General features: G+C 60.7%; 93 protein-coding genes and 2 tRNA genes. 37 read left to right on the forward strand and 58 right to left on the reverse strand.

The features are described 5' to 3' along the window. Positions 1-337: 337 nt before the first annotated feature. A complete protein-coding gene (locus V7714_RS16955; protein ID WP_335710775.1) occupies positions 338-739 on the reverse strand; it encodes a YkgJ family cysteine cluster protein in 402 nt (133 codons plus the stop codon). An 83-nt stretch (positions 740-822) separates the two neighbouring features. Further along, positions 823-1,965 (reverse strand): HPP family protein, encoded by a 1,143-nt coding sequence (locus tag V7714_RS16960; protein WP_335710776.1) that lies wholly within the window; start codon positions 1,963-1,965, stop codon positions 823-825. Positions 1,966-2,051: 86 nt separating this feature from the next. Here V7714_RS16960 and V7714_RS16965 point away from each other — a divergent pair, with 86 nt between their 5' ends. Beyond that, positions 2,052-2,525 carry a MarR family winged helix-turn-helix transcriptional regulator gene (locus V7714_RS16965; RefSeq protein WP_335710777.1) on the forward strand — a complete coding sequence of 158 codons (474 nt, stop codon included), beginning with the start codon at positions 2,052-2,054 and terminating at the stop codon, positions 2,523-2,525. A gap of 15 nt (positions 2,526-2,540) precedes the next feature. On the opposite strand, the gene V7714_RS16970 is transcribed toward V7714_RS16965, so the two are convergent. Beyond that, on the reverse strand, positions 2,541-3,005 hold the full coding sequence (locus tag V7714_RS16970; RefSeq protein WP_335710778.1) for an ATP-binding protein: 465 nt from the start codon (positions 3,003-3,005) through the stop codon (positions 2,541-2,543). On the opposite strand from V7714_RS16970, the gene V7714_RS16975 reads away from it, so the two are divergent. Next, entirely contained in the window at positions 3,004-3,453 is a 450-nt protein-coding gene (locus V7714_RS16975; protein ID WP_335710779.1) for a FecR family protein, read from the forward strand. The two genes, V7714_RS16970 and V7714_RS16975, sit on opposite strands and share 2 nt — an antisense overlap. 1 nt (position 3,454) lies before the next feature. After that, positions 3,455-4,051: an OmpA family protein gene (locus tag V7714_RS16980; RefSeq protein WP_335710780.1), complete on the forward strand. Its 597-nt coding sequence runs from the start codon at positions 3,455-3,457 to the stop codon at positions 4,049-4,051. 21 nt (positions 4,052-4,072) lie between these two features. On the opposite strand, the gene V7714_RS16985 is transcribed toward V7714_RS16980, so the two are convergent. From V7714_RS16985 to V7714_RS16995, 3 genes are read right to left on the reverse strand one after another with little or no spacing between them, the layout of a single operon-like run. Then, on the reverse strand, positions 4,073-6,172 hold the full coding sequence (locus V7714_RS16985) for a CHASE2 domain-containing protein (protein ID WP_335710781.1): 2,100 nt from the start codon (positions 6,170-6,172) through the stop codon (positions 4,073-4,075). Beyond that, positions 6,172-7,125 carry an MBL fold metallo-hydrolase gene (locus tag V7714_RS16990; RefSeq protein ID WP_335710782.1) on the reverse strand — a complete coding sequence of 318 codons (954 nt, stop codon included), beginning with the start codon at positions 7,123-7,125 and terminating at the stop codon, positions 6,172-6,174. Before V7714_RS16990 ends, V7714_RS16985 begins: the two co-directional genes overlap by 1 nt. Next, complete coding sequence (locus V7714_RS16995) at positions 7,122-7,466, reverse strand: STAS domain-containing protein (protein WP_335710783.1); 345 nt, start codon at positions 7,464-7,466, stop codon at positions 7,122-7,124. Before V7714_RS16995 ends, V7714_RS16990 begins: the two co-directional genes overlap by 4 nt. 420 nt (positions 7,467-7,886) lie before the next feature. Here V7714_RS16995 and V7714_RS17000 point away from each other — a divergent pair, with 420 nt between their 5' ends. After that, positions 7,887-8,060 (forward strand): hypothetical protein, encoded by a 174-nt coding sequence (locus V7714_RS17000; RefSeq protein WP_335710784.1) that lies wholly within the window; start codon positions 7,887-7,889, stop codon positions 8,058-8,060. On the opposite strand, the gene V7714_RS17005 is transcribed toward V7714_RS17000, so the two are convergent. Together V7714_RS17005 and V7714_RS17010 are read right to left on the reverse strand one after the other, a co-directional pair. Further along, positions 8,040-8,945: a hydroxymethylglutaryl-CoA lyase gene (locus tag V7714_RS17005; protein ID WP_335710785.1), complete on the reverse strand. Its 906-nt coding sequence runs from the start codon at positions 8,943-8,945 to the stop codon at positions 8,040-8,042. The two genes, V7714_RS17000 and V7714_RS17005, sit on opposite strands and share 21 nt — an antisense overlap. A 256-nt stretch (positions 8,946-9,201) precedes the next feature. After that, positions 9,202-9,510, reverse strand: coding sequence for an ArsR/SmtB family transcription factor (locus V7714_RS17010; RefSeq protein ID WP_284197462.1), 309 nt, complete (start codon positions 9,508-9,510; stop codon positions 9,202-9,204). A 135-nt stretch (positions 9,511-9,645) separates the two neighbouring features. Here V7714_RS17010 and gpmI point away from each other — a divergent pair, with 135 nt between their 5' ends. Genes gpmI through V7714_RS17025 form a run of 3 tightly spaced genes read left to right on the forward strand, consistent with a single transcriptional unit; the run spans position 9,646 to position 14,025 of the window. After that, positions 9,646-11,190, forward strand: a complete 1,545-nt coding sequence (gene gpmI / locus V7714_RS17015; RefSeq protein ID WP_335710786.1) for a 2,3-bisphosphoglycerate-independent phosphoglycerate mutase — start codon at positions 9,646-9,648, stop codon at positions 11,188-11,190. A 47-nt stretch (positions 11,191-11,237) separates the two neighbouring features. Further along, on the forward strand, positions 11,238-12,518 hold the full coding sequence (locus V7714_RS17020; RefSeq protein WP_335710787.1) for a murein hydrolase activator EnvC family protein: 1,281 nt from the start codon (positions 11,238-11,240) through the stop codon (positions 12,516-12,518). A gap of 19 nt (positions 12,519-12,537) precedes the next feature. Next, the gene (locus V7714_RS17025; RefSeq protein ID WP_335710788.1) at positions 12,538-14,025 is read left to right on the forward strand and encodes a S41 family peptidase; all 1,488 of its coding nucleotides are present in this window, start codon (positions 12,538-12,540) and stop codon (positions 14,023-14,025) included. Positions 14,026-14,203: 178 nt separating this feature from the next. Here the strand turns inward: V7714_RS17025 and V7714_RS17030 are convergent, their stop codons facing one another. The 11 genes from V7714_RS17030 to rpe form a co-directional block, all read right to left on the reverse strand. Beyond that, positions 14,204-15,205, reverse strand: coding sequence for a porin (locus tag V7714_RS17030; RefSeq protein ID WP_335710789.1), 1,002 nt, complete (start codon positions 15,203-15,205; stop codon positions 14,204-14,206). Between the two features lie 259 nt (positions 15,206-15,464). Continuing rightward, a complete protein-coding gene (locus V7714_RS17035; protein ID WP_335710790.1) occupies positions 15,465-16,502 on the reverse strand; it encodes a porin in 1,038 nt (345 codons plus the stop codon). Between the two features lie 317 nt (positions 16,503-16,819). After that, positions 16,820-17,608, reverse strand: a complete 789-nt coding sequence (trpC, locus tag V7714_RS17040) for an indole-3-glycerol phosphate synthase TrpC (protein ID WP_335710791.1) — start codon at positions 17,606-17,608, stop codon at positions 16,820-16,822. Positions 17,609-17,611: 3 nt separating this feature from the next. Continuing rightward, on the reverse strand, positions 17,612-18,640 hold the full coding sequence (trpD, locus tag V7714_RS17045; protein ID WP_335710792.1) for an anthranilate phosphoribosyltransferase: 1,029 nt from the start codon (positions 18,638-18,640) through the stop codon (positions 17,612-17,614). Between the two features lie 129 nt (positions 18,641-18,769). Further along, positions 18,770-20,059 carry an NAD(P)/FAD-dependent oxidoreductase gene (locus V7714_RS17050; protein WP_335710793.1) on the reverse strand — a complete coding sequence of 430 codons (1,290 nt, stop codon included), beginning with the start codon at positions 20,057-20,059 and terminating at the stop codon, positions 18,770-18,772. Further along, positions 20,056-20,490 (reverse strand): GFA family protein, encoded by a 435-nt coding sequence (locus V7714_RS17055; RefSeq protein WP_335710794.1) that lies wholly within the window; start codon positions 20,488-20,490, stop codon positions 20,056-20,058. Before V7714_RS17055 ends, V7714_RS17050 begins: the two co-directional genes overlap by 4 nt. Then, entirely contained in the window at positions 20,483-21,052 is a 570-nt protein-coding gene (locus V7714_RS17060; protein WP_284197452.1) for an aminodeoxychorismate/anthranilate synthase component II, read from the reverse strand. Before V7714_RS17060 ends, V7714_RS17055 begins: the two co-directional genes overlap by 8 nt. A gap of 106 nt (positions 21,053-21,158) precedes the next feature. Next, the gene (trpE, locus tag V7714_RS17065) at positions 21,159-22,622 is read right to left on the reverse strand and encodes an anthranilate synthase component I (protein WP_335710795.1); all 1,464 of its coding nucleotides are present in this window, start codon (positions 22,620-22,622) and stop codon (positions 21,159-21,161) included. 161 nt (positions 22,623-22,783) lie between these two features. Then, the gene (locus tag V7714_RS17070; RefSeq protein WP_335710796.1) at positions 22,784-23,452 is read right to left on the reverse strand and encodes a phosphoglycolate phosphatase; all 669 of its coding nucleotides are present in this window, start codon (positions 23,450-23,452) and stop codon (positions 22,784-22,786) included. Continuing rightward, the gene (locus V7714_RS17075; protein ID WP_335710797.1) at positions 23,452-24,219 is read right to left on the reverse strand and encodes an SDR family NAD(P)-dependent oxidoreductase; all 768 of its coding nucleotides are present in this window, start codon (positions 24,217-24,219) and stop codon (positions 23,452-23,454) included. Before V7714_RS17075 ends, V7714_RS17070 begins: the two co-directional genes overlap by 1 nt. 34 nt (positions 24,220-24,253) lie before the next feature. Continuing rightward, positions 24,254-24,937: a ribulose-phosphate 3-epimerase gene (gene rpe / locus V7714_RS17080; RefSeq protein ID WP_284197448.1), complete on the reverse strand. Its 684-nt coding sequence runs from the start codon at positions 24,935-24,937 to the stop codon at positions 24,254-24,256. Positions 24,938-25,059: 122 nt separating this feature from the next. On the opposite strand from rpe, the gene apaG reads away from it, so the two are divergent. Beyond that, positions 25,060-25,443: a Co2+/Mg2+ efflux protein ApaG gene (gene apaG, locus V7714_RS17085; RefSeq protein ID WP_335710798.1), complete on the forward strand. Its 384-nt coding sequence runs from the start codon at positions 25,060-25,062 to the stop codon at positions 25,441-25,443. 245 nt (positions 25,444-25,688) lie between these two features. On the opposite strand, the gene V7714_RS17090 is transcribed toward apaG, so the two are convergent. The 7 genes from V7714_RS17090 to V7714_RS17120 form a co-directional block, all read right to left on the reverse strand. After that, entirely contained in the window at positions 25,689-25,892 is a 204-nt protein-coding gene (locus tag V7714_RS17090) for a cold-shock protein (RefSeq protein ID WP_284197446.1), read from the reverse strand. 340 nt (positions 25,893-26,232) lie between these two features. Further along, positions 26,233-26,883, reverse strand: coding sequence for a TetR family transcriptional regulator (locus V7714_RS17095; RefSeq protein ID WP_335710799.1), 651 nt, complete (start codon positions 26,881-26,883; stop codon positions 26,233-26,235). A gap of 67 nt (positions 26,884-26,950) precedes the next feature. Beyond that, positions 26,951-27,736 carry an SDR family NAD(P)-dependent oxidoreductase gene (locus tag V7714_RS17100; RefSeq protein ID WP_335710800.1) on the reverse strand — a complete coding sequence of 262 codons (786 nt, stop codon included), beginning with the start codon at positions 27,734-27,736 and terminating at the stop codon, positions 26,951-26,953. 117 nt (positions 27,737-27,853) lie between these two features. Continuing rightward, a complete protein-coding gene (locus V7714_RS17105) occupies positions 27,854-28,633 on the reverse strand; it encodes a sulfite exporter TauE/SafE family protein (protein WP_335710801.1) in 780 nt (259 codons plus the stop codon). A 94-nt stretch (positions 28,634-28,727) separates the two neighbouring features. Beyond that, the gene (locus V7714_RS17110; protein ID WP_284197648.1) at positions 28,728-29,444 is read right to left on the reverse strand and encodes a TetR/AcrR family transcriptional regulator; all 717 of its coding nucleotides are present in this window, start codon (positions 29,442-29,444) and stop codon (positions 28,728-28,730) included. 435 nt (positions 29,445-29,879) lie between these two features. Then, positions 29,880-30,893 (reverse strand): hypothetical protein, encoded by a 1,014-nt coding sequence (locus V7714_RS17115; RefSeq protein ID WP_335710802.1) that lies wholly within the window; start codon positions 30,891-30,893, stop codon positions 29,880-29,882. A 150-nt stretch (positions 30,894-31,043) separates the two neighbouring features. Then, positions 31,044-31,475: a DUF2147 domain-containing protein gene (locus V7714_RS17120; RefSeq protein ID WP_335710803.1), complete on the reverse strand. Its 432-nt coding sequence runs from the start codon at positions 31,473-31,475 to the stop codon at positions 31,044-31,046. 243 nt (positions 31,476-31,718) lie between these two features. Between V7714_RS17120 and V7714_RS17125 the strand changes: the two genes are divergently transcribed. From V7714_RS17125 to V7714_RS17140, 4 genes are all read left to right on the forward strand, one after another. Continuing rightward, positions 31,719-31,994: an FmdB family zinc ribbon protein gene (locus tag V7714_RS17125; RefSeq protein ID WP_335710804.1), complete on the forward strand. Its 276-nt coding sequence runs from the start codon at positions 31,719-31,721 to the stop codon at positions 31,992-31,994. A 27-nt stretch (positions 31,995-32,021) separates the two neighbouring features. Continuing rightward, positions 32,022-32,663: a DUF502 domain-containing protein gene (locus tag V7714_RS17130; protein WP_335710805.1), complete on the forward strand. Its 642-nt coding sequence runs from the start codon at positions 32,022-32,024 to the stop codon at positions 32,661-32,663. Between the two features lie 83 nt (positions 32,664-32,746). After that, positions 32,747-34,537, forward strand: a complete 1,791-nt coding sequence (gene aspS / locus V7714_RS17135) for an aspartate--tRNA ligase (protein WP_335710806.1) — start codon at positions 32,747-32,749, stop codon at positions 34,535-34,537. Between the two features lie 71 nt (positions 34,538-34,608). After that, positions 34,609-34,764 (forward strand): DUF5829 family protein, encoded by a 156-nt coding sequence (locus V7714_RS17140; RefSeq protein ID WP_335710807.1) that lies wholly within the window; start codon positions 34,609-34,611, stop codon positions 34,762-34,764. Here the strand turns inward: V7714_RS17140 and V7714_RS17145 are convergent. Both V7714_RS17145 and V7714_RS17150 read right to left on the reverse strand, forming a co-directional pair. Then, positions 34,761-35,402 carry an isopenicillin N synthase family dioxygenase gene (locus V7714_RS17145; protein ID WP_335710808.1) on the reverse strand — a complete coding sequence of 214 codons (642 nt, stop codon included), beginning with the start codon at positions 35,400-35,402 and terminating at the stop codon, positions 34,761-34,763. The genes V7714_RS17140 and V7714_RS17145 overlap by 4 nt on opposite strands. Positions 35,403-35,608: 206 nt before the next feature. After that, entirely contained in the window at positions 35,609-36,649 is a 1,041-nt protein-coding gene (locus tag V7714_RS17150; RefSeq protein ID WP_335710809.1) for a patatin-like phospholipase family protein, read from the reverse strand. Between the two features lie 196 nt (positions 36,650-36,845). On the opposite strand from V7714_RS17150, the gene V7714_RS17155 reads away from it, so the two are divergent. Continuing rightward, a complete protein-coding gene (locus tag V7714_RS17155; RefSeq protein ID WP_335710810.1) occupies positions 36,846-37,241 on the forward strand; it encodes a GFA family protein in 396 nt (131 codons plus the stop codon). A gap of 218 nt (positions 37,242-37,459) precedes the next feature. Continuing rightward, positions 37,460-37,903 carry an inner membrane protein YiaA gene (gene yiaA / locus V7714_RS17160; RefSeq protein ID WP_284197432.1) on the forward strand — a complete coding sequence of 148 codons (444 nt, stop codon included), beginning with the start codon at positions 37,460-37,462 and terminating at the stop codon, positions 37,901-37,903. A 315-nt stretch (positions 37,904-38,218) separates the two neighbouring features. On the opposite strand, the gene V7714_RS17165 is transcribed toward yiaA, so the two are convergent. The 10 genes from V7714_RS17165 to V7714_RS17210 form a co-directional block, all read right to left on the reverse strand. Beyond that, a tRNA-Thr gene (locus V7714_RS17165) sits at positions 38,219-38,294 on the reverse strand. A 180-nt stretch (positions 38,295-38,474) separates the two neighbouring features. After that, positions 38,475-38,551: transfer RNA gene (locus tag V7714_RS17170), tRNA-Ile, on the reverse strand. Between the two features lie 9 nt (positions 38,552-38,560). Continuing rightward, positions 38,561-40,501 (reverse strand): RNA polymerase sigma factor RpoD, encoded by a 1,941-nt coding sequence (rpoD, locus tag V7714_RS17175; protein WP_308447058.1) that lies wholly within the window; start codon positions 40,499-40,501, stop codon positions 38,561-38,563. A 215-nt stretch (positions 40,502-40,716) separates the two neighbouring features. Next, entirely contained in the window at positions 40,717-42,609 is a 1,893-nt protein-coding gene (dnaG, locus tag V7714_RS17180; protein ID WP_335710811.1) for a DNA primase, read from the reverse strand. Between the two features lie 155 nt (positions 42,610-42,764). Next, on the reverse strand, positions 42,765-43,205 hold the full coding sequence (locus V7714_RS17185) for a GatB/YqeY domain-containing protein (RefSeq protein WP_335710812.1): 441 nt from the start codon (positions 43,203-43,205) through the stop codon (positions 42,765-42,767). Between the two features lie 250 nt (positions 43,206-43,455). Then, positions 43,456-43,668 (reverse strand): 30S ribosomal protein S21, encoded by a 213-nt coding sequence (rpsU, locus tag V7714_RS17190; RefSeq protein WP_072427461.1) that lies wholly within the window; start codon positions 43,666-43,668, stop codon positions 43,456-43,458. 137 nt (positions 43,669-43,805) lie between these two features. After that, complete coding sequence (gene rsgA / locus V7714_RS17195) at positions 43,806-44,669, reverse strand: ribosome small subunit-dependent GTPase A (protein ID WP_335710813.1); 864 nt, start codon at positions 44,667-44,669, stop codon at positions 43,806-43,808. Then, positions 44,666-44,980, reverse strand: a complete 315-nt coding sequence (locus V7714_RS17200; RefSeq protein WP_335710814.1) for a 4a-hydroxytetrahydrobiopterin dehydratase — start codon at positions 44,978-44,980, stop codon at positions 44,666-44,668. Before V7714_RS17200 ends, rsgA begins: the two co-directional genes overlap by 4 nt. 37 nt (positions 44,981-45,017) lie before the next feature. Further along, the gene (locus V7714_RS17205; RefSeq protein WP_335710853.1) at positions 45,018-45,347 is read right to left on the reverse strand and encodes a low molecular weight protein tyrosine phosphatase family protein; all 330 of its coding nucleotides are present in this window, start codon (positions 45,345-45,347) and stop codon (positions 45,018-45,020) included. A gap of 2 nt (positions 45,348-45,349) precedes the next feature. Then, a complete protein-coding gene (locus V7714_RS17210; RefSeq protein WP_335710815.1) occupies positions 45,350-46,603 on the reverse strand; it encodes a M48 family metallopeptidase in 1,254 nt (417 codons plus the stop codon). 91 nt (positions 46,604-46,694) lie between these two features. Here V7714_RS17210 and orn point away from each other — a divergent pair, with 91 nt between their 5' ends. The 6 genes from orn (at position 46,695) to V7714_RS17240 (ending at position 50,574) form a co-directional block, all read left to right on the forward strand. Further along, on the forward strand, positions 46,695-47,240 hold the full coding sequence (gene orn, locus V7714_RS17215) for an oligoribonuclease (protein ID WP_284197427.1): 546 nt from the start codon (positions 46,695-46,697) through the stop codon (positions 47,238-47,240). Positions 47,241-47,367: 127 nt separating this feature from the next. Continuing rightward, positions 47,368-47,868, forward strand: a complete 501-nt coding sequence (locus tag V7714_RS17220) for a CinA family protein (protein ID WP_335710816.1) — start codon at positions 47,368-47,370, stop codon at positions 47,866-47,868. Then, the gene (locus V7714_RS17225; protein ID WP_335710817.1) at positions 47,865-48,446 is read left to right on the forward strand and encodes an MFS transporter; all 582 of its coding nucleotides are present in this window, start codon (positions 47,865-47,867) and stop codon (positions 48,444-48,446) included. Before V7714_RS17220 ends, V7714_RS17225 begins: the two co-directional genes overlap by 4 nt. A 15-nt stretch (positions 48,447-48,461) precedes the next feature. Continuing rightward, entirely contained in the window at positions 48,462-49,340 is an 879-nt protein-coding gene (gene hslO / locus V7714_RS17230) for an Hsp33 family molecular chaperone HslO (RefSeq protein ID WP_335710818.1), read from the forward strand. Further along, the gene (locus V7714_RS17235; protein WP_335710819.1) at positions 49,324-49,800 is read left to right on the forward strand and encodes a VOC family protein; all 477 of its coding nucleotides are present in this window, start codon (positions 49,324-49,326) and stop codon (positions 49,798-49,800) included. Before hslO ends, V7714_RS17235 begins: the two co-directional genes overlap by 17 nt. 240 nt (positions 49,801-50,040) lie before the next feature. Further along, positions 50,041-50,574: a Spy/CpxP family protein refolding chaperone gene (locus V7714_RS17240; RefSeq protein WP_335710820.1), complete on the forward strand. Its 534-nt coding sequence runs from the start codon at positions 50,041-50,043 to the stop codon at positions 50,572-50,574. Between the two features lie 150 nt (positions 50,575-50,724). On the opposite strand, the gene V7714_RS17245 is transcribed toward V7714_RS17240, so the two are convergent. Next, positions 50,725-51,195, reverse strand: coding sequence for a glycine zipper domain-containing protein (locus V7714_RS17245; protein WP_335710821.1), 471 nt, complete (start codon positions 51,193-51,195; stop codon positions 50,725-50,727). Between the two features lie 274 nt (positions 51,196-51,469). Here V7714_RS17245 and surE point away from each other — a divergent pair, with 274 nt between their 5' ends. The 5 genes from surE (at position 51,470) to cysS (ending at position 56,493) form a co-directional block, all read left to right on the forward strand. Further along, positions 51,470-52,210: a 5'/3'-nucleotidase SurE gene (gene surE, locus V7714_RS17250; RefSeq protein WP_335710822.1), complete on the forward strand. Its 741-nt coding sequence runs from the start codon at positions 51,470-51,472 to the stop codon at positions 52,208-52,210. Next, positions 52,207-52,863 carry a protein-L-isoaspartate(D-aspartate) O-methyltransferase gene (locus tag V7714_RS17255; protein WP_284197419.1) on the forward strand — a complete coding sequence of 219 codons (657 nt, stop codon included), beginning with the start codon at positions 52,207-52,209 and terminating at the stop codon, positions 52,861-52,863. The genes surE and V7714_RS17255 overlap by 4 nt, the downstream gene beginning before the upstream one ends. An 80-nt stretch (positions 52,864-52,943) precedes the next feature. Then, complete coding sequence (locus V7714_RS17260; protein WP_335710823.1) at positions 52,944-53,984, forward strand: peptidoglycan DD-metalloendopeptidase family protein; 1,041 nt, start codon at positions 52,944-52,946, stop codon at positions 53,982-53,984. Between the two features lie 16 nt (positions 53,985-54,000). After that, entirely contained in the window at positions 54,001-54,963 is a 963-nt protein-coding gene (rpoS, locus tag V7714_RS17265; RefSeq protein ID WP_284197417.1) for an RNA polymerase sigma factor RpoS, read from the forward strand. A 150-nt stretch (positions 54,964-55,113) separates the two neighbouring features. Beyond that, positions 55,114-56,493 (forward strand): cysteine--tRNA ligase, encoded by a 1,380-nt coding sequence (cysS, locus tag V7714_RS17270; protein WP_335710824.1) that lies wholly within the window; start codon positions 55,114-55,116, stop codon positions 56,491-56,493. 63 nt (positions 56,494-56,556) lie between these two features. Here the strand turns inward: cysS and V7714_RS17275 are convergent, their stop codons facing one another. Next, complete coding sequence (locus V7714_RS17275; protein ID WP_335710825.1) at positions 56,557-57,060, reverse strand: hypothetical protein; 504 nt, start codon at positions 57,058-57,060, stop codon at positions 56,557-56,559. Between the two features lie 298 nt (positions 57,061-57,358). Between V7714_RS17275 and V7714_RS17280 the strand changes: the two genes are divergently transcribed. Continuing rightward, positions 57,359-58,099 carry an RDD family protein gene (locus tag V7714_RS17280; protein ID WP_335710826.1) on the forward strand — a complete coding sequence of 247 codons (741 nt, stop codon included), beginning with the start codon at positions 57,359-57,361 and terminating at the stop codon, positions 58,097-58,099. A 124-nt stretch (positions 58,100-58,223) separates the two neighbouring features. Here V7714_RS17280 and glnE read toward each other — a convergent pair whose 3' ends face one another. Beyond that, positions 58,224-60,926 (reverse strand): bifunctional [glutamate--ammonia ligase]-adenylyl-L-tyrosine phosphorylase/[glutamate--ammonia-ligase] adenylyltransferase, encoded by a 2,703-nt coding sequence (gene glnE / locus V7714_RS17285; protein WP_335710827.1) that lies wholly within the window; start codon positions 60,924-60,926, stop codon positions 58,224-58,226. Positions 60,927-61,038: 112 nt separating this feature from the next. On the opposite strand from glnE, the gene V7714_RS17290 reads away from it, so the two are divergent. From V7714_RS17290 to V7714_RS17310, 5 genes are all read left to right on the forward strand, one after another. Continuing rightward, complete coding sequence (locus V7714_RS17290; RefSeq protein WP_335710828.1) at positions 61,039-64,872, forward strand: YhdP family protein; 3,834 nt, start codon at positions 61,039-61,041, stop codon at positions 64,870-64,872. Positions 64,873-65,036: 164 nt separating this feature from the next. After that, the gene (locus V7714_RS17295) at positions 65,037-65,894 is read left to right on the forward strand and encodes a carbon-nitrogen hydrolase family protein (protein WP_335710829.1); all 858 of its coding nucleotides are present in this window, start codon (positions 65,037-65,039) and stop codon (positions 65,892-65,894) included. Beyond that, complete coding sequence (locus tag V7714_RS17300; protein ID WP_335710830.1) at positions 65,894-66,679, forward strand: substrate-binding periplasmic protein; 786 nt, start codon at positions 65,894-65,896, stop codon at positions 66,677-66,679. The genes V7714_RS17295 and V7714_RS17300 overlap by 1 nt, the downstream gene beginning before the upstream one ends. A gap of 46 nt (positions 66,680-66,725) precedes the next feature. Continuing rightward, positions 66,726-68,177 carry a metalloprotease TldD gene (tldD, locus tag V7714_RS17305; protein WP_335710831.1) on the forward strand — a complete coding sequence of 484 codons (1,452 nt, stop codon included), beginning with the start codon at positions 66,726-66,728 and terminating at the stop codon, positions 68,175-68,177. A 256-nt stretch (positions 68,178-68,433) separates the two neighbouring features. Next, positions 68,434-69,057 carry a GNAT family N-acetyltransferase gene (locus V7714_RS17310; protein ID WP_335710832.1) on the forward strand — a complete coding sequence of 208 codons (624 nt, stop codon included), beginning with the start codon at positions 68,434-68,436 and terminating at the stop codon, positions 69,055-69,057. A 96-nt stretch (positions 69,058-69,153) separates the two neighbouring features. Here V7714_RS17310 and V7714_RS17315 read toward each other — a convergent pair whose 3' ends face one another. Then, positions 69,154-69,480, reverse strand: a complete 327-nt coding sequence (locus V7714_RS17315; RefSeq protein WP_335710833.1) for a hypothetical protein — start codon at positions 69,478-69,480, stop codon at positions 69,154-69,156. A gap of 115 nt (positions 69,481-69,595) precedes the next feature. Between V7714_RS17315 and V7714_RS17320 the strand changes: the two genes are divergently transcribed. Genes V7714_RS17320 through V7714_RS17330 form a run of 3 tightly spaced genes read left to right on the forward strand, consistent with a single transcriptional unit; the run spans position 69,596 to position 72,119 of the window. Continuing rightward, positions 69,596-70,372 carry an enoyl-CoA hydratase gene (locus V7714_RS17320; protein WP_335710834.1) on the forward strand — a complete coding sequence of 259 codons (777 nt, stop codon included), beginning with the start codon at positions 69,596-69,598 and terminating at the stop codon, positions 70,370-70,372. Then, complete coding sequence (locus V7714_RS17325; RefSeq protein WP_335710835.1) at positions 70,329-71,009, forward strand: hypothetical protein; 681 nt, start codon at positions 70,329-70,331, stop codon at positions 71,007-71,009. The genes V7714_RS17320 and V7714_RS17325 overlap by 44 nt, the downstream gene beginning before the upstream one ends. A gap of 30 nt (positions 71,010-71,039) precedes the next feature. Then, positions 71,040-72,119, forward strand: coding sequence for an enoyl-CoA hydratase/isomerase family protein (locus V7714_RS17330; protein WP_335710836.1), 1,080 nt, complete (start codon positions 71,040-71,042; stop codon positions 72,117-72,119). Between the two features lie 121 nt (positions 72,120-72,240). On the opposite strand, the gene alaS is transcribed toward V7714_RS17330, so the two are convergent. Further along, positions 72,241-74,859 carry an alanine--tRNA ligase gene (gene alaS / locus V7714_RS17335; RefSeq protein WP_335710837.1) on the reverse strand — a complete coding sequence of 873 codons (2,619 nt, stop codon included), beginning with the start codon at positions 74,857-74,859 and terminating at the stop codon, positions 72,241-72,243. 173 nt (positions 74,860-75,032) lie between these two features. After that, positions 75,033-76,001: a GlxA family transcriptional regulator gene (locus V7714_RS17340; protein ID WP_335710838.1), complete on the reverse strand. Its 969-nt coding sequence runs from the start codon at positions 75,999-76,001 to the stop codon at positions 75,033-75,035. Positions 76,002-76,100: 99 nt separating this feature from the next. On the opposite strand from V7714_RS17340, the gene V7714_RS17345 reads away from it, so the two are divergent. Then, entirely contained in the window at positions 76,101-76,580 is a 480-nt protein-coding gene (locus tag V7714_RS17345) for a nuclear transport factor 2 family protein (RefSeq protein ID WP_335710839.1), read from the forward strand. On the opposite strand, the gene V7714_RS17350 is transcribed toward V7714_RS17345, so the two are convergent. From V7714_RS17350 to V7714_RS17415, 14 genes are all read right to left on the reverse strand, one after another. Beyond that, a complete protein-coding gene (locus tag V7714_RS17350; protein ID WP_335710840.1) occupies positions 76,567-77,346 on the reverse strand; it encodes a LytR/AlgR family response regulator transcription factor in 780 nt (259 codons plus the stop codon). The genes V7714_RS17345 and V7714_RS17350 overlap by 14 nt on opposite strands. Positions 77,347-77,482: 136 nt before the next feature. After that, positions 77,483-78,367, reverse strand: coding sequence for a sensor histidine kinase (locus V7714_RS17355; RefSeq protein WP_335710841.1), 885 nt, complete (start codon positions 78,365-78,367; stop codon positions 77,483-77,485). A gap of 339 nt (positions 78,368-78,706) precedes the next feature. Beyond that, complete coding sequence (locus V7714_RS17360; RefSeq protein ID WP_335710842.1) at positions 78,707-81,154, reverse strand: DNA translocase FtsK; 2,448 nt, start codon at positions 81,152-81,154, stop codon at positions 78,707-78,709. A 270-nt stretch (positions 81,155-81,424) separates the two neighbouring features. Continuing rightward, positions 81,425-82,351 carry an isoaspartyl peptidase/L-asparaginase family protein gene (locus V7714_RS17365; RefSeq protein WP_335710843.1) on the reverse strand — a complete coding sequence of 309 codons (927 nt, stop codon included), beginning with the start codon at positions 82,349-82,351 and terminating at the stop codon, positions 81,425-81,427. Positions 82,352-82,362: 11 nt separating this feature from the next. Next, positions 82,363-83,106: a lysophospholipid acyltransferase family protein gene (locus V7714_RS17370; RefSeq protein ID WP_335710844.1), complete on the reverse strand. Its 744-nt coding sequence runs from the start codon at positions 83,104-83,106 to the stop codon at positions 82,363-82,365. A 128-nt stretch (positions 83,107-83,234) separates the two neighbouring features. Further along, a complete protein-coding gene (locus tag V7714_RS17375) occupies positions 83,235-83,975 on the reverse strand; it encodes a flagellar motor protein (RefSeq protein WP_290331651.1) in 741 nt (246 codons plus the stop codon). A 75-nt stretch (positions 83,976-84,050) separates the two neighbouring features. Beyond that, a complete protein-coding gene (locus tag V7714_RS17380) occupies positions 84,051-84,797 on the reverse strand; it encodes an RNA polymerase sigma factor FliA (protein ID WP_335710845.1) in 747 nt (248 codons plus the stop codon). Between the two features lie 335 nt (positions 84,798-85,132). Continuing rightward, positions 85,133-86,023, reverse strand: a complete 891-nt coding sequence (locus V7714_RS17385; RefSeq protein ID WP_290331650.1) for a MinD/ParA family ATP-binding protein — start codon at positions 86,021-86,023, stop codon at positions 85,133-85,135. A 6-nt stretch (positions 86,024-86,029) separates the two neighbouring features. Continuing rightward, a complete protein-coding gene (gene flhF, locus V7714_RS17390; RefSeq protein WP_335710846.1) occupies positions 86,030-87,613 on the reverse strand; it encodes a flagellar biosynthesis protein FlhF in 1,584 nt (527 codons plus the stop codon). Positions 87,614-87,687: 74 nt separating this feature from the next. After that, positions 87,688-89,769, reverse strand: coding sequence for a flagellar biosynthesis protein FlhA (flhA, locus tag V7714_RS17395; RefSeq protein WP_335710847.1), 2,082 nt, complete (start codon positions 89,767-89,769; stop codon positions 87,688-87,690). A 221-nt stretch (positions 89,770-89,990) separates the two neighbouring features. After that, entirely contained in the window at positions 89,991-91,130 is a 1,140-nt protein-coding gene (gene flhB, locus V7714_RS17400; RefSeq protein WP_335710848.1) for a flagellar biosynthesis protein FlhB, read from the reverse strand. 108 nt (positions 91,131-91,238) lie between these two features. Further along, complete coding sequence (locus V7714_RS17405) at positions 91,239-92,234, reverse strand: hypothetical protein (protein ID WP_335710849.1); 996 nt, start codon at positions 92,232-92,234, stop codon at positions 91,239-91,241. A 225-nt stretch (positions 92,235-92,459) separates the two neighbouring features. Then, on the reverse strand, positions 92,460-93,752 hold the full coding sequence (locus V7714_RS17410; protein WP_335710850.1) for a GGDEF domain-containing protein: 1,293 nt from the start codon (positions 93,750-93,752) through the stop codon (positions 92,460-92,462). Between the two features lie 116 nt (positions 93,753-93,868). Continuing rightward, entirely contained in the window at positions 93,869-95,365 is a 1,497-nt protein-coding gene (locus V7714_RS17415; RefSeq protein ID WP_335710851.1) for a glycoside hydrolase family 13 protein, read from the reverse strand. A 104-nt stretch (positions 95,366-95,469) separates the two neighbouring features. On the opposite strand from V7714_RS17415, the gene V7714_RS17420 reads away from it, so the two are divergent. Together V7714_RS17420 and V7714_RS17425 are read left to right on the forward strand one after the other, a co-directional pair. Continuing rightward, positions 95,470-95,955: a YajQ family cyclic di-GMP-binding protein gene (locus V7714_RS17420; protein WP_284197386.1), complete on the forward strand. Its 486-nt coding sequence runs from the start codon at positions 95,470-95,472 to the stop codon at positions 95,953-95,955. A gap of 165 nt (positions 95,956-96,120) precedes the next feature. Then, a complete protein-coding gene (locus V7714_RS17425) occupies positions 96,121-98,316 on the forward strand; it encodes a carbohydrate binding family 9 domain-containing protein (RefSeq protein WP_335710852.1) in 2,196 nt (731 codons plus the stop codon). The last annotated feature ends 91 nt before the right edge of the window (positions 98,317-98,407 follow it).

Genomic DNA, 98,407 nt, shown 5'->3' on the forward strand with positions numbered 1-98,407 from the left:
CCGTGTGATCAGCAGTTTAAATGATCACGTTCGAAAGACCTTGAAAGGGACGTATCTAAGAGCCTGTTCAACGTCTTTTCGCCGCGTCGCTGATCTGGAAAATGGCCAGGCACAAGGCGTGGTGCGCAGGCAATAACAAGTTATTGCCAAGCGCCACAACGCAGTGAATGGCCGTTTTCCAGCTCAGCCCTACGGGTTCGCAGCCTTGCAGGCGAATGGCGGCGTTGCAAGCCGCTGACGGTACCGGTACCGGAACCCGTACCGCTGCGCGGCTTGCGCCTTGCCCTTCATCCGGCAAGGTTGCGAACGACGCGGCGAAAAGACGTTGAACAGGCTCTTAGCGGGTGCGATAGGCGCAAAAGCCTGGGCGCGGGCCGATGCGTGGATGATTGCGGCAGGTATTGGGGCGCTTGGCGTAGATGGTGCAGCGGCGGCTTTGGGCATCCAGGTACAGGCAATCGCCATTGGCCCGGCGGGTGAGGGTGTAGATGCTGTGCTTGAAGTTGAAGTGCTGCACGATCCTGGCCTTCATCAGGCGCTTGGCGATCTGCTTGGGCGGCTCGCCCTCGGCCTCAAAGGCATCTACCACCCCCATGCGCACCAGATCAGCCAGCTTGACCTCGACAGGCATGGTGCAACAGGTGGCCACGCAGCTATCGCACATGCCATCGCGGTATTTCAGCCAAGTTCCGGTGCGGTCCAGATCGGCATGGTGCAACAGTATGGGCTTGGCGGTCATGCAGTAAGGCGGTGAGGGAAGCAGGCCGGGGATTATATCGGATTTGGGCGGCTGTTGCGGCAAAGTCCTTGAATCCAAATGGGCTAATGGTTTTTTCCGGCCCCTGCATACTCAAGCCCTGCTCGATACAGGGCCGCAATCAGATCGGACTGTGTGAGCATGCCTACCAACTGCGCCTCATGGTTGAGCACCGGCAGATGGTGCATGCCGCCATCGGATAGCGGCTGGACCAGATCGGTAATGGTCTGGTCCTCCTGCGTGGTCAGTACCTGGGTTGTCATGATGCTAGCTACCGGCAGCGTTTCCTGCTGGGGATGCATCTGGGTTTGGCCGTCAGGCGTGATCAGGAAGTCATGCAGGGTGACTATGCCCAGCACCTGTCCTTGCGGATTCAGCACAGGCAAGGCTTTGATACGGTGCTGGCGTAGTAGCGTCCAGGCCTCGCTGCAGGGGGTTGAAGGCGTCAGGTGCACGATATCGCGCGACATGATGTCGCGGCAGCGGATATCGCCAAAGCGGCGGCGGTAGGCCCGTGTCTCTGCATCCAGCAAGATGGCTTGCAGATCGCCCTTGTCGATATCCAGCCATTCGCGGTGCGCTTGCAGGGCGGCATCGAGATCAGCCGATGTCAACCCCAGGCGGGCACTGGGCTTGGGGTCGCTGGTGCCGTGACCGTTGCCGGCGGGGGACGGCTGGTGCGGGTAGCGCCGGCCGGCCAGGCTGTTGAAGCCCAGGGCCACCAGCAGGAGCAAGGCCGTGTTAAGGGCAACCGGCCAGACCGCAAAGCCATAACCCAGGCTGGTAATGGTGGGGCCGCCCAGCACTGCGGTGAGCGCCACTGCCCCGCCCGGCGGGTGCAGGCAGCGCAGTTGCAGCATGGCGGCAATGGCCAGTCCGCACGCCAGGCCGGCTGCCAGTATACCTACCCCACCCTGAGTGCCTATGAGTTGGGCACACAACACCCCGATCAGGGCTGACACCAGATTGCCCAGCAGCATGTTCCAGGGTTGGGCGAGGGGGCTGGCGGGGGCCGCAAACAGCAATACAGCCGAGGCGCCCATGGGGGCAATCAGCCAGGGATGGATATGCCCCAGCGCCCAGAGACTCATATAACCGGTCAGTAGCAGGCCGATGGCTGCACCCAGACAACTGGACAAGCGTTCCCGCCAATCCATGACCAGCGGATGGGGCACAAAGCGGGTGAGATAACGATACAGCGACGACAAGGGTGCACTCCAATCTGGTGCGAATGCACCGAATCGGTGCATTGTAGGGCACGATAAATACATCATGAAGTGATATATTTATTGGCATGCACAACGCCCCTGCGCCCACGGCAGTCTTGCCTCCGCTTGAGAAAGCCCAATACGAAGCGCTATCGACCTTCCGCTACCAACTGCGGCGATTTCTGCACTTTAGCGAGCAGGCCGTGAAGGCCGAGGGGCTGACTTCCCTGCAGTACCAGTTGCTGCTGCATGTACGCGGGTTTCCGGGCCGAGACTGGGCAACGGTGGGGGAGCTGGCTGAGCGCTTGCAGATACAGCCGCATGGCGCGGTGGCGCTGCTGACCCGCTGCGAACAGGGTGGCTGGGTGATGCGCCGCAAAGGCGGGGAGGACAGGCGGCAGGTACAGGTGCACCTGCTCGGCAAGGGCAGGGATTGTCTGGAGCGACTGGCCAGCCTGCATGAAAAGGAGCTGCGTGCGCTGCAGGGAACGTTTCAGGTGGCCAATATCACCAGCTTCAACAACACGGGCGACGACACCGGGCAACAGGGAGCCAGGTGAGCGTGGTGGCGATGGTCATGCCCCCGGCAAGCAGCTGAAACTGAGCGCCACCACATTTCTACCTTCATGCCAGGCATATTGGCATCGACTGGGTAGTGACTTCACCAGCAGGCAACCTACCCCGCCTACCTGTCCGTGTTCCACCGCCTGCACCACCGTATTGGCATCTTGCAGCAATGGGTTATAGGGCTGGGCGGCGTCCAGGTAACGGATTTCGACCTCCTCTGCGCGGCGGGTGATTTCCAGCCATACCAGCGCCTGTGCGGCAGGGGTGTCGGGCCCGTAACCATGATGCACAGTGTTGGCAAATAGCTCTTCCACGACCAGTTGTGCTCTCAAGGCTTCCTGTTGGGCAAGGCCCAGCGCCCGGCATGTTTGTGTCAGCCAGTCCTGCAGGGGGTGGAGTTGGCTGAATTGCGCGGGAAAGCAGCGGGCGTGCGGAATCATTGCTATACGATAGTAGATGGAGGTGCACATCATGCATATCAAGGTGATAGCTGTGGGGGTGCTGGCGATGGTGGCGGCCTGGCCGGCATGGGCTGGTGAGGCTGCCGGCATGATCAAGACGGCGCAGGGCAAGGTGGAGGTGGTGCGCGGCAGCCAGCGCCTGCCCGCAGGGCCGGGGTTTGCCGTGATGCAGTCCGACAAGGTGCAGACCGGTGCGGCCAGCAGCGTGGGTATTACGCTACGGGACAATACCTTGCTGTCGGCAGGGGCGAATTCGAGCTTGTCGCTGGATCAGTATGCGTTCAATCCGACGACCCATCAGGGGCGGATAGACGCTACGCTCAAGCGCGGCACCTTGTCGGTAATCTCGGGCAAGATTGCCAAGACCTCGCCGGATGCTGTGCATTTTCGTACTACGGCAGTCACGCTGGGTGTGCGGGGTACCGAGTTCATACTCGAAGCGCACGGCGAGGAAGATTGAGATGGAATTGTTTGTGCCCTTTACCCTGGCGACCTGGCTGATCGCCCTGAACCATGAGCCGGCCAACGACAGGGTAGTGCTGCTGCCCAGCGCCGATGGCCGTGCGGGGGCGGTGCAACTGAGCACTGCAAAGGGCGAGTTGCTGTTGGCGCAACCCTATGCCGCAGCAGAGGCCAGCGCCGATGGCAAATTGACGGGCAGCACGGCAGATGGCGCCAGTGTGCAGGCTCGTTATGGCGATACGCTGGCGGCATTACCGGCCAGACCGGTTTCTTTCACGGTCTACTATCTGTCGGGATCGGCCGAGGCGTTGACGGCGGAATCGGCTGGGCAACTGGATGCGCTCAAAGCAGAGCTGCTACGGCGGCCGGTGCCCGAGATTGTGGTGGTCGGGCATACCGACCGGGTGGGCAGCCAGATGGATAACGATGCGCTGTCGCTGGCCCGCGCGGGCATGGTGCGCCAGCGCTTGCTGGACAGCGGGGTCAAGGCACAAAGCATGGAGATTGCTGGCAGGGGAGAGCGGGAGCCGGCGGTCGAGACGGCAGATGAAGTGGCCGAAAGCCTGAATCGGCGGGTGGAGATCATAGTCCGCTGATGGTGCTGCTGGCGGCCTGCGCTAGCGGTTACGGCGTAACAGCAGCAGGGTGAGATCGTCTGATGGCGGGGCGTCACCGACAAACTGCTGTACATCAGCCTGTACTGTGCTGACCATGCGCTCAAGGGGGGCATCAATCGGCATACTGTTCAGCAAGGCTTCCAGTCTTGCCATGCCATATAGCTCGGATTGCGCATTCATGGCTTCGGTAATGCCATCTGTGATCACGCAGAGCGTATCTCCCGCTGCCAGTTGGTAGGTTTGTACGGGGTAGGGAAAATCTTCCAGTATGCAGAGCGGCGGACCGCCGGCCCCCTTGAGCTGTGTCAGCCTACCATCGGTGCACCTTAGCCAGGGAGCATCGTGGCCAGCGTTGATCAGATGCAGTTTGCCTGTCGCTACCTCCAGTATCCCGGCTACCACGGTAATGAACAGGGTTTCGGGGTTTTCGCGCGCCAGCTCCTGGTTCAGTTGGCCGATGATGGCGGTGATGTCGTCCTCACCCCGTAGCGCAATGCTCTTGCCCAGTGCCTTGGCCACCACCATGAACAGGCTGGCTGGCAGGCCTTTGCCCGAGACATCCCCCACGATGAAGAACAGATGGTCGGGTCCGAGCATGAAGAAATCGTACAGATCGCCACCGACTTCGCGTGCGGGCTCCAGCACGGCAGCCAGCTGAAAGCGGGTTTCGGCAGGGAATTGCCGGGTGGCATAAGGCAGCGAGCCCAGCTGCAGGCGGCGTGCGGCTGCCAGCTCGCCCGCGACCTTGGCGGCCAGTTCGCGTTCGTGCTGCAAGGCTTGCTGCGCCTGCCGTCGCTGGGCATCGGTCTCGAGAAATCGGCTGCTCAGCAGGCTGCCCAGCAGCAGGCACAGGCTGATCAGGATGCTGGCCGCATCGAACAGCAGCCCGCCATACCGGAAGCCGGCAAAGCCGGTAGCGGTGATGAGGCTAAACAGGACGATGGTGCCAGGCATCAGCCAGCGCAGGCGGGTACGCGGTGCGGCCGCTATCAGCAGCAAGCCTGCCAGCAGCAACACGCTACCTTCGAGGTGGCGCATCCACACGGGGCGCTGCAGAAACTGCCCGGCGATCAGGCTTTCCATCAGCTGCGCCTGGATTTCCACGCCGGGTACCTGCGCATCCAGCGGCGTGGCACGCAGGTCGGTCAGCCCAAAGCCGGTGATACCTATCAGCACCAGTTTGTCTTGCAGGGCGCTTGGATCGACCTGGCCAGACAGTACCTGGGCTGCCGAGACGCTGCGGCTGTGGCGGGCTGGTGCAAATGGCAACCAGACTTCGCCATTGGGCAAGGTAGGGACGATCAAATCGGCGACACGGGCTTCGCGTATGCCTTGCTGGTCCACCACCAGCGTGATGGCCGGTACGCCTGTGGCGACGCGCAGCATTTCCATGGCAAGGGAGGGAACGGGCTGCTGGTTGACGCTGACAGCCAGCGGCATGCGCCTGACTATGCCACCATCCAGGTCCACCGATAGGACAGCCTGGCCAGTGGCCGCCGCCTGCAATTGCGGCAGGCTGGCCAGTACCCAGGGATAGGCGCGCAGCCACGGAAGCGGGTCGCCGCCCTGGACCAACACAGGCTGGCTGCGCAGGCCCTGGGTGGTGGATAGCGTAGGGTAGTCGAAACCGGCGGCGCCCAGTACCACCGGGGCAGATCGTAGCGATTGCACCAGTACGGCTTCATGGCTGGGTAGGGCGGCAAGGGTGGTCGCTAGGCCGGCCTGGTTGGCCGGCAGGTTGCGGGCCACCATGGCGGGCGAGGTCTGATCCGGCTCGGGCATGTAGAGATCAAGCCCGATGGCCAGGGGGCGGTGGGTATTGATGGCGTCTATCAACCGGGCCAGCTTGTTGCGGGGCCAAGGCCATTGGCCTAGCTGTTGCAGGCTGGGTTCGTCTATCTCGACCAGGGTGACGGGCTGGCCTTGCGGCTGGCGCGGCCAGGTGTGCTGGTAGAGATCGAACAGGGCCAGGCGAGCGGCGGGCAGGCCAGCTTGCGGCGACAGTTGCTGGAAGCCCAACAGGAAGAACAATAGCAATAGCGCCAGCGGGCGGCCCCGCCTGGCCTGTAGCAGCGTTGCTACAGCGCTGCGTAGCGGCATCAGAGCACGACTTCCAGGCCATCCCATGCCGATAGTATCTCCAGCGGGGCGCCTTCCCGGGTCAGCTCTTCGAAGCGGCGGGTTTCGTTGAGTATCTGGGCGATCTGCAGGTCGTCATAGGCGGGTTCGTGGTGGAACAGGCATAGCCGCTTGGCCTGGGCCAATTGACAGAGTTCCACGCCGACGATATTGGACGAGTGACCCCAGTCCTCCTTGACCGAGATGGCGGCAGCCAGCGAGTACATGGCATCGAAGATCACCAGGTCGGCTTGGCGGAAAAAATCGGCAAAGGCGGCGCGCTCGGCCAGATCGCCGACATCGTGCTCTGAATCGGTGGTGTAGACCACCACGGCCTTGCCATCGTCAAAGCGCCAGCCATAGGAGTCGCCGCCATGTCGCTGCTTCTTGGCGCTGACGGTCAGGCCCGCCACGGTGTAGTCACGACCGGGCTCCATGATGTTGAAACGGATATCGGCCCGCAGCAGGGAGAAATCAACCGGGAAGGACGGCTCGGCCTGCTGGCGGCGAAAGGCGAATTCCGCTTCGCTGTGGCAGCTGTGGATGATGAGCTGGTTGCCTGGGATATAGGCGGGTGTAAAGAACGGGAAGCCCATGATGTGATCCCAGTGCAGGTGGGACATGAACACATGATAGGTCTGTGGCTTGCCGCCATGCTGCCCCAGGTAATGGCCGGCCAGTGGGCGGGCGCCGCTGCCCATGTCGAGAATGATGTGCTCGGCGCCGCCTGTCTCCAGTTGCACGCAGCTGGAGTGGCCGCCAAAGCAGCCGGCGGTAGCGAAGTCGAGCTGATCAACATAGGCGACCACCTGCTCGTGGCTGTTTAAATCCACACCGCCCGCCCCCGAAAGCGCTGTGATCAACTTGGCCCGTACTGCTTGTGCAGTCATGGATACCGGGATGGAGCCTCGGGTGCCCCAGAAGCGGACTTTCATCGCAAGGCCTCTATCGCATCGGCAACCGTGGGGTAGACCTTGAGCACCTGATCGAAGTGACTGATGGCAAAGACTTCGGCCACCAGGGGCGTAAGCGCGGCAATGGCGATGCGGCCTTGCTGGGCTGTGGCCTGCTTGTGGGCCAGCATCAGCGCCCGCAAGCCTATGCTGGAAATGTACTCGACCCCAGCGAAATCCAGCACGATGGCTGGCTGGCCTGCGCAGCAATCGGCCAGATAGGGTGACAGGGCCGCAGAGAAGGGTTCGGCACCGGCCTGGTCTATGCGGCCCTGGGTGCTTACCAGCTGGATGCCATCGATCAGTTGTGCGCGCAATTGCATGAGGCTATCCGGTAGTCGTGGACAAGGCCGGGCGTGGTACTGCCTGACGGTTTTATTCTAGTGCCTGATTTGGACTTTATAGCCTGATACGCAGCGTGTAGCGGTGGCAGGAAGGGGCACGGTGCGGGTTGGCGCAAGGGCCGGCCAGATGCTTGCCCAAGGTGTGCGAGAGCCGGGTGGCGAGGAGCCGCCGAGGGCGATGTTCAGGGGGCGATCAGTTGGCCCGGCCTGGCTTATGGCGGGGCCGCCAAAGCTGTAGAACCTTTGTCCATTGGTCGTGCTTGACTTGCCGCTTGTCGCGCGCACCCGACGTTTTGGCCAATGTGGCAAATTTGCTATTGAACTTTGCCGTAAATGTACCGATATTCGGGTTGAAGGCCGATTGATCAGTGTGCGCCATGGGCGCAGAAGGGATGCAAGATGATCACCGTCTTTGATATGGCCTCAGGCCAGGATGAAAAGGTAATCGGCGAACCGGTTTTTGTGGCCCAGGCCACCGAACAAGCCAGACAGCGCCAGGAGCTGCAGTTGCGACTCCTGACGCTGGATGAGGCCATGGCAGCGGAGCAGCGCTCAGACCGCCTTGGCCGCTAGGGCTGTCGCAGCCTTGGAGGCAAGTGCCTTGCCCAACTGGCCGTTGATAAAGCGGCCAGCTGCGGCGAGTTTCTCCAGATCCACCCCGGTCTGTATTCCCAGGCCGTCCAGCATATACACCACGTCTTCGGTGGCGACATTGCCACTGGCGCCCTTGGCGTAGGGGCATCCACCCAGGCCGGCGGCAGAGCTGTCTATGGTGGCGACACCCATTTCCAGTACCGCATAGATATTGGCCAGCGCCTGGCCCCAGGTGTCGTGGAAGTGCGCGCCCAGATGGGCTACCGGCACCGCTGCCGAGACGGCAGCAATCATCTGGCGGGCTTTCTCTGGCGTACCTACCCCTATGGTGTCGCCCAGCGATACTTCGTAGCAGCCCATATCGTAGAGTGCCTTGGCCACGCGTACGACGTCGGCCAGCGGTACGTCGCCCTGATAGGGGCAGCCCAGCACGCAGGACACATAGCCGCGCACGGCAACGCCATCGCGGCGCGCTGCCTCGACGACCGGGGCAAACCGGGCCAGGCTCTCGGCTATGCTGCAATTGATGTTCTTTTGCGAGAAGGCCTCGGACGCAGCAGCAAATACCGCTATCTCATCGGCGCCCGCAGCACGGGCGGCCTCGTAGCCCTGCATATTGGGAACCAGCACGGGGTAACGTACGCCGGGGCGGCGCTTGAGACCACGCATTACCTCGGTGTGGTCTGCCATCTGCGGCACCCACTTGGGCGAAACAAAGGCGGTGGCCTCAATCACGCTGAGGCCGGCATCGGCCAACTGGTCGATAAAGGCTAGCTTCACCTCGGTGGATACCGGCGATTTCTCGTTCTGCAGGCCGTCTCTTGGGCCGACTTCGACGATCTTGACTTGCTTGGGCATGGCCATATTGGGTTGTCTCCTGGTGAATCCCTGAATACGCCTACCTGCTACTGGGGTTTACTTGAGCTGGCGGGGACGGATCATTCAGCGATGGTCAGCTGATTTTACCTGTTGCAAGGCGCTCGCAGTTTGGCCGGACCCTGTGCGGGAAGCTGTGTTACGGCCTTTGCAGGCGACCCAGGCCCGCCAGTCTTGACATGAGGGCGGGGCTGCAACGAACAAGGGCCGCTGGTCGCGGCCCTTGTCTGGGTGCTGTATCGGTTTACTTGGCGAAGCCGCAGAACACATCGCGCATCATGCTGACGACTTCCAGCGTGCGCGGATCGCCCACGCGATAGTAGACACGGTTGGCATCCTTGCGGGTGCGCAACACGCCTTTCTCGCGCATGATGGCCAAGTGTTGCGAAATATTGCTCTGCGAGGTCCCGACTGCGTCGACGATGTCCTGCACGCTTACTTCGTTCTCGCCCAGCACGCACAGTATCTTGAGGCGCAGGGGGTGGGACATCGCTTTCATCGCGCGGGAAGCCTGCTCGATTTGTTCGTCGTCCTGGATCAGGTGATAAGACATGGCGTACTTCTGAATATTATTCGGTTGGAATATAAGAAACTTTAATCTCCGGCATGTTAAACGTCACCCTGTGGCCGCGCAACCGCGCACTACACGGTAAAATGCCCTTGATATGAACTTGCCCAGCTGACTCCCATGACTGCCGTGACCCCCGTACTGCTGCTAATCCTTGATGGTTTTGGCCATCGCCTAGAGGGTGAAGACAACGCGATTCTGCATGCCAGCAAGCCCAACTGGGACAAGCTGGTGGCCCAGCACCCGTACACTACCATCAATGCGTCAGAGCAATATGTCGGTTTGCCTGCAGGCCAGTTCGGCAATTCCGAGGTGGGCCATCTCAACATAGGCGCGGGCCGAGTGTTGCAACAAGACATCAGTCGGGTGGATTGTGACGTAGCCGACGGCGCACTGGGAAAAAATCCGGTGCTGGCCCAGGCCATCTCGACCGCCAAAGCATCGGGCAAGACCCTGCATGTGATGGGGCTGGTGTCGGATGGGGGCGTGCATAGCCACGAGAGCCATATTCATGCGCTGATCAAGGATGCGCACCAGGCCGGGGTGCAGCGCATTGCCGTGCATGCCTTCCTGGACGGGCGTGATACGCCACCGCGTAGCGCCGAGCGTTATCTGGAGCGCTTGCAGGCCGTATGCGATGCCTGCGCGGGAGCCGAGATTGTCTCGGTGGTTGGGCGCTACTATGTGATGGACCGCGACAAGCGCTGGGAGCGCGTGGAGCCGGCCTACCGCCTGATCGTCGATGGCGAGGCGGAGCATGTGGCGGCGACGGCGCTGGCTGCCCTGCAGGCAGGCTATGCACGCGAGGAAAACGACGAATTTATCCTGGCGACGGCGGTACGCCGCGATGGCAAGGTCAGCCGGATGGAAGACGGCGATGTGGTGGTGTTCATGAACTTCCGCGCTGACCGCGCCCGCGAGATCACGGTGGCCATCAACGAGGACGGCTTTGATGGCTTTGCCCGCCCACGCCGCCCGCAGCTGGCCAGCTATGTGACGCTGACCAGTTATGCCGAGGCGTATCCCTACCCGGTGGCCTATACCAAGCCCAAGGTGCAGAACAGCTTTGGTGAGTATATTGCCAGCCTGGGCCTGAAGCAGTTGCGCATTGCCGAGACCGAAAAGTACCCGCATGTGACGTACTTTTTCTCTGGCGGCGAAGAGAAGGAGTTCGCCGGGGAGGACAGGGTGCTGGTGCCGTCGCCCAAGGTGGCGACTTATGACCTGCAACCGGAAATGAGCGCGGTGGATGTCACTGACCGCATTGTGGCGGCCATAGAAAGCAAGCAGTACGCCGCCATCATCTGCAACTATGCCAATGGCGACATGGTGGGGCATACCGGTAATTTTGCCGCTGCGGTTCGGGCGGTTGAGGCGCTGGATGGCTGTGTGGCCCGTTGTGTGGCGGCCATGCAGGCTGCCGGCGGCGAGGTGCTGATCACGGCCGACCATGGCAATTGCGAAATGATGTGGGATAAAGGATCGGGCCAACCGCATACCCAGCACACCACCGATCTGGTGCCTTTTCTCTATATCGGCCGCCCGGCAACGCTGGCGCCCGGTAATGAAGGTGCATTGAAGGATATTGCGCCCTCGCTGCTGGCGATGATGGGCCTGCCTCAACCGGCCGAGATGACCGGCCATTCGCTGATCCGATTCGCGTGATACGCCGCCTTGTAACCTTATGGCTGACGGCCGGACTGGCGGCCGGCATGGCTTGGGCTGCCCAGCCGGAAGAGGATCTGCAGCAACTGCGCGAGAAGATAGACAGCCTCAAGCAGGAGCTGCAGGCCAATGAGGCGACGCGCCACGAGGCAGCTGATGCGCTGAAGGAGTCGGAACAGGCCATCAGCGAGGCCAACCGGTCGGTCGCCTTGCTCAATCGGCAGCAGCAGCTGTCGCAGGCGGAGCTCTCGCGCGTCAACCGCGACATCAACCAGGTGAACGATAGCCTGCTGGCCAACCGTAACCGGCTTGCCGCGCTGATACGGGCACGTCAGCGCAATGGCGAGCACGAGGCCCTGCGCCTGCTGTTGAACAAGCAGGACCCGAACCGCCTGACCCGAGATCTGCGCTATTACCGCTATATCGCCCAGGCGCAGCATCGCCTCTCCGGCGAGTTGCAAGCCCAGTTGGACAGGTTGAACGGCCTGGCCGAACTGATACGGCAAAAGCAGCAGGAGCTGGAGAAGATTGCCTCAGACCGCAAGGCAGCACGCGACAGGCTGCGTGCGGAACAGGCGAGCAAACAGGAGGTCCTATCGAAGATTGCCAGCGAGATAGGCACCCAGCGCAAAGAGATTGGCAAGCTGCAGCGAGACGAGAAACGCCTGACCAACCTGGTGGAAAGACTGGGGCGGATGATACGTGAGCGCGAGCAGAAGGAAGCCCGCGAACGCGAGCGCAAGGAGAAGGCCCGTAAGCTGGCAGAAGCCAAGGAAGCCGCCAGGCTGGCCCGTGCGGCCAAGACTGGCAAGAAGCCGGTGGAACCCGTGACACCCAAGGCAGAGGGTGAACCTGCGACCAAGCCGGAGATCGAAGCCAAGCCTGATGCCGTGGTGAAGCAGAACGATGCCTTGCCGGATAGCAGCGCCAATGGCCGGCGCTTTGCCGAGTTGAAGGGGCAGCTGCGCCTGCCGGCACGTGGTGAGGTGGTGGGTAAATTCGGCTCGGCGCGTAGCGAAGGCACCTTGTGGAAAGGGGTGTTCATCCGCTCGCAATCCGGCCAGGGGGTGAAGGCGATAGCCGGTGGTCAGGTGGTATTTGCCGACTGGCTGCGCGGCTTTGGCAATACCCTGATCGTGGATCATGGTGGCGGGTATATGAGTGTCTATTCGGCTGCCGATGCGCTGATGAAGCAGATTGGTGACCGGGTCAGGGCTGGCGATGACATCGCGACTACCGGGAATAGCGGTGGCAGCGAGCAATCGGGCATATACTTCGAGATAAGATATCTTGGCAAGGCCCTCGACCCATTGGTGTGGGCGAAATAGCCGGTAAAGGAAATTGGCAATGCAAGCGAATGTGCAAAAAATCAGCTGGCTGGTAGCCGGTACGGGCCTGGGAATACTGTTGACGGCAGGTGCTACGGCGCTGGCCGAGAAGCAAGCCATGTCGCCCCTGCCGATCAACGAATTGCGTGCCTTTACCGATGTGTATGCCCGCATCAAGCAGGATTACGTCGAGACGGTGGACGACAAGAAGCTCATCAACGAGGCCATCAATGGCATGTTGACGGGGCTGGATCCGCATTCTGCCTACCTGGACCCGGAAGCGTTCAAGGACCTGCGTGTCAACACCAGTGGTGAGTTTGGCGGCCTGGGCCTGGAAGTGAATCTGGAGGACGGCCTGGTCAGGGTGATCTCGCCGATCGAGGATACCCCTGCCTTCATGGCGGGCATCAAGGCAGGCGACTACATCATGAAGATCGATGAAGCGCCGGTGCGTGGCTTGTCGCTCAGCGATGCCGTGGCCAAGATGCGGGGCAAGCCCAATACGCCAGTGGTCCTCACCGTGCTGCGCAAGGGTGAGACCAAGCCGCTGGTATTCACCCTCAAGCGGGCTGTGATCAAGGTGCAGAGCGTGAAATCCCGTATGCTGGAAGCGGGCTATGGCTATGTGCGACTGGCCCAGTTTCAGGATCGCTCCACCGAGGATGTCGCACGCGCGCTGGACGGCCTTTACAAGGAAAACAAGGGTTCGCTCAAGGGGGTGATCCTGGATCTGCGCAATGACCCGGGTGGTGTGCTGACCGGCGCCATAGGCGTGTCCTCGTTGTTCCTGCCCGACAATGTGCTGGTGGTCTCCACCACGGGCCGTGCGCCGGGTTCGAGCGAGAAATTCAACTCCTCCAGCGAGTTCTTCCCCCGCGATGGCAAGCCGCTACCCAAGGATATCAAGACCGTACCGCTGGTTGTGCTGGTGAATGCCGGCTCGGCCTCAGCATCGGAGATCGTGGCCGGCGCGCTGCAGGATCACAAGCGTGCTGTGGTGGTGGGTACCCAGACCTTTGGCAAGGGGTCGGTACAGACCATCATCAATGTCGGCAAGGATTCGGCCATCAAATTGACCACGGCCCGTTACTTCACGCCGAATGGTCGCTCCATCCAGGCCAAGGGCATCGTGCCGGATATCGAGGTTGAAGAGGCTACGCTCAACGGCGTGACGGGTGATGCCTTCCGTGTGCGGGAGGCTGATCTTGACCACCACCTGAGCAATCCGCAGGGCGGCGACGAGACCAAGACTGCACCGGCCAAGCAGGGGCAGCCGGAAGCCAAACTCGCACCCCAGCCGGCCGCACCCGCCAAGGTCAAGCCCGAGGCGCTGGATAAGGACGGTAAGCCGGTAAAGGATGAAGAGCCGCTGCGCCCGGGCGAGATTTCGCTGAAGAAGGACTATCAACTGCAGCAGGCGCTCAATGTGCTGAAGGTGCAGCAGATTGTCAGCCGCACGACACCGGTGAGCGAGAGTGGCGTTGCGGTGGCTACAACCACCAAGTAAAGCATGATGGCGGGTGCCAGGTTTGTCCTGGCGCTTGCGAAGTCTGTCACCTCTCGTGGCGAGAGTTTGTGGTAGGCGCTAAGCAGGTATGAAAAAACAGGCGGACATGGAAACCATGTCCGCCTGTTTTTGTGTGCAACGCGCGCCCGCTGACCTTGCTGCCAAGGTCAGCTGGTACTTAGAACGTGTGCATCAGACCCACGGCCAGGCCACGTTGATCGGCCACTGCGGCACCAGTAATGCTCTTGTCGGCGCTGAGGGCGGAGTACTCGACCAGGGCGTAGGTACGCTTGCTCAGGCCGTGCTTGTAGCCGATTGCGTAGCGGGTGAAGTCGCTGTCGGCAGCGCTATTGCCACCTACATCGGCTTCGGCGGCGAACTGGGCTCCGGCGCGCAGGGTGCCAGCACCTATCTTGTAGGTCACCGTGGTGGTGACGGTGTCGCGGTCAAAATCGACACCGGCAGTGCGCCATTCGCCAGCCTGGTAAGCCAGGCCCAAGCCCAGATCACCCAGGGTGTAGATGCCGCCGATTTGCCAGGCCGACTTCTTGTTGCCGCTCACGCCAGCCAGATTGCGCTGCTGACCGTAGGACAGGCCGGCCTTGATGGGGCCGTTGCTGTAGCTGGCCAGCCCCGAGAAGCCATCGGACGAACCGGTGGTGCTGGTCTTGTTTTCGCCGAAGCTATACATACCGGACAGGTTGACGCCGCCCAGGTTTGGGGAGTCATAGCGGATGGCGTTGCTGAAACGCGAATCCTGGATGCTGTCGACCGAGTAGGAGGCAGTTGCTGCAGCACCGATGGCGCCGTCAAAGATGTCGAACCAGTCCACCATATTGGTGTAGGGCGTCTTGCCGCGACCCAGGCCGACCTTGCCGAAGTCGCCTTGCAGGCCTACCCAGCCTTCGCGGCTGGCGAAGTTGGTGGTGGCTGCGTCATCAGGACGCAGGCCTTGTTCAATCTGCCAGAAAGCCTTGAGCCCGTCGCCCAGGTTTTCGTCGCCCTTGAAGCCCAGACGCGACGAGGTGTAGAGGTTGTCTACCTTAGTCTTGGTGACAGGGCCTTCGTCGTGGAACACCACGCCGACGTTCATCTGGCCATATACCGTGACCGTACCTTCGGCAAAAGCCGGAGCGGCCAGTGCACCCATTACCAGCGTGGCAAGCAGAGCCTTGCGCATAGTTTTCTCCATTGTTCGATATCGTAGGGAGCCTGTCCGGGACTCAGGCGAGGAAAAGTTTGCGCGCTGGGAGCGCGGCCTCGCAATCGGGATTACCCGGATATCAGGGAAATAGCGGGTATTTACTGTTTTATTTGCAACACATGACCGGTGTTCATGCAGCTATGCATGGTGTTTCGGCGGGGAATGTGCAAGACGGTGGGCAATAAAAAAAGCGGATGCTGTCGCATCCGCTTCAAATGCCTGCCTTGGTCAGAGATCAGAAGTTGTGGCGGATGCCTACGCTGAAGATGCGTGGATCGGCGCCGGCAGCGATCGGTGCGCCACCGGAGGTGCCGTTGGCGAAGCCGGCGGATGCCTTGGTTTCATTCTTGATCTGGGTGAACAGACCGTACACGGCAGTGCGCTTGGACAGGGAGTAATCCACTTCCAGGCCATACATGTCGATGCCGTCCTGGGTGTTGCTGCCGATATCGTTCTCGCTGGCGGTGGCCCAGGCGCCCTTCAGGGTAACGGCGCCTATCTTGTGGCTGACGGCCAGGGCGAAGGTATCTACTTCCTTGACGGTTTCGTTTTCCAGCTGGCTGTATGCCGCGCCAAAGGTGGTGTCGCCCAGCTTGAAGCCGCCAACCAGCTTCAGGCCCTGGCGATCCTTGCCGGCCGCTACCTGGTCTGCCTGGTTCTCATAGCCCAGACCGACATTGAAGGTACCGTTGTCGAATTCGCCGGAAACGGAGAGGCGGCGCTTGTTGGTGGAGCCGGTCTTGGCTTCATCGGGGGCAAACGAGGCGCGCAGGGTGATATCGCTGAACTTGGGCGAGGTGTAGTGCAGGATATTGTCCTGGCGGGTATGCAGGCTGATGCCTGAGGCCTTGCCGTTGGTGATGACTTCGGTTTGCTCGGCATTGCCCCACATGATGTCCACGTTCTTGTTCAGTTGCTTGAACGGGGTGTCATGGCGGCCGATCAACAGGGTGCCGAAGTCGCCCTTTAAGCCGACATAGCTATTGCGGTCGGCAAAAGAAGTCTGCGCGGCGTTGTCGGGATTGACCTTGGTTTCGATCTGGAACACAGCCTTCAGGCCACCGCCCAGGTCTTCTTCGCCCTTGAAGCCGATACGCGAGGCATAGCCTTCAACGCGCTGGGTCGTGACACCCTTGAGTGCAGCGGTGTCGCCATTGTCGAAGAACTCGTAGCCCATCTCCAGGCGGCCATACAGGGTGACATTGCTGTCAGCGGCAAAGGCGGGGGCTGCGAGTGCGCCGAGGACGGCGATGGCGAGCAATTGCTTTTTCATTGGATAGGCTCCAGTTGTATGAATCGGGAAGCGCCGTGAGGACAGTACCTGCCTGTATGCCTGGGTAAGAACAGGGGAGGGATAGTCGCTGCTGGCGGTGGGCCGGGCGCTCTGCGCCTGGGCAACGGCGCGATTTATACGGGAGCCAGGTGACACCCAAATTACATAAGCTGCTGCTGTTGCTGCAATGCAGCAGCAGAGGCCCTGTCATGAACCCGGGCCTTGGATGGATAGTCGGCGTGAGCAAGCGCCAGGGCAGGTGCTTGAAAAGCAATGAGGCGCCCAGGGGCGCCTTGTTGTGGGGGCTGGATACGGATTCAGGCAAACAGGCGGCGTAATGCCAGGCCCGGAGAAGGCTCGCGCATGAAGGCTTCGCCCACCAGGAAGGCATATACCTCATGCTCCAGCATCAGATTGACGTCGGCCGGCTTGAGTATGCCGGATTCGGTCACGACGATACGATCGCTAGGGATATCGTCCAGCAGGTTCAGCGTAGTCTGCAGGCTGACCTCGAAGCTGCGCAAGTCCCGGTTGTTGATGCCGATCAGCGGGGTCTTCAGGTGCAGGGCGCGTTCCAGTTCCGCGCCATCGTGCGATTCCACCAGGACGGCCATGCCCAATTCCTGCGCCAGGGCTTCCAGTTCCAGCATATGCGCGGTCTCCAGCGCGCCCACGATAAGCAGGATACAGTCGGCACCCATGGCCCTGGCCTCGTAGACCTGGTAGGCGTCAACCACAAAATCCTTGCGCAGTACCGGTAAGCTGCAGGCGGCACGGGCCGCCTTGAGGTAGTCGGCATGCCCTTGGAAGTACTGCTCGTCGGTCAGCACAGACAAGCAGGCTGCGCCATGCTGGGCATAGTCCTCAGCGATTGCCGCAGGCTGAAAGTCGGCCCGTATCACGCCCTTGGAAGGGCTGGCCTTTTTGATCTCGGCAATGACGGCTGCATGGCCGTCTGCATATTTGCTGCGCAGGGCACCAACGAAATCACGCAATCCGCCCAGGGCTTCCGCCGCTGCGCGTACGGCGGTTAAGGGGGTATGCCCTTGGGCCGCGGCGACTTCTTCAATCTTGGTGGCGAGTATCTGCTTGAGGATGTCGGACATGGATCAGGCTTTGTATTGTTGGGTCAGGTTCACCAGGGCATCAAGCCTGGCGCGGGCGGCACCGCTATCAATGGCGGCGGCGGCGGCGGCAAAGCCATCGGCCAGGGTGGCGCTGACGTCGGCAGCATAGAGTGCTGCGCCGGCATTCAGTACCACGATATCGCGGCAGGGGCCTGTCTCGCCGCCCAGCACGGCTTCGATACGTGCGCGGGATTCTTGCGGGTTGCCGGCGTGCAGGTCGGCCGCCTGGCAGAAGCTGAAACCATGCTCGCGTGGGTCGAACACGTATTCGCTGATTTCACCCTCCCTGAGCTCGGCCACCAGGGTGGTGTCGCGCAGGCTGATCTCGTCCAGGCCATCGCGGCCGTGCACGATCAGCACATGGCGGCTACCCAGCTCCTTCAGCACGCGGCATTGTATGCCGACCAAGTCGGGATGGAATACGCCCATGACCTGATTGTCGGCAGCGGCTGGATTGGTGAGTGGGCCGAGTATGTTGAAAATGGTACGTACACCCAGCTCGCGCCGTATGGGGGCGACGTTCTTCATGGCACCGTGATGGTTGGGCGCGAACATGAAGCCTACGCCCAGCTCGTCTATGCAATGGCCTACCTGCTCGGGGGTGAGCACCAGATTGACGCCCAAGGCCTCCAGTACATCGGCCGAGCCGCTGCTGCTGGATACGCCGCGATTGCCGTGCTTGGCGACACGCGCACCGGCGGCGGCGGCGACAAAGGCTGCGGTGGTAGAGATATTGAAGGTATGGGCCCCATCGCCGCCAGTACCGCAGGTATCCACCAGATGGCGCCTGTCCTGCACGGCAACCTTGCTCGATAGCTCGCGCATTACCGTGGCAGCAGCGGCTATCTCGGATACGGTCTCTACCTTGACCCGCAGGCCTATCAGTATGGCGGCGGTCTGGGTGGGCGTCATTTCCCCGGTCATGATCTGCCGCATTACGGAGAGCATCTCGTCGTAGAACAATTCGTTACCGTCTATGAGGCGGTTGAGGGCGGCTTGTGGCGTGATCATGGCGTGGGTGCTTGCATCAAACAGGGTGGGTAGGGATTTCAACCTAAAGTCGAGGGGCTAGCAAAGGAAATGGGCTTATTTCCTTATGACTTTCCAGGCTGCTTTAGGGGAGGCCGTGCGGGTGGCGGCTCAGTCGCCGTGCCAGCGGGCATCCAGCCAGTCCCGCCACTGGTACCAGGCCATGCCCAGGGTCAGTGCGGCCTGGGTAAAGCCTGGCAGGTGGGTAGGCAGGGCATGTTGGGGTATGCGCTCAAACAGCGCAAGCCGTTCGGGCCGGCCCAGCATGGCTTCGGCCATGACCTTGCCGACGAGACCGCTCAGGGCCAAGCCATGGCCGCTGAAACCCTGGGCGAACAGGGTGCCATCGGAAAGCCGGCCCAGGTGCGGTAGCTTGTGGGGTGTGACATCGACCCGGCCACCCCAGGCATGCTCGATTCGGGCGTCGGCCAATTGCGGAAACACCTGCAGCATGCGCGCCTGAGTATCGGCAAGGCGGTCTGTGGCCGTGCCGGCAGCACGGCCGCCAAACAAGAGGCGATGGTCGGTGCTGAGGCGGAAGTAATTGAGTACCCGGTTGCAATCGGCAACGGCCGCATTGCTGGGCAATAAGGAGCGTGCCAGGCTGGCGTCGAGCGGTTCGGTTGCGACGATGAAACTCTCCACCGGCAGGAAATGGCGGGCCAGCTGTGGCGTCAGCGCCGTGGCATTGGTGGCCAGGAACAATTGGCGGCAGTGCAATTGCCCGGACGGGGTCGCGATGCAATAGCCATCGCCATCACGCTGCCAACCTTTAGCAGGGCTGTGCTCGTAGAGCTTGGCGCCAGCTGCCTCGGCGGCATCTGCCAGGCCCAAGGTGTAGGCCCAGGGGTCCAGATGCGTTTCGTGTGGGTCGTACAGGCCACCGACATAGCGGCCGCTGCCGACATGCGCCTGAAGGGCGTAGCCGTCCAGCAGTTGCAGCTCGGCATAGCCGTAGCGTTGCCGTGCTTGTTGCTGCCATTGCGCCAGCTCTGCCAACTGGCCCTTATGCAGCGCAGCGTAGACATAGCCACCGGGGCTGAGATCGCAGGCGATATTGAAGCGGGCGACATGCTGTTTGAGCAGGGCTAGCGCTTCACGCGACATGTCCCAGAGTTGCCGGGCGATGGCAGGTCCAACGGCTTGTTCCACGACCGCCATGCTGCCGGCAAAGCCCTGCAGTGCCTGGCCACCGTTGCGGCCTGAGGCGCCGCTGCCTAGGCGATCTGCCTCCAGCAAGGCCACGGAAACGCCTTGTTCTGCCAGGTGCAGTGCGCAGGACAAGCCGGTAAGGCCACCGCCCAGGATGCCCACATCGGCCACAAGCTTGCCGGTACAGCGGGGACGCACAGCGGGTGCAGGTTGGCGGCTGGCATACCAGCAGGGGCTAAGCGGCGTCACGGCATCAATTGATTGCTGGCGTCGAATCGCGGTAGGCCGTCATCGCAACTGGCCCAGCTTACATGGCTATCGTAGAACACATGCGAGGAAGGGTGTTGCACCTCGCCCTGGCGCAGGCTGGCGCGGGCTATGTGCATTTCGTCGGCCCAGCGCAGGCCATGGAAAAACATTGGGGTGCCGCATTGCTTGCAAAAGCCGCGCTTGGCAGCATGCGAGGAATCAAACCATTGCAGCGCGGCCTCGCCCTGGCTGAGGCAGAACGCGGACAGCGGTACACCAAACCAGGTCACGAAGGCGGCGCCATGGGCCTGCCGGCACATGCTGCAATGGCAATGGGCACACCATTTGGCGGCTGCCGTGACGCGATAGCGTACCGCGCCACAGAAGCATTGGCCCTCCAGTGGGGAGGCCGGAGGGCTGGCGTCAGGCATAGGTTTTGAGGAAGTTATCCAGCATCTGGTGGCCGTGTTCCGTGAGGATGGCCTCGGGGTGGAACTGCACCCCTTCTATAGGCAAGGTCTTATGCCTTACCCCCATGATCTCGCCATCTTCCGTCCAGGCAGTGATTTCCAGGCAATCCGGGCAGCTGTCGCGCTCTATCACCAGTGAATGGTAGCGGGTGGCGATAAAGGGCGAGGGTAGATCCTTGAAGGTGCCCACGCTGAGGTGGCTGACCGGTGAGGTCTTGCCGTGCATCAGTTGCTTGGCATGGATGATCTTGCCACCAAAAGCCTGGCCTATGGATTGATGGCCCAGGCAGACGCCCAGGATGGGGATTTGCCCGGCGAAGCGCTGGATGGCAGCGACCGAGATGCCTGCTTCACTGGGAGAGCAGGGACCGGGGGAGACCACCAGGTACTGGGGCTGCTTGGCGGCGATCTCATCCAGGCTGATCTCGTCGTTGCGGTAAACCTCTACCGTTTGTCCCAGTTCACCAAAGTATTGGACCAGGTTGTAGGTAAAGCTGTCGTAGTTGTCGATCATCAATAGCATGGTGGCGTCACTACCTGATTAGGCCGCCTGCCATGGGCAGGCCGCATGATCTAGAGAGGCAGCCGGCAGGTTACACCCGGCTGCGCTTGCGTCGGCGTACTGGGGCTCAGCCGTCCAGGCCCTTTTGGGCCATTTCGGCGGCGCGCAGCACGGCGCGGGCCTTGTTCTGGGTTTCCTGCCATTCGGACTGCGGCACCGAATCGGCCACGATGCCGGCACCGGCCTGCACATAGAGGGTCTTGTTCTTGATCACGGCCGTACGCAGGGCGATGGCCACATCCATATCGCCATTGAAGCCTAGGTAGCCCACAGCACCCGAGTAGATACCGCGCTTGGTGGGTTCCAGCTCGTCGATGATCTGCATGGCGCGTACCTTGGGCGCACCGGAGACGGTGCCAGCCGGGAAGGTGGCGCGCAGTATGTCCAGATTGCTCATGCCCGGCTTGAGGGCGGCCTCTACGCTGGAGACAATGTGCATGACATGGGAGTAGCGCTCTACCACGCGATCGTCCGTCACCTTGACGGTGCCGGTCTGTGCTACCCGGCCTACGTCATTGCGGCCCAGGTCCATCAGCATCACATGCTCGGCGATTTCCTTGGGGTCGGCCAGCAAATCAGCTTCCAGAGCCAGGTCTTCGTCGCGGTTCTTGCCGCGTGGCCGGGTGCCGGCGATGGGGCGCACCGTGACAGTACCACCTTCGTGGCGGACCAGGATCTCGGGCGAGGCACCGACGATATGCGTATCGCCCAACTGGTAGTAGAACATATAGGGCGAAGGATTGAGGCTGCGCAGTGCCCGGTAGAGCGTGATGGGCGGCTGCTCGAAGCGCATGGACATGCGCTGCGACAACACGACCTGCATGATGTCGCCATCAAGTATGTATTGCTTGGCCTTCTCCACCGCTGCCTTGAAGTTGCTTTCGCCGAACTCGGACTTGGCCGTGGTGGGCGGGGTGGCCTCGGTACGGGGCAGGCGAGCTGGATCACGCAGTTGCATGCGCAGTGCATGCAGGCGCGAATGGGCCTTGGCAAAGGCCTGCGGCTGGCTGGGATCGGCATAGACCACCAGATAGAGCTTGCCACTGAGGTTGTCGAAAATGGCAATCTCTTCGCTCAACAGCAACTGGATATCTGGCGCGCCTATGGGGTCGGGCTTGTCGCACTGGGCCAGCTTCTTCTCGATCAGCCGGATGGTGTCATAGCCAAAGTAACCGACCAGCCCGCCAGCAAAGCGGGGCAGGTTGGGCAACTGGGGCACCTTGAAGCGCGATTCGAACTCGCCGATAAAGCTCAGCGGATCGCCTTCATGGCGCTCGACCACTTCGCCGTTGACGCTGACTTCGGTCTGATGCCCGCGTACCGTCAGCACGGTACGTGCGGGCAGGCCGATAAAGCTGTAGCGGCCGAAGCGTTCGCCGCCGACGACCGATTCCAGCAGATAGGAATAGGGTGCATCGGCTAGGCGCAGATAGACGGACAGGGGGGTGTAGAGGTCGGCCAGGCCTTCCTGGACGACGGGGATGCGGTTATAGCCTTGGCGCGCGAGCGCGTCGAATTCGAGTTCGGTCATGGCGAGCTTTCCTGGCAAAGGGGTGAAGTAAAAAACCGGGAGGACGCGATTAGCGCCATCGCCAGGTCAGCCCGCAGTGCTTGGAATCTCTTGTCATGATGTTTGAAGTCGTTCGTCTGGGTAGTGTGGGGCAGGATCAAGGCGCAAGTGCAGGCAAGCCATCAATCCGAGCCAGCATTCTTCACGAAATCCACCGCCTCGACAAGGCTGGAGATGATGCCGGCGCACTGTAGGCCGCGTACATCCTCGTAGCCATAGTCGAGCAGCAGGCAAGGTGCGCCGGCATTTCTGGCGGCGTCACGATCAAAATGGGAGTCGCCTAGCATCAGTAGCTCGGCCGCTGTGATACCGAACTGCTGGCATACCGTCTGCAAGGGCAGGGGGTGGGGTTTTTTCTCGGGCAGGCTGTCGCCGCCTAGCACGATGTCGAAATAGGGCAGCAGGCCAGTCTGCGCCAGCACAGGCTCGGTGAAGCGCAATGGCTTGTTGGTGACGACCGCCAACCGCAATCCCATGGATCTGAAAGCCTCCAGGCCGGTGACTACACCGGGATAGGGGCGGGTTTTGACGGCCAGCAGGCGATCATAGTGGCGGCAGAAAGCGGTGATGCCGGCAGCGTGTTGCTCAGGCTCGGCCTGGCCCTCGCGTGCGTCGGTGAGCGAGCGGTGTACCAGCTGCGCCATGCCGCCGCCAACAAAGCTGGCCAGCCTGTCCTGTTCCAGGGCGGGTAGGTCGAAGTCGCTGCGCATGGCGTTGGCCGCAGCGGCAAGGTCGGCAATGGTGTCCAGCAGGGTGCCGTCCAGGTCAAGGGCGATGGCTTTGATGGGCATCAGATAAAGTCGCGGATATTCAGTACGGCGCCGTGGCCGATATGGTCTGTATGCAGCAGTTGTACGATCGCCTGCCCCCGGCTATCCGGGTCGGCCAGCTCGCCATTGGCTTGGTATTGCCTGAACTGCTCCAGCAAGGGGAAGTCCCCCTCGGGCGTGGCACGTATGCTGGCTTGCATGCCGGTGTCAATGATGCCGGGCGCCAGCGATGCCATGCGCACTGGGTGGGGCAGGCCATCCTGCTCCAGTCCCACACAGCGGTTATACATATCCAGCCCGGCCTTGCTGGCGCAATAAGCGCTCCAGCCGGTATAGGCATTACGGCCCGCACCGGAGCTGATCTGCAGTATGCGCTTGTCACAGGGACGGTCGCGCAGGTGTCGCAAAAAGGCATTGCTGAACTGGATGGCAGCGGTGAGATTGATGGTGAGGCAGCGGGCCATCTCGGCGTCGCCATAACTGCCTGCCGGCCCTATGGGCTCGACCACGCCTGCGTTGTTGATCAGGTAGATGCCTTGCCAGTCCATTGCTGCCAAGGAGCCCAGCAGTTCCTCGGCAACTTCGCTGACCTGGTCGGTATTGGCCAAGTCTACGGCCACAAAGCGGTAACCTGGCAGGGCGGCGCCCAGTTGTGCCAGTTCGGGTGTTTCCTGCCTAGCCAGCGCGATCAGGTGGTCGCCCTGTGCTGCGATGGCGCGGGCCATGCCCAGGCCCAGGCCGCGCGAGGCGCCGGTAAGGATGTAGCATCGATTGGGGCGATTGTGCATACGCTGCTCTGTGCTGGTGGGATACCGGCCTAGGTCAGGCCTTGGCCAGTTCGGCGCGCATGGCGTCTATGGTGGCCTTGTAATCCGGTGTGTTGTAGATGGCCGAGCCAGCTACAAAGGTGTCTGCGCCGGCGCGTGCGATCTCGGCGATATTGTCCACCTTGACCCCGCCATCAATCTCCAGCCAGATTTCCCGGCCGGTCTTGGCGGTATATTCGTCGATGCGGCGACGCGCCTCGCGTAGCTTGTCCAGTGTGCCGGGAATGAACTTCTGGCCGCCAAAGCCTGGGTTGACTGACATCAGCAGTATCATGTCCAGCTTGTCCATGACATGGTCCAGGTAGTGCAGCGGGGTGGCGGGATTGAACACCAGGCCGGCCTTGCAGCCCTGTTCGCGGATAAGGCCCAGGCTGCGATCGATATGCTCGCTGGCCTCGGGGTGGAAGGTGATGATGTTGGCACCGGCCTTGGCGAAGTCGGGGATGATGCGGTCCACTGGCTTGACCATCAGATGCACATCGATCAATGCGTCGGTACAGGGGCGGATGGCCTCGCAGATCATGGGGCCTATGGTCAGGTTCGGCACGTAATGGTTGTCCATCACATCGAAGTGAATGATGTCGGCGCCGGCCGCAATGACGTTCTGCACTTCCTCGCCCAGCTTGGCAAAGTTGGCAGAGAGGATGGAAGGGGCAATGCGGAAGGTGGGCTGGCTCATGGCGGTGCTCTGCGAGATGGGAAGATGGCATCGATTTTACCGGAAACCGATGAGCGCCTTGTCGCTGACTGCGTTTTCGCGTGTAATCTTCGTCCGTTACTCTCACATTGCGCCAAGGCACCATGGGCGAATCCCGCAAGTACGACATCACCGTTACCGTGCAAACCCAGTTTCTCGCCGATCAGTCGGACGAGGAGGCGAATCGCCATGTGTTTGCCTACCACATCAGCATCGTCAATACCGGTACTATTGCCGCCCAGTTGCTCACCCGGCACTGGATCATCACCGAGGCCGATGGCAAGGTGCAGGAGGTGCGGGGCCAGGGGGTGGTGGGTGAGCAACCCAGCCTCCAGCCGGGGCAGGCATATGGCTATACCAGTGGCGTAGCGCTCAGTTCGCCTGTTGGCACTATGCACGGCAGCTATCAGTTCCGTGCCGAGGACGGTGAGTGCTTTGACGCTGTCGTCGATCAGTTTGTGCTGTCGGTTCCCAGGGTCTTGCATTGAGCCACGCTGGGCGTGGCCGGCGGATAGTGAGAATTTCCCCCGCGCCATTCTTGTAGGTGGTGATGCAAAGGCATAGGCTGCATTTAAATGCAGTCAGGGTAATCCAGCGCAGAATACAAAAAGGCAATTCCTTTTGAGGGGAATTGCCTTTTTACAGCAATCAGAATCCTAGGCTAGTGGCTCTGTATCAAACAAACCGCCTGAATCAAACATCTCGCTGAGATATCATTCTGCCGAGTAGCAGATTATACCATTTGAATATTGGTGGCTTGCGGGCCTTTTTGACCCATGCCGGCAACATAGGAGACCTTTTGGCCTTCTGCCAGCGACTTGAAGCCTTCCGAGCGAATTTCGGAGAAGTGGGCGAACAAATCCTTGCTGCCATCATCAGGGGTGATAAAACCAAAACCCTTGGCGTCATTGAACCACTTAACGGTACCTGTTTCCATCTTGAATATCCTTTTGTGTAGTGTTGGGCACATGCCCATATGCATGACATTCAAGGAGTCGAGAACGGAACGAGCACGAATGGTACAGCTTTAGACGCACTAAGTAACTAACTGGTTTTCTACTTGAAGATCCTGCATCTCCCGTTTTACGCAGTTCTGCTGGTTGAGTCAATGAATGATGCTAATTATTTCTTTGAGGGCGATTAATTTGGCCTTGGGTTTTGGCCTGCATAAAGGCTTGCAAGGGCTATTTATGCTGTTCGGGTTTTTGTTTTAAGCGAGCGTTAGACATCGGATACCGCCAGGTATTGCCTGCACGCTTGCTAGCTCTCGCAGGGGGTCAAGGGGTTGCCAGCGCACCCCGCCAGTATTCTCCTAAGGCGGCCAGCAGCTCGGTGCGGAAGTCCGGCCGTATTGGGGCAAATACGGGTTCATCCAGCAGACGGCAAAGGCTGTCCGGGTAGTCCAGCGATTGCCATAGGCCGCGCGTGAGGGCATAGGCGCGGGTCAGTAGGCTAAGCCCCCGGCCGGCCGGCAGGCCCAGGGCGGCTTCCAGGGCGGCGCCAGCACTGACCAAGCCTTGGGTCAGCTCCAGTTTAAATACACGCAGCTGCTCCAGCCCCAGATTCTGCTCCAGCACGCTATAGGCCATGGCATCCAGCCGCATCAACTCGGGGTGCTCGTCCAGGTAGCAGACATAGCGCTGCATGAAGCGCGTCAGCTGTACCTCGGCGCTGCCGCCCTCCGGGCTGAAGCTGTCGTGTACTTCCTGCAGCAGGCCGAGCCACTCGGCCCACAGCAAGCTCATGAAGATTTCTTCTTTGGTGCAGAAGTACAGATAAACCGTGCCCTTGGCGAGGCCAGCGGCTTCGGCAATCCGGGCGACGGAAGGCAGGTTGCGAGTATCTTGCAGGAACAGTCCGCGCGCCGCTGCCAGGATGGCGTCGCGTCGGGCCTGTTTGTCTTCGCTATCAAGGGCACGTTGGGTCATGGCCACAATTCTACCCTGTTTGGGGAGCCGCTGAATTGCCGCCCCCGGTCTGCTGGCCAGGCTGCTGCTAGTTTTTCATCAGCTGGTATGCCACGCGGCTTTGCAGGCTGCGGGGCGCGAAGCGGTTGCTGAAGATGGTGAGCTTGTTGCCCACACCCGGAATTACGCTGGCTGTACCGTTGAACAGCGCCTTCAAGCCGATATCCACCACCGGGCGCGATTGCATCATCAGCAGTCTTTGGTAAGGCGTGGTCTGCTGGCCCGATGCCGCCAGGAAACCGGTGGCGGATACGCCGGGGGACAGCACGCTGACCTTGACCTTGCTGGGGGCCAGCTCAGTATGCAGGGCCTCGCCAAACAGCAGCACATAGGCCTTGCTGGCTGCGTAGGCCGCATAGGTGGGGGTGGCCTGATAGCCGCCGATGCTGGCCACCAGCAGAATATGTCCGCCACCACGCTTGACCATGTCGGCCGCAAATACATGCGTCAGTTCGGTCAAGCTGAGTATATTGAGTTGCAGCATTTCCAGCGTCTTGCCCAGGGGCTGATCTACAAACTGGCCATACACGCCAAAACCGGCATTGTTGATCAGCACATCCACGGCCAGGCCGTGGCTGTCCAATTGGGCCTTGAGCGCGCTGCCGGCACCGGGGGTGGCCAAGTCGGCTGCTTCTACCACTACTTCGATGCCATGCAGTGCGCGCAGGCTGGCGGCAAGCTTCTCCATGGGCTCGGTGCGCCTTGCGGTCAGTATCAGGTTGGCCCCGCGCTCAGCCAGGGCTGTGGCGAAATCCATGCCGAAACCGCTTGATGCGCCTGTGACCAGCGCCCACTTGCCCTTGATGTTGTCCATGTCTGCCCATTCCCGTTTGATGAATATGACCGGTGGTCATTTTATGGGTACATTACAAGTGACCGGTGGTCATTTGTCAAGCGGGGTGTGGCGTGCGGATGGTACGAGCCTGTGCGCTCAGCGTGCCAACAATGTGCCGAAGATATCCCAGGCCAGTTTGGCAATCAGCACGCTGACCAGGCCGATAAAGAGCTTGCGTATCAAGGTGGTACCGCCACGCATGGCCATGCGCGCACCAAAAAAGGCGCCGGCGATATTGGCCACTGCCATGGGAATGGCATAGTGGTACAGCACATGGCCAGCGGGGATAAAGAAGGCGAGGGCGGCCAGGTTGGTTGCCACATTGACGATCTTGGCGGCACTGGATGCGCGGAGGAAGTCAAACCCGAAAAAGCGGATGAACAGGAAGATCAGAAAACTGCCGGTGCCTGGGCCGAACAAGCCATCATAGAACCCGATGGCACCGCCTATGGCCAGCGCAATGATCAGTTCGCGCCGGCCTATATGGCTGGGCCGGTGCAGTGCGCCGAAATCTTTCTTGCGCAATGTATAGCCCAGCATGAACAGCAACAGGGCCAGCACCAGGGGGCGCATCCACGCTGGCGGAATATAGCTGACAGCCATGGCGCCGATAAAGGAGAAGGCGAAGGCGGTCAGTGCGGCGGGGATGACCAGCTTCCAGGCGATATCGATCTTGCGGGCGTAACGCCATGCCGCCATACCGGTACCAAATACCGAACTGAACTTGTTGGTGCCAAACAGGGTGGAGGGCGTGTGCTGGGGTAGGGTGGAAAATAGACCCGGCACCTGTATCAGACCACCGCCGCCCACGGCGGCATCGATGAGACCTGCCGAGAAGGCGATGAGGACCAGCGGCAGGAGTTCTATTGCTTGCATTTGGGCGGGGCTGTCACGGTCAGGCCTATCATGCTGCCTGCCGCCCAAGGGGCGTGGCAATGCGGGTTTGCCGGTGCTTGTTGCAATGGCGGGTTCAGTGCAGGCGGAAGACCAGTGCCAGCATGCGGCCGATCTCTGCTTCCAGCAGGCTCTCGGGCCACGGTGGCGGCAGGTTCATGCATTCGAACTGCAGGCGGTGGATGACACTGAGCACCAGCGAGGCATCGACTTCCGGTTGATCGGAGCCCACCATGCGGGCCAGTTGCGCGATGCCGGATACCAGCATGGCACGATAGGCTACCACTTTGGCACGTACCGGTGGGTCCAGCCGGTAGAGCGAGAGGAAGTTCAGCTCTACGGCAAGCCCGACGGAATGCAGCTCTGCCTGCATACGTATGAAGTTGGCCAGCCGCCGCGTGACTTCGAGATGAACCGCCACGCGCGCGTCGCCCGAGCGCAGCAGGATCTCTGGCGGTAAGTCGGACAAATAGAGATTGAGCTGGTTCAGCATCTCTACATTGTCTTTGGCGGCGACCAGGACGAAATGATCGAAGGTCTGTTCGATCAGATCGTTCATGCCGTTGAAGAAATAGGTGGTCAGCGACAGGGGAACGCCAGCCTCGGCGGCGATCGCCCTATGGGTGATGCCATGCAGCCCCCGTTTGGCGATCAACACCAGGGTTGCGTCAAGTATGCGGCGGCGCGACTCTTCGCCCCGTCGTTGCAGTTTTCGGCCAGTGGCACTGCTGGTGTGCTCTATGGTGAGGTTGTTCATGGCGATCAATTCTACCGGAATGATACCGGTATGCATTTGCAACAATATTTTCCCGGCAGGTTTTATCTTTGTCTTGCCACAAAAGTGGTGGGCCGGGGGCCACATGCCATGCAATCAGCGCGCTCTCTGGTCATTATTGTACGGATGTACCGTATTTTGATGACCATTGATCGGCAAGCTTGGCTGCAGCGGATATACATAGCCTCTGGTGGTCGCCTGGGCAAGCTAGCAGGGTTGCTGGTGACAGGGTGGGCGGCTTGTGGTGCTTGCGTGGCTTCTGCCTGCCGCCCCGATGGGGTATCCCTGTCCAGCGTGGGGTATTCGAGTATTCGCTGGGCTGACAGGCGCCGCTAGGCGTTCTCTTCGGGCTTGGTACTCTCGGGGTATTGAACGGCCTTGTTGGCAACCGATAGCTAGGTGCTGGTTGCGCGAAAGTTAAAACATGTGCGTTGCAAAGGGTTGGCGCATCGCCTACCAATCCTGCACTAGCCCTAGCTCGCGGCAGGCTTTGTCATAGACGAAAGCAGGTGCGGCGTTCTCCTTCGTGGAGCTTGCTATCCAACCCCAAGGTACTGAATCTATCTCGCCACGCAGGGCCGCCAGCACAAGCTTGGCTTCATCTGTGGCACCGCAGAGATACAGTGTGGCAGCAAAGTGATTGAGGCCAGCGCTGCTGAACGGGCTGGATACGCGCATCAGCTTGGCTTCCAGCTCACCCGGTTTGGCACTCACCCATTTATACAGTGCGGCGACCAAGGCTTTGGCGTTTTTCTCATTACGCAGGGTTTTCAGACTTGCGCTGCTTTGGCCTGAGTTCAGTGAAAGAGCGTATTCGCTATAGGCGAAGGCGACCAGGGCATGCAGCATGCTGCCGGGTGGGGATTTGGCGGAACAGTCTGCGGCGTAAGCGAACATTTCATTGTGACTGCCGCCCCACTTTTGCGTAGTCGCATGGAAGTACTTCATATGCAGGGCCCAGTGGGTGGGTTGCCTGCGCAGGCCCTCTTCAAACCAGTTGTCTATTTGCTCCCGGTCTTCACTCTTGCCCACGCCAAGATGTATCAACCAAGCCAGCGCTTCGGCGGCGCTGGTGTCGAGTTCTGCGGCTTTTTCCAGGGCAGACTTGGCGGCTTCCAGGTGCTCGAAAAAGGGACGCCAAGCGTCTTCGTCGACGTATTCTGCATAGCTGCCTCCACGTATCTTCCAGCCTGCTATCACCAGTGATGCGCCGAGCAGCGTGTGGGCGAGTGCGGAGCGTGGTGCGCTTTTGGTCCAGGCTGCCGCAGCATCGACGGCATCGCCCAGGTTGGCGTAGCCATAGACTGCGCGTTCCTTGGCTTCCCCCGACAGTTTGCCGAACATCAGCTCCGCATCGACATAGTTGCTACGAAGCACCTTGTCATGCAATGCCTTGGCGCTGGGGGTGGGCAGGTCTTTAGCCAGGGTGGCGTAGGGCTGTAGACGCAGGACTTTCAACAAGGACATGGCTGAGCTCGTGAGCGAGGAGTGAGGGCGTATGGGGCGCGCATCCTACTCGCTACACGTGAAATTTCCAGTATGGGGCGGCGTAGGCGCGGAATGCGCCGGCCGCAGCATGCTGGTTAAGGCCTTGTGGCAGGGCTGGCGGTGGGGGGCTTATTCGCGTACCCAAGTCTGGGTGCGACCCAGCAGCGAGAAACCCATATAGCCACGTACCTTGAGCTTCTGACCACCATCAGCCAAGGCCAGCTTTACGCTGTAGATATCGCCGTTGTCGGGGTCCATGATCTTGCCACCGGCCCACTCGTCGCCATCTTTCTTGACGCCCCAGATAATCTCCAGCCCTATCAAGGGTTTGTTCTTCTTGTCGCCTTTGCAGGCGGTGCAGAGGGTTTCCTTGCTCTCGAACAGCTTGGTGAGCTTGCCCTTGAGCTCGCCATTCTCCTCCCAGATCTGGATGATGGCTTCGGGCTTGTTGGTTTTGTCGCTGATGTTCTTCCAGTTGCCTATGGGGCTGTTGGCATCGGCAAAGGCGGGGCTGATGGCCAGGGCCAGCAGGCTGGCAAGCAGGGGGCGGGTCAGGTGCATGGTTGTCTCCGTGGCGGCGCTGCGGCCGCGCTATGTAATGGGGTTTGGGCGCTAGCATGCCATGGTTGCCCGGTGTGGGTTAAGCAATGGGGCTGGCTGGCTGGGGCAAGTGTTGCGTTCGTGTAGCTAGCGCTTGAATTGCTGGACGTTTACCCGCATTTTCAACCTCACCGCGCTTGCTGCGCTGCGTTATAATGCGCGGCTTTGATTGGGCTTTTCCCTGTATCAGGAAGGAGAGAGAACATGCCGATCTACGATTACCAATGCACTGATTGCGGCCATCGTGCCGAAGTACTGCGCAAGCTGTCCGACCCTGTGCTGACCGATTGCCCCTCATGCGGCAAGGCTAGCTTTGCCAAGCAACTGTCGGCCGCTGGCTTTCAACTGAAGGGCTCGGGCTGGTATGCCACCGATTTCAAGGGCGGCAGCAGTACCAGCGTGCCTGCAAAAACCGAGACGGCAACGGCCGATGCGGGTGCCCACGCCTGCGGTACCGGCGGTTGCGGCAGCTGCGCCTGATTTGATAACCGACACCGAAAGCCACGGATGAAGCGCTACTTTGTTACCGGACTGCTGATCTGGGTGCCGCTAGGCATCACCCTCTGGGTGATCAGTACCCTGGTGGGTGCACTGGACAGCCTCTTGCTGCTCCTGCCCGATGGGAACCGCCCGCGCGACTGGATAGGCGTACACATCCCTGGTCTCGGTGTGGTGCTGGTCATGGCCATACTGTTGCTGACCGGCTTGCTGACCGCCAATATCCTGGGCCAGCGGATGGTGAGATTCTGGGAAGAAGTCCTCAACCGTATTCCGGTGGTGAAATCCATCTACGGCTCGGTGAAGCAGGTATCCGATACGGTGCTGTCCGACTCCGGCAATGCCTTCCGCAAAGCCTTGCTGGTGCGTTTTCCGCACGGCGATGCCTGGACGGTGGCCTTTCTGACCGGTACCCCAGCGCCTGAGCTGGCCTGCCAGCTGGATGGGGAGCATGTGTCGGTCTATGTGCCGACCACGCCCAACCCGACTTCGGGTTACTTCATGGTGGTGAAGAAGTCGGCCACCATAGAGCTTGATATGAGCGTGGACGAGGCGCTCAAGTATGTGATTTCCATGGGTGTGGTTGCACCCGGCGGCAAAGCCAATGGCGATACGCCCTGCAAGCAGCTCAGCCCGAATTTGCCAGGCTAGGCGGCAAACCCGCCTGTTCTGTTTAGTTTTCGTTATCCAAGAAAATCCGGCCCTACCCGGGCCAATCTGTTACTGGAACTGCCATGCGTACCGACTACTGCGGCTTGATCGACAAGCGCTACCTCTCCCAAACCGTCACCATCAAGGGCTGGGCGCATCGTCGCCGCGACCACGGCGGCGTGATCTTCATCGACCTGCGTGACCGCGAAGGCCTGGTGCAGGTGGTGATCGACCCCGATACCCCAGAAGCCTTTGCCTTGGCCGATACCGTAAGGTCGGAGTTCGTGGTGGAAGTGACCGGCATTGTGCGTGAGCGCCCGGCCGGTACGGCCAATGCCAACCTGGTGTCGGGCGAGATCGAGATTCTGGCCAAGCAGATTGTCATCCTCAACGCGGCCAATACCCCGCCGTTCCAGATCGACGAGGAAAACCTCAGCGAGATGACCCGCCTGCAGCACCGCGTCATCGACCTGCGCCGCCCGGCCATGCAGAAGAACCTGCGCCTGCGCTACAAGGTGGCCCTGCTGGTGCGTAACTTCCTCGACAGCCGTGGTTTCATCGATATCGAAACCCCTATGCTGACCCGCTCTACACCGGAAGGTGCCCGCGACTACCTGGTGCCCAGCCGTGTGCATGACGGCCAGTTCTTTGCCCTGCCGCAAAGCCCGCAGCTGTTCAAACAGCTGCTGATGGTGGCGGGCTTTGACCGTTACTACCAGATCACCAAGTGCTTCCGTGACGAAGACCTGCGCGCCGACCGCCAGCCTGAATTCACCCAGATCGACGTGGAAACCTCCTTCCTCGGTGAAGAAGAGATCATGGACATCATGGAAGAGATGGCCGTCCATGTGTTCAAGGAAGCCATAGGCGTGGACCTGGGCAAGTTCCCCCGCATGCAGTACGACGACGCCATGTTCTACTATGGCTCGGACAAGCCGGATATGCGGGTGACCTTGAAGTTCACCGAGCTGACCGAAGTCATGAAGGATGTGCCGTTCAAGGTGTTCAGCGGCGCGGCCAATATGGACGGTGGCCGTGTGGTCGGTATGCGCGTGCCGGGCGGTGCTGCCTTTACCCGCTCCGAGATCGATGCCTGGACGCAGTTTGTTGGCATCTATGGTGCCAAGGGCCTGGCCTATATCAAGGTCAATGACGTCACCAAGCTGAACGAAGAGGGCCTGCAGTCGCCTATCGTCAAGAACCTGACGCCTGAAGCGCTGGCCGCCATTATCGAGCGCACTGGTGCACAGAACGGCGATATCGTGTTCTTCGGTGCGGACAAGGCCAAGGTGGTGAACGAAGCCATCGGCGCCTTGCGTATCAAGATCGGCCATGAAAAGGGCGAGGCCGGTGGCTTCTTTACCCGCGAATGGAAGCCGCTGTGGGTGGTGGACTTCCCCATGTTCGAATACGACGAAGACAGCAAGCGCTGGACGGCTTGCCATCACCCCTTCACCAGCCCCAAGGTCGAACACATCGAGTTCCTCAAGACCGATCCGGGCAAGTGCAAGGCACGCGCCTACGATATGGTGCTGAACGGTTGGGAGCTGGGTGGTGGTTCGGTGCGTATTCACCGTGCCGACATGCAGTCCACCGTATTCGAAGCGCTCAACATCGGCGCCGAAGAAGCCCAGAACAAGTTCGGCTTCCTGCTGGAAAACCTCCAGTACGGTGCGCCTCCCCACGGCGGCCTGGCCTTTGGCCTGGATCGTCTGGTGACCTTGATGACCGGTGCAGAATCCATCCGCGACGTGATTGCCTTCCCCAAGACCCAGCGTGCCCAGTGCCTGCTGACCCAGGCGCCCAACAGCGTGGACGAAAAGCAATTGCGTGAGTTGCACATCAAGCTGCGCAACACCCCGCAAGTGGCTTGATCGCCAGCTGCAGGCAACAGGACGGGACGCTCAGGCGTCCCGTTTTTGCATCTGTCTCGGAGAATTCCTGCGTGCTGCCTAGGGTGACGCTCAATCATCTTTACCTCTATCTGGACCAGGCCACCCGCGATGCCATCGTGGCGTCGCCCTTCATGCGTCAGGAGTTTGCCGTGCTGACGGTCAATACCGCTGCGATGGACGATGGCAGGCAGTGGACAGGCGCCTAGCCTGCATCCTTGTGGGCGCCCACGCCTTGATCGTCCCGGGTCTGCTCACGGCCGGGGTAGCGTATCAGCTTGAGATGCTGAAAAGCCCCTTCTGCCACCGAGGCATCAAAGGCCGTGGCTGGCTGGCCCAGCGCCAGCGCAAAAGCTTGCAGCAACTGTTGGCTCAGCTTGCGCAGGCTCTCTTGCCATGTGAGGACAATGCCACGCATGGCGGGCAGTGCTGTGGGCCATTGATTGGGGCCCTGTAGCCGGAGCCAGGGCTGGTCTTGGGCAATGCTGCTGAGTGCGATGGCCTCCTCCATCAGATCGAACTGCTCGCGCCAATCCTGTTTACCCAGCGTCAGCTCGCTGCCTATCTGGGTGTAACCCCGGAAGTGGGGCGAGTTGACCATGCTGACGCCATGCTTGGCCGCTGCAGGCAGGTTGAAGAACTGCCTGCTGACTGCCAATACCTGCTGCTGCAGTGCGGGGTCTATGCCATGGCCGGTCAGGTAGAAGAAACCGATCTCATGTGCCGCCCGGCGAAGCTGATCGAGGAAGGCCTGCCTGGCGGGCTCTGCGGCATGAAAGTGGCTGAAGTCTAGTACCAGCAGGCTAGGCGTGGATAGTGCGGGTTCGGCTGGCTGATATGTAAGCATATGGGACTGTGTAGCAAGCGTTGTTTATTCCAAAATGCAATACAAAACAAATTAAAATAACAAAAAGGTCTATTGATTGCGTGCCAAGGCGACGCATGTGCATAAAGTGACACATACGCTTGCTCGGCTAGGGGGATATCTGGTGTGCGCTAGGCTGAACGGAAGGGGTGAGGCAACCTCGCTGCGCTTGGACAGGGCTGCCAGGTTCAGTCTGTCCAGCGGAACAGCGCGTCGCCAAAGTCCAGGGTGGACTTTTGTCCTATGTGCTCGCCGTTCTCAGCCAACCAATTGCTGGCGACGTCGAAGCCGATATCGTGCAGCAGTTCGAAGAAGGCCCATTCGGTATTCATCTTGCTGGAAGCCGACATGCGTTCCAGGCAGGATTCGCCGTGGATGAGGTGCACGTTCAGTTCGCGGTAGCGCTCATCCAGTACCTCATTGCGGCGGGCCAGCCTGCCCAGCAGGGCAACGCCCCGCAGTTCCTTGATCAGGCTGGCATTGAAGGTGATCTCGTTGATGCGGTTCAGGATGGCACGGGTGTCTTCTGGCACTTCGTCGCGCTGCAAGGGGTTGACTTGGACGATCAGTAAGTCATCGGCACGGGTATCGTGTATCAGGGGGAAGAGCGAAGGATTGCCGGTGTAGCCACCATCCCAATAGGCTTCGCCGTCGATTTCCACCGCCTGGAACAGGTAGGGCAGGCAGGCCGAAGCCATGACCGTATCGGCGGTCAACTCCTTGCGCTCGAACACCCGCGCAGCGCCCGAACGCACGTTGGTGGCCGTGACAAACAGCTTGAGCTGCCGGCTGCTGCGCAAACGCTCGAAATCCACGGCGTCTTCCAGCAGGTTGCGCAGCGGATTGATATTGAGCGGGTTGATGTCGTAAGGCGACACCAGATGCGACATCATGTCGAACAAGGCGTAATAGGGCGAGGAATCCAGACTCCAACGGCCAAACAGTACATCCCAAGGAGTACGCTTGAAGGGAGACAGCAAACCCAGATTGCTGACCCCGCGCCAAAAGTTGGCCAGTGCGGCTATCGCACCATCCCGGCCATCCTTGGCCAGGCCATCTGCCAGCACCACCGCATTCATGGCGCCGGCACTGGTGCCGCTGATGCCGACAATGTCGAGTTCCTGTTCCTGCAGCAGCCGGTGTAATACCCCCCAGGTAAATGCACCATGGGCTCCTCCGCCTTGCAGGCCGAGATCGATTTTCTTACGCTTGGTGGTGGTCGTAGTCATGGTGGCGGCTAGGTCAGGGTAGAGGGGAATCGAAGCGCGGCGGCTGGCATGATGCAGGGTCGCTACCCAATATACACCGAGCCGTGACTGCCGGATGCCTGCCAGGACTGGGTGTGTCCTGTGGGGGCATGGGTACTGACCTTGGTAGCCACTGCCGCTATCATCCTGCCATTTTCCTCGAGGAGGGTTAAACCCCATGTCCCAGCGTCTGGCATCCTGCAGTTGCGGTCAGCTCACGGCCATGGTCGTCGGCGAACCCGTGCGCGTCTCCATCTGCCACTGCCTGGCCTGCCAGCGCAGAACGGGCAGTGTCTTTGGCCAGCAGGCCAGATTCCTTCGCGAGCAGGTAGTGTTTGCCGGCGCCTCGACCGAGTATGTGCGGGTCGGGGATGAAGGCTCACACGTCCGGTTCCACTTTTGCCCCCATTGCGGCGCCACGGTCTACTACGAGCTGGGTGGGCTGGATGCGTACCTTGCCATTCCTGTTGGCGCATTCGCCGATCCGGGCTTCCCCGCGCCCAGTGTCTCCGTCTATGAGGAGCGCATGCACAGCTGGGTTGTGCCGCCAGCTGATGCGGAGCACATACGCTAAGCAGCCCACTATGGACGGCGCCTAAAACGGTAATCGTGCGCAAACACCGCCATGGGGAGCGACCGGATATTGCGTTGTCAGGCGCTTGCTATACTATGCCGACTGAATAAACCATCAGGCTGGCGCTGCGTTTTACTGCACAAGCCAGCGGGCTGGCACCTTGCGCGTCGCGAGGGTGTGGGCCGGGTGAACAATCAAACAAGGATAAGGGAGAGCGCATGAAACCTCAGTTGCAACGTCCTACTGCAGCCTTTGTCGGCGCAGCCTGGGTGGCCCTGTTTGTGGGCGCGGGTACCTATATGGCCGGCTTGTGGAATGCCGCCATGCAGCTCAACGAGAAGGGTTACTACTTCGTGATCCTGATGTACGGCTTGTTCTCGGCCGTATCCCTGCAAAAAACCGTGCGTGACCGCATGGAAGGCATCCCCGCGACGGGGCTTTACTTCGGCCTGTGCTGGGTGTCGGTGGGCTTGTCGTTGCTGCTGCTGGCAGTGGGCTTGTGGAACGCTACGCTGGCCCCAGCCGAAAAAGGCTTCTACGCCATGGCTTACATACTGAGCCTGTTTGCCGCAGTGACTGTACAGAAGAACGTGCGCGACGTTGCCTTGCTGCAAGGCGGTACCACCCCCATAGGCGATACCCGACCGCAGCCGCTGGAGTAGCTTGGCCTGTGGGACGGAAAACAAGAAAGCCACTCGATGAGTGGCTTTTGCGTTTTTTGTTTCTGAGTGATCGAAGCCGGAGCGGCGCACTTCACTGGATCCAAGTCAGGTAAGAACCGTAGCGGGCTATTTCTGCTGCGCCGGAGGCAATGCCGCTATGCCGTGCTGCGCAGGCACCTAAAGCTAGTTGGGAGGCGGGCGCTGCAGGTCGGCTCTGGGGCGCCAATCAAGCCGGGATGGAGGATTCTCCGTTGTCACTTAGTTGGCGAGGGAATGAGAAAAGGGCCTAGCCTTGCGGCTAAGCCCTTGATTCTGTGGTGCCGGAGATAGGAGTCGAACCTACGACCTTCGCATTACGAATGCGCTGCTCTACCAACTGAGCTACACCGGCACTTGAGCTGTGTTAGCTCACATACAGCCCGCTAGTATAGCGATGCTGGGGCGGATTGTGAATATGCTTTTGCGAGTTTATGGCGGGCTAGTGGGGCTGCCGCTGGCGGGTTGTGGCTTGGTTGGGTAGGGCTGGACGTAACAAAGGCCTGTGTCTTGCGACACAGGCCTTTGAGACTACTGGTGGGCCCGCACGGACTTGAACCGTGGACCAAAGGATTATGAGTCCTCTGCTCTAACCAACTGAGCTACAGGCCCAATAACTTATCAGCCTTCGCTGGTCAGGCTGTCGAGGAAGCTCTTCAGACGTTCCGAGCGGGTCGGGTGACGCAGCTTGCGCAGGGCCTTGGCTTCGATCTGGCGGATACGCTCGCGGGTGACGTCGAACTGCTTGCCGACTTCTTCCAGCGTGTGGTCGGTGTTCATCTCGATACCGAAGCGCATGCGCAGCACCTTGGCTTCGCGTGGGGTCAGCGTGTCCAGCACGTCGCGGGTTGCGTCGCGCAGGCTGGCGTAGACCGCAGCGTCCACCGGGGCCAGGTTGTTCTGGTCTTCGATGAAGTCGCCCAGGTGGCTGTCGTCGTCGTCACCGATGGGGGTTTCCATCGAGATCGGTTCCTTGGCGATCTTGAGTATCTTGCGGATCTTGTCCTCGGGCATGTCCATGCGCTCGGCCAAGGTCGCTGGATCGGGCTCAAGGCCTGTTTCCTGCAGGATTTGCCGCGAAATGCGGTTCATCTTGTTGATGGTCTCGATCATGTGTACCGGGATACGGATGGTACGGGCCTGGTCGGCGATCGAGCGGGTGATGGCCTGCCGGATCCACCAGGTGGCGTAGGTCGAGAACTTGTAGCCACGGCGGTATTCGAACTTGTCCACGGCCTTCATCAGGCCGATGTTGCCTTCCTGGATCAGATCAAGGAACTGCAGGCCGCGGTTGGTGTACTTCTTGGCGATGGAGATCACTAGGCGCAGGTTGGCCTCGATCATTTCGCGCTTGGCGCGGCGTGCCTTGGCTTCGCCGGTGGACATCTGACGGTTGATTTCCTTCAGGTCCTTGATCGGCAGCATGGCGTTGGCTTGCAGCTCGGCCAGCTTGGATTGCTTTTCCATCACGGCGTGCTGGTAGCGCTCCAGGATGCCGGAGTAGGCCTTGCCGGAATTGATCTCGTTCTTGACCCAATCCAGGTTGTCTTCATTGCCGGGGAAGGTCTTGATGAAGTGCTCGCGCGGCATGCGAACCTTCTGCACGCAGATGTCCATGATCTCGCGCTCGTAGCCACGGATCTCGTCCACCATATTGCGCAGGCTGTCGCACAGGTTTTCGACCTGGCGGGCAGAGAAGCGGATCTTGAGGAACTCGGCCGAAACCTGTTCTTGCAGGGCCAGATACTGCTTGCTGTGCGGGCCATGCTTGGCCAGTGCCTTGATCATCTTGTCGAACAGGTCGCGGATCACTTCAAAGTGTTCGCGGGCCTTGTTCTTGAGTTCTTCAAGGTTGGCAGCGGCAGCGGCGGCGGCAGCGCCTTCGCCTTCTTCGTCATCGTCGTCGCCGGTGTCTTCCAGGGCGACGTCTTCGTCGCTCTCGGCATCGCTCAGCTCTGGCGGTGCGGCTTCTTCTTCAATGGCGTTGGGGTCGATGAAGTCGTCCACGACTTCGTCGATACGAATCTCGTCGGCCAGGGCCTTGTCCACCATGCCGATAATGTGGCTGATGGTGGTGGGGCAGGCGGTAATGGCCTGGATCATATGCTTGAGGCCGTCTTCGATACGCTTGGCGATTTCGATTTCGCCTTCGCGCGTCAACAGCTCTACCGTACCCATTTCGCGCATGTACATACGCACGGGGTCGGTGGTGCGGCCGAAGTCGGAGTCCACTGTCGACAGTGCGGCTTCGGCTTCTTCGGCTACGTCGTCATCGGCCACTGCGGCCGGTGCGGCGTCGGACATCAGCAACGATTCGGCATCGGGTGCCTCGTCGTAGACCTGGATGCCCATATTTGTGATCATGCTGATGACGCCTTCGATCTGCTCGGCGTCCAGCATGTCTTCTGGCAGGTGATCGTTGATCTCGGCGTAAGTCAGGTAACCCCGCTCCTTGCCGAGCACGATGAGGTTCTTGAAGCGGGCCTTACGGGCCTCATTGTCGAGACGCGGTTCTGCGTCGCGCTTGGCTTCGGACTTGTCGAGCTCTTGATCTGCCGCCATCTGTGCTATCTCGATTTGGAACGGGGAAACCGCAAATTGTAACACGGACTACCGGCTTTTGACAGGTATTCCGCTAAGGAAAACAGCGACTTCGCACTGCAGGCCCGAAACACGGGTTGTGGGCCTGGGGCGAAACCGCTGCGCTGCTGGCGATGGCGCCTGACACCATCGCTATTACCACTCAGTTTAGTGTGCTACCCGGTGTTTTGCCGGATTTATGTCTTGCGTCCCAGCATGGTCAGGCGGCCATATTCTTCGCGCTCTTCCTGGGTCATGCTGCCAAAGTCCAGCCTTGCCAGTTCTGCCAGCCGCTGTGCCGCCCTGGGTTTTTCCATCATCAGCAGGTAGCGCTCCAGGGCAAACTTCCAGGCCTGACCCAATACTGCATCCTCGCCTTCGCGATAGCTGTCGCGACTCTTGACGAAGGCCTTGTTCAACACGGCGTGGCTGTCATCGCCGCGCAGCGCTTCCAGCAGGTGCCCGCTGGCAGGGGGCTGGGCCTGCTCGCAAACGTAGTCCACCAGGCGCACGATGGCTCTTTGGGTGGGGTTTTGCGGGTTGGCGGGCAGTGCCTGCTGCGGCAACTCCAAGGCATACTTGGGGGCGACCACCAATAATTGCAAGAGCTCAAAAGCCAGGTCGCGGGTTTCGCGCGGGCCGTCGGGCGGTGGGGCGCCACGGTTTTCCTGGTCGCGGCCTTTCCAACTGCCACGCTCACCACTGAAACCCCCGCCGTCCTTGTTCCAGGGCTTCTTCTTGTTGCCCCATTCCTGCTTGTTGGGGCGAGCGGCCTGGCCCTGTTGGGGGGCGTATGCCACGCCGCCCAGCAACTGGGCTGCCTCGCCACCGTCCATCCCGGCCATTTCGGCCAGCTTCTTGCGCAGCAAGATGCCCAGTGCGGGCGCCTTGATCTGTTCGACCAGCGGCTTGGCCAGGTGCATCAGCTTGGCCTTGCCTTCGTCGCTATCCAGATCGACCTGGCTGGCCAGTTCGCGGCACATAAAGGCCACCAGGCCCAGTGCTTCACGCTCGATCAGGGTTTCAAAGGCGTCTTTGCCAAACTCGCGAATATAGCTGTCTGGGTCGTGCTCCTGCGGCAAAAACAAAAAGGACAGGGTCTTGCCGTCGTTGGCCAGGGCCAGGCTGTTTTCCAGTGCACGCCAGGCGGCGCGGCGGCCGGCTTTATCACCATCGAAGCTGAACACCACCTGGTCGGCCAGGCGCATCAGTTTCTTGACGTGTTCTGGCGTGCAGGCAGTGCCCAGGGTGGCGACGCTGTACTCCACGCCAAGCTGCGCCAGTGCCACCACGTCCATGTAGCCTTCCACCACCAGTACCCGGTTGCTGGCCCGTATGGCCTGCCGCGCCTGGGGTAGGCCGTATAGTTCCAGGCCCTTTTGGAATAGGGGGGTTTCGGGGGAGTTGAGGTACTTGGGTTCGCCCTGGTCAATGATGCGGCCGCCAAAACCGATGACCTGGCTTTTGCCATCCATGATGGGAAACACCACCCGGTCACGAAAGCGGTCATAGCGGCGTCCGCTATCGGCGTGGTCTATCACCAGGCCTACTTCATTGAGCTGTGCATTGGTGGCGTAATCGCTGAAGCACTCGGCCAGGGGGTGCCAGTTGTCGGGCGCGTAGCCCAGGCCGAAGCGGGCGGCAATCTGGCCGCTGAGGCCTCGGCGCTTGAGATAGTCGATGGCTCGCGGGCTGGCTTTCAGCTGTTCGCGGTAGTAATGCATGGCCCGGGTGTTGAGATCGACCAGGCTGGTTTGCTGGATGCGCCGGGGGGCATCGTTGCTGCGCCCTTCGCTTTTGGGTAGCTGCATGCCTACCGATTCGGCCAGTTTTTCGACCGCATCCGGAAAGCTCAATCCTTCGTGCTCCATCACAAAGCCAATGGCGGAGCCATGTACGCCGCAACCAAAGCAGTGATAGAACTGCTTGGTGGGGCTGACGGTGAAGGAGGGCGATTTTTCCTTATGGAAGGGGCAGCAGGCAGCGTAGTTCTGGCCGGCTTTCTTGAGCGGCAGATAGCGCTCGACCACCTCGACGATATCGAGGCGATTAAGCAGGTCCTGGACGAATTCTTCCGGTATCAAAGCCATGGGGGTAGCAGCTGTACGGCTGGCGGTAAAGCAGTGTAGGTCACTTCCGGGTGCGGATGTCGCCCACCCTTTGCAGGGTTGGGGCTGCCATCTGGCGCCATGAGGGATGCCGGGGCCTCCCTCTGGTCATTCCATGGGCTTGCAGTGCGCAGCGATCAGGCCAGGCGGGCTTTGATCAGCGCAGAAACCTTGCTCATGTCGGCGCGGCCGGCCAGCTTGGGCTTTACCTCGGCCATGATCTTGCCCATGGCGGCAACGGTGGCGCCGTGGGTGGCGATGGCAGCATCCAGGATGGCGGCGACTTCGGCTTCGTCGGCCTGCTGGGGCATATAGCCTTCCAGTACCACCATCTCGGCTTTTTCGATATCGGCCAGATCCTGCCGCTTGGCGTTCTCATACTGGCTGATGGAATCGCGGCGTTGCTTTTGCATTTTGTCGATGATGGCAACGATCTGGTCGTCGCTCAGCTCGATGCGTTCGTCCACTTCCTTCTGCTTCATGGCGGCCAGCAGCAGGCGGATGGTACCGAGGCGAGCGGTATCCTTCTCGCGCATGGCAGTTTTCATGTCGTCGGTAATGCGTTGCTTCAGACTCATGGTGGGCTCTTATCCTGGAGGTTGGGCAGAAGGTAGGGCGGCGGCTGGCGCCGACGCATTGCGACATGGCGCTGCTGAAATCGAAACTGCTGCCAAGGCCGTGGCCATATCGGCCTTATGCATCGTGCCTCGCTAGGGCGAGGCTTGCCTGCTGCGCCCAAAAAACACAAAGCCGCCAGTAAACCGGCGGCCCTGAGCGCGTGTTTCACGAGCCAACGGCACTCGTGTCACGGTACGCGGAAAACGCTGCTTAGTAGTACTTCTTCGGCAGCATCTGGCTGCGAATGCGCTTGTAATGGCGCTTCACAGCGGCAGCGAGCTTACGCTTGCGCTCAGTGGTCGGCTTTTCGTAGAACTCGCGAGCGCGGAGTTCGGTGAGGAGGCCGGTTTTTTCCACTGCGCGCTTGAAGCGGCGCATGGCTACTTCGAACGGCTCGTTTTCCTTGACGCGTACGTTAGGCATGAAGATCAGTCCTGCTTTCTAACTGAAAGGGTTAAATAAAAAATGCTGCGGACTGCGATTCTAGTCCGGTTGGGTGGTGTTTGGCAATTAAAAGACTGTTTTTGCGGTGTTTTCTGCTAGCGATATGCTGCCTGCCATCAATTTGGGCACTCGCTGCGCAGCTTGCGCAGTAGTTGCAGCCGCTGCGGCAGGATATCGCCGCGCTCGGCGGCGGCGATCAGGGCACAGCTGGGTTCCCTGTCATGCCGGCAGTTCTGGAAGCGGCACTGGCCGGCATACTGGCGCATTTCGGGGAACAGGCTGATCAGTCGATCGCCCCGCAGGTGGCGCATGCCGAATTCCTGCAGGCCTGGTGAATCGATCAACTCGCCGCCGTTGGGCAGGCGGTACAGCGTGGCGTGGGTGGTGGTGTGCTTGCCGGAGTCCAGCGCTGTCGATATCTCGTTGGTGCGGGCGTTTACCTCGGGCAGCAGGCCGTTGACCAGGGTGGTCTTGCCCATGCCGCTCTGGCCTACAAACACGGTGATCTGGCCTTCCAGCCAGGGCCAGAGTGGTGTGATGTCGGTCTTGGCGCTCAGCTCCAGCATGGGGTAGCCCAATGCAGCATAGGGCGCCAGCACATCCCGTGCGGCTGCGGTCTCGGGCAGGTCGGCCTTGTTCAGCACGATCAGGGCCCGTATATCGGCGTCTTCGGCTGCCACCAGGCAGCGGCTCAGCAGTTCCTCGTAGAAACTGGGCACGGCTGCCAGTACGATGGCAATCTGGGTCACGTTGGCGGCAATCAGCTTCTCGCGCCATTCGTCCGATCGATACAGCAGGCTGGTGCGCGGCTGGGCGCGCTCAATCACGGCCTGCTCCTCGTTCAGTACCACGATCTCCACCTGGTCGCCCACGGCATAGTCGGTCTTCTTGCGGCGCGCCGTTGCCACATAGCGGCGACCTGCCAGGTCAACGATAAATGCCTTGCCGTGCGATTGGACGATACGGGCGACTGTACTCATCCCAACAGTGCATCCGTGCGGGCAGCACACACAAAATCGTTGCGGCTGAGGCCGTTTACCGAGTGGGTGTCGTAAGCGATGCGCACCGTGTTGTAGGTTACGTGCAGCTCTGGGTGGTGATCTACCTTGTGCGAGATATAGGCTGAGGCATTCACGAAGGCCAGCGTCTCGTAATAGTTGGCAAAGCGGAAGGTCTTGACCAGCTTGCCGGATTCGATGGCCCAATCGCTTACCTGGCCCAGCAGGGCTTGGACTTCAGCATCGCTGAGCGGGTTGACGACAGCAGGGCAGGGCTCTTGGGCTAATGACATGGGAGGGTTCCTTTGGTGTGACTCGATGGTTGGCGTTTCAGCGCAGGCGCAGAAAAGGGCCGACTTTTACTTCGAGTAGCTTGATCAGTTCGGGTTGCATGTAATCATAGTCATCAGGGATATTCAGGCAGATGACTTGCTTGCCGTTCAGGTGTTGCCTGAAATGCTTGGAGAGCTTGTTGCGATGGGCGCGCTCCATCACGAAGATGACGCTGGACCAGGCTATTTGCTCGGGCGACAGCGGCACGGTGGCGTCGTTACCAAGGCCGGCGGAATCGGTCTCTACATGGGGCCAGTTGCAGAATACCTGCTCGGCTGTCGGGCTGCGCAGGCGGTTCTGGCTGCAAAGGAACAAGGCACGTATCACGCTCAACCCCGGCCCTGTCCGCGCAATGCGGCAATACGCAAGGCCGCCGGTGGGTGCGAATCGTAGAACAGGGAGTGCAGTGGGTCGGGTGTCAAGGTGGCGGCATTGTCGCGATAGAGTTTGACCAGACCAGAAATCAGGGCGCTGCCATCGCTGACCTCGGCGGCGTATTCGTCGGCCTCGTATTCATGCTTGCGCGAGCCTCGGCTGGCTATCCAGCCAAAGGGGAAGGTAAATACCGGCAAGGCAAGGAAGAACAGGATCAGGGCGGCTGCCGTGGAAGGTACGGCCACACCCAGGCCGGCATAGAACCAGCTGGTGTCCTTGATATAGCCCAGCAGCGCCATGGTCAGCAGGCCCAGGCCGTACATGGTGGCCATGCGTTTGATGATGTGCTTGCGCTTGTAGTGGCCCAATTCATGCGCCAGTACGGCTTCTACTTCCAGCGGCGTAAGGCGTTCGACCAATGTGTCGAAGAAGACGATGCGCTTGGTTTTGCCAAAACCGGTGAAATAGGCATTGCCATGGCTGGAGCGCTTGCTGCCATCCATCACGAACACACCATTGCTGGCAAAGCCGCACTTGTTCAGCAGCGCATCAATGCGCTGCTTGAGAGTGGCATCGGCCAACGGGGTGAACTTGTTGAACAGGGGGGCGATGAAGGTAGGGTAGATGGCCATGACGGCCAGGCCGAAGGCCACCCAGACGGCCCAAGCATACAGCCACCACAGGCTGCCTGAGGCTTCCATCAACCATAGAATCAGGGCGATCAAGGGTAGGCCGAGCGCAGCGCCCAGTAGGGTGGATTTGACCATGTCGGTCACGAATACCGCAGGGGTGACTTTGTTGAAGCCAAAGCGCGCCTCCAGCACAAAGGTGGCGTAGAGCGAGAACGGCAGGGACAACACACCATTTACCAGGGTCAGGCCGGCGATCAGTGCCAACCCGGCCCAGATGCCGGTGCCCGCCAGCTCACGGGCGGTAGCATCGAGCCAGCCTATGCCGCCACCCAGGGTAAAGGCGGCCAGCAGCAGGGCTTCCCAGGCTATGCTGATGCGGGCAAAACGCATCTTAGCGGCAGTATAGTCGGCTGCTTTCTGATGGGCGTCCAGCTCGATCTGGCTGGCAAAGTCGGCAGGCACGGCGGCGCGGTGGGCCAGTACGTGCCGCAGGTGCCGGGTCTTGAGCCAGAGCTGCAGGAGGGTGGATAAAACCAGGAAGGCAATAAAGACGAGGCTGAATACGTGGGCGGTCATGCCGGTGTGTGCGAAAATAAGAAAATCTACAAGGACAAATGCCGCTTGCTCAACCTAGGTGTAGCAAGTGACGGAAAGATAACGGCGAAGTATGGCACAAGACCCCAATCGGCTCATCTGGCTCGACATGGAAATGACCGGGCTGGAGCCCGACCGTGATCGCATCATCGAAGTGGCGGTGGTGATTACCGATAACGAACTCAATACCGTGGCCGAAGGCCCCGTTCTGGTGGTGCACCAGCCCGATAGCGTGCTGGATGCCATGGATGACTGGAACAAGAACACCCACGGCAAATCGGGACTGATAGACAAGGTCAAGGCATCGACACTGGACGAAGCCGCCGTGATTGCCCAACTGCTGGCCTTTTTGGGTGAGCATGTACCGAAGGGTGCATCGCCCATGTGCGGCAACACCATACACCAGGATCGCCGCTTCATGGCGCGCTGGATGCCAGAGCTGGAGGCCTGGTTCCATTACCGCAACCTGGATGTCTCCACCCTCAAGGAGTTGTGCAAGCGCTGGAAGCCCGAGGTGGCCAAGGGGCTCAAGAAGACAGGCAGGCACGAGGCGCTTGCCGACGTGTATGAGTCCATCGACGAACTCAAGTACTACCGCGAGCATTTCCTGAAAATGTAAGCGCCTGCTGGTTCAGGCGGCGCTGACATCTGGTATCAGGGCTGCCCTGGTGCCTGCACAGCCCGCCACTACCCATCCATGACCTATGCTCATGACGGGCTTTACGACACGAAGGCTGGAAGTAAGCATGACGACAACGTCACTGGCGGAAGCGCTGGGTTTGGCATTGCTGGCACGTGGCTGGCGAGTGACGGCTGCGGAGTCGTGTACCGGTGGCGGCATTGCCAGCGCCATCACCGATATCCCCGGTTCGTCGGCTTGGTTCGACATGGCCTTTGTGACGTATTCCAATGCGGCCAAGCAGCAATTGGTGGGTGTGCAAGCGGCTGTGCTGGTACAACATGGCGCAGTCAGCGAGGTGGTGGCGCGCCAGATGGCTGAAGGTGCGCTGACCGCTGCCGGTGCCGACCTTGCCGTCGCCGTATCCGGTATCGCCGGCCCGAGCGGCGGAAGTGCCGACAAGCCCGTGGGCATGGTTTGTTTTGCCTGGGCGACCTCTGCTGGAACCGAAGCAGAAACGCGCCATTTTAGCGGTGACCGTGCCAGTGTACGGTTGCAGACTGTGCAACATGCATTGGCGGGCCTTTTGGCGCGCTGTGCCCCTTATCAGGATGAACACTTGGCATGACGACCCTAGTTGCGGTCCGCAAGGGCAATCAGATTGCCATGGCGGCGGATACCCAATCGACCTTTGGCGATACCCGCCTGGGACATCTGCACGATGCGCGGCCGGAAAAGCTGTTCCAGTCGCACGGCAGCGTTTTCGGCATATGTGGTTCGGCAGCCCATGATCTGGTGCTGCAAGCTGCGCTGGCCAAATCGCGTACGCTTGATTTTTCCAGCCGACCCCTGATCTTCGATAGCTTCCGCAAGCTGCATCCCAAGCTGAAAGAGGACTTCTTTCTCAAGACCGAGGAGGAAGAGGACGATCCTTATGAGTCCAGCCAGATGACGGTGCTGATTGCCAACCCTCACGGCATCTTCGGCGTGTTTTCGATGCGTGAAGTCTATGAATACCGGCAATTCTGGGCCATAGGCTCGGGCCGTGACTTTGCCATCGGTGCCATGCGTGCCGTGTACGAACGCCCGGATCTGTCCGCGGCCGATATTGCCCGTATTGGTGTGGAAACCGGTTGCGAGTTCGATGTGGGATCGTCGCTGCCGTTAACCTTGCACGTGGTGGACATGACCACGATTGAAAATTGAACGAGATAGACCGCAATGAGCAAAGATACCCTGCAACGCTTTCTGTTTGATGCTGCCCCAGTGCGTGGCGAGGCCGTGCAACTGGATGACAGTTGGCGGGAGGTGCTGAGCCGTCGGGATTACCCGCCCGTGCTGCAGAAGATTGTGGGCGAGCTGATGGCGGCTTCGGTTTTGATGACGGCCATGCTGAAGTTCGATGGCTCCTTGATCATGCAGCTGCATGGCAAGGGCAGGGTCAAGCTGATCGTCATCGAGTGCGAATCGGACCTCACCATCCGCGCTACCGCCCGTTGGGATGAAGAGGGTGGCGAGCTGCCGGATCTGCCGCTGGCTGAGTTGCTGGGGGATGGCAAGTTCGTCATTACGCTTGATCCGCGCGAGGCGGGGCAGACCTACCAGGGTATCGTGGGGCTGACCGGCACCAGTGTTGCGGCCATCATCGAGCACTATATGCAAAGCTCGGAGCAACTGGATACCCGGTTGTGGCTGTCGTGTGAAGATGGCAAGGCCGCCGGCCTGATGCTGCAGAAGCTACCCGCAGGCCACGGCGATCCGCACGGTTGGGAGCACCTGACTACCCTGGCCGAAACCATTACCCCTTCGGAGCTGGTGAACCTGCCCCCAAGCGACTTGCTATACCGGCTGTTTCACCAGGAGAGCGTCAGGGTGATGGCGGAGGAGCATCCGCATTTCGGCTGCCGCTGCTCCCGCGAGAAGGTGGGCAATATGCTCAAGATGGTGGGGCGCGAAGAAGCGGATTCCATTCTGGCCGAAGCCGGCAAGGTGGAAGTGAATTGCGATTTCTGTAACCAGCATTACAGCTTTGATGCGGTGGATGTGGCGCAGCTGTTTGCCACGGATTCGATATCGACAGCGGGTGATACGCGGCATTGAGGCGACTGGGCTGATAGCCAAGGAGCCGGAATCGCTCAACAAGGACGGGGTAGCGGATATGACCATGGAGCGCGTCACCGGTATCGGTGGCATCTTTATCAAGGCACAGGACCCAACCGCCCTGCGTGACTGGTACAAGCGGCACCTGGGGATGGACATACAGGATTGGGGCGGGGTGGCCTTTGAGTGGCAAGGGGCCGGGCAGCCCGAGCAGGGTGGCGTGACCATCTGGAGTGTTTTTCCGGCAGACAGCGCTTACTTTGCCCCGAGCCAGGCGCCCTTCATGGTGAATTACCGGGTACGTGATCTGCACGCTTTGCTGGCACTGCTGAAGGCCGAGGGCTGCAATGTCGATGAAAAGACGGAGACGTCAGAGTTCGGCAAATTCGGCTGGGTCATGGACCCGGAGGGCAACCGCCTGGAACTATGGGAGCCGCCTTCAGGGGATCTGCCTGGCTGACCACCATGGCACGGTGCTTGAGGTCAGTGCCTGAGTGGTGCGGGTAGCGCCTGGACTATTGTCCAGAGCTGAGTCACGCGGCATGGCTCCGCACCCAATTTGTAAATAGATCTTGCGCAGTCGCTCCTCGTTTACACACGCTTACACTGCATGCCGGTACGGACACGGGTGGTTTACTTCTGCCACGTAGAGTGGCAATCGTGCGCTGCCCCATGCAGCGATTAAACCGGAGTGAACGACATGCGCCTGATACACACACTGATCACCGTTTCGCTGCTGGGCTTGATGACCGCTGCCCATGCAGAACCAACTGGCCAGGAGGGTCGGATGCACCGACCCATGCATCATGGCATGCATGCCATGAAGGGCGATGTGGGCCCGTTTGCCGGCTTGTCCCGCATCAAGGGTGAACTGAAGCTGAGCGCCGCGCAGGATGCCAAGTGGGCAGAGGCCGAGGCGGCGACCAAGGCGGCCCGCGAGAGCCTGAAGCAGCAGCGTGAACAGATGCGCAACATGATGGCGACGGAGAAGCAGCAAGAGATACTAGATCTTGCCAAGCTGGATAGGGAAATGGACGCCATGCGCGATCAGGCCCGTGCCGCCCATGATGTGGTGCGTGGCAAATGGCTGGCTGCATATGAGAGCCTGACGCTGGAACAAAAGCGTACGGTCAGCGCCCATATCAAGAACAAGATGGCACGCATGGAAGCACTGCGCACCAAGTTCAAGGAGCGGGCGGAGCAGCGGCAAAAGCGCCAGCGTACGCAAAGCTGAAGACGCTGGGGGAATCTGGGCTCGGCAAGAGGTCTGCCCAAGACAAAGGCCGGTGAGCAATTGCTCACCGGCCTTTGTCTTGCCTGGGTATTTGCTGCAGGGGCTGAAACGCGCCCCAACACAGGTCGGCGATGGAGGCTTGCTCGCGTATCAGTTGGCCGGAACCACGCGGCTGACCCGGCCACGGGTGATGACGCGTATCTTTTGGCCGGGCACGAAGGCGATATCGGCTTCCTGCACCACGGCGATGACTTCGCCGCTTTCCATCCTGAGCACCAGCTCCATGCCTTCCTTGGCGTTGACGTCCTTGCCTATCGCGCCACCTGCGGCACCACCCACGGTGGCGCCGATGACGGCACCCACGGTGGAGCCGCTGCCCTTGCCGACATTGCTGCCAGCGATACCGCCAATGACAGCGCCGATCAACTGGCCCAATTCGCTATCAGACTGTATGCGAACGGCGCGTACCGACTCGACTGTGCCGGAGCGGACGCGGGCTTCATTGAGCGCCTCGGAGGGGCTGTAGATGCGAGCGGAACGATCGCTGGCGCAGCCGCCGAGCAAAACGGCGGTGCCCATGGCGCTGATCAGTAGCAGGCGGGAGCAAGTTAGGGAAAACATTGTGGACCTCGAAAAGATGGATGAATGATTTGAGCTTATTATCGACCCAATGGTTCGACTACAAAAGCCGCACTATTGACGCTTTGCCAAGTCATTGCGTGCTTTGTGGACTAATTACACCGCGCAAAAGGGCACTGTAGCTGCACACTGCCCGCCATCAGATTTCCGGCTTGATTGCGGCAACGGTAGAATGCCTGCCAGATGATGCGGCGGCATCTCGCAGCCCTGGGTGGCCGCGAGGTGGACATACCGTAAACACGCGCTAGGGAGATGCATGAAGTTCCTGTTGAGCAATGACGACGGCTATTTTGCGCCGGGGCTGGCTGCGCTGGCGCAAGCCCTGGCCAGCCAGGGTGATGTCACCGTAGTGGCGCCCGAGCGCGATCGCAGTGGATCGTCCAACTCCCTGACACTCGATCGGCCGCTGAGCCTCAAGCAGGCGGCTTCGGGTTTCCACTATGTCAACGGCACCCCCACTGATTGCGTGCACTTGGCCGTGACGGGCATGCTGACCGAGCTGCCCGACCTGGTGGTATCGGGTATCAATCATGGCGCCAATATGGGCGACGATACGATTTACTCCGGTACGGTGGCGGCGGCGACCGAGGCCTATCTGCTGGGTGTGCCTGCCGTGGCCATCTCGCTGGCCAAGCACGCCCCCAGGCACTTCGATACGGCGGCCCGCGTGGCGCAGGAGTTGGTTGCACGGATACAGCGCGATCCTTTCCGTGGCGCCGTGCTACTGAACGTGAATGTGCCCGATCTGCCCTATGAGGCCCTGCAGGGCTGGCGGGTAACCCGTCTGGGGCGGCGACACAAGGCCGAGCCAGTGATCAAGAGCCAGAATCCACGCGGCGAGACCATATGGTGGGTAGGCCCGCTCGGGGCGGCCCAAGATGCAGCAGAGGACACGGATTTCTGGGCGGTAGCCCATGGTTATGTCTCGATTACACCACTGCAGATAGACCTGACGGCCTTCAAGCAACTGGACTTTATGACGGACTGGCTGGCATGAAGCACGACTTTTCCGGCATCGGCATGACTTCAGCACGTACCCGTGGCCGCATGGTGGAAAGGTTGCGCCAGCAAGGCATACGCAATGAGGAGGTGCTGGGCGTCATGGCCAACACCCCCCGCCATATCTTTATCGATGAAGCCCTGTCTCACCGTGCCTATGACGACGTCTCCCTGCCTATAGGGCAGGGGCAGACCATCTCGCAGCCGTATATTGTGGCGCGCATGGTGGAACTGGCTGCAGGCGCGGCCCGGCGCGACAAGGTGCTGGAGGTTGGCACCGGCTGTGGCTATCAAACCGTGGTGTTGGCGCAACTATTCAAGACGGTTTATTCGGTTGAACGGCTAGCACAACTACTAGACAAGGCACGCCAGCGCCTGCGTGATTTACGTATCAGCAATAGCCGTTTGCGGCACGGTGACGGATTTGTCGGTATTGCGGAAGCCGCCCCATTTGACGCCATTATCATGGCTGCAGCCCCTACTTACGTACCCGAAGCCCTGCTTGGACAATTGGCGGTTGGGGGCAGAATGATTTTTCCTATCGGCAATGTCGATCAGGAATTACGAATAATCGAACGTACCGAAGCTGGTTTTATTGAAACCAAATTGGAAAAAGTACGCTTCGTTCCCATGCTGCCGGGCCTTGCCTAGCTTCAGCAAAACTGTCATCGTCGCGCTGTAGGCTTTGCGCCACTCGCTACGTACCAATTCGAATACAAGGGAGTAACGAGTTGAACGTTGTCCGTACCGCCGGTGTGATGTCTGCCTTGCTGCTCGCTGCTTGTGCGAGCGACCCGGTTCGTTCACCCGCACCTGTTATTGACCGTACGCGGCCTGCCAATGCGCCCTCGGTCAAACCTGCACCTGTGCCGGCCACAGCCAGTGCTGCACGTCCTGTTGCTACCACGGCACCGGATGGCGGCAAGTATTACACCGTCAGAGTGGGCGATACCCTCTATAGCATTGCCCTGGAAAATGGACTGGATTACAAGGAAGTCGCTGCCTGGAATCATCTGGCCGACCCCAACCTGATCAAGATTGACCAGATCCTGCTGTTGTCTGACCCCAATGATATTGCCGCGCCGGACACTGCCGGTGTTGTCGTGCGCCCGCTACGCCCCGATAGTGCGCCAGCGCCGGTCAAGATTGATACGCCGGCTGTGGTAGTCACCCCTATCGCGACGACAGCGCCTGTGGCGGCCGTGGTGAGCTACCCCAAGGCGCTCAAGCTGTCGCATGGTACGGATGCCGCCACGGTAGCGCGCCAGGCAGAAGGGCCGGTGCAGACGGCCGCCCTGGGTGGCGCTGCGCCTATCAAACCGATCGACCCCAAGCCCGTCGAAAAAATCGATGTTAAGCCCGACCCCAAACCTGCCGATAACAAGCCGGCCAGCCCTGTATTGGGCGAAGAGGACCTGAATTGGTCCTGGCCGACGGTAGGGAAGGTCATCACCCCGTTCTCGGATGCTGCCAAAGGTATTGATATAGGCGGCAAATTAGGACAGCCGGTACTTGCTGCCAGTGCCGGCCGAGTTGTCTATGTTGGAACCATGCGTGGCTACGGCAAACTGGTTATCGTCAAACATAACAAGACCTATTTGTCGGCGTACGCGCACAACAGCCAGTCCTTGGTCAAAGAGGGAGACAATGTGAAAAAGGGAGACAAAATTGCCGAAATGGGGAACACCGATGCAGAGCAGGTTAAGCTGCATTTCGAGATCCGGCGCTTTGGCAAGCCGGTTGATCCAACCAAATACCTGACGGCGGGCTGACACCATGAGCGACTCCATGGATACCATCGACGAAGAGCTAGTGGACGAAGATCTACTGGACGAGGAGGAAGATGAGGAAGGCCTGGAGCCAGAAGCTGAGGCAGACGCCCAGCAGGTCGAAGAAGTGGGCCGCTATGCGGTTGAATCGACCGGTGATGTAACCCAGATCTATCTCAATGACATCGGCCATAACGCGCTGCTCACGCCTGATGAGGAGCGCCGTCTGGCCCGTTTGGTAGTCCAGGGTGATTTCGATGCCCGCCAGAAGATGATTGAACATAATCTTCGACTGGTGGTGAATATCGCCAAGCACTATATCAATCGCGGCATGGCCCTGCTCGATCTGATTGAGGAAGGCAATATCGGCCTGATGCACGCACTGGAGAAGTTCGACCCTGAACGGGGCTTCCGCTTCTCTACCTATGCCACCTGGTGGATACGCCAGAGCATAGAGCGCGCCATCATGAACCAGTCGCGCACCATCCGTCTCCCCGTACACGTCATCAAGGAACTCAACGTCTACCTGCGCGCCCAGCGTCATCTGGAAGCGCAGATGGGGCGCGAGCCTACCATGGAGGAAATCGCCTACCAGGTGGATAAGCCGGTAGAGGATGTACGCCGGGTCATGAACCTGAACGAGCGCATGGCGTCGCTGGATGCACCTCTGGATATCGACCCCATGCTATCCATCGGCGAATCCATCCCCGATGAGCAGCACGACGGCCCGGAAATGGTGCTGCAGAATGCTGAGATACAGCGCTATGTGCGGGAATGGCTGAAGCAGCTCAATGACAAGCAACGCATGGTCATAGAGCGCCGCTATGGACTGAATGGCTACGACATCTGTACGTTGGAGGATCTGGCGGCCCACCTGCAGCTGACGCGGGAGCGGGTCCGGCAGATCCAGATCGAGGCGTTAGAGAGTCTCCGGCGACTCCTGCGCCGACAAGGGGTGTCGCGCGACGTATTGCTAGGTTGAGCGCAGCCCTTAGTCAGGAAGGCCGGAAGCGATTCCGGCCTTTTTGTTTTTATGGCCTCTTGTGCTACCCGGTTTGGGCCGCACCTGCTGGCTTTGTTAGAATCCCGTCTTAGGCTCGAAGGAGCCAGACTTATTCCCCAAGAGGATTGCATGCTTACCGTCTACAACACCCTGGCCCGCGAAAAGCAGGTCTTCAAGCCCATCGAACCCGGCCGGGTGCGCATGTATGTCTGCGGTATGACGGTGTACGACCTGTGCCATATCGGCCACGCCCGCATGCTGGGCGCTTTCGACATCATCTACCGCTGGCTGCATGCCTCGGGTTATGAGGTGACCTATGTCCGCAATATCACCGATATCGAGGACAAGATCATCAAGCGCGCTGGCGAACGCGGCATTACCGCCGATGAGCTGGTGACCGAGACCATCGCCGAGATGAATGCCGATCTGGCGCAACTTTATCTATTGCCCCCCACCCATGAGCCCCGCGCCACGCAGCATGTGGATGGCATGGTGGCCATGACCGAGAAGCTGATTGCCAAGGGTCGTGCCTACGCTGCCGATAATGGCGATGTGTACTACGCAGTGCGTCAGTTCCCCGGTTACGGCAAGCTGTCCGGTAAATCGCTGGACGACCTGCAGGCCGGCCAGCGGGTAGAGGTGGACAAGCACAAGCGCGACCCGCTGGACTTCGTGCTGTGGAAGGCGGCCAAGCCGGGCGAACCCAGCTGGCCATCGCCTTGGGGCCAGGGCAGGCCGGGCTGGCATATCGAATGCTCTGTTATGTCCGAGCATCATCTGGGTAGCCATTTCGATATTCACGGTGGCGGCGAGGACCTGCAGTTTCCCCACCACGAGAACGAGATCGCCCAGTCGGAAGGCTGCCATGATCACACGTATGTGAACTACTGGATGCACAACGGCTTCTTGCAGCTGGGGGGCGAGAAGATGTCCAAGTCCTTGGGCAACTTCTTCACCATACGTGATGTGCTCAAGGCGTTTGATGGCGAGGCGGTACGTTTCCTGATCATTCGGGCGCACTACCGCAGCCCTGTGAACTACTCGGAGGAACTGCTGCACGATGCCAAGGCGGGATTGGACCGCCTGTACACCGCGCTGAAGAACACGCCGCCGGACGATGCACGCGCGCCCATCCATTGGGATAGCGATTACGCTACCCGCTTCAAGGCGGCCATGGACGACGACTTCAATACGGCTGATGCGGTAGCGGTGCTGTTCGAGATGGCGGGCGAGGTCAACCGCAGTGGTTCGCACGAACTGGCCTCCCAGCTCAAGGCGCTGGCTAATGTGCTGGGCCTGTTGCAGCGTGATCCGGTAGCCTATCTGCAAGGTGGGCCTGTGAGTGGCGACGAGTTTGGGGCCGAGCAGGTGGAGGCGCTGATCGCTGCGCGCCTGGAGGCCCGCAAGTCCAAGAACTTTGCCGAGTCTGACCGTATCCGCGATACCTTGCTGAAGGGTGGCGTGGTGCTGGAGGATGGGCCGCAAGGGACAACCTGGCGCCGGGCTTGATTTCAGCGTTACCGCAGCAAACAACAAGGGCGCCAATAGGCGCCCTTGTTGTTTGCTGCACCCTCAAAACAGATGCGCCAATTCATCGTGAACTTGGTGTGGTGGGTGGGCCACAAAGCAATCCGTATCAAGCGCTGCCAGGTGTGCAAAGTGCAGTGTGTGCTGGCGGTAATACTGTCCTGAATAGGAAGCAAATCGTCCGTTGATACGGAATATGCCACGCTGGCCCCGCGCCAGCCTAAAGATGGGGCGTGATCTGCTGTACCGAAATGGCAGGCCATGGTCGGCTGGGTCGTAGCAGAAGGAAAGGGTAATCTCCCCATTGTGCTGCCCGATGCGGAAACGCCAATAGCGATCTGGAGCGGGCAATGTCTCGGTATGGGCATGAGGCTGGAATTGCTGCCATTCATTGCGCTGCAGACGGTGGATCAAGGCGCCGTCTGACGGCACATCGGACAATACGTCTGGCAGGCGATAGACCTCCGGCAGCGCATTGCGCAAGCCGGCGCCTGGCATACCGCGAGTGGTCTTGGTCCAGCAGGTATCAATGTGTTGGATGATGAGCATGATCGATTTGCGGGGTGAAGGCGTGACTCAGCACAATCATGCTGAGCTAGTACGGCGAATATAAGATAAAATGCAAGTAGGGTAGTTTATACTTCTTGAATCGTACGTTCGATTTATGCATGGGCTAAACTTGTTTCGGCCTATTCAGCCTGTGTTGGCACTGAATATTGCTTTCATGTTCCACCTCGGGTGTTGTTGTCGCTTTGCCGAAATTGTGCTGTGCGATAAAGTGCATACTTTTTGAGAGAGTTGTATGGCTAGAATTTTATGCCAATTGTTGATTTAAAGGATAGCAGCAATGGATGGTGACATGGTGCAGTATGTGGAAGGTGGTGGCCGGTTCTATGCGAAATCCGGGCCGAGAATCAGGGCGGCTTTGATTGATTATGCACTTTGCGGCTATCTATTTATCGCGATGGGGCTAATGACGGACTTGGGTTGGCTACCGGGTAAGTATTTGCATGAAGCCTGGGTGGTGCTTCTGATTGGTATACTATTTTATGAGCCTGTTGCAGTGTCTTTGTTTGGCGCCTCATTTGGCCATTGCATGGCAAATATTCATGTGTGTGACGAATCCACCGGGCGTAAGATCAATCTCTTCTGGGCGATGGTTCGCTATGTTGTTAAGCTGTTTCTAGGCTGGATTTCTCTGCTTACCTTCTTGGTTAGTGGGAAGCGTATGGCGATACATGATTTAGTGACGAATTCCTCTGTACGCATTCGAGATATACGAAATGCGACGGGGAATATATGTGTGGAATTGGATCATGGTCAAATGCAGGATAAAGTAAATCAGCCATCCATGCTCAGGCTTGGTTTGGTTATGATTGCTTATATGTTCTTGAGTAATTTTTTGTCCGGTATTTTGCATGTGCTGCTGGTAAGCGAAGATTGTATTGTTTACCTGGCCTGCAATGATTTCGAGAGCGTGGTGGGTAGTGTCTTGCTAATCATGTGGCTGCTTAGCTGTTTTTTCATCGTGTACTTGGGCGTCAAAGGCAGGCTATTTGGTTGCCGGTCAAAGAAGGGCGCTTGCTGAATCCCCCGCTTATAGGTGCTAACAAAACCCCGTGTTGCGCCTCCGGCTGGCGCGCGTGCGCGGCAGATCAATACCTGACAACAATAAGCACGCGCAAAAATGCCGGAGGGGTTTGTAGCGACTATTAGCCAAACACCACCCGCCACAGCCCACGCACCGCCTCGCAATAGGGCTCCACGGCCTCCAGCGCACTGGTCGATGAGGGGGCGCCATTCAATCGTTCCTTGTGTTGCAGCTCGCGTAGCCGGCGATAGGCGGTCTGGGCGTCTTCGGCGAGACCGGCAGGTATCAGGCCTGCCTCGGCTGCGGTCTTGAGTAGTGCGATATTGCCACTGTTGGCGAGCAGGGCAGGTAGGTGGTGGGCGTGGGCCAGTACCAGGTACTGCACGATGAATTCCACATCCACCAGCCCACCACGGCAATGCTTGACGTCATCGGCCAGTGCCGGGTGGGTGGCCAGCATTTTGTCGCGCATGCCGACGACGTCTTCGGATAGCCGCGCCTGGTCACGGCGCTGGCTCAAGACATTGCGGCGTACTGCCTCAAATTGGGTGCCTACCGCCTTGTCGCCAGCAGCATAGCGGGCGCGGGTCAGGGCCTGATGTTCCCATACCCAAGCGTTTTCGTGCTGGTACTGCGCCAAGGCGGCGATGCTGGAGACCAGCAGGCCGGAGGCGCCATTGGGGCGCAGGCGCAGGTCGACTTCATACAGGGCGCCAGCAGCGGTGGTGGTCGATAGCCAGGTCATCATCCGCCGTGCCAGCTTGGCGTAGAGCTCACCGGCATCGGGATGGTCGTCGTCGTACACGAATATCACGTCCAGATCGGAACCGTAGCCCAGCTCCTTGCCGCCCAGCTTGCCGTAACCTATGGCGGCAAATGCGGCTTCTTCGCGATGGCGGCCTGGCAGCTCGGCCCAGGCTCTTTCCAGGGTCACCGCCAGTATCAGGTCGGCCAGATCGGACAGGTGGTCGGACAAGGTGGTCAAGGAGAACTGGCCCGCGAGATCCTGCGCGCACAGGCGGAATACCTGCTGGTGCTGAAAGTGCCTGAGCACATCCATCTCGGCTTCGGTATCGCCCAGATGCAGCGCCAGTTCCGAGCGCAGCTGTTCACCCAGCTTTTGCCAGTCGGGCGCGGTATACAGCAGGCGGGCATCAAGCAGCTCGTCCAGCAGGATGGGATGCCTATGCAGGTAGTCGGCCACCCAGGGGCTGGCGCTGTGCAAGGAGGCAAGCCGGCTGAGGGTTTGCGGGTGCTCCGCCAGCAGGGCCAGGTAGGATTCTCGGCGGGCGATGGCGTCGAGAAAGCGCAAGATGCGGCTCAGTGTGGCATCAGGGTTGGGCTGGCGGGCGCAGACCTCCACCAGGGGGGGGATCAACGCATCAAGCCGGCGGCGGCTCTTGTCGGCCAGGGTCTGGTAGCGACCACCCTGGGCAATGGCGGCCAGCAGGCGTTCCATCTCTGCGGGTTGCTGGTATCCCAGGTTGGCCAGCTTGCCCTGGCTGGATTGGCCATCGGCAATGCCCAGCCATACGCCAGCGAGGGGATGTACAGCATCTCCCTCAGCCTGCGGCAGGGCGAAAACCTGCTCGAAGTGGCGGCTGACAGCGGCGCGGTGGGTATCCAGCGCTGCCATGAAGCTGGCCCAGTCACGATGACAGAGGCTGGTGGCGATCAAGGCCCTGTCGGTGTCGCTGGTGGGCAGCATCTGGGTCTGGCCATCGTCCAGGTACTGCAGGCGATGCTCCAGATCGCGCAGGAACACATAGGCGGCGGTCAGTTCGGCGACGGTCAGTGCCTCCAACTGGCCCATGCCCACCAGTTCGCGCAATACCTCGCGGGTGGGGCGTATACGCAGGCTGGGGCGCCGGCCGCCGCGTATCAACTGGAACACCTGGGCGATGAACTCCACCTCGCGGATGCCACCTGGGCCCAGTTTGATATTGTCGGCAAAATCACGCCGTACGACTTCGCGCTGTATCTGCCCGTGCAAATCGCGCATGGAGGCATAGGCGCCGTAATCCAGATATTTACGGTAAACGAAAGGGGTCACCAGCGACATCAGGCCGGCAGCATCCCCCCCCAGTCCCTGCGGGCCTGCTGGGCCGTAATGGCCGGCTTCATCGGTGATGGCACGCCCCTTGATCCAGGCATAGCGCTCCCACTCACGGCCCTGGGTCAGCAGATAGTTCTCGAGGGCGGCAAAGCTTGAGACCAGTGGGCCAGCGTCGCCAAAGGGGCGCAGGCGCATATCCACCCGGAAAACAAAGCCATCAGCAGTGACATCATGCAGCAGTGCAATCAGGCGCTTGCCCGCGCGGGCAAACCACTCATGGTTGGAAATGGGCCTGGGGCCATCGGTTTCGCCGTCTTCGGGGTAGACGAAGATCAGGTCGATATCGCTGGAGGCATTGAGTTCGCGGCCACCCAGCTTACCCATGCCGACCACGATCAGTTTCTGCAACTGGCCCGATTCCCCACCAATGGGCTGGCCATGCCGCTCATCCGCGCGGGTAACGCATTCCAGTGCCGCCAGGATGGTGACTTCTGCCAGATCGCTGACGGTGGCAATGACTTCGTCCAGTTGCGCCAGCCCCAGCAGATCGCGGCTGAAGATACGCGCCATGACAGCCTGGCGCAGCTTGCGCAGGGCCGGTTTGAGGGTGGCGTCATCGACGCCCATGGGCAGCATGGCCTGCATGGCGCTTCGATCAAAGGGGGTGTCCAGCCTGGCCAGTGTGTCGGCTTGCAAGGCGGGCTGCGCGGCAAACAGCCGTTGCAGGTAGCGGCTATGGCTGATGGCGGGTGCGAGGCGGTCTGTCATGTCGTAAATATGTGCAAAGCCCTGTGAATGCGCGAGACGCGGTGTGGTGCGGACAGCTAGAATCCAGGCTCTTATTCTAGCCGCCTGTTCGGGCGTACGTTTCACTGCTGCAATGTCGCCCGCGCCCTATCGTCATCCCCTGCAAGCCCGCCTGATCTGGCTGCGCCGCAAATGCCTGCATTTGCTGCATTGGCACAGTCGCGCCCTGATATGGGCGGCCTTGGCGGTGGGCGTGCTGTGGGCGCTTGGCGCCGCCTGGCTGCAATGGTGGTTCTTCCCGCATCTGCCCGAGTACCGGCCACGCCTGGTGGCGGAGCTGAGCCAGCGTGTAGGCCGGCCTATCAGCATAGGGCAGGTTGAAGGCGGCTGGCGGGGTGTACTGCCGTATTTGTCGTTTCAACAGCTTAGCTTGCGCCACAACGATGGCCGCCCTGCCTTGAACCTGGCGGAGGTCGAGGCCACGCTATCGTGGTGGCCGCTACTGCTGGGTGACCTGCGCTTTGACAAGCTGACCTTGCTGCAACCCGATTTGCAACTGACCCGTGATAGCGACGGAGTGATCAGGCTGGCGGGATTGCCTTTGAACGAGACAGGCCAGCAAGGCAGCCTTACCGACTGGCTATTGCGGCAGCATGATATTGCGATTGTGGATGGCCGCATCAGCTGGCGCGATGACCTGCGGCAGGCGCCATTGCTGCAGTTGGAACAGGTGGATCTGAGCCTGGAAAACCGCTTGTTTGGCCAGCATGAGGCTGAGCTGTCGGCCACACCGCCTGCGGCGCTGGCGCAGCCATTCCAGCTTGAGGCCAGCTGGCGCGGGGATGACCTGGCGCAGCTGGATCAGTGGCAGGGTAGTGTCAGCACTGTGCTGGACAAGGTGGACATGGCGGCCTGGGGGCAATGGCTGCCCTACCCGGTAGCGCTGCGGCGCGGCCAGGGGCGGCTAGAAATCAAGCTGGCATTCGAGGGCTTGCACCCCTCGGCCGTGGATGCCCGCTTGGCGCTGCGGGATGTATTGGTACGCCTGTCGCCCGAACTGGCCCCGCTGGAGGTCAATGCCTTGTCTGGTTCCGTGCGCTGGCGGGACCGCGACGGCGAGCGGGAGTTGACGCTGGGTGATCTGAAGCTGCGAGCCGATGGCGGCAAGCTGCTGGATGGCAGCCAGGCGACGCTGGTCCTGCACAAGGAGGGCGGAGGCCAGTTCAGCGCCCATGGGGTGACGCTATCCGGATTGGCGAGTCTCCCACCCGCGCTGCCCCTGCCTACAGTCTTGCGCCAAGCGCTTGGCGGCATGCGACCTAGTGGCCGGCTGGATCGTCTTAATGCGAGTTGGAAGGGCGATTGGCGCGAGCCGCAGTCCTATGACGGCAGGGTGGGTTTCAGTGGACTGGGGCTGCTTGCACCTGCGCCCTGGCCCAGCTTGGGGCCGGTGGATGGTGAGCTGACCTTCAGCGAATCCAAGGGAAGCCTGGCGCTGCGCGGCCAGCGCTTCAAGTTGGCATCCAGTACGGTGTTTGAGCAGCCGCTCCATCTGGATCGCATCCGCCTGGCACTGGATTGGTCGCGGATGGGCAAGCAATGGGTCGTCAAGCTCAGTGATTTCAGCGCCAGCAACGCTGATCTTGAGGCACAGGCGCAGGCAACCTGGCGTTGGCCCGGCACGGGCCTGGGTAACCTGGATTTGAAGGCTGCCGTGCCCAGGCTCACGGCCGGCAAGGTGGCCGATTACCTGCCCATCATGCTGGGTAACGATACCCGCCACTGGCTGCGCCAGAGCCTGACGGCGGGCGAGGCACGTGATGCGCGCTTTACCCTGAATGGCCCCTTGGCAGGCTTTCCGTTCACTGATGGTAAGGCGGGCGTGTGGGAGGTGGTCACCCAGGCCAAGGGCGTGACGTTGGACTACAGCGACGGTTGGCCTGCTATGAGCGGGATAGACGGCGAGGTACGTATCGTTGGCAACCGACTCACGGTAGCAGCGGGGGGGCAGATACTGGGGGCTCGGGTAAGCGATGCCCTGGCGGTGATCGACGACCTGGAGCTGAGCCCCAGCGTGCGCCTAGAGGGGGCGGCCGAAGGGCAGACTGCCGAGTTCCTGCGCTATATCGCGCAGAGTCCGCTGGATGCCAGCCTGGATGGTATGGGTAGTGCTGCACGCGCTGCTGGTGAAGGCAAACTGTCGATCAAGCTGGATATCCCTTTTGAGGATGTCGATGCGACCAAGCTGGCGGGCAGTTACCGCTTTGCCGGCAATCAGCTGCAGGTGGGCGAAAAACTGCCTGAAATAACAGATTTGCAAGGAGAGCTGACCTTTACCGAGAGCAAGGTCAGCGCCAACGCCCTGCAGGGGCGCACGCTGGGTGGTGCGTTCCGGGCTGACTTGTCCACCTCTGACAGCGGTGTGGTGCAGATGCGTGCCAGCGGCCGCGCTGATGTGGGCCTGGCGGCAAAGCGCTACAGCCTGCCCTTGGCGGATCGCTTGGTGGGCATGACGGACTATCGGGTACAGCTTGATCTACCCGAGCAAGGCTGGGGCGTGCAGTTGGATGCGCCGCTGAAGGATGTGCGGCTGGATTTACCGGCACCGTTGGGCAAGGCCATGGGGGAGGTCAGGCCCTTGCGGCTGGTGCTCGACAATGCGGGGCAGACAGAGAACTGGAAGGTGGCACTGGGTAGCCAACTGAATGCTGAAGTCCAGCTTGCCGCCGCCACTGACCATGAGTGGCAGGTGGAGCGAGGCGAGGTGCGCCTGGGTGGCGGCGTGCCCAATAACGCCAATCGTGGACTCTGGCTGACCGGCACCCTGCCTGAGCTTGCCCTGGACCCTTGGCTGGCGCTGTTGGAGGGGGCGGGCGGCAAGGCCGCCAGTGGCATGGTATTGGCGGGCATAGAGCTCCGGGCCGGCAAGCTGATGGCGCTGGGTAGCCAGTTGGATGACTTGGCCTTGCGCGCTGTGCCGGGCAAGGACGGGGCTTGGCAACTGACGGCCAGCGGCAAGCAGGTTGAAGGCCGGCTGGCTTGGTCGCCACAGGGCAAGGGCAAGGTGCATGCGCGGTTTGCCCGCTTGGTGCTGCCTTTACCGGATGCGCCGGGTGCGCCAGCAGGGGGCGGCTTTGGCAATCAGTCTTTGCCGGCGCTGGATATCGTCGCCGAAGATTTTCACTACCGTGGGCATGCGCTGGGCCGGCTTGACGTAAAAGCGCAACAGCAGCGGGAGAACTGGCTGATAGAGAGCCTGACACTGTCGAATCCCGACGGACGGCTCAATATGCAGGGGGTGTGGCAGCCGGTTGGTGAGGATGCGGGCACCAAGGTAAGGCTGGACATAGCATCGGACAATGTGGGCAAGCTGCTGGGGCGGTTTGGTTACCCAGAGACCGTGCGGCGGGGCGAAGGGAGCTTGCGTGGCGATCTGGCCTGGCGCGGCTCGCCCTTGGCGCCCGATTACCCCAGCATGAGCGGCAAATTCAGCATCAAGGCCGAATCCGGGCAATTTGCCAAGGTAGAACCCGGCATGGGCAGGTTGCTGGGGATACTCAGCCTGCAATCTTTGCAACGGCGCCTGACCCTGGATTTTCGCGATGTCTTCAGCGAGGGCTTTGCCTTCGACCGTATCGAGGGCGATAGTAAGGTAGTGCGAGGCGTGATGTCGACGGACAATCTGACCATAGTCGGACCTGCTGCCCAAGTACTGTTCAGGGGCGAGACCGACATAGGCCGGGAAACCCAGAAGCTACGTGTGCGCATCGTGCCCACGGTGGGCGACAGCTTTGCCGTGGGAGCTGGGGTGGCACTGGCCAACCCCCTGGTGGGTGTGGGGGCGTTCTTGCTGCAGCGGGTGCTGAAAGACCCGTTGGGGCAGATGGTGGCCTATGAGTACGATATCACTGGCACCTGGGCAGACCCGCAGTACAGCAAGGTAGGTGCAGCAGGTGGTAGCAAGTAGCCGTGCGGACGGAATAAGGGGATAGCCCAGCACCGCACCTTGTTTCAGCCACTCCGTAAGGGGAGGCGCAGGCGAGATTGCTGGCAGCGCCTCGTCAGAACGCGTTCAGCAAGTGGCATCAGGGCGGTGAGCCGCCTTCAAAAATACAAGAAAGGAGACACATCATGTCGACTCGTGCTCATACCAGCCAGCAGGCCGCAGCCCGTGCCGCCACCAGCGGCGGCTTGCGGGTTGCTGCCGTGCAGATGGCTTCCGGCCCTAGCGTATCGGCCAATCTGACCGAGGCAGAAGTCCTGATCAAGCTGGCCGCCAAGCAGGGCGCCAAGCTGGTGGTCCTGCCCGAATACTTCGCCATTCTGGGCCTGAAGGATACCGACAAGGTGGCCGTGCGTGAGCAGCCGGGCGAGGGGCAGATACAGGCTTTTTTATCCAAGACGGCCAAGAAGCTGGGCATCTGGATCGTAGGCGGCTCGGTACCGCTGTGGACTGAAGATCCCGCCAAGGTACGGAACTCCACCCTGGTGTTCGATGACCAGGGCCGCCAGGTTGCGCGTTACGACAAGATCCACCTGTTTGGCTTTGAAATGGGCACGGAGACCTACCGCGAGGAAGCCACCATTACCCCTGGCGATGAAGTGGTGGTGTTCGACTCGCCCTTTGGCCGTATCGGATTGGCGATTTGCTACGATCTGCGCTTTCCCGAGCTATTCCGCCGCATGCAGCCGGTGGACCTGATCATTGTGCCGGCAGCCTTTACCGAGACCACCGGACGAGCCCATTGGGAGACACTGGTGCGTGCCCGTGCCATTGAGAATCTGGCCTATGTGATTGCCTCGGCCCAGGGCGGGTTTCACCGCAATGGCCGCGAGACCCATGGTGACAGCATGATTGTTGACCCCTGGGGTATCGTGCTCGATCGCTTGCCGCGTGGTTCTGGCATCGTGGTGGCTGATATCGATCACGACTACAAGGCCAGACTACGGCAGGGCTTGCCGGCATTGAGCCATCGAGTGCTGGCCTGATGCTGCGCTACTGCCTGGCGCTGCTGATTGCCACCCTGGCTTATGCGGTGCCGGCAGACTACGGCTGTGCCGATAGAGCCGTACGGGTGGCTTACCACCCGTTTGGCATGGCTTATTGGCGTGATGCGGAGGGTAGGCCGCAAGGTATCGACCCCGATCTGGTGGCGGCACTGAGCCAGGCGACCGGTTGCCGTTTTCAAGTATCGGAACTGTCTAGGGTATTGATCTGGAAGATGTACGAGCAGGGCGAGACGGACATGGTACTGTCGGCCCTGCCTACTGAACAGCGCGATCGCTTTGGGCAGTTCATGCCGCTGCCTTATTGGGGCAATGGCAATGAGCTGGTGGTGCTCAAAAGCCTGGGGCGGCCTACCAGCCTGGCTGATCTGGACGAATTGCCGGAGTTTCGCCTGGGCATTGTACGAGCCTATAAATACGGCGATGCGATTTGGGAGCAGTTGCTTATCCGCCAGCGCGAGCGCGGTGAACTGATAGAAGTGGCCGATATCGAAAGTCTGTACCACCAGATGAAAATCGGCCGTATCAACGCCCTGATTTCCAGCCCAATGCTGTACCGCCTGATGCTGCCGCGCTACGCACTAGATGGTAAGGTGCACACCCTGGACTGGACGCCTGAGCGCAATGAGCTCAGGGCGGGCCTGTATTTTTCGCGGTCGCGTTTTGGCGCGGCCGAGCTGAGCCGCTGGGAAGCCCTGCTGGCTGGCCCCATGCAGCAGCAATTCACTGCTATCCTGCGCCGCTACCTTGGCCCCCGGCCAAACTAGTGGCAGCCTGGTGCACTGCGCGCCTACCCATGACAAGAGCACAAACATGAGCAGCACTACCTTGCCGACGCAGACGGCCGAACACTATCTGCTGAATCCCTACAGCCTGGATGATGCCGCCCTGGACCAGGTTTTTGGCGAAATCATGCGCCACGATGTGGACTACGCCGATCTTTACTTCCAGTACAGCCGAGCTGAAGGCTGGAGCCTGGAGGAAGGCATCGTCAAATCGGGCAGTTTCAATATCGATCAGGGCGTAGGTGTCAGGGCGGTTAGCGGAGAGAAGACCGCTTTTGCCTACTCGGACGATATCAGCCTGGCGGCGCTGCACTCGGCCGCCAAGGCAACCCGTGCCATAGGCCGGCAAGGTGGACAGGGGCTGGCAGGGGCAGCGCGTCGGCCATCGGCGGTGCGACCGTTATATGCCACCCTGGACCCCTTGGGCAGCCTGGCCGAGGCCGACAAGGTCAAGCTGCTGGAGGGGCTGGAGAGCTATGCCCGCAGCTTGGACCCGCGCGTGATCCAGGTGATGGCCAGCCTGGCTGGCGAGTATGAGGTGATCTACATTGCTCGCCACGATGGTCATCGGGCGGCCGATGTCAGGCCGCTGGTACGGGTGGGGATACAGGTGATCGTAGAACACAATGGCCGGCGTGAATCAGCCCATGTGGGCGGCGGCGGCCGTTACGATTACAGCTACTTCAGCGAAGCGCGACTGCAGGGCTATGCCCGTGAGGCGGTGCGCCAGGCCTTGGTAAACCTGGACGCCAGGCCCGCGCCGGCGGGGGAGATGACGGTGGTGCTGGGCAATGGCTGGCCGGGCATCCTGCTGCATGAAGCCATAGGCCATGGCCTGGAAGGTGATTTCAATCGCAAGGGTAGCTCTGCCTTTGCCGGCAAGGTTGGTCAGCGGGTGGCGGCCAAGGGGGTGACGGTGGTGGATGACGGCACCATACCAGACCGCCGTGGCTCGCTGAATGTGGACGATGAGGGCAATCCTACCCAGCGCACGGTATTGATCGAGGATGGCGTGCTGCAGGGCTATCTGCAGGACAGCCTCAATGCCCGCCTGATGGGTGTGGCGCCGACCGGCAACGGCCGCCGTGAGAGTTACGCCCATATCACCATGCCGCGCATGACCAATACGGTCATGATGAATGGCGACAAGTCGCCGGAAGAGATCATCGGCTCGATCAAGCGCGGTCTGTATGCCGTTCAGTTCGCAGGCGGCCAGGTGGATATCACCAGCGGCAAGTTTGTGTTCTCGGCCAGCGAAGCCTATTGGGTGGAAGACGGCAAGATCCAGTACCCGGTCAAAGGGGCGACCTTGATAGGCAATGGCCCTGATGTGTTGACCAAGGTGGGCATGATAGGCAACGACCTGCAGCTGGATGCCGGTGTAGGCACCTGTGGCAAGGATGGGCAGAGCGTGCCTGTGGGCGTGGGCCAGCCCACCATACGGATAGATGGCGGCCTGACCGTGGGAGGGACGGCCTGAGTGGGTTGATGGCGCGAGCTGGTTTTGGGAGGCTCCCTTGAAGGCGTGTCGCGGCAGCGCGACACGCCTTTTGCATGGGAGGCGCTGCTTGCAGGTACTTGCCTGATGGCTGTGGTTGTTGCGATGCAACATGGTTTGCTGGCGGGTTGCAATCCCTTGGCTGCGGGCTTAAAAGTAGCCTGTACCGCGCACAAAGCCCACAAGGCCACGCGGCACGGAGACAACACGGCACCCCTGGTCAACACAGGAGCTTGCTATGTCAACGACTGCAATGATGCTGGTGCGGCAGCTAAACCAGGCCGATGCGCCTGCCATGCTGGCCCACCTGCTGCGGCTGGATGAAACAGACCGGGTGCAGCGCTTTGCCCGGCCCGCCAGCGATGATTCCATACGGGATTACGTTCGCCGGCTGGATTTTGAGCGCGATGCCCATTACGGCGTTTGGCAGGGCCGCGAGGGTCTGCCTAGCCTGATAGGCCTGACGCATCTGGCGCTGGATGGGCAAGGCAAGACGGCTGAAATAGGCGTCAGCGTGGATGCGGACCAACGCCGCCAGGGACTGGCGGGCCGCATGCTTGGACGCGCCATTCTGCATGCCCGCAACCTGGGCGTGGTCGAGGTGGTCATGTATTTTCTGCCCTATAACACCGAGCTGATGGAACTGGCGCGCAACCAGGGCATGCGGCTGAGTGTGGGAGAAGGGCAGGGCATAGCCCGGCTACTACCCCATCCTGCCAGCCCGGTCAGCCTGGCCAGCGAGATCATGGAAACCTGGGCAGATGCAGCCGGGCAAGGGCTAAGGGATTGGTCCGAGGGTACGCTGGCCACCAGCAGTGTGGTTTGCGGCAGGTTGAGGGAAAGTGCCAATAAGCTGGACTGACTGCTATCGGTCGTGTAGCCGCTGCCCTTATCCCCGTAAACACAAATGGCCCACTTAAAGGGCCATTTGCTGGAATGCTCATGCGCGACTATTGCACTACTGGCCGTTGGTCTCGTTCAGTGCCTTCACGTAGTCGTTGTATTCCTTGATGGCGGCATTACCGGTGCTCGCCGCTGCATTGGAAATGGCAACTTGCTCATCAATGTATTTTTTCATGCACTCGCCGTAGGCCTTGTGTTGCTTGTTGAAGGCATCCATGCGTATCTGGCTGGCACTCCGGCCAGGGTGGCTAGGGGCCTTGCACTCGTGCTTGGGGGCAGCCGGTGCGGCGGCGGGGGCTGGCGCAGCAGCAGGGGCGGCGTTCTCTTGGGCAAAGGCGGTGGTGGCGAGCAGCGAGGCCGCAATCAGGGCGATGAATTTCATGTTGAGTTGCTTTGTGGGTGACAAAGGTGGAAGTGTCGCGATAAATTGACGTGGACGTCAATCATCATGGCCGGCTAAGTTATAGTGTGGGTCGGCTGCCCAACAAGGAGACCCCATGAGCGAACTGCTCCAACTTGAGCGCGTAGGCCATACCGCGCTGATCACCATCAACAACCCGCCCGCCAATACCTGGACTGAAACCAGCCTGCCAGCCCTCAAGGCCATGGTAGAGCAGCTCAATGCAGACCGCGAAATCTATGCGCTGGTGCTGACTGGCAATGGCCCCAAGTTTTTCAGTGCGGGCGCTGATCTCAATGTGTTCGCGGGTGGTGACAAGGCCCGCGCCAGGCAGATGATTACTTTCTTCGGCAAGGCATTTGAGGCGCTGGCGCAGTTCAGGGGCGTCAGCATCGCTGCCATCAATGGCTACGCCATGGGTGGTGGGCTGGAGGCCGCGCTGGCCTGTGATATCCGCATTGCCGAGGAGCACGCGGTGATGGCCCTGCCCGAGGCTGCCGTAGGCCTACTGCCCGGCGGGCTGGGCACCCAGCACCTGCCCTGGCTGGTGGGCGAAGGTTGGGCCAAGCGCATGATACTGTGTGGTGAGCGCTTGGATGCCCAGACGGCGCTCAGGATAGGCTTGGTGGAAGAAGTGGTGGCCAGCGGCGAATCCCGCCAGAAGGCGCTGGAGCTGGCCGAGAAGGTGGCCAAGCAGAGCCCTTCCTCGGTGGCGGCCTGCAAGCAGCTGATACAGGCTGCCCGCAAGCAACCCATGTGGTCGGCGCTGCCTATGGAGCGTGAAATGTTCGTCGATCTGTTCGACACCCAGGACCAGCAGGAGGGCGTCAATGCATTTCTGGAAAAACGTCCGCCGGTCTGGCAGAACCGCTAGCCTGGGTCTGGCACTGCTGCTGCCCTTGGTGGCGGCAGCGGCAAGCTATGAGCCGGAGTACTTCCCGCCGCCAGCCGCCGAAGGTGTGGTCAAACTACCCGCACTGGATCGCTGGCTGCTGGAGGGGGTAGCGCCCGGCCGGGTGACTGTATACGCGGCGCCCCAGCAGTCGGCTGCGACGCAGCAACTGGCAGTCGACCAACTGCAGTACCTGGAAACCGGCTACGAGACCGCAGATGCGCTGGTCTACCAGCAACAGCCGGGCTGGTTGCGCCTGGCCTTGCAGGGCCAACCCATACGCTGGGTTTGGCTGCCCGATGCCCAGCCGTCTGGCTTCAAACCCATGGTGGCCATGGTAAGGCAGGATCAGCTGAACTATTTTGCGCCAGACTGGGACAGGCGCCTGTGGTCTGCCCCCGACGGCCAGCAGTATGCCTTGTTCAAGGGCGATGACAGCCTGCTGCCCCGCATCATAGGCAAGCGTCAGTTGGGCCGCCGCTGGTGGTTGCAGGTAAGGCTGGTGCCTGATCCTTGCCAGGACAAGCCGGCCGTGCCCCCTGTCGTGCGGGAGGGCTGGTTGCCCCTGCGTGACAGCAAGGGTCGTTACAATATCTGGTACCACACCCGTGGCTGCTGATTTCCACCTTTACCGCTTGCGCCAAATACCATGACTGCTCCCGCCCTTTTTGCACTGCACCCTACCGCCAATGGCCGGCAGATCGGGGTGATTACCCTGCATGCCGAGAAGTCGCTCAACGCACTATCCCTGGCGATGATACGGACAGTGACCCCAACCCTGCTGGCGTGGCGCGACAATCCCGATATCGTCTGCGTGCTGCTGCAGGGGGCTGGCGAGAAAGCCTTCTGTGCTGGCGGCGATGTGGTGGCCATGCATGACGCCATACGCAGTGGTGATTTTGCGACGACCGATGCCTTCTTTACCGAGGAGTATGCCCTCGACTACGCCATCCATACCTACCCCAAGCCGATTCTGGCCTGGGGACATGGCATCGTGATGGGGGGCGGCCTGGGTTTGCTGGTGGGCGCCAGTCACCGGGTAGTGACAGAACGCTCCCGCATTGCCATGCCGGAAGTCACCATAGGCCTGTACCCCGACGTCGGGGGCTCATGGTTTCTTAATCGCCTGCCGGGGCGGCTGGGCATTTATCTGGGGCTTACCGGGGCCAGCTTCAATGCCGCCGATGCCCTGTTCACCGGCATGGCCGACTTTGCCTTGCCCAGCAGCTTGCGCGATGAACTATGCCAGGAACTGGCAGCAATTGCCTGGACAGGGCAGGGAGAACAGGACAAGCGCCTGCTCTCCAGTCAGTTGCGCGAGCTTAGCCGCCTGACCCAGCTGGAGCTGCCGCCGTCGCCCATACGTGCCCACTACGATGCCATCCAGTCGCTGACCGATTACGACAGCGTGGACGAAATGGTGGCGGCCATTACCCGCTACGAAGGGGCGGATGAGTGGCTGCGCGCCGGGGCGAAAAAGCTGGCCGCCGGGTCGCCCACCTCCATGCGCCTGATCGTGGCGGCACAGCAGCGCGCCCGCCACCTGTCGCTGCAGCAGGTATTCGAGATGGAGCTGAACATGTCGCGCCAATGTTGCCGCCACCCGGATTTTGCTGAAGGTGTCCGGGCCTTGCTGGTGGAGAAGGACAATACGCCGCGTTGGTCACCGGCCAGCCTGGCAGAGGTCGATGAGGCACTGATAGCGGGTTTCTTTATGCCACCCCTGTAGGGAACTGCCAGACGCTACGCTTACCTTGCAGGGCCAGGTTGCTGGTAGTTAGGCTCGCGTCGTTACCTTGTACCAGCAAAAAGCCGGCATAAGCCGGCTTTTTGTTGGGTGGAGTACAGGCTTACTTGGCCTGTACCCAGGTTGCCACGCCTGCCAGCGCCGCAGGCAACCCGGCCGGGTTGGTGCCGCCGGCCATGGCCATGTCAGGGCGGCCGCCACCCTTGCCGCCGACTTGCTGGGCCACAAAGTTCACCAGTTCGCCTGCCTTGACGCGGCCGGTCAGGTCAGCCGTCACGCCTGCAGCCAGCGCTACCTTGCCCTCGCTGACCGAGGCCAGCACGATGGCGGCACTGCCCAGTTTGTCCTTCAGCTTGTCCAGCATCTCGCGCAGGGCATTGCTGTCTGCGCCTTCCACTGCAGCCGCCAGCACCTTGATGCCGTTGACCTCGATGGCTTGGTCGGCCAGGCTGTCGCCCGCGCTGGAAGCCAGCTTGCCCTTGAGCTTGGCCAGTTCCTTCTCCAGTGCCTTTTGCTCGGCCTGCAGTTTCTCCAGCTTGCCCAGCAGGTCGCCCGGCTGTGCGCCCACCAGTTGGGTAGCGCTCTTTACCTCGCGTTCCAGGCCTTGCACATAGGCCAGCGCCCCGGCGCCAGTCACGGCTTCAACCCGCCGGATGCCTGCCGCCACGCCGCCCTCTGCGACAATCTTGAAGAAGCCGATGTCACCCGTACGCTGCACATGGGTGCCACCGCAAAGCTCGGTGGAGAACTCGCCCATTTTCAGTACGCGCACCTCATCGCCGTACTTCTCGCCGAACAAGGCCATGGCACCGGCCTTCAGGGCATCGTCCTGCTTCATGATGGTGGCGGAGACCGCATTGTTGGCAGCGATCTCCTGGTTTACCAGGGCCTCGATGCGGGCGATCTCTTCGGCGGTGACTGCCTGGGTGTGGGCGAAGTCAAAACGGGTGCGCTCGCTGTTCACCAGCGACCCTTTTTGTTGCACATGTGTGCCCAGCACGCTGCGCAGTGCGGCATGCAGCAAATGGGTCGCGGAGTGGTTGCGCGCGGTAGCCACGCGTTTCTCGGTGTCTATGCTGGCCAGCACGGCATCGCCCAGCTTCAGGCTGCCGCTGATGAGCTTGCCTTGGTGGCCGAATACGGCGGCCTTTACCTTTTGCGTGTCGCTTACTTCAAAGACATTGCTGCCAGCAACCAGCTTGCCGGTATCGCCCACCTGGCCGCCGCCTTCGGCATAGAAGGCGGTGTTGTCGAGCACCACCACGCCTTCATCGCCGGCCTGCAAGGCTGCGACGGCGGCACCATCCTTGTAGAGTGCCAGCACCTTGGCTTCGCTGCGGTTGTGGTCATAGCCCTGGAAGGCGGTGTCGGCGCCACTGTATTCGACATTGGCCGCGGCTGTGAATGTGCCAGCGGCACGGCCACGCTCTTGTTCTTCGGCCAGTTCCCGCTCATAGCCGGCCATGTCGACTTGCACATTGCGCTCGCGGCAGACATCGGCGGTCAGGTCGATGGGGAAGCCATAGGTGCTGTGCAGGGTAAAGGCGGTCTTGCCGTCCAGTTGGTTCTTGCCTCCCTCCAGCGACTTGTCCAGCAGCGTCATGCCGATATCCAAGGTGCGGGCAAACTGCTCTTCCTCCCGCCGCAGGGCTGCCACGATGCGATCCTGATCGGCAATCAATTGCGGATAGGCATCGCCCATGGCGGCGGCGACATCCGGCACCAGCTTGTGGAAGAACAGGCCCTTCTGGCCCAGCTTGTAGCCATGGCGTATGGCGCGGCGGACGATGCGGCGCAGCACATAGCCTCGGCCTTCGTTGGATGGCAGCACACCATCGGCCACCAGGAAGGTACAGGCGCGGATATGGTCGGCAATGACCTTCAACGAAGGCACGTCCTGGCTGTAAGGCACGCCGGTTTCGCGCGCGGCAGCTTGCACCAGACTGGAGAGGATGTCGGTTTCGTAGTTGGATTTGACGTGCTGCAGCACGGTGGATAGGCGTTCCAGGCCCATGCCGGTATCGACCGAAGGCTTGGGCAGCGGGTGCAGTGTGCCGCTTTCGTCGCGGTTGAACTGCATGAACACATTGTTCCAGATTTCCATGAAGCGATCGCCGTCTTCATCGGGGCTGCCGGGGGGGCCGCCAGCCACTTCCGGGCCGTGATCGTAGAATATCTCGGTGCAGGGGCCGCAGGGGCCGGTATCGCCCATGGTCCAGAAGTTGTCGCTGGCGTAGGGCGCTCCCTTGTTGTCGCCGATGCGGACTATGCGCTCGGGCGGCAGGCCGACTTCCTCGTTCCAGATCTTGTAGGCCTCGTCATCGGTGGCGTAGACCGTCACCATCAGCTTGTCCTTGGGCAGGCCCAGCCAGGCCGGGCTGGTCAGAAACTCCCAGGCATAGGTGATGGCATCACGCTTGAAGTAATCGCCAAAGCTGAAGTTACCCAGCATTTCGAAGAAAGTGTGGTGCCGGGCGGTATAGCCCACGTTCTCCAGATCGTTATGCTTGCCACCGGCACGCAGGCATTTCTGGCTGGTGGTGGCGCGGGTATAGCTGCGCTTCTCATTGCCCAGGAACACATCCTTGAACTGCACCATGCCCGCCACGGTGAACATGATGGTGGGGTCGTTGCCAGGCACCAGTGGGCTGGAGGCAACCACCTGATGGTTCTTGCTCTCAAAGAAGCCGAGGAATTTCTGACGGATTTCTGCGGTACGCATGAGGTGTTGGTTCCGTGCGGGAAGTCGGGAAATAGCCGTCAATTATGCCCGAAACCCAGGGCTGTTGCGTGAGCTGCGCGGTAGATGTTGCGATGCGGCAATAGGGTTGGTTTGCATGTAGCCAAGGTGGCGGTATGCAGTTTGGTCAAGTGCCAGGCACGGCGGCGACTGCATCAGCCGGGGCGGACCCGCAAGCGGTATTGCTGCGGACTGCAGGCGGCAAGCGTCTTGAACAATTGGCCAAAGCTGGCTCTGTCCTCGTAGCCCACGGCGGCCATGGTCTGATCCACGCTCAGGCTGCTGGTTTCCAGCAGCCGTTTGGCGGCATCGATCCGCAGTTGCTGCAGATAGCCTATGGGTGTCTCGCCGGTGGCCTGCTTGAAGCGGCGCAGCAGGGTACGGGGGCTGAGATGGGCTTCGGCTGCCAGGTCTTCTAGCCTGATGGCCTGGGCGTAGTGCTGGTGCAGCCAGGCCTGTACCTGGGCCACGGCGGTGTCGCCATGGCGGGTGTCGAGCTGCAGTCCGCTATAGGCAGCTTGCGACTGGCGGGGCCAGTCTATGACCAGGGCATTGGCAACCTGTCGCGCCAGCGCAGGGCCGGTGTGCCCGGCGATCAGGTGCAGGCACAGATCCAGCCCGGCATGGGCGCCGCCGGAGCAATACAGCCCGCCATCCTCGGTATGCAGGGCACTGATGTCGAGCTTGACCCGAGGATAGGCTTGCCTGAAGCGGCTGGCCAGGGCCCAGTGGGTGGTGGCACGGCGGCCATCGAGCCTGCCCGTGGCCGCCAGCAGAAAGGCACCGCTGCAAAGGCTGGCAAGCTTGGTGGGGCCGCCACGGCCCGCTTGCAGCAGGGTTGCCATGCTGGCCAGCTGGGGTTCCATCAGGTCAGGCTGCTGGCCCAGGCCGGGAATCAGCACCAGGTCGGCACTGGCCAAGGCGGATGGATCGGCCGGATTGTTGATGGTCAGGCCGGCAAGTTGCAGGGGCTGCCCGTCCACGGTCACCCGACGCAGGTGAAACAAGGGGGCTTGCGCCAGTTTGTTGGCCAGCAGAAAGCAATCCTCTGCGGGCAACAGGCTACCGGCGGCGACCTGAGAGCAGAGGGGGAGGGCTATGCTTAGCGTAGGGCGGGTAGACATTTGGCGATAATGACATATTTATTGGCTTTAACGCCATTGTCTTTTCTTGTCAGGACAGTCCATCATGCAGCCATGCCTACCACCCAACGGAGCCAGCCCATGCATCCCCATGCCGCACTGATACAACGCTTTTACCAGGCTTTTCAGCAACAGGATGCCGAGGCCATGGCTGCTTGCTATCACCCGGACGTGGTATTCGATGACCCGGTATTCATCGGCCTGCGGGGTCATGAGGCAGGCGATATGTGGCGCATGCTTTGCAGCCGCGCCAAGCAGTTTTCACTGCAGTTCGATGAGGTGGTGGCGGATGACCATGGCGGCAGCGCCCACTGGATTGCCCGCTATGAGTTCAGTCAGACAGGCCGCATGGTGGTGAACGATATCCGGGCCAGCTTCGAGTTCAGGGATGGCCTTATCGTGCGGCACCGCGATGTCTTTGATTTATGGCGCTGGTCGCGCATGGCATTGGGGGGCAAGGGGGTGTTGCTGGGTTGGCTGCCACCGGTGCAGGGGGCTATACGCAAGCAGGCGCTGGCGGGCCTGGCGGCCTACCAGCGCAAGCGGGCTACATCTGCTTGAACAGATTGTTGAAGCTGCGGCTGACTTCCAGTTTTTCGTTATTGCCCTTCATCTGCACGATCTGCTGACCACGAAAATCGCGGCTGACCTGGTCGATGGCATCTACCCGCACCAGGATGGCACGGTGTATCTGCCAGAACTCATCGGGGTCCAACTCGTCGGCCAGCTCCTTGATGGGCTTGCGTATCAAGGCCTCGAAGCCCTCGGTCTGCACTCTGGTGTACTTGTCCTCGGCCCGGAAGAACAATATCTCGCGGGTGCTGATCATCCGTATGCTGCTGCCTACACTGGCCTGTATCCAGCGCAAATAGTCACGCGGCTTGCCTTCGCCGCCCAGGCGACGGGATAGCTGATCCAGCAGCACGTCCATATCGTTGGGCGCTTCCTCGTTCTTGGCCAGACGTTCCTGCAGCCGCTGGCAGGTGAGCTTGAGGCGCTCTGGGTCTGCCGGCTTGAGCAGGTAGTCCACCGCACCTTGCTCGAAGGCTGTGATGGCGTACTGATCGTAAGCGGTGACAAACACCACGTGACATTGCCCCAGCAAGGCGCGGGCGGCGCCGATACCGTCCAGTTCCGGCATGCGGATATCCAGAAAGACGATATCCGGTTCTTGCGCGCGCGCCATGGCTACGGCTTCCAGCCCATTGGTGGCTTCGCCGACGATGACCAGTTCGGGCCAGGCATCCTTGAGGCGGGAGACGATCTGTTCGCGCATCAGCCTTTCGTCATCGGCAATCACGGCGGTCGGGGCGGCTTTATGGCTCACGTGGGTTTCCTCTTGTCCTGGCTTTGTTCTGGAAGACGACTGGCGTGAAAAATAGCACAGGCCGGCATGATTGCCGACCTGTGGGGAGGGGGGCGTCAGCGATGGCGATGGATTTGCCACAGGCTGGGGAGCGGGTTCAGCTGCCTTCGCTGCGCACCGGTGCAGCCTGTTGCGGCGCTACCTCGTAAGGCACCCGTATGGTGGCGCGGGTGCCGCCATCCAGTGGTACCAGTATCACCAGTTCGGCCTTGTTGCCGTACAGTACCTTGAGGCGCTCCCGGATATTGGCCAGCCCAACACCCCCTGCGCCCTTGGGGGCGAAGCCCAGGCCGGAATCGGTGACGCTGACTTCCAGCAGACCATCGCGAATCTCCGCCTTGATCTCCAGCCGCCCACCTTCGGCCTTGGGTTCCAGGCCATGCTTGATGGCATTTTCAACCAGGGTCTGCAGCATCATGGAGGGGAACACAGCCGACTTGAGGCCATCTGGCACCAGTACCTCGGGTTGCAGGCGGCCTTCCATCCGAATGGCCATGATCTCCAGGAAAGCGCTGGACAGTGCAGTCTGCTGGCCCAGGTTGGGTCGGCTACCTTCGCGCATCTGCGGCATGGCGTAGCGCAGATAACGTATCAATGATTGCTGCATGCGTGAGGCGCGCGGCGGATCGGTCTGGATCAGCTGGTCTATGCTGGCCAGGGTATTGAACAGAAAATGCGGTTCGATCTGCGCCTGCAGGGCTTCCATCCGTGCCTCCAGCAGGCTGCGTTCCAGTTGCTCGGTATCTGCCCGCTTGTTGGCGGCATCGGCCGTCAACTCGGCGCGCCGCTTGCCGCCCGCCAGAACCCGTATCAGGATCAAGATCGCGAAGATGGGTATCAGCGCGCCAGCATCGTTGAACAGCATGCTGCAGATGATCAGCACCATCAGCATGCTGAGTGCCAGGGTCTTCTTGGGAACGACAGCGAGCCAGTCGAAGAACTGCCACCATAGTTTGACAGTCAGTTGCCAAATCTCGCGCATCGAGTCTTTCATCGTTGTTGTGTTCTCGTTGGGAAGATTCATAAGGCCTGCTCCGTGGGCGTTTAACACTGTTTGGGCGAGTATTCGCTCGCCATGTGCCCAAGGTAATGCAGTGGTGTAAAGCCGGCGATGCTGCAGGGATGTTTGGCAGCCTGCGCGGCATGGTCTGCAGTTATGCCGGATAGAATGCAGCAGGGATTATCCCCCATCTAGGGGATGATCCTGCTTGGCGCCTCTAACAAAACCCTTTTGTCGTTGTTGTGCGAGCTTGCCGTACCCACGTACTGCCAGCTGCGCGCGCCTAGCCATGACCGCTACGCTGGGTTTTGGTTGCGGCGCTTAGTCTTCCCGCGCAGGCACCAATACAGTGCGGTTGCCGTTGGTTTCCATGGGGCTGACCAGCCCTGCCTGTTCCATCTGCTCGATCAATCGTGCTGCCCGGTTGTAGCCTATGCGCAGTTGCCGCTGTACCGACGAAATGGAGGCCTTGCGGCTCTTCAGTACGAAGGCCACGGCCTGGTCATACATATCGTCGCCTTCTCCGCCCTCGCCACCGCCCAGGCTGAACTCCCCTGCGCCGCCTTCAGCGCCCTCGACCTGGCCGGTCAAGATGCCTTCTATATAGTTGGGCTCGCCCTGGGATTTGAGGAACTCCACCACGGCGTGGACTTCCTCGTCGGCCACGAAGGCGCCGTGTATGCGCTGCGGGTAGCCGGTGCCGGGCGGCAGGAACAGGCCGTCACCCTGGCCCAGCAGGCTTTCTGCGCCCATCTGGTCCAAGATGGTACGGCTGTCTATCTTGCTGGATACCTGGAAGGCGCAGCGAGTGGGAATGTTGGCCTTGATCAGGCCGGTGATGACATCCACCGAGGGGCGCTGGGTGGCCAGTATCAGGTGCACGCCGGCAGCCCGTGCCTTTTGTGCCAGGCGGGCGATCAACTGTTCAACCTGCTTGCCGGCCACCATCATCAGGTCAGCCAGCTCGTCTATCAAGACCACGATCAACGGCAGCGGCTCCAAGGGCTCCGGGTTGTCTGGGGTCAGGCTGAAGGGGTTGGTCAGTTTTTCGCCGCGCTTTTCGGCTTCCTTCACCTTCTGGTTGAAGCCCGCCAGGTTACGTACACCCATGGCGCTCATCAGGCGATAGCGCTTTTCCATCTCGGCCACGCACCAGTTGAGCGCGTTGGCGGCGTGCTTCATATCGGTCACCACCGGGGCCAGCAGGTGGGGGATACCCTCGTAGATGCTCAGTTCCAGCATTTTCGGGTCGACCATGATCAGGCGCACTTCCTCTGGCGTAGCCTTGTAGAGGAAGGACAGGATGATGGCGTTCATGGCCACCGACTTGCCCGAGCCGGTCGTGCCGGCTACCAGCATGTGCGGCGCCTTGGCCAGGTCGGTGACTACCGGCTTGCCCGAGATATCCTTGCCCATGGCCATGCTGAGCAGCGAGGAGGAATCGTGATAGGGCTGCGAACCGAGTATCTCGGACAGCCGCACTATCTGGCGCTTGGGGTTGGGCAGTTCCAGGCCCATATAGGTCTTGCCCGGTATGGTTTCGACCACCCGTATGCTGACCAGCGACAGGGCACGGGCCAGGTCCTTGATCAGGTTGACGATCTGCGAGCCCTTGACCCCTACCGCCGGTTCGATCTCATAGCGCGTGATCACGGGGCCGGGATAGGCGGCCACTACTTTGACCTCTACGCCGAATTCAGCCAGCTTGCGTTCGATCAGGCGCGAGGTGTACTCGATGGTCTCGTGGCTGACGACTTCCTGGGTAGGCGGCGGCGGCGACAGCAGGGTAATGCTGGGTAGCTCGGCGCGATTGCTGCTCACCAGGGCAGGGGTCTTCTTGCTGACGGTCTTCTGTTTGACGCCTGCTGGGGCTGTCGTGGCCTCATCCCAGGGCGGGAGTTCTTCCTTGCTGAACAGCGAAGGCTGGGCCTCGGCCTGCTTGGCCTTTTCCTGGGCTTTCTGTTCCTGTTCGATTTCCTTCAATACGGCCTTGGATGGTGCAATCTCCAGTAGCGGTTCTTCTATCCGCAGGGCTGGTGCATCTTCAAAGCGCTGCTTCTCGACGGTGACGCGCGCTTCCCGGGCGATGGCGGCTTCCTCGCCTATCTTGCGGTCCTGCCGGGCCTGCCAGAGATTGAACAGGCGTAACCCTGCGGTTTCTATCCAGCCGCCCAGTTTCTCCATCAGGTCCAGCCAGGAAACGCCGGCAAACAGGGATACCCCGATGCCAAAGCAGGTGAGCAGTATCAGCGTGGCGCCGCTGAAACCCAGTGCGTGGAACAACCAGCCACCCAGTGCCAGGCCCAGCATGCCACCGGGTACATAGGGTAGGTCTATCTGCCAGGTATTGAGGCGCAAGGCCTCCAGGCTGCAGCTGGAGAGGATAAGCAGCAGGTAGCCGCTGATGGCAACAAAGGCCAGGCGGTGGTTGTGTTCCACCTTCTCCAGCCGGCGATAGCCCCACAGGATGGCGGCCAGGCAGAACACCACCCACCACCAGGCAGAGAAGCCGAACAGATAGAGCAAAACGTCGGCCAGCCAGGCGCCGAAGGCACCGCCCTTGTTGCGCACCACGGCATCACTGGCTGCATGCGACCAGCCAGGGTCGGCCGGGCTGTAGCTGGCCAGGATAATGACCAGATAGATGCCGGCTACCACCGCTGCCAACCACCAGCTCTCACGCAATACAGCCGTGATCTGGGGGGGCAAGGGCGTGCCATCACGCTTGGCGGGGTTGGGGGCGTTCTTGGGGCGACGTTGGAACAACATGGATGCAGCCTGCAAGGGAATCGAGGGCGATTATAGCGTGGTGGATTTGATGACGGAGGAATGCGGATGCACAGTGCGCCCTATTCACACTCTGTGGCTTGCCATCTACACCTGCAGGTCGGCTGGTAATGCGGCCAAGACCCAGGAAGCGCCACAGCATCAGCGGTTTAGCTTGGTACGAACTGGCGATCTGTAGCGCATCAGCCCCGGGGCCTGACATGCCATTCACGCAACAAGGTGCCAGTCCGCGTAGCCTGGCCAGGGCTGGAGTTAACGATAGATGGCGATCATGCGCTCGCCGTTGGCATCCACGGCGGCGCGATACATGCCTTCGCAGTTGAAGGGCAGGGCCACATGGCCTTCCCAATCCACCGCAATCAGGCCACCACTGCCGCCCAGCTCCAGCAACTGGCCGTACACCACTTCGTCGCAGGCGTCGCCCAGCGGCTGGCCCATATAGCGCACCCGGCTGGCGACTTCGTGGGCGGCGCAGCAGCGTATGAAGCTTTCGCCGTGGCCGGTGCCCGATACCGCTACCAGGTCGTCTGCCCAGGTGCCAGCGCCGATGACCGGGGTATCGCCGATGCGGCCTGCCATCTTGGCGGTGCGGCCACCAGTAGAGGTGGCTGCCGCCAGGCGGCCAGCGGTGTCCAGCGCTACGGCACCCACTGTGCCGTGCTTCACCTGCTCGCTTACTTCGGCATCGCTACCACCCGCCCTGAGCCGGGCCAGCTCGGACTGCAGGGCTTCCCAGCGCTTGCTGGTGTGGAAGTATTCAGGGGCAGCCTGGGGCAGACCCATCTTTGCTGCGAAGGCATCGGCAGCCTCGAAGCCCAGTGTGACATGGGGGGTATGGGCCATGACCAGGCGAGCAAGCTGTACTGGATTGCGGGTGCGCCTGACGCCGGTGACGCTGCCGGCTGTGCGGAACGTGCCGTCCATGATGGCGGCTTCCATCTCGATAAAGCCCTGATCATTGAACACCGCGCCACGGCCGGCGTTGAACAGGGGATTGTCTTCGAGGGCGATGACGGATGCCTGTACGGCATCCAGGGCTGCGCCACCCGCGTGCAGGATGCTCAGGCCACTATCAAGCGCGGCGCTGAGGCCGGCTATCAGCTCGGCTTCCAGTTCAGGTGTCAGGTCGGCGGCGCGTATGGTGCCGGCGCCGCCGTGTAGGGCGAGGGCTATGGGCATGGCAGGGGCGGTTATTCCAGAAAGCGCTTCTGCCAGCCTTGGTAGAGCCGGTAGGCATGGTCCTTCATGCTCTCTGGGGTGTCGAAATTGCGGGGGTCTATGGGTTCAAATACATGGTAGTCGGCCCGGGGATTGGGCGACGTGGCGATTTGCCAGAGTTTCGACAAAAGGTGCTGGTCGGCCCATTCGAAGGCCTCCTGGGCTTGGTAGTGCAGAAACACCGGTACGATGGGTGTGCCGCTCTCAAAGCTGGCGATAAAGGCGCCGCTGAAAAAGCGCCCACCCAGGCGCCGGCCCTTGCAGCCACCTTCGGGATAGAGCGCCAGGCAACTACCGCTGCGGGCGGCATCAATCAGCGCTTGGGTAGCAGCTTTGCGCGAATCGGACGATTCCCGTTTGACAAACAAGGTGCCTGCGCCAACGGCAACTCTGCCCACTATCCACCAATCGGCCACCTCAGCCTTGGCCAAGGAGCGGACAGGAAACAGGGCCGGGATGCCGATATCCTCAAAGGCGGAAGGGTGATTGGCAATCAGCACATAGTGCTGGGGCAGTTGACCACGGTAATGCTGGTGTAAACGCAGCTCTACCCCCAGGGCGCGGACAAAGGCGCGGCACCAGGCATGGAAGAACGGTGGATAGATGCGCCGGATAAGACCGTGCGGCAGTTGTGCCAGCAACAGCAGCACGGGGGTATAGAAGACGAAATCCAATATGGCCAGTACGCGCCAGAGCAGGCGCAACAGGGCGATCATGACGCAGCCAGCCGTGTGGCCAGCCAGCCTGGGCCTGGACCAGGTGTGCAACTGGCAGGCCTAGGCGCGCTCGCCAAGCGGGCGAGCTGGGCCTTACGGCGGGGCGGGAGGCAGGGCCGCCGCACGGCTTAGACCAGGAAGCCGCGCAGCTTGCTCTCGATAATGCGCGGGTTCTCGCCATGGGCGATGGCAACCAGGCCTTCGGTGACCAGTTCGCGCCGCTTGACCTCGCTGGCGATCACCTGCTTGAGCTTATTGCCTATGGGCAGGAAGAACAGGTTGGCCGAACCCACGCCGTATATGGTGGCGACAAAGGCAACCGCGATGCCTGAACCCAGCTTGGCGGGGTCGGTCAGGTTCTCCATGACATGGATCAGGCCCATGACGGCGCCCAGAATGCCTATGGTGGGTGCATAGCCGCCGGCCGATTCCCAGATCTTGGCAGCAGCGCGGTGTTTTTCTTCGTAGGCAGTGATTTCCAGTTCCATGGTATGCCGTATGGCCTCGGGCTCCGCACCGTCGACCAGCATTTGCAAGGCACGCTTGATAAAGGGATCCTTCTCGTTCATCAAGGGGGTCTCAAGTGCCAGCAGGCCGCCTCGGCGGGCGGTGTTGCTCCAGGACACCATGGACTTGACCCAGGGTTCCAGTTCTACCAAGGGTGGTGCCACGACCCAGCGCAGCATCTTGACACCACCGATAAAGCTGGCGGCGTTGCTTTGCAGCAGTACCGCACCCATGGTGCCACCCATGACGATCAACAGGGCGGTGACCTGCAGCAGCGAAGAAATCTGGCCGCCCTCCAGCACCTGTCCGCCAACGATGGCCGCAATGCCGAGGAGGATACCGATTATGCTCAGTCTATCCATGTGTACGGGTAATCTCTGTGTGATCTGGTTTGCTGCCGTTTATAGCAGATTGCGCCTTGCTTGGTGACGCCATGCTTACTTCTGTGTCCAATCGCGCAGCTTGACACGCAAACGGGCGACGGCCTGGCTGTGCAACTGGCAGACGCGTGATTCGGAGACATTCAGTACGGCGCCGATTTCCTTGAGGTTCAGCTCCTGCTCATAGTAGAGGGCCATGACCATTTTCTCCCGCTCTGGCAGGCTGGCTATGCCATCGATCAGCACCTGCCGGAAGGCGTTGTCATCTATCTCATTCAGCGGGTCGGACTTGTGGTCTGCCGCCATGGCGTCCAGCGCACTGCGGCTGTCGTCTTCGCTGTCGTGGTCGTCGTAATAGATCAGCTGGTGGCCCCGGCAATCGGCCAGCAGTTCCTGGTAGTCTGCCAGGGGCAGGTTCATGGCATCTGCCACTTCAGACTCATTGGCGGCACGCCCAAGCTTGTGCTCCAGCTTGACCAGCGCGGCCTCGATATCGCGCATGGAGCGGCGCAGCTGCCTTGGCAGCCAGTCGGCCTCGCGCAGTTCGTCCAGCATGGCGCCACGTATGCGCTGGGTGGCATAGGTCTCGAACAACACCCCTGCGGTTGGGTCGAAGTTACGGGCAGCATCCATCAGGCCGATCAGTCCGGCCTGTATCAGGTCATCCACTTCCACGCTGGCTGGCAGCCTGGCAACCAGGTGGTAGGCCAGTTTTTTGACCAGCGGGGCAAAGTTGTTGACGCGCTCTTCCACCGGATCGGTGGCGTGTTTCTGATATGCACCTATGGCGCGGGACGTGGGCATGCTCGACATCAGGTGGGAGGGTATGGCTTCTTTATGCGCCACGCTGGCCGGTTTGCCAATGTGGCAATCCAAGATTAACAGCTGACGTGCGCTTTGTTGAATTATATGGAGCAGCCGGCTGGCACCTCATGGGCTCCAGGCCCAGCGCCGGCTTTGCTGGCGCGGGTGCCTTTGGAACGAAACTTACGACAAGCCTGGGAGGCTGGCAACCGGCTTGGCGTGCGCGGTGTGGCGGTCCATGTGCAAGTCATTGAGGTGCTTGATGATGGCGGTGTGCGCTGGTGGCACGGCCTATCTACCAATCCGGCCGTGGCAACATGGTTTTGCGGGGTGTGCTAGCGCAGGCTGCTCAGACGGCGGCTGACATCCAGTGCGCGGTAGAGCAGGTTCTCCCTATCGGCACTGCCCGGTTTGCGGGGCCAGCGCCGCATGGCGGCGGCTAGCTGGGCGAAGGCGATGCTGGCTTCGCTTTGCGGGAAGGCATGGGCTACCGGTTGGCCCAGCTTGTCGGCACGAGCCAGTTGTTCGTCCTCGGGGACAAAGCCGACCAGCTTCATCTTGACATCCAGATAGCGGCCAGCGACTTCCTTGACCCGCTTGAACAGGGCCATGGCGGTGTCCAGCGTACGTACCCGGTTGGCCAGCAGGCGGAAATCACGGCGCCCATACTCGGTATGCAAGCGCTTGATGGCGGCATAGGCCGCCGTGATCGACTCACCCGAGGGGGTGATGACGACGATGACCTCGTCCGCCGACAAGGCCAGGCCAGGCGCGTTGTCGTCGGCAACCGGGCGGGCATCTACCAGCACCCAGTCTATGCGGGCGACCAGGGAGTCGTATTCGTCGGCCAATTGATTGGCGCGGCCGGGGGGCAGGTGGCCTGCCAGGGGGGCGGACAGCTTGATGGGCATCAGCTCGAAACCGGGAGCGGAAAGCAGCAGTTCATCCAGCCGGACTTCGCGCCCGGCGGCATGCTCGAAGGCATAGCGCTGGCGCAGTTGCAGGCGGTTGATGGCATTGTGCCGGCTATCGTCCTCGTCCAGCAGCAGGACGCGCATATCCTGTGCCGATATCGCGGCAGCCAGATTGAGCGCCAGCGTGGTTACACCCGTGCCGCTGCCACCGGTAAGGGCCACCGCCCGACCACCGGGCCCGCCTACCAGCTTGCGTAAGCTGGCTGCCTGGTCGGCTGCTACCGTGGTAACGATATTGTTGAGCCTATCCATGGCACATCAGGCGGCGGCTTCTCGCCAGGAAAAGTCCAGCGACGGTTGCTGCGCCCCCAGAAACAGCGGGTACTCCTCGTTCTTGAGCCGGTAAGCCGGGGCTTCGGGCGGCGTCTTGAAGACCCTGTCTACCAGATATAGGCCACTGGCCACGTGCAGGTCTTCAGGCACCCGTTGGCCATTGGTAATGTAGTAAAGCGGCAGCTTGTAACGCACGATGACATCCAGGCCGCTGCCTAGCGAAAAGGCCTCGTCGGTCTTGGTAAAGATGCAGCCGGACAGGCCTTCGCCATGGTAGCGCCGTACCACGTCGTCCAGGGTGGTGCCCTGGGCATTGGCGCTGAGCAGGAGCAAACGCTTTACCGGGGTGGTCTGGCCTGCCAGCAGGGCGATCTGCTCGACCACGCGCTGGTCACGCTGGCCCATGCCGACAGTATCAATCAAGACCAGGTGGCGGTTGCGCAGGTCTGCCAGCGTCTGTGCCAGGTCGGTTTCGTCCGTGACGGCGTAGACGGGTACACCCAATATCTTGCCATAGATGCGTAACTGGTCCTGCGCGCCTATCCGGTAGCCATCGGTAGTAATGAGGGCGACCTTGGCTGCGCCATGCTTGAGGGTGGCACGCGCAGCCAGCTTGGCGACGGTGGTGGTCTTGCCTACGCCGGTAGGGCCTACCAGGGCATACACACCGCCGGCCTCGACAATATCGGCGCCTGGGCCGACGGTGGGCAGGTTATGTTGCAAGGCAGTGCGCGCCCATTTCATGCCGCGCTCGGTGCTGTAGCCGCTGGGCATGTGCTCAACGATCTGGCGGCTGAGGGCAGGGCTGAAGCCTACGCTCAGCAAGCGGCGCAGCACCTCCAGCCGCTCAGGTGCATGGCGTTTGAGTTCGTTCCAGGCGAGGCCGGCCAGCTGTCCTTCCAGCAGGCTGCGCAACATCTTGATCTCGCTGGAGATGTCTTCCACCTCATGGCTGATGTTTTCTATCTTCTTGCCGTGCTCACTCATATCCGGCACGGGGTGCACCGGCTCGCGGGTGATGGCAGGCGGGGCCGGAGGGGGGGCATAAGCCGGTGCGGTAGCCGGCGCAGCCTCGGCCGGCGCCAGGGTAGGCTCCACCCTGTGGCCTTGTGCTTGCTCCGGCTCGGGCGGTTCATAGCGATAGCGCGGGGTAAAGCTGGTCGGGCTGACCACGGCGGGGTGGTCGTCCGGCACAACGTCGCCGCCCAGGCGCGGCATGGCCATCATGGTTGGTGTGTTGGCAGCAGGACGTACCGGTGGCCGGATGTCAGCCAGCGTGGGCTCCTCGTCATCATCGTCCAACTCGGGCGGCAAGGCATAGGTGCGTTGCACGGCGCGATTGGCTGCCGCTGGTGCCTTGGGTGGCGTCAGCGTGGCGCGTGGTGTCGGCTTGGCGGCCAGGCTGCTGCTACCCAGGCTGGCTACCTCGGTGTCAGAGACGGCCATGATCTCGATATGCCCGTCCGGCAGTTGCCGGTTCGACAATATCAGTGCGTCTGGCCCCAGCTCATCACGTACCTGTTTCAGTACTTCTCGGGTGCTGGCCCCTTGGAATTTCTTGACGACCATGATCCTGTCCTTTGCTGGTCGATTCTTTCTTATGGTGCATTACCGGGCTTCCGGTTCACACTCCACCTGCTGTGTCAGGCAGCCGCTGCACGGCCACCCAGTACGCCTATGATGCGTATGGTTTTGTTGTCGGGTATCTCGCTGTGCGCCAACACCCTGAACTGCGGAATCGAGCGGCGCAGAAAGCGGCTGAGCAAGGGTCGCAACTGGGCGGGCGTGATCAGCACGCTGTTAAGCCCCTGGTTTTCCATCTGCTCGGTCAACTGGCTGGCCTGCTGCAGCAGCGTCTCGGCGAGGCCGGGTTCCAGCCCGCCGCCGCGACCTTGGCTGGCCTGCAGCAAGACCTGCTCCAAGCCAGGGTCCAGCGCAATGACTTGCAGTTCGTTTTCGCCAGGGAACAGCTGGTGCACGATGGCGCGACCCAGGCCTACTCTGACAGCCGAAGTCAGTTCGTCCACGTCCATGGTCTTGGTGACATGCTCGCCCAGCACTTCCAGAATGGTACGCATATCGCGGATATGCATGCTTTCGTCCAGCAGGTTCTGCAGCACTTTCTGCAGGATGTTGAGCGGTACCACCTTGGGCACCAGGTCTTCCACCAGCTTGGGCGATTCCTTGGCGGTATGGTCCAGCAATTGCTGGACTTCCTCGCGCCCGAGCAGCTCGGAGGCGTGGCTTTGCAGCAGGTTGGAAATATGGGTCGCCACCACGGTGCTGGCATCCACAACGGTGTAGCCCAGTGACTGTGCCTGCTCCTTGAGGTGGGCATCGACCCAGATGGCGGGCAGGCCAAAAGTGGGGTCGGTGGTAGGAGTGCCAGGCAGGGGGCCCAGTACGCGACCAGGGTTGATGGCCAGGAACTGCCCCAGGTAGGCCTCGCCATTGCCGACATCGACGCCTTTCAGCTGGATGCGATAGGCATTGGGCTTGAGTTCAAGATTGTCGCGGATATGGATGGGCGGAACCAGAAAGCCGAGATCCTGCGCGATCTTCTTGCGTATGCCACGTATGCGGCGGAGCAACTCGCCATCCTGGTTGCGATCGACCAGCGGAATGATGCGATAGCCGACTTCCAGGCCGACAGGGTCGACTGCCGACACGTCATGCCAACCGACTTCCTGGGCTTGCTGTTCCTGTGCCCGCTGGGCTTCCTGTGCGGCGGCCTGGACCTCCTGTGGCACTTCCTCGGATTTGACCTTGGCGCGTTGCTCCATGTAATAGGCCAGCCCAGCCAGGCCTGCCGCCATCAGCAGGAAGGCAATATGGGGCATATTGGGTATCAGGCCGAACAGGCCGATGACGCCGGCGGTGACATAGAGGGTGGTGGGCTTGGAGAACAGCTGGCCCAGCAACTGCTCGGACAGATCCTTGTCATCACCGACGCGTGATACCACCAGGCCTGCTGCGGTCGAAATGATCAGGGCGGGAATCTGGGCCACCAGGCCATCGCCAATGGAAAGCAGGGTGTAAGTCTTGCCGGCCAGGGCAAATGGCATGTCGTGCGACAGCATGCCCACGATGATTCCGGCTACCAGGTTGATGACAATGATCAGGATGCCGGCAACGGCGTCTCCCCGCACAAACTTGGAGGCACCGTCCATGGAGCCGAAGAAGTCGGCTTCCTGGGAGATGGTCTTGCGGCGGCGCCGGGCCTCGTCCTCGCCTATCAGGCCCGCGTTGAGATCGGCGTCGATGGCCATCTGCTTGCCCGGCATGGCGTCCAGGGTGAAGCGGGCGCTCACTTCGGCGATGCGGCCAGCACCCTTGGTGATCACCACGAAGTTGATGATGGTCAGTATGACGAACACGACGATACCGACAGCGATATTGCCGCCGATCAGGAAATGGCCAAATGCCTCGATCACCTTGCCTGCTGCCGCTTCGCCGCCATGACCCGAGGTCAGGATGACGCGGGTGGAGGCGACGTTCAGCGCGAGCCGCAACAGCGTGGTCATCAGCAGGACGACTGGAAAAGCTGAGAAGTCCAGTGGTTCCTTGGTATTGATGGCCACCATCAGCACGATGATGGCCACCGCGATATTGAAGGTGAAGAAGAGATCGAGCAGGAGCGGCGGTAGCGGCAGGATAAATAGCGTCAGCACCATCAGGACGATGATGGGTCCGGCCAGCGAGGATAAATTAAGCCGTGCAAACATGGGTTTGTACTACCGTCGCCTTTGAATCTTGATAAAGCAGTTTCAGAAACTGCGCTTCTTCTTTGAATTATCTCATTTTTTTGTATTTGTCACGCAGGGAATGCAGTTGGTGTGAATTGAGTGCGTAAAAACCCAGCATGCGGGCGCAGCAATATGCCTTTGCAGCGTGCCGCGGGGAGATGGTGGCACCGGCCATTGCAGCGGTATCGCCAGGGCCTGGATCAGGCTTCGCCGCCGGGGTCCAGCTCGGTCGGTACCGGCAGCTCTTTCGCCAGCTCGGGCTCGTGGCCGCCATGACGCTTGAAGTGATTGAGCTGCATGATATAGGCCAGCACCTCGGCCACCGCCGTGTACAGCGGTGTAGGAATGTCCTCGCCCAGGTCGGCATGGTGATAGAGCGCCCGTGCCAGCGGTGGGGTCCGCAGTATGGGCACCTTGCTGTCGCGGCCTATCTCGATAATGCGTTCCGCCAGCAGGAAAGAGCCCTTGGCAACCACGCGCGGGGCTTTCATCTTCTTTTCGTCGTACTGCAGGGCCACGGCATAGTGCGTGGGGTTGGTGACGATCACATTGGCCTTGGGTATTTCGGCCATCATGCGCTGGCGGGCGGCCTGCATCTGCAGCTGGCGTATCTTGGCCTTGACCTGGGGATCGCCCTCCGATTCCTTGTGTTCCTGCTTGACCTCTTCCTTGGTCATGCGCAGGTTGCGCTTGTACTCCCACAGCTGGAAGGGCACGTCGATGAGGACAATCAGTGCCATGGAGCCCACCACCACCAACAGGGTGAATTTCACGATCTCGTAAAGATAGGCCAGGCTCTCGAACGGCGGCATGGCGATCAGCTGGATGACTTCTTCCTTTTCGGACCAGATGGTGAGTATGGCCACACCGCCGATCAGTGAGGATTTGAGTACAGCCTTGACCATCTCTACCAGGCTGCGCACCGAGAAGATGCGGCCTATGCCCGTCATGGGGTTCAGCTTGTCGAACTTGGGTGTGAGGGCTTCAAACGTGAACAGCCAGCCCGACAGCACGATGGAGGCGAGGATGGCGGCGACTGCCGTGGAAGCCATGAAGGGTAGTATGGCCATCAGTCCATCGAAGGCGGACTGGGAGAAATGTGCCAGTAGTTGATCCATATCGCCCAGGGTGGCGCGATCAAACTGCAGATTGCGGCTGACGATGCGCTTCAGCGCTTCCAGCATGGAGCCGCCCAGGCTGATCATGGCGACCACGCCGGTCATCAGTACCGAGAAGGTAACGAGTTCCTGCGAGCGGGCGACCTGACCCTTGTTACGTGCGTCTTCCAGCCGTCGGGGGCTGGGGTCTTCTGTGCGTTCTAGATCGCTATCTTCTGCCATGGCACCATCAAGCTGGAGTGGGTAGGCCGGTTAACTGTTTGCCTAGGCACAGTCTGCAGTTTGGGCTGCAGACCGTGTCTGTCGGATCAGCGTTGCGGCACTACCAGCTTACTTGCCAGCGTTGATAACAGCCAGTGCCTTGGTACTTGCCTTGACCAGATCGGCAGGTTTCTGGCGGATCAGGTCGGCATAGCGGGCCTTTTGCTTCTTCACCAGGTAATCGACCAGCAGCCAGCCCACGTAGCGGGTCTGGGCCAAATGTTCGCCGGTGTAGTTAGCCAAGGTGGCGGCCGAGCCATCGCCCAGCTTGGTGATGATGTTGCTGATGGTAGCCTTGCGATTGCTGTTTACCTGGGCCACTTGCTCGGTGCTCAGGTTGAGGTAAGTCTCAACCGTATGGCCGGGCACGGTGCTGCGCAGTACGTGTGCCTGCACGCCTTCGGAGATCAGCAGCTCAGCCAGGTTGCGGGGTTGGCTGCCGAAATGGGCGTTCTTGTCCTGCATGACCTTGGACAGGATGCGATGCAGGGGCAGGGCACGGGTCTTGGCGTCGACTTCCAGCGGCAGGTTGACGTTGACTATGCCATCGGCCTCCTGACTCCAGACACGACCTTCAAAAGCGCCGACATAGGTGATCCAGCGTACCGAGAAAGGCTTGTCGAGAAAGTACTGAGCTGACAGGGCGTCAATGGCATCGGCGGGTTCCGCTGCGATGCCGTCGAATCCTGCATTGATCTGCGGTAGAGCGGCCGCATAGCGAGGCCAGGCGGCCTCAAGCGCGGCGCGGGTGGCTGCATCGTCTTCATGCGCGCTCACGTTATAAATCTTCTTGAACAAGCGCCAGCGGCGATCGCTCTCACTCTCGACAGGTACGGCGGGGGCGGCCGGAGCTGCCTGTTTGCCATCAGCAGCAGGCGCGGCGGGCGCGGCAGGTGCCTGGACGACAGGCGCACTGGCTACCTTGTAGAAATCCAGGAACAGTGGCGACAGGTCTCTTACCTTGACTTCCAGTTGTACAGCTTGCTTGGCAGGTGCCTTGGCCGTTGCAGCAAATGCCGGCATGCCGGCGGTGGCCAGCAGGGCGGCCAGTATCAGTTGACGCATGGGATCTCCACTACAGATGGACTGGTCTGCACCCGATAGGTGAGCAGACCCGCTGATTGCCCGAATATCGTTGTCGGAGGGTCGGGGCAAATTGGCGCGCATTCTACCCTTAGCCTGAGCAGTATGCACCGTGCTGGGGCGGCCATTCGTCGCGCGCCTTGTGAGGGAGAGGCCTAATCACAGGGGGCTTGCGCAACAACGCCGGTGGAACTCTTTAACAGGGCTTTAACCGCAAATCCGATTCCGTCCACTCTGCTTGGCCTCATACAACTGCTCGTCGGCATACAGAAACAATTCGTTCTCGGTCTTGAGCGCAGGGTAGGCCGCCAAGCCGCCACTAAAGGAGAAATGGCGGGTTTCGATATTGGAGACTTCAAAGGCAATATCGCCAAAGGCGAGGCGCATCTTGTCTACCCGTTCGCGGGCGGTCTGCAAGGTGCAGTCCCACAGCAGCATGACGAACTCTTCGCCGCCAAAGCGGCTCAGCAGGTCGTTCTCCTGCATGTGCGCACCGACTACCAGCGATAGCCGCTTGATGACGATGTCGCCAAAGTAGTGCCCCCAGGTGTCGTTGATGGTCTTGAACTTGTCGATGTCGATAACCGCCAGGGCAAGGGTGACCTTGTCGCGGCTGGCGCGGCGGATGACATCCTGGGCCCGCTTCTTGAAGCCTATCTTGTTGAGCAGGCCAGTTGCCCGGTCTTTGCTGATGAGGTTCTTGTCTGTGCGTATCTTGCTGATACGGTTGAGCAACTGATGGGTGAGGACATCGCTGTCGGTTAGCGACAGTATCTGGTCAAAACCACTGTCCGTCGCCTTGCGGGCCAGGGCGGTATCGGGCCTGGTTTGCAGCAGGACAATCTCGAGGCTGGGATCGACTTCGATATTCTTCTTGAGCACCCTGGCGATGACCTCGGTGCGCAGGTAGTGGCTATCTTCTATCACCACCACGTCAGGCTGCATCTGCTTGACGGCCAGGTGCAGGGTCTGCACATCGGGGTGGTGTATCAGGTTGACCTGCTGTGTTGCCAGCAGCGCTGTATCGAAGCGCACCTGATCGCCCAGATAGAGCACCACGCTGGTTTCATCACGCTTGCGCTGCGCAAACAGGTTGAACAGCTTGTCGACCAGCACGTCGTTGGCAATGGGTTTTTCGGCGTAGGCGAGGCAGTTGTTGTCTACCAGCATCTTTTGCAGCAGGAAGCGGCCGCTCTGCTTCTCTGTCTGCAAATAAACATAGTGGTGCTGCTGGGGCAGGCGGCGGAGCAGGTCGCCCAGGAACATGGTGCGATTGTCGTCCAGCTGCATGTTGTAGAGCACGTCCAGATCGACCACGTAGAGGTCTTCCGGGTCTGCCTGCAAGGCGGTGCGGACAAACTCGGCCATCTGGTCAAAGAACTGGATGTCAAAGTCGTACTTGTGTGCGCACAGCAGCAATTCTGCCTGGTTGTCCTTGATAAAGAAGGTCTGTGCCAGGAAGTAGACCTTGCGTTTATATAGGGATGTGGTGTCCGCCATCTATCTTTGCCTCTGTTCGCCTGGCCTCGCCATGGTGGGGCAGCTTGGCGCCATTTTTTATGGTGACTGCCAGAATCGGGAAACCCGTATCCGGCAGCCCATTTATGACAATTGTATCAAGCGCAATTGCGCGGCTTGAAGAAAGTGTAGTTCGAGTATGGCTCGAAGGCCTCATATATCGCACTACCCTGCGGTGCGATGTCGAGTTGCACGCTGGCAGCCTGTACCCGGGTGTCGGCGCTCTGTCCCGTTGCATCGCGCAATGGGACACCATCGTACCAGTGCGAATACGGCAGCAGCAGTCGGGTCTGCAACGGCTTGTCGGACAGATTCACAATCACCAGGGCGGCCTGGCCGGGCACCTCGGTATGGCGCAGGAACACCAGGGCATTGCCGGGCAGGCGATCGCCCAGTACGGTGACATCGCCATACTGCAGGGCTGGATTGGCTTGGCGTATGCTGATTAGCTGCTTGACCCAGGCGCGCTGGGATGGGTTCCACTCACACTCGTCCCAACGCATGGGGCGGCGGCAATCTGGGTCTGCGCCCCCTTCCATGCCGATTTCTTCGCCGTAGTAGATCAAGGGCACACCGGGCAGTGTCAATTGCATCAATAGCGCCACGCGGGCTTTCTCTATGCTGCCAACGGTGGTGATCAGCCTTGGCGTGTCGTGGCTGGACAGCATGTTCCACGAGCACAGCAAGCCCTTCAGGCCGTAGCCCTCGCGGGCATCCGCGACGGCGCGGTTCATTTGTATTGCGTCGATCTCGCCCGCTAGCCATGCCAGTATGGCGGTGCGATACCAATAATTCATCATGCCGTGGAAGCCGCCGCCCGCCTGGAACCAACTGGCGGAGTAGCCATTGAGTTCGCCCAGCAGGCTGGCCTGCGGGTAGTGTTCTGCCACGCAGGCCGCCATTTCCTTGGCAACGGGGATGCCGACATCCTGGGCGACGTCAAAGCGCCAGTTGTCTACCCCCTGGCCCAGCCAGTGCTGTACCAGGCTACGGGGTTGGCGATACAGCACATCGCGCACTGCCGGGTTGGCCAGGTTGAGCTCAGGCATCAGGCCGTAGTCCTGCCAGCACAGGTAGCTGCCATCAGCGCGGAAGGTAAACCAGTCGCGCTTCTCTGGGTCGCCCGCCTGGGCGGCCAGGAACCAGGGATGCTGGTCGGAAACATGGTTGAGCACGGCGTCCAGCGTCAGCTTCATGCCACGCTGATGCAATGCCTTGATCAGGCGCTGTAGGGCGGCTTCGCCACCAAACATGGGGTCGATGCTGAAAAAGTCGGTGGCATCGTATTTGTGATTGCTGGGGGCACTGAAGACGGGGGTGAGGTAGACACCGGTAATGCCCAGGTCGGCCAGGTAGTCCAACTTATCGGTGATGCCATCGAGGTCGCCACCGTAGAACTGCTGTCCCCATGGCTGGTTGAGCGTGGACTCATCCCAGCCGCGCTTGACTGCGCCGGGGATGTCGTAGGCCGCCTGAGCCAGTTTGTCGGCGCTGTTGAGGCCATTGCCTATGGCAAAGCGCTCCGGGAATATCTGGTAGACCACCTGGCTGGCGGTCTGGCGGGTGAAATCATCAAGCTGGACAGGTGTATTCATGGCGTGCTCGGGTAAAATCAGTTTTTTATTGGTAACCAGCGCCAGCTTGCCAAGTATTCAGGTCTTGCGCGAATACTGCCTGCCGGTCTTATGGAGAGCGAATTATGCCGTCTTTCGACATTGTGTCTGAGGTCAACGAAGTAGAAGTGAAGAATGCCGTGGAGCAGGCCAACAAGGAAGTCGGCAATCGCTTTGACTTCAAGGGCTCGGATGCCCGCATCGATCAGGCTGAGAAGACGCTGACGGTGTTTGCCGACAATGATTTCCAGCTGGAGCAGGTCAAGGAAATTCTGTTGGCCAAGCTGGCCAAGCGCAATGTAGATGTGCGCTGCCTGGACGAAGCCAAGATAGATAAGATCAGCGGCAACAAGGTCAAGCAGGTCATTACCGTCAAGGTAGGTATCGAGACTGAATTGGCCAAGAAGATCGTCAGGGTGATCAAGGACTCCAAGATCAAGGTACAGGCCAGCATACAGGGTGATGCCGTGCGGGTGAGTGGAGCCAAGCGGGACTTGCTGCAGGACACCATTGCGCTGGTTCGCAAGTCGATTGAGGAGTTTCCGCTGCAGTACCAGAACTTCCGTGATTGATTAGCTGATCTGTTGGGGCGGCAATGTGCACCAGTGCCTTGCAGCCCATCGCCCGGATTGCCCGGTTGTCGCCGCCGATTGCGCTTTGTCGCCTCGGCGGCGATGCTTTTCAAGGTGATCGGTATTGTCGCGCTTCCAACGGTATAAACAATATTCGGGAGTTCCATGCACAAGCTCGCCTATGCCCTTGCCCTGGCATTTGCCCTACCTGGCCAGGCGGCCATCAACGCATTGCAACTGGGTGCACAGCAAGGCATCAAGCTGGACGGTAAGCTTGATGATGCAGCCTGGCAGACTACCCAGCGTTACGACACCTTTTATGAGCACACACCGCGTGACAAGCGTCCGGCCGAACAGCCCACGGCCATGCGGATTGCCTATGACAAGCAGTATCTCTATGTGGCGCTGGAAGCGATAGACCCTAAGCCGCAGGAGGTGCGAGAGCCTTTCAGCCGCCGGGACAAGGTACTGGGTGATCAGGACTTCTTTGTTTTCTATCTGGACCCGGCCGGCGATGGCAAGGCCGCACAGTTCTTTCGGGTGAATCCGCGAGGGGCTGTGGGTGACGGCATGTTTACCGATACGGGGGGCGAGGATTTTTCACCCGACTACGATTTCGAGGCCGCTGCCAGCCGCACCGATACCGGTTGGACGGCGGAGCTGCGGATACCTTTCTCGGCACTGGCTTACAACGGCGGCAGCAAGGATTGGAAGGTTATGGTGTTGCGTAGCCTGACGCGCGGTGACCGCTATCGGCTAACCAGCGGAGAGGCGCCTGGTGATACCAATTGCTTCCTGTGCTACAGCATGCCATTGACGGGCATGACACCGCCCCAGCAAGCCATGAACTGGAGCATTACACCGCAGATACTGGCCAGCCGGGCCGAGAAGACCCACGCCAATGGCAGCAAGACGCACAAGAACGAAGTGGATCTGGCAGTGGACATCAAGCTGCGGCCACGGCCGGATTGGGTGCTGGATCTGACACTGAACCCGGATTTCTCCCAGGTGGAACTCGATGCGCCGGTGCTGGCGGGCAACAGCCGTTTTGCCGTCTTTTTGCCGGAGAAGCGGCCATTCTTTCTAGAGGGGGCCGACCTGCTGCAAGGACCCACGCGCGCCATTCATAGCCGAGCCATTACCGACCCGGCTTGGGGCGCCCGTGCCACCTGGCGTGGGGAGTCTGCCGATGCGACGGTACTGACGACCCGTGATGACGGTGGCGGGTTGGTGGTGGTGCCGGGCGCGTATGGTAATGGTTATGCCCAGCAAAGCTTCAAGTCACAGGCGACCATTGCCCGTGGCAGCCTGCGGCTGGGTAGTGCCCAGTTGGGCGGCGTGTTTACCGATCGCAGCCTGGAACATGGCCGGGGCTATAACCGGGTGGTAGGTGGAGATTTGGCCTGGCAGGTCGATGACACGACACGCGTGCGCACACAATTGTTGGCCAGCCAGACGACGGCCTTGTATGACAGTGCTGCGGATGCCCTGATGCGTGGTGACAAGCGCGACGGTCATTCCTTCTACGCTGACATCAATAACCGGACTGCCGCTTGGAGTCTCTACGCACAGGTACGCGATATCGGGCGCGACTTTCGGGCGGACAATGGTTTCATCACCCAGACTGGGGTACGCAGCTTTTATAGCGAGATGAACCTGATATTCGAGCATGCCGGTGCCTGGCGTGAAACCAACCCGTATCTGAACACCGAGTATGTAGAGGATAGGGAGGGGGAGAAGGTGTTCAGCACGCTGCGTCCTGGCCTTTTCCTGGCAGGGCCGTATGACAGCTTCTACAACCTGGAGTGGCGGCCCAATCAGCAAACTCGGCTGGAGGCAGGAGGCCCCTTGCTCAAGCGTGATTATGTGCATCTGTTTGCAGATGGTGCGCCGTCCAAGCTGTTGAACCGGCTGACCGCCACAGTGCAACTAGGGGACCAGATTGATTACGAGAACAGCCGGGTAGGCAAGGGTGGGTATGTCTCGCTATTCGCCCGTATGCGCCTGCATGAACGGCTGGAAGTGGAGCAGGTGCTGGACAAGGTTTGGGTTGATGGCGGCCCGGTCACCAAGGAAAGGGCTTACTCCGAATTGGCTTACCAGTGGAATTCGATCTGGCACTTCACTGCCCGCGATACGGCCCGATTTATCTGGCAGCATGCCAAGGTCGAGCGTAATCCCCTCGCCTATACGGGTGCGGTGAACCGCGATGACACGCGCAATACTTGGTCGCTGGTGTATACCCATCAGCAAGGTCTGGGCAAGGCGGTATATGTGGGCGCCACCCTGGCAGATAACCGCGATGACGGCGGCAAGCGCAAGCAGAACGAGTTGTTCGTGAAAGGTTCCTGGACGCTGTAAGCAGGGCGAGGTAGCCGGGCGTTCAGCCCGGTTACCTTGCCTACGGTAGTGCAGCCTGCATGGCGTGTAGGACTGGGGTGATGACCTCGCC

Source organism: Chitinimonas sp. JJ19 (assembly GCF_036961565.1).
Classification (GTDB): Bacteria; Pseudomonadota; Gammaproteobacteria; order Burkholderiales; family Chitinimonadaceae; genus Chitinimonas.

Coding starts and splice junctions, on each gene's coding strand:
- V7714_RS16955 (WP_335710775.1), bottom strand. CDS start 739: ATGACCGCCAAGCCCATACTGTTGCACCATGCCGATCTGGACCGCACC.
- V7714_RS16965 (WP_335710777.1), top strand. CDS start 2,052: ATGCACAACGCCCCTGCGCCCACGGCAGTCTTGCCTCCGCTTGAGAAA.
- V7714_RS16975 (WP_335710779.1), top strand. CDS start 3,004: ATGCATATCAAGGTGATAGCTGTGGGGGTGCTGGCGATGGTGGCGGCC.
- V7714_RS16970 (WP_335710778.1), bottom strand. CDS start 3,005: ATGATGTGCACCTCCATCTACTATCGTATAGCAATGATTCCGCACGCC.
- V7714_RS16980 (WP_335710780.1), top strand. CDS start 3,455: ATGGAATTGTTTGTGCCCTTTACCCTGGCGACCTGGCTGATCGCCCTG.
- V7714_RS16985 (WP_335710781.1), bottom strand. CDS start 6,172: ATGCCGCTACGCAGCGCTGTAGCAACGCTGCTACAGGCCAGGCGGGGC.
- V7714_RS16990 (WP_335710782.1), bottom strand. CDS start 7,125: ATGAAAGTCCGCTTCTGGGGCACCCGAGGCTCCATCCCGGTATCCATG.
- V7714_RS16995 (WP_335710783.1), bottom strand. CDS start 7,466: ATGCAATTGCGCGCACAACTGATCGATGGCATCCAGCTGGTAAGCACC.
- V7714_RS17000 (WP_335710784.1), top strand. CDS start 7,887: ATGATCACCGTCTTTGATATGGCCTCAGGCCAGGATGAAAAGGTAATC.
- V7714_RS17005 (WP_335710785.1), bottom strand. CDS start 8,945: ATGGCCATGCCCAAGCAAGTCAAGATCGTCGAAGTCGGCCCAAGAGAC.
- V7714_RS17010 (WP_284197462.1), bottom strand. CDS start 9,510: ATGTCTTATCACCTGATCCAGGACGACGAACAAATCGAGCAGGCTTCC.
- gpmI (WP_335710786.1), top strand. CDS start 9,646: ATGACTGCCGTGACCCCCGTACTGCTGCTAATCCTTGATGGTTTTGGC.
- V7714_RS17020 (WP_335710787.1), top strand. CDS start 11,238: ATGGCTTGGGCTGCCCAGCCGGAAGAGGATCTGCAGCAACTGCGCGAG.
- V7714_RS17025 (WP_335710788.1), top strand. CDS start 12,538: ATGCAAGCGAATGTGCAAAAAATCAGCTGGCTGGTAGCCGGTACGGGC.
- V7714_RS17030 (WP_335710789.1), bottom strand. CDS start 15,205: ATGCGCAAGGCTCTGCTTGCCACGCTGGTAATGGGTGCACTGGCCGCT.
- V7714_RS17035 (WP_335710790.1), bottom strand. CDS start 16,502: ATGAAAAAGCAATTGCTCGCCATCGCCGTCCTCGGCGCACTCGCAGCC.
- trpC (WP_335710791.1), bottom strand. CDS start 17,608: ATGTCCGACATCCTCAAGCAGATACTCGCCACCAAGATTGAAGAAGTC.
- trpD (WP_335710792.1), bottom strand. CDS start 18,640: ATGATCACGCCACAAGCCGCCCTCAACCGCCTCATAGACGGTAACGAA.
- V7714_RS17055 (WP_335710794.1), bottom strand. CDS start 20,490: ATGCCTGACGCCAGCCCTCCGGCCTCCCCACTGGAGGGCCAATGCTTC.
- V7714_RS17060 (WP_284197452.1), bottom strand. CDS start 21,052: ATGCTATTGATGATCGACAACTACGACAGCTTTACCTACAACCTGGTC.
- trpE (WP_335710795.1), bottom strand. CDS start 22,622: ATGACCGAACTCGAATTCGACGCGCTCGCGCGCCAAGGCTATAACCGC.
- V7714_RS17070 (WP_335710796.1), bottom strand. CDS start 23,452: ATGCCCATCAAAGCCATCGCCCTTGACCTGGACGGCACCCTGCTGGAC.
- V7714_RS17075 (WP_335710797.1), bottom strand. CDS start 24,219: ATGCACAATCGCCCCAATCGATGCTACATCCTTACCGGCGCCTCGCGC.
- rpe (WP_284197448.1), bottom strand. CDS start 24,937: ATGAGCCAGCCCACCTTCCGCATTGCCCCTTCCATCCTCTCTGCCAAC.
- apaG (WP_335710798.1), top strand. CDS start 25,060: ATGGGCGAATCCCGCAAGTACGACATCACCGTTACCGTGCAAACCCAG.
- V7714_RS17090 (WP_284197446.1), bottom strand. CDS start 25,892: ATGGAAACAGGTACCGTTAAGTGGTTCAATGACGCCAAGGGTTTTGGT.
- V7714_RS17095 (WP_335710799.1), bottom strand. CDS start 26,883: ATGACCCAACGTGCCCTTGATAGCGAAGACAAACAGGCCCGACGCGAC.
- V7714_RS17100 (WP_335710800.1), bottom strand. CDS start 27,736: ATGGACAACATCAAGGGCAAGTGGGCGCTGGTCACAGGCGCATCAAGC.
- V7714_RS17105 (WP_335710801.1), bottom strand. CDS start 28,633: ATGCAAGCAATAGAACTCCTGCCGCTGGTCCTCATCGCCTTCTCGGCA.
- V7714_RS17110 (WP_284197648.1), bottom strand. CDS start 29,444: ATGCATACCGGTATCATTCCGGTAGAATTGATCGCCATGAACAACCTC.
- V7714_RS17115 (WP_335710802.1), bottom strand. CDS start 30,893: ATGTCCTTGTTGAAAGTCCTGCGTCTACAGCCCTACGCCACCCTGGCT.
- V7714_RS17120 (WP_335710803.1), bottom strand. CDS start 31,475: ATGCACCTGACCCGCCCCCTGCTTGCCAGCCTGCTGGCCCTGGCCATC.
- V7714_RS17125 (WP_335710804.1), top strand. CDS start 31,719: ATGCCGATCTACGATTACCAATGCACTGATTGCGGCCATCGTGCCGAA.
- V7714_RS17130 (WP_335710805.1), top strand. CDS start 32,022: ATGAAGCGCTACTTTGTTACCGGACTGCTGATCTGGGTGCCGCTAGGC.
- aspS (WP_335710806.1), top strand. CDS start 32,747: ATGCGTACCGACTACTGCGGCTTGATCGACAAGCGCTACCTCTCCCAA.
- V7714_RS17145 (WP_335710808.1), bottom strand. CDS start 35,402: ATGCTTACATATCAGCCAGCCGAACCCGCACTATCCACGCCTAGCCTG.
- V7714_RS17150 (WP_335710809.1), bottom strand. CDS start 36,649: ATGACTACGACCACCACCAAGCGTAAGAAAATCGATCTCGGCCTGCAA.
- V7714_RS17155 (WP_335710810.1), top strand. CDS start 36,846: ATGTCCCAGCGTCTGGCATCCTGCAGTTGCGGTCAGCTCACGGCCATG.
- yiaA (WP_284197432.1), top strand. CDS start 37,460: ATGAAACCTCAGTTGCAACGTCCTACTGCAGCCTTTGTCGGCGCAGCC.
- rpoD (WP_308447058.1), bottom strand. CDS start 40,501: ATGGCGGCAGATCAAGAGCTCGACAAGTCCGAAGCCAAGCGCGACGCA.
- dnaG (WP_335710811.1), bottom strand. CDS start 42,609: ATGGCTTTGATACCGGAAGAATTCGTCCAGGACCTGCTTAATCGCCTC.
- V7714_RS17185 (WP_335710812.1), bottom strand. CDS start 43,205: ATGAGTCTGAAGCAACGCATTACCGACGACATGAAAACTGCCATGCGC.
- rpsU (WP_072427461.1), bottom strand. CDS start 43,668: ATGCCTAACGTACGCGTCAAGGAAAACGAGCCGTTCGAAGTAGCCATG.
- rsgA (WP_335710813.1), bottom strand. CDS start 44,669: ATGAGTACAGTCGCCCGTATCGTCCAATCGCACGGCAAGGCATTTATC.
- V7714_RS17200 (WP_335710814.1), bottom strand. CDS start 44,980: ATGTCATTAGCCCAAGAGCCCTGCCCTGCTGTCGTCAACCCGCTCAGC.
- V7714_RS17210 (WP_335710815.1), bottom strand. CDS start 46,603: ATGACCGCCCACGTATTCAGCCTCGTCTTTATTGCCTTCCTGGTTTTA.
- orn (WP_284197427.1), top strand. CDS start 46,695: ATGGCACAAGACCCCAATCGGCTCATCTGGCTCGACATGGAAATGACC.
- V7714_RS17220 (WP_335710816.1), top strand. CDS start 47,368: ATGACGACAACGTCACTGGCGGAAGCGCTGGGTTTGGCATTGCTGGCA.
- V7714_RS17225 (WP_335710817.1), top strand. CDS start 47,865: ATGACGACCCTAGTTGCGGTCCGCAAGGGCAATCAGATTGCCATGGCG.
- hslO (WP_335710818.1), top strand. CDS start 48,462: ATGAGCAAAGATACCCTGCAACGCTTTCTGTTTGATGCTGCCCCAGTG.
- V7714_RS17240 (WP_335710820.1), top strand. CDS start 50,041: ATGCGCCTGATACACACACTGATCACCGTTTCGCTGCTGGGCTTGATG.
- V7714_RS17245 (WP_335710821.1), bottom strand. CDS start 51,195: ATGTTTTCCCTAACTTGCTCCCGCCTGCTACTGATCAGCGCCATGGGC.
- surE (WP_335710822.1), top strand. CDS start 51,470: ATGAAGTTCCTGTTGAGCAATGACGACGGCTATTTTGCGCCGGGGCTG.
- V7714_RS17255 (WP_284197419.1), top strand. CDS start 52,207: ATGAAGCACGACTTTTCCGGCATCGGCATGACTTCAGCACGTACCCGT.
- rpoS (WP_284197417.1), top strand. CDS start 54,001: ATGGATACCATCGACGAAGAGCTAGTGGACGAAGATCTACTGGACGAG.
- cysS (WP_335710824.1), top strand. CDS start 55,114: ATGCTTACCGTCTACAACACCCTGGCCCGCGAAAAGCAGGTCTTCAAG.
- V7714_RS17275 (WP_335710825.1), bottom strand. CDS start 57,060: ATGCTCATCATCCAACACATTGATACCTGCTGGACCAAGACCACTCGC.
- V7714_RS17280 (WP_335710826.1), top strand. CDS start 57,359: ATGGATGGTGACATGGTGCAGTATGTGGAAGGTGGTGGCCGGTTCTAT.
- glnE (WP_335710827.1), bottom strand. CDS start 60,926: ATGACAGACCGCCTCGCACCCGCCATCAGCCATAGCCGCTACCTGCAA.
- V7714_RS17290 (WP_335710828.1), top strand. CDS start 61,039: ATGTCGCCCGCGCCCTATCGTCATCCCCTGCAAGCCCGCCTGATCTGG.
- V7714_RS17295 (WP_335710829.1), top strand. CDS start 65,037: ATGTCGACTCGTGCTCATACCAGCCAGCAGGCCGCAGCCCGTGCCGCC.
- V7714_RS17300 (WP_335710830.1), top strand. CDS start 65,894: ATGCTGCGCTACTGCCTGGCGCTGCTGATTGCCACCCTGGCTTATGCG.
- tldD (WP_335710831.1), top strand. CDS start 66,726: ATGAGCAGCACTACCTTGCCGACGCAGACGGCCGAACACTATCTGCTG.
- V7714_RS17310 (WP_335710832.1), top strand. CDS start 68,434: ATGTCAACGACTGCAATGATGCTGGTGCGGCAGCTAAACCAGGCCGAT.
- V7714_RS17315 (WP_335710833.1), bottom strand. CDS start 69,480: ATGAAATTCATCGCCCTGATTGCGGCCTCGCTGCTCGCCACCACCGCC.
- V7714_RS17320 (WP_335710834.1), top strand. CDS start 69,596: ATGAGCGAACTGCTCCAACTTGAGCGCGTAGGCCATACCGCGCTGATC.
- V7714_RS17325 (WP_335710835.1), top strand. CDS start 70,329: ATGCATTTCTGGAAAAACGTCCGCCGGTCTGGCAGAACCGCTAGCCTG.
- V7714_RS17330 (WP_335710836.1), top strand. CDS start 71,040: ATGACTGCTCCCGCCCTTTTTGCACTGCACCCTACCGCCAATGGCCGG.
- alaS (WP_335710837.1), bottom strand. CDS start 74,859: ATGCGTACCGCAGAAATCCGTCAGAAATTCCTCGGCTTCTTTGAGAGC.
- V7714_RS17340 (WP_335710838.1), bottom strand. CDS start 76,001: ATGTCTACCCGCCCTACGCTAAGCATAGCCCTCCCCCTCTGCTCTCAG.
- V7714_RS17345 (WP_335710839.1), top strand. CDS start 76,101: ATGCATCCCCATGCCGCACTGATACAACGCTTTTACCAGGCTTTTCAG.
- V7714_RS17355 (WP_335710841.1), bottom strand. CDS start 78,367: ATGCGCGAGATTTGGCAACTGACTGTCAAACTATGGTGGCAGTTCTTC.
- V7714_RS17360 (WP_335710842.1), bottom strand. CDS start 81,154: ATGTTGTTCCAACGTCGCCCCAAGAACGCCCCCAACCCCGCCAAGCGT.
- V7714_RS17365 (WP_335710843.1), bottom strand. CDS start 82,351: ATGCCCATAGCCCTCGCCCTACACGGCGGCGCCGGCACCATACGCGCC.
- V7714_RS17370 (WP_335710844.1), bottom strand. CDS start 83,106: ATGATCGCCCTGTTGCGCCTGCTCTGGCGCGTACTGGCCATATTGGAT.
- V7714_RS17375 (WP_290331651.1), bottom strand. CDS start 83,975: ATGGATAGACTGAGCATAATCGGTATCCTCCTCGGCATTGCGGCCATC.
- V7714_RS17380 (WP_335710845.1), bottom strand. CDS start 84,797: ATGCCCACGTCCCGCGCCATAGGTGCATATCAGAAACACGCCACCGAT.
- V7714_RS17385 (WP_290331650.1), bottom strand. CDS start 86,023: ATGGATAGGCTCAACAATATCGTTACCACGGTAGCAGCCGACCAGGCA.
- flhF (WP_335710846.1), bottom strand. CDS start 87,613: ATGGTCGTCAAGAAATTCCAAGGGGCCAGCACCCGAGAAGTACTGAAA.
- flhA (WP_335710847.1), bottom strand. CDS start 89,769: ATGTTTGCACGGCTTAATTTATCCTCGCTGGCCGGACCCATCATCGTC.
- flhB (WP_335710848.1), bottom strand. CDS start 91,130: ATGGCAGAAGATAGCGATCTAGAACGCACAGAAGACCCCAGCCCCCGA.
- V7714_RS17405 (WP_335710849.1), bottom strand. CDS start 92,234: ATGCGTCAACTGATACTGGCCGCCCTGCTGGCCACCGCCGGCATGCCG.
- V7714_RS17410 (WP_335710850.1), bottom strand. CDS start 93,752: ATGGCGGACACCACATCCCTATATAAACGCAAGGTCTACTTCCTGGCA.
- V7714_RS17415 (WP_335710851.1), bottom strand. CDS start 95,365: ATGAATACACCTGTCCAGCTTGATGATTTCACCCGCCAGACCGCCAGC.
- V7714_RS17420 (WP_284197386.1), top strand. CDS start 95,470: ATGCCGTCTTTCGACATTGTGTCTGAGGTCAACGAAGTAGAAGTGAAG.
- V7714_RS17425 (WP_335710852.1), top strand. CDS start 96,121: ATGCACAAGCTCGCCTATGCCCTTGCCCTGGCATTTGCCCTACCTGGC.